The following is a 110,625-nucleotide window of genomic DNA, read 5'->3' on the forward strand; positions in this document are numbered from 1 at the left end:
CCGCGCTGAAGCGCGTTCGGCTGACGCCGTCGAGTCCAGGTCGCGGAGCCAGAATTCAAAGCCCTCGGCACATGCCGGGGGCTTTTTTATTGGGCTGGAGAAATGCAGTCCCATGAAAAAGCCGGTCACTGACCGGCTTCTTCATTTCGACAGGCAAAGACTCAGAGCGAAATCCTGTCCCGGTTCTTGTCCAGGGTACCCTTGCCGATCCCCTTCACTTCCAGCAACTGATCCACCGTCGTGAACGGCCCATTGCTGGTCCGGTAGTCGACAATGGCCTGGGCCTTCACCTTGCCGATGCCCTTCAGGGACTTCTGCAGCTCTTCGGCGGACGCCGTGTTGATATTCACTGCCTCGACCTGGGACACGGGCGCCTTGGCAGCCGGAGCCGGCGCCTCAGCCACCGGCTTGGTGGCAGGCTGGGCACTGGTTGCTGCCTGGGCGGCACTACCGAAAGAGAGGCTGGCGAACAGGATCATGCTGGCGACGGAAAGCAGCTTCTTATTCATGGATCATATCCTTGCATGAATGACTTTTAGGCAGGCGCGGACGCGCTGCCTGAAAGAACATATCGCCAGGAATACCCATGAGAACGTCGGTTTAGAGAGTCAGCGGCAGTTTCCGGCGTCGCCGACAGAGTGCGGAGAAAGGGCTGACAAAGCTCGCAGACACGGTATTCACCGCGCCTGCTAGAAGCCCTGGATCAGGGCTCCATCCGTCGCTGCTGATGGATCAGGTCGACGATCTCGCCCTCGGGGCAATAACCGCTGACGGTTTCCCGCAACAGTTGCCGCACCCGCGCGTAGTTGCCCTGATCCACGGCCTTGAGCAGATCCGCCAGGACGAGCTTGAAGCTCTCCCAATGCATCAGCTCCTCGTTGGCCTTCATGATCATCGGATGCTCGGTGGCGCTGACGTTGTCGCCGATCAGCAGCTCCTCGTAGAGCTTCTCGCCGGGACGCAGGCCGCTGAACTCGATGGAGATATCACCGTGGGGCGTCCGCTCGGAGCGCACGCTAAGGCCGGACAGGTGGATCATTCGTTCGGCCAGTTCGAGGATTTTCACCGGCTGCCCCATGTCGAGCACGAAGACGTCGCCGCCGCGCCCCATGGAGCCGGCCTGGATCACCAACTGAGCCGCCTCGGGAATGGTCATGAAGTACCGGGTGATGCCCGGATGGGTCACGGTGACTGGCCCGCCACGCTTGATCTGCTCGCGGAACAGCGGGATGACCGAGCCGGACGAGCCCAGCACATTGCCGAAGCGGACCATGGTGAATCGGGTCTTGTTGACCTGGTGCACGCCGGACTTATCGCCGAACAGCACCGGCGCGGACTCCTGGCTCAGGGCCTGCAGGATCATCTCCGCCAGACGCTTGGTACTGCCCATGACATTGGTCGGGCGCACCGCCTTGTCGGTGGAGATCAGCACAAAGTGCTCGACACCGGCCTGCACCGCCACCTGAGCGGTATGCAGCGTCCCCATCACGTTGTTCAGCACCCCCTCGGAGATGTTGTGCTCGACGATGGGCACGTGCTTGTAGGCCGCGGCGTGATAGACCGTGGCGACCTTCCAGGTGCGCATCACGTCCAGCAGTCGCTCGGCACTGCGCACGGAGCCAAGGATCGGCACCAGCTGCACCGCGAGGGACTCGCGCTTGATGCGGTTTTCCAGCTCCTGGTGCACACGGTAGAGGTTGTATTCGCTGTGCTCGAACAGCACCAGCACGGTGGGCGAAGAACCGAGGATCTGGCGGCAGAGCTCCGAACCGATGGAACCACCGGCACCAGTGACCATCACGACTTCGCCACGAATGCAGTGCTCGAACAGTTCCTTGCGCGGCTCGACCGCGTCACGCCCGAGCAAGTCCGCAATATCCACTTCCTGGATGTCATCGACTCGCACACGGCCGTTCGCCAATTCGATGAACCCCGGCACGCTTCGCACGTGAACCGGGTAGGGCTCGAGCAGACCGAGGATTTCTCGACGCCGGGCACGGGTTGCAGACGGGATCGCCAGCAGCACTTCCTGCACGCCGGTCTCGTCGATCATCTGCTGGATATGCTTGGGCTTGTAGACACGCAGGCCGGCGATGATGCGGTTGGCAATCTCGTCATCATCATCGATGAAGGCCACTGGGCGCATCGCGCGCCCCAGGCGCAACGCCGCGACCAGCTGGTTGCCCGCCGAGCCCGCACCATAGACGGCGACCTTGGGCAGCCCATCCTGCTGCTTGAGGAATGGCACAGCCTGCACCGCGCTGTACCAGTCACCCATGAAATATTGGCGCATGGCCAGGCGCAGGCCGCCGATCATCAGCAGGCTCAACCACCAGTAGTTCAGCACCAGCGAGCGCGGAACCGCTTCGGTCACCGAGCGGTTCCAGTAGACCACCAGCGACAGCAGCAACGCAGAGATCGTTACCGCCTTCCAGATGGCGATCAGCGCGTCATTGCCCAGGTAACGCATTACCGCCCGGTACATACCGAAGCGGATGAACAGCGGAATAGCCACCGCTGGCGCCGCCGCGAACAGCCAGCCATGCACCCGGAACGGGTATTCCAGATCGTCCGTACCCAGCCGCACGATGAACGCCAGCCAAAGCGCGAACCACACCAGGAAAACATCGGTGGTGACCTGCAGTAACCGTTTGTTTCGTCTCGGAAGCCTCAGCAGGCGTTCTCGGAGCATCAGCGCTTGTCCTTAAATCCCGAGCAGACGAAATCATCCACCCGTTACATTGACCACCAATTCCGGCGGAGTTCAGCTCACATCCTGTTCATCCGGACGACCTGCGCCCAGATGAGCTACGACAAGCACCAAGGGAGCATAGGCCACAATCAGCCCCAGCAAACCCGAAACATGTCCCAGTGCGACCAGCAACGCCAGCGGCATGAGCCACAGCACGTTGATCGCGGTGACCACCAGCGACACCCGCAAGTGGCTGCCGTAACGGCGCGATGCACGCTGGTAGGCATGACTGCGATGCGCCTCGTGGACGCGCTCGCCACGAATCAGGCGGTGGATCAGGGTAAAGGTGGCGTCCACCACAAACACCCCGAGCAGGATCAGCCAACTCCAGATCAGCGGTGCGGACACCGTCCCCGCCTGCAGCACAACTCCCCCGAGAATCAAGCCGAGGAAACCACTGCCGGCATCCCCCATGAAGATCCGCGCCGGCGGGAAGTTCCAGACCAGGAACCCTGCGGTCGCCATGCCCAGGATCAACGGCAACCAAACCAGCTGCGACCCTCCGAGGAACCATCCGCAAAGAGCCCCGCCCAGGCAGACACTGATGGCTTCCAGGCCGGCAATCCCGTCGATGCCGTCCATGAAGTTGTACAGGTTGAGCAGCCAGACCAGGAACACCACGCCCAGCAGGTCGCCGGCCAACCCCAGATCCAGAGTGCCCCACGGCATAGCCAGCGCAGGCAGCCCGCCCAGCCAGCCAAGCAGCCAGAACGCCGCGACAAAATGCCCCAGTAGCCGCCAGCGCGCAGGAATATGTCGGTGATCGTCGAGGAAACCAATGACCGCCACCAGGGCCCCGGCAGGCAGCAGGGCCAACAGGCTGCGCCCGTCCACAGCACCGAGAACACCAGCCAGCGGCAGGCAGCCCAGGAAACCCAGCACGATGGCAACGCCACCACCACGCGGCGTGGGAATCTGGTGTGAACTGCGGGCATTGGGAATGTCCATGATGCTGCGCGCCAGTGCATAACGACGCACGCCAGCAGTCATCGCCCAGGATGCGACGAACACGGACGCCAGCAGAATACCCATGCTCATCGCCCCAACTCCTGAGCACATCCCTGCACAGTTGCTCGCAGGGCCTGCTCGACGCTGACCGGCGGAGTCCAGCCCAGTCGACTGCGCGTCGTGGAAATATCCACCTGCAGCGATCCCAGCAAGCGCTGGACCTGCTGGCTCCGCCCGGTCAGCAGACCCAGCAGGCGCAGCAACGCGGAGGGAACCGGCAGCAGCCACGGGCGAACCCCCAGAGCCTTGCTCAGACTACGGCACAGCTGTGCCGTCGACAAATCTTCACCGTCGCTCACCAGGAACACCTGCCCGGCGGCTGCCGGATGGCGTGCGCAAAGCAGCAGCAGATCGACCAGATTGTCCCGCGCGACCAGACTGCGGCGATTGTCGATGGAGCCGAAGGGCAGCGGCAGGCGACGCTGCAAGGCGCGCATCAGGCTGGCGAAGTTGGCTTTCACGCCCGGGCCATAGACCAGCGGCGGGCGCACCACGACGACCTCGAACCCGGTCTGCCGGGCAACATCGAACAGGGCCTGCTCGGCTTCGAGCTTGGACTGACCGTAAGGGTCCTGCGGTTTCGGCTCGGCGTCGGCAGTAAAGGGATGACCCGGAACAGTCTCCTCACCATTGACCTTGATCGAGCTGACAAAGACGAAGCGCTTCACACCGGCTGCCGCGGCCTGCTGCGCCAGATGCCGGGTCGCTTCGACGTTCACCGCGCGAAACTCGGCAAGCGGGTCCGCAGCCCGCTCATCCATGACATGAACGCGGGCAGCGCAGTGGATCACCACGTCGATCCCTTGCAGCGCCTGTGTCCAGGATTGAGCCACGCTCAACCCGTCGATGAGCGCCACTTCGACGCTTTCGGGGTATGGCGCGATGGCGCCACGCTGGGCGACGCGAACCTGCACATGATCTTCCCGGCACAAGCGCGCCAGTACGCCGCGGCCGACAAAACCGCTCGCGCCCGTGAGTAGAACCTTCAATCCGGTACCTGCAGAACCTGACGCCCGCGGCGTCTTCCATGTTTGAGCGAACGCGTCAGAGCGGCGTAATGACCGGCCGCAGCGCATTCCAGGCGTGGCAACTGGGACATTGCCAGTGCAGTTCGCGACCGGCAAAACCACACTTGCCGCATCGATAACGCGGCATTGTCTTATACAACCCGATGATTATTGGAGCGATTTTTCCCGTCGCAGAATCTTTTTCAGTGTCGCTCCCCACCACTTCCAGGTATTCGCCCACGCCTTGCCAGGAAGGATGGCGCTCCACCCGCTCCAACAGGCTTTCACGCCAACTGGAAGCACGTCCCGGCTGCTCGTTTTCGGCCAACAGTGCGAGGATCGCCGGAGGTACTTCCTCAACCTCCGCCAGCTCCCGCAAACAAGCCAGCACCTCGGGCCGGGCCAGGCCGTCGTGGCGACGCAGCAGCGGAACACACTCGCCGAGGAAGGCCTTGGCATCGCTCGCCAGCTCGCCGATGGTAGCGACGGCAGCAGCCGGATCCTTGCGCCACAACTCGCAGTCCAACCGCATCAGCAAAGCGCGGACACAGCGCCTGTCGACGCGACGAGCCTCGCGCAGCAGTTCCTGCATGGCGCTGCGATCCCCGGTCTTGGCTTTCTCCTGAGCGAGCTCGCAGTAATAGTTGGCCAGCGCGGCGCTCAGCTCGGGCCGACTGGGCACCAGCCGGGCAGCCAGCTCGATGGCGCGCGACCAGTTTTTCTCGCGCTCGCAGATCAGCCGCTGCTCATCGAGTGCCTCGAGGGAGATGGGCTCATCACGCTGCCGGGTCAGCTCGTCGAGCAACTCTTCGGCGCTGCCGAGCAAGCCGCCAGCAATGTAGTCGCGGGCCAGTTCCAGACGCACCTGCGCCACCAACGAGCCATCCTCGCCGGCGCGGCCCAGAAGATCCTGGTGAATGTGGATGGCTTTTTCGATATCGCCGCGGCGGCGGAACAGATTGCCAACGTGCAGGTGGCTTTCAAGCGTTTCCGGGCTGACGACCAGGCCCTGGGAAAGGCTTTCCAGGGCATCGTCGGAATGTCGCTCCAGCACCAGCAGGTTGTGCATGCTGTGGACGCGCGCCTGGAGGTTTGAGTCGGGCGCTGGCCGGGTTCGGGAAAGAGAGCGACGCCCCATCCACCAGCCGATGGCCAGGGCACAGAAGAAGAACAGCGTGGCGATGACGCTAGGCATGGTCCGTCAGCGACTTTTCACGCAACGCGTCATTCTCCTTGCGGAAACGGCTGACTTCGGAGCGCAGCCCGGTCATACGGACGTGCGTCCTGGCGCGGAAGGGAATGCTCAGCAACAGGCCGATCACGCCGCCGACAATGAAGGCAAGAGAGATGAAGACCACCAGCGGCCACTGCGGCGACTGCCAGCCGAGGAAGGTCAGCTGCGCGGGCTGCAGGTTTTCCAGGACGAAAACCACGACGACGGCGGCCAGGACCAGCAGCGCCAGAATCAGCAGGAAACGTTTTGCCCGAAGCATGGACACTCCTTCTTGAAGACGGATACCCCGGGGTCACTCGGGTTCGTTGACGCGGTCGCGCAGCTCCTTGCCGGGCTTGAAGTGCGGGACGAACTTGCCGTCCAGACGCACGGACTCGCCGGTCTTCGGATTGCGGCCAGTGCGCGGCGCACGGTAATGCAGCGAGAAGCTACCGAAACCCCGGATTTCGATGCGATCCCCAGTCGCCAGAGCCTGGGACATTTGCTCAAGCATGGTCTTGATCGCCAGCTCCACATCCTTTGCGGAAAGCTGCCCCTGATGGGTGACGATTCTCTCGATCAACTCCGACTTGGTCATGGTTTTCCCTTCTTTTTCAAGCGGCTAGATCAGCTCTAGGTTCTTTTAGCATGCTGGTCATGCTTTGAACAGCCCGAACGGGAAGGATGTGTTTTCATCCGGTCAAGTAGCTCGCCAATAAAAAATGGCCGCCCCCGGGGAGGAGATCGGCCACGGTCGCGCCCAGGAGCGGGAGGACGCGCAAGCAGGAAACAGGATCAGGCGATGGCGGCGAGCTGTGCCTTGGCCTTGGCCAGGCCCTTCTCGGCAAATTCTCCGCCCATGTTCAGGCCTTCGGCATGGATGAAGGTCACGTCGTGGATGCCGACAAAGCCCAGCGCCTGGCGCAGGTAGGGTTCCTGGTGATCCAGCGCGCCGCCGGCATAGACGCCACCGCGACTGGTCAGGACGAAGGCGCGCTTGCCCGTGAGCAGGCCCTGCGGGCCGGTCTCGGTGTACTTGAAGGTGACGCCGGCGCGCAGCACGTGGTCGAGCCAGGATTTCAGAGTGCTGGGGATGGCGAAGTTGTACATCGGCGCAGCCAGGACCAGCACATCGGCCGCCTGCAGTTCGGCGGTCAACTGGTTGGAACGTTCCAGCGCGGCGCGTTCGATCTCGCTGTGCTCCTGCGCCGGCTTCATCCAGCCGCCCAGCAGGTTGGCGTCCAGGTGCGGCACCTGCTCGATGGCCAGGTCGCGGACCTGGATGTCGTCGGCCGGGTGAGCGGCCTGCCACTGGGCGATGAAATCGCGGGTCAGCTGGCGGGAAACGGAACCTTCCTGACGGGCACTGCTTTCGATAACCAGAACGCGGGACATGGACTGGACCTCCATCGGTCGTTGAATGTGTCGATGGAGGCCATCCTAAAGATGAACAAATCGATAAAAAAGCGTAAATACTCGCTTCAAATTATCGAATAAATTGATTTCTTTCCTGACTGCTTCTAGTCTTGTCGGGGAATCAGGAAGGATTGCAGGTCAGCTTGATACGCAGCTTGATCACTGCGCGGCTGAAGCTGGAAGTCAGGTTGGCCTCCTTGCCGGGTGCAATGGTGGCCTTGCGCACATGGGGCGTCTCTGGACCGTTGACGAAGACCGCGGTACAGGTCACCGGTTGCTGGCCGCCGTTGCGCAGGAGGATTGCTCCCATCTGGTCGCCGATATCCTGCGTCTCGATATCCATCTCGGTGCCGTTGAGGCTCTTCTGCACTTCGATGGGATAGGCCAGGGCGGTCAGCGGCAACATGGCCAGAACGGCACAACAGAATTTTTTCATGGCGGTCTCTTGTTGGTCTTCTGCGGACCGCCAGAGTAGACAAGAGGAAGCGAGGATGAAAGCGCCCCGCGTTACCCTGGATCAGTGGAGAACCCTGCAGGCCGTGGTCGACCACGGCGGCTTCGCCCAGGCGGCTGAAGCCCTGCACCGTTCGCAGTCGTCGATCAGCTACACCGTGGCGCGCATGCAGGAGCAGCTCGGTGTGCCGCTGCTGCGCATCGACGGACGCAAGGCCGTGCTCACCGAAGCCGGCGAAGTTCTGCTGCGCCGCTCGCGGCAACTGGTGAAGTCCGCCGGCCAGCTGGAAGAGCTGGCCCACCATATGGAACAAGGTTGGGAACCGGAAGTGCGGCTGGTCGTCGACGCCGCCTACCCCACCGTGCGCCTGGTGCGCTCGCTGTCGGCCTTCATGCCGCAGAGCCGCGGCTGCCGCGTGCTGCTGCGCGAAGAAGTGCTGTCGGGCGTGGAGGAGGCGCTGGTACAGGGTCATGCGGACCTCGCCATCAGCGGCCTGAACATTCCCGGCCACCTGGGCGCCGACCTGTCCATCGTCGACTTCGTCGCCGTCGCCCACCCCGATCATCCGCTGCATCGCCTGCAACGCGAGGTCACCCACCAGGACCTGGAAACCCAGATGCAGGTGGTGATCCGTGACTCCGGCCGCCTGCAGCCACGCGACGTCGGCTGGCTCGGCGCCGAGCAGCGCTGGACCGTCGGCAGCCTCGCCACCGCCGCCACCTTCGTCAGCAACGGCCTGGGCTTCGCCTGGCTGCCGCGGCACATGATCGAGCGCGAACTACGCGACGGCCAGCTCAAGCCGCTGTCGATGAAACAGGGCGGCGTGCGCGAGAGCCGCTTCTATCTTTACCCGAACAAGGAAAAGCCCCTGGGCCCGGCCACGCAGATCCTCGTGGAGCTGCTGACCACCTTCGCCAACGTGCCCCTCGACGCCCATTTCGCCGCCCCGGAAAGCCCGGCCTGAAGCCACAGGCCGCACGAACAAGGAGCCCGCCATGCCGTTCTTCGACCACTCGGGTCACCGCCTGCACTACGAGGAAAGCGGATTCGGCACGCCGGTGCTGCTGGTGCACGGGCTCGGCTCCAGCACCCGCGACTGGGAATACCAGGTGCCGGAGCTGGAGAAACATCATCGGGTGATCACCCTCGACGTGCGTGGCCACGGCCAGTCGGACAAACCGCGCCAGCGCTACAGCATCGCCACCTTCGCCGAGGACGTGATCGCCCTGCTCGACCACCTGAGCCTGGGCCGCGTGCACCTGGTGGGCATCAGCATGGGCGGCATGATCGGCTTCGAGCTGGCCACCCGTTGGCCGGAGCGGCTGAACAGCCTGACCATCGTCAACAGCGCGCCGGAAGTGAAACCGCGCAGCCTGCGCGAATACCTGGAAGTGGCGCGCCGACTGTTCCTCGCCCACGTATTGGGCCTGGACACCGTGGGCAAGGCACTGGGCAGGATGCTGTTCCCCAAGCCCGAACAGAGCGACCTGCGCCACAAGATCCAGCAACGCTGGCCGCAGAACGACAAGCGCGCCTACCTCTCCAGCCTGCACGCCATCATCGGCTGGGGTGTGCAGGAACGCCTGGCGCGCATAACCTGTCCAACCCTGGTGATCAGCGCCGACCGCGACTACACCCCGGTCTCGCTCAAGCAGGCCTACGTCGGGCGCATGCCCAACGCGCGCCTGGTGGTGATCGAGGACTCGCGCCACGCGACGCCGCTGGACCAGCCGGAAAGATTCAATTCCACCCTGATCGATTTCCTCGATCAGGTCGACCATCCCTAGAACCTCAGGAAACATCCGCCAAATGACCCTGTTCAAACGCTTCCTGCTCGCTGCCTGCTCCCTGGTCCTGGCCGGCTCGGCATTCGCCGCCGACGCCAACAAGCCGCACGTCCTGCTGTCCACCACCTCGGGCGAAATCGAAATCGAGCTGTACGCCGACAAGGCACCGATTTCCGTGAAGAACTACCTGTCCTACGTCGACAGTGGCTTCTACAACGGAACCATCTTCCACCGCGTCATCCCCAACTTCATGATCCAGGGCGGCGGCTTCACCGAAGCCATGAAGGAGAAGGACACCCAGGCGCCGATCAAGAACGAGGCCGACAACGGCCTGCTCAACGAGCGCGGCACCCTGGCCATGGCGCGCACCAGCGACGTCAACTCCGCCACCAGCCAGTTCTTCATCAACCTGACCGGCAACGACTTCCTCAACCACGGCTCCCGCGACTTCGGCTACGCCGTGTTCGGCAAGGTCGTGCGCGGCATGGGCGTGGTCGACCAGATCGCCGGCGTGAAGACCGGCAACAAGGGCATGTTCCAGGACGTACCGACCACCCCGGTGGTCATCCTCTCCGCCAAGCGTCTGTGATTCTGCGCAGACACGGCTGACGGAGGCCATTCAAGGCGAGCCCGGGACGGGCTCGCCGACACAACCCGAGAGCCATCATGCTTTACCGTCGTTTCGAGCGTCTGATCGATCCCTTCCGCGACGTCCCCGAGCGCATGCCGCCTTCCGACGTCGTCCGCTTCTACGTCTACTACCTGCGTCAGGTCTGGCCGGTCTTCCTCGCCCTGCTCTTCGTCGGGCTGATCGTTGCACTGATCGAAGTTGCGTTGTTCAGCTACCTGGGGCGCATCGTCGACCTCGCCCAGGGCACAGCCCCCGCCGACTTCTTCACCCTGCACGGCCGCGAGCTGATCTGGATGGCCGTGGTCGCGCTGGTCCTGCGCCCGGTGTTCAACGGCCTGCACGATATGCTGGTGCACCAGAGCATCAACCCCAGCATGACCAACCTGATCCGCTGGCAGAACCACCGCTACGTGCTCAAGCAGAGCCTGGGCTTCTTCCAGAACGACTTCGCCGGGCGCATCGCCCAGCGCATCATGCAGACCGGCAACTCCCTGCGCGACTCCGCGGTGCAGGTGGTCGACGCCATCTGGCACGTGCTCATCTACACCGTCAGTGCCCTGGTGCTGTTCGCCGAGGCCGACTGGCGCCTGATGATCCCGCTGGTGCTGTGGGTCATCGGTTACGTCGGCGCGCTGGGCTACTTCATCCCGCAGGTGAAGCAGCGCTCGGTGATCGCCTCGGATTCGCGCTCGAAACTCATGGGCCGGATCGTCGACGGCTACACCAACATCACCACCCTCAAGCTGTTCGCCCACACGCGCCAGGAAGAGGACTACGCCCGCGAAGCCATCGACGACCAGACCCGCAAGGCCCAGCGCGCCGGGCGCGTGGTCACCTCGATGGACGTCACCATCACCATCTTCAACGGTCTGCTGATCGCCGGCACCACGGGCCTCGCCCTGTGGCTGTGGACCCAGTCGCTGATCTCGGTGGGGGCCATCGCCCTGGCTACCGGCCTGGTCATCCGCATCAACAACATGTCGGGCTGGATCATGTGGGTGGTCGGCGGCATCTTCGAGAACGTCGGCCAGGTGCAGGACGGCATGCAGACCATCGCCCTGCCCCGCCAGGTGATCGACGCCCCCGACGCCAGGCCGCTGCTGGTGAAGCACGGCGAAGTACGCTTCGACCAGGTGAACTTCAGCTACGGCAAGGGCGGCGGCCTGATCAGCGGCCTCGACCTGACCGTGCGCCCCGGCGAGAAGATCGGCCTGGTCGGGCCGTCCGGCGCCGGCAAGTCGACCCTGGTGAACCTGCTGCTGCGCCTCTACGACCTGGAAGGCGGGCGCATCCTGATCGACGGTCAGGACATTGCCCACGTGACCCAGGAAAGCCTGCGCGCGCAGATCGGCATGGTCACCCAGGACACCTCGCTGCTGCACCGCTCGATCCGCGACAACCTGCTCTACGGCCGTCCGGACGCCGGCGAGGCGGAGCTGCAGGATGCAATACAGAAGGCCCGCGCCTCGGAGTTCATCCCGCAACTGAGCGATGCCGAGGGGCGCTTCGGCCTCGACGCCCACGTCGGCGAACGCGGCGTGAAGCTCTCCGGCGGCCAGCGCCAGCGCATCGCGATCACCCGCGTGCTGCTCAAGGATGCGCCGATACTGATCCTCGACGAAGCCACCTCGGCGCTGGACTCGGAAGTCGAAGCGGCGATCCAGGAAAGCCTGGAGACCCTGATGCAAGGCAAGACGGTGATCGCCATCGCCCACCGCCTCTCGACCATCGCGCGCATGGACCGCCTGGTGGTGCTGGAACACGGTCGCGTGGTCGAGAGCGGCAGCCATGCCGAACTGCTCGCCCATGGCGGGCTGTATGCGCGACTGTGGCGGCACCAGACCGGCGGGTTCGTCGGGGTGGATTGAGCGCGTCCGCTGCACAACCATTCGCGGTTGTGCAGCGGAGCCACCCTGCAGGAGCGGGCCATGCCCGCGATCGCGCCCATATGGCGCTACTACAGCGTGCGCAACGGCATCCCTTACCTGTAGGAGCGAGCTTGCTCGCGAACAACCCGAGCATCAGCGCCGCCGGGAGGTCCATTCGCGAGCAGGCTCGCTCCTACGAAGAGCAGACCGACCAATCCACCGCCCATAAAAAAGCCCGGCATAAAGCCGGGCATGTCCAGATCAGGACAGCTCAGTGTGTATCCAGTAGCGCCAGCGCCTCGCGGCTCAGGCGCTCGACCGTGGCCCAGTCGCCGCTGTCGATGGCGGCCTTGGGCAGCATCCAGCTGCCGCCCACGCACATCACGTTGGCCAGCCGGTAATAGTCATTGAGGTTGTCCGGACCGACGCCGCCGGTGGGGCAGAAACGCACCTCCGGGAACGGCCCGCCGAATGCCTTGAGCGCCTCCACGCCACCACAGACCTTCGCCGGGAACAGCTTGAAGCGGCGCAGGCCATAGCGGTACGCCGTCATGATTTCCGAAGCGGTGGCTACGCCGGGCAACAGCGGTATCGGCCGTGTCACCGCGTACTGCAGCAGCTCGTCGGTGCAGCCGGGGGTGACGATGAACTTCGCCCCCGCCTCTTCCGCCTGGGCGAAGGTCTCCGGATCGAGCACGGTGCCGGCGCCGACGATCAGCTCCGGGCGCTGCTCGCTCAGTTGGCGAATCGCAGTGAGGCCCAGCGACGTCCGCAAGGTCACTTCCAGAACGGTGATGCCGCCGGCTGCCAGAGCATCCGCCATGGGCAGGATGTCCGCCTCGCGGTCGATGGTGATCACCGGCAGGATGCGTGCACGCTGCGCGAGGGCATCGATCTGCTGGATGTGTTGTTCAGACATTGCGGTAACTCCGTGCCTCAGGGGCACCAGTGGATCGAAAGAGGCGAACGCAGGAACGCATTGATCGGCATGCGCTGGTCGTCGTTGTCGCTGAGTGCCTGGCTCAGGGTGGCGAGCTTGGACTCGCCCTGGATGGCCAGGATCTGCACCCGCGCCCCCTGCAGCAAGGCGCGGGTCAGGGTCAGGCGCTGGTGCGGCACGGTCGGTGCCCACATCGGCAGGCAACGGCGCGTGCCAGCCGGGTCGAGCGCCTCGACCAGGTTCGCGCTGCCGGGGAACAACGAAGCCGTGTGGCCGTCGTCGCCCATGCCCAGCACCAGCACATCGATGGGCAGTATCAGCTCATGCAGGTAACGGTCAGCCTTGTCGGCCGCCTCTTCCAGGCTGGTCGCCTGCTGGTAGAGGCCGATGAACTGCGCCTTGGCCGCCGCGCCCTTGAGCAGGTGGCGACGCAGCAGGCCGGCATTGCTGTCGGGGTGCGACTCGGGCACCCAGCGTTCGTCGGCCAGGCTGACGGCCACTTTCGACCAGTCCAGCACCGCGCCACTCAGGGCTTCGAGGAAAGCCACCGGGCTGCGCCCGCCGGAGACCACCAGCAGCGCGCGGCCGCGTTCGATCAAGGCCTCGCGTAGCACGTCGGCCACCGCTTCGGCGAGGCCGCGAGCCTGCTCGGCGGCGTTGTTCCAGGTCTTCCAGGCCATGCCTTCAGCCAGTTGGGGTTCAAAGATCGCCATACCAGTCCCTCCCGTCGCGTGCGATCAGGGCAACCGAGGCCTGCGGCCCCCAGCTTCCGGCCGGATAGGGCTTGGGCTCCTCGCCCAGGCGCCCCCAACCGTCGATCAGGCCGTCGCACCATGTCCAGGCGGCCTCGATCTCATCCTTGCGGACGAACAGGTTCTGGTTGCCTTGCGTGACTTCCAGCAACAGTCGCTCGTAGGCATCCGGCGTGCGGGCGGTCTGGAAGGTTTCGGAGAAATTCAGTTGCAGCGGGCCGGTGCGCAGTTGCATGCCCTTGCCCAGGCCCTGGTCCTTGGTCATCACCTGCAGGGAAATGCCCTCGTCCGGCTGCAGGCGGATGATCAGCCGGTTGCTGATCAGCGAACGCTGCTCCGGGGCGAAGATGTAGTGCGGCGGTTCCTTGAAGTGGATGACGATCTGGGAATGCTTCTGCGGCATGCGCTTGCCGGTACGCAGGTAGAACGGCACGCCGGACCAGCGCCAGTTGCGGATATCCACGCGCAGGGCGACGAAGGTCTCGGCATCGCTGTTGGGGTTGGCGTTTTCCTCAGCGAGGTAGCCGGGCACCGCCTTGCCATCTATGTAGCCGGCGGTGTACTGGCCACGCACCACGCGGGTTGCCAGCTGTTCCGGGGCAATGGGCTCCAGCGCGCGCAGCACCTTCACCTTCTCATCGCGGATGCTGTCGGCGGTGAGGTCGGCCGGCGGATCCATGGCGATCAGGCAGAGCAGTTGCAGCAGGTGGTTCTGCACCATGTCACGCAACTGGCCGGCCTTGTCGAAGTAGCCCCAGCGGCCTTCGATGCCGACCTTCTCGGCCACGGTGATCTCCACGTGGGAGATGTGGTTCTGGTTCCACTGGGTCTCGAACAGGCTGTTGGCGAAGCGCAGCGCGATGAGGTTCTGCACCGTCTCCTTGCCCAGGTAGTGGTCGATCCGGTAGATGCGGTTTTCCGGGAAGAAGCGCGCCACCGCGTCGTTTACCGCGCGGGACGATTCCAGGTCGTGGCCGATGGGCTTTTCCAGGACGACCCGGGTGCGCTCCGCGAGGCCGACTGCGGCGAGGTTCTCGCAGATGCCGCCGAACACTGAGGCGGCAGTGGCGAAATAGGCGACCAGGGTCTTCTCCTCACCCACCAGTTCGGCCAGCGCCTGATAGGAACCGGCGTCGAGGAAATCCATGCTCAGGTGATGCAGCCGCGCCTGGAAGCGGGTCCAGACGGTTTCGTCCCACTCCTTTGCCGGCACGGCCTGGCGCAGGCGAGCCTCGATGGTCGCCAGCGGGGCCTCGCTGGCGCCGTCATCGCGGGCCAGGGCAAGAATGCGGGTATCGCGGTGCAGCAGGTCTTCGCGGTCGAGCTGGTAGAGCGCCGGCAGCAGCTTGCGCAGGGCGAGATCACCCAGGGCGCCGAACAGCGCAAGGGTGCAAGGTAGAACACGGACTTCAGGCATTTGTTGTTACCAACCAAATTTTGGACGATAGTTAGCCTTCTACGCCGGCATTAAGACAAATATGTAGTAATTAAACAACATATTTTTGCCGCTTCGCGCCACAGTTGGTCGACTGCCGGCCTGACGTTAGGATAGCGCCGCTGACCGTAGCCAACCGGTCAACCGTCGATTGCCAAGGAGCACGGATGAAAAACCTGCTGGAGCAGATCCAGAGCCGTCTGGAAGAGCTGAACAAGGCCGAGCGCAAGGTCGCCGAGGTGATCCTGCGCGACCCGCAGCAGGCCACGCGTTTCAGCATCGCCGCGCTGGCCCAGGCGTCCAGCGTCAGCGAGCCGACGGTGAACCGCTTCTGCCGCTCCTTCGGCATGAGCGGCTACCCGGAGCTGAAGATCCAGCTGGCCCAGAGCCTGGCCAGCGGCGCGGCCTTCGTGACCCAGGCGGTAGCCGCCGACGACGGCCCCGAGGCCTACACGCGGAAGATCTTCAGCAGCACCATCGCCTCGCTGGACAGCGCCCACAAGGTGCTCGACCCGAAACTGATCGACCGCGCCGTGGACCTGCTGATCCAGGCCCGGCAGATCCACTTCTTCGGCCTCGGCGCATCCAGTTCGGTGGCGCTGGACGCGCAGCACAAGTTCTTCCGCTTCAACCTGGCGGTATCGGCGCAGAGCGATGTGCTGATGCAGCGGATGCTCGCTTCGGTGGCGCACACCGGCGACCTGTTCGTGGTGATCTCCTACACCGGGCGCACCCGCGAGCTGGTGGACGTGGCGCACCTGGCGCGGCAGAACGGCGCCTCGGTGCTCGGCCTCACCGCCGCCGACTCGCCGCTGGCCCGCGCCAGCACCTTGAGCCTGGACATCCCGCTGCCCGAGGACACCGACATCTATATGCCGATGACTTCGCGGATCATCCAGCTCACCGTGCTCGACGTGCTCGCCACTGGCGTGACCCTGCGCCGCGGCGTGGACTTCCAGCCGCATCTGCGCAAGATCAAGGAGAGCCTGGTGCCGACACGCTACCAGCTCGACGAGGAAGGCTGAGGGAAATACAGCTTTCGCAGGAGCGCCCCTGGCGCCAGAGCAAGCCTGCAGGCGCGCGCCCACAGGCTTCTCTGAAAGGCGGCGCGCTCTGCAGGAAAGACTCCACGCCGTCAGTCATCCGCGCCCGGATCGAGCCCCGGGAACAGCACCTCGGTAAAACCGAACTTACTGAAATCAGTGATTCGCGACGGGTACAGACGGCCGATCAGGTGGTCGCACTCGTGCTGCACCACGCGGGCGTGGAAGCCCTCCACCGTACGGTCGATGGGCTGCCCCTGCGGGTCGAGCCCCTGGTAGCGAATGCTCCGGTAGCGGTTCACCACACCCCGCAGCCCCGGCACCGACAGGCAGCCTTCCCAGCCCTCCTCCAGCTCGTCACCGATGGGTGTGATCAGCGGGTTGAGCAGGATGGTCGGCGGCACCGCTGGCGCATCCGGATAGCGCTCGCTGCGCTCGAACCCGAAAATCACCAACTGCAGGTCGACGCCTATTTGCGGCGCAGCCAGGCCGACGCCGCCGACGTGGTGCATGGTCTCGAACATGTCATCGATCAGTTGCTGCAGCTCGGCGCTGCCGATCATCGACTCGGGCACCGGTGGGGCGATGCGCAGCAGGCGCTCGTCGCCCATCTTGAGAATCTCGCGGATCATCTCGGCCTCGCTCGCCGTTGCGTGAAAGCGGCATGCTTCCAATGAGAGCTGCATCCTCGGCCCCTGCAACCGGTCTGGCAAGCCCGCGACCGCCGGGCAGCACCCCGGAGCCGGCAGCGCCGCGGTGGTAGACTGATCTGCGACGACAACCATCGAACGACGGATATTTGCCGAATTTCACGGCAGATGGCGGTCGAACCCTGGGGGGAACTTTCATTCCGAGGGGCATGAGGTTCGTCATGAACAGGCATTACTACATCAGCGACAACCTGGACGATCTGGAGCAGGTCGAGCAGGAACTCAGCGAAAGCGGCATCGGCATCGAACAGATGCATGTGCTCAGCGACAGCGACGCGGAACTGCAGGAGCACCGCCTCCACGAAGTGCCCTCGATGATGAAGAAGGACGTGGTGCACTGGGGCAAGATCGGCCTGATGATCGGTGCCGCGCTGGCCGTGCTGGTACTGGTGGTCGGCTACCTGAGCGGCTGGACGCAGACGGCGGCCGGCTGGATTCCGGTGGTCTTCCTCGCCGCGGTGCTGCTGGGCTTCAGCCTGTGGGAAAGCAGCTTCTTCGGCCTGCAGCGTCCCAGCGGCGAGGTGCGCCGCTTCCAGGACAACCTGCAGGAAGGCCGCCACGTGTTCTTCGTCGATGTGAAACCCGACCAGGAGCCGGTGCTGGACATGGTGGTGCGCCATCATCCGCGCCTGGAGATCGCCGGCTTCGGCAGCGCCATGCCGGCCTGGTGGCTTTCCATGGAGCAGGCCTGGAACCGCTTCCGCCACATGATGTGATGAGCCCCAGCCGCGCGCCGGCGGCTGCACGCTCCTTCTCCGCGCCCTTGCGGCTTGCGGCTTGCCAGCCGCGGGCCGCGTAAAGCCTCTTGGCATAACGAGAACGGCTTCCGTTCAGGAATCATTCAGAAACCGTTAGCCTGCTATTGATTCATGTCAGCCGAGTGCCTCCGGTCGAACTCGAAACTATTCGAGTTCCCCATTACTCAGGAGGCTGGGACATGTCTTCATCGCCCAACCAGAAACTCGGCCTGGCCGCACTCACCGCACTGGTGGTCGGCTCCATGATCGGCGGCGGTATCTTCTCACTGCCGCAGACCGTCGCAAAAAGCGCCAGCCCCGGCGCCGTGCTGATCGGCTGGGCCATCAGCGGCATCGGCATGCTGATGCTCGCCTTCGTCTTCCAGAGCCTGTCCAACCGCAAGCCGGAACTGGACGCGGGCGTCTACGCCTACGCCAAGGCCGGCTTCGGCGACTACATCGGCTTCAACTCGGCCTGGGGCTACTGGATCAGTTCCATGCTCGGCAACGTCAGCTACTTCGTGCTGATCTTCAGCGCGCTGGGCTACTTCTTCCCGGTATTCGGCGAGGGCAACACGCTCATCGCCTTCGCCTGCTCGTCCCTGCTGCTGTGGGGCCTGCACTTCCTGATCCTGCGCGGGATCAAGCAGGCGGCCTTCATCAACCAGGTCACCACGGTCGCCAAGGTGGTGCCCATCGTGCTGTTCATCCTGATCGGCCTGGTGGCGTTCGACATGGACCTGTTCACCGCCGACTTCTGGGGCCACGGCCACATCGATTTCGACAGCGTGATGAGCCAGGTGCGCAACATGATGCTGATCACCGTCTGGGTGTTCATCGGCATCGAGGGTGCCAACCTGTATTCGGGTCATGCGAAGAAGCGCTCGGACGTCGGCACCGCCACGGTGATCGGCTTCGTCTCGGTGATGGCGCTGCTGGTGCTGGTGAACGTGCTGTCCATGGGCATGATGAACCAGGCGCAACTGGCCGGCCTGCCCAACCCGTCGATGGCCTACGTGCTGGAACACGTGGTGGGCCACTGGGGCGCGGTGCTGATCATCGCCGGCATGGTGGTCTCGCTGTTCGGCGCGCTGCTGGCGTGGATCCTGTTGAGCGCGGAGATCATGTTCGCCGCCGCGCAGGACCACACCCTGCCGAAGTTCCTCGCCCGCGAGAGCGACAAGGATGTGCCGGTGAACGCGCTGTGGATGAGCAACATCACGGTGCAGGTGTTCCTGGTGGTGACCCTGTTCGCCGCCAGCACCTACACCAGCCTGGTGTACCTGGCTGCCTCCATGGCGCTGCTGCCCTACCTGTTCTCCGCCGGCTACGCCGTGCTGCTGAGCCTGCGTGGCGAAGGCTATGACGGCTTGCTGCGCGAGCGCCGCAAGGACCTGGTAATCGGCGCCATCGCCCTCATCTACAGCCTGTGGCTGGTGTACGCCGGCGGCATGGACCACCTGCTGCTCTCGGCGTTGCTCTACACCCCGGGCGTGGTGCTGTTCATCATGGCCAAGCGCGAGCGGGGCGAGCGCGTGTTCAGCAAGGCGGAATGGCTGATCTTCGCCATCCTGCTGGCCGCGACCCTGGCCGCCGGCTACGGTCTGTATGCGGGTCAGCTGAGCCTCTGAGGCTGACTCCCGACGCCCGCGGTTCCAGCCGCGGGCTTTGGCTTTTCAAGGAGAAAAGAATGACCACGCCCACCGAGGTCACCGTCCACTCCAGCGCGGGAATCGATCAACAGCAATACCGCATCCGCCTGAGCTACAGCGTGGAGAACGCCGCCAGCCGCGATGCCCTGGTGAAGTTCGAACTGGACGGCGAGATCGACGGCCAGCCGTTCAAGGACGGCTTCGACCTGCCCGGCGACCTCGCCTTCAATTTTGCCGGCAGCGCCACGCGCATCCTCCGCCGCCACGGCCTGCGGGTCTGCCGCGGGCCGGTGCTGCGCTTTCGCAGGGAACATGACCGGGTGTTCGACGACCTGCGTCGTCAGCTGAAAGCCGAACCGGGCACGCCGGTCGACCTGCAGCGCATGGGCTCGCTGGCCCCGGCCGAACCGCGTTGCGCGGTGGCCGAATCCATCGTCCGCGGGCGCGGCTGAACCGGTCAGACCAGTTCGATACCGTCGTCGTGGATGACGATCAGGCCCTGCTTGAACAGGCCGCCGATGGCCTTCTTGAAGTTGCCCTTGCTGACGCCGAACTGCTGCGCGATGAGTTCCGGCGGGCTCTTGTCGCTGAGCGCCAGCTGGCCGCCAGCCTCGCGCAGGGCCTTGAGGATCTGCTCGCTCAGCGCATCGGACAGGCCGGCGCCCGCCGGTTGCAGGCTCAGGCTGATCTTGCCGTCGGCGCGCATTTCCTTGATGTAGCCGGTCTCGCGCAGACCGTTGCGCATGAACTTGAAGACTTCGTTCTTGTGGATCAGGCCCCAGTGCTTGCCGTCGATGATGGCCTTGTAGCCCAGGTCCGTGCGCTCGACGACGAGCAGGTCCACCTGCTGGCCAGCCTTGTAGTTGGCCGGGACGTTGTCCAGGTAGCGGTCCAGACGCGCGGTGGCGGTGATGCGACGGCTGCGCTCGTCGAGGTAGACGTAGACGACGCAGTAATCGCCGACCTGCAGCGGGCGCTTCTCTTCCGAGTGCGGCAGGAGCAGGTCCTTGGGCAGGCCCCAGTCGAGGAACAGGCCGACGCGGTTGACCTCCACCACCTTCAGACTGGCAAAGCCGCCGACCTGCACCTTGGGCTTCTGGGTGGTGGCGATCAGGCGGTCTTCGCTGTCCAGGTAGATGAACACATTGAGCCAGTCGCCCACTTCGGTGGGTTCGTTCTTCGGCACGTAGCGCTTGGGCAGCAGGATTTCGCCGTGGCTCTCGCCATCCAGGTAGAGACCGAAATCGGTGTGCTTGGCCACCTGCAACGAATTGAACCGACCTATGACTGCCATGACGCTTACCTCGTGAACGGGGCGGGCATTCTACGCGCATTGGCGCGTTCTGGCTGCCGCCGGTTGCCGGATCGGGTGCGCGTCGACGACGCGCAGCGCGGGCATGGCCCGCTCCTACAGCGGTTCTGCCTGGCCGAACTGTAGCTCGGCCAGGCGCGCATAGAGCGGGCTGCTGACCACCAGTTCGGCATGACGGCCCAGTGCGACAAGCCGGCCCTGCTCGATCACCGCGATGCGGTCGGCATTGAGCACCGTGGCCAGGCGGTGGGCGATCACCAGGGTGGTGCGGTCGCGCATCAGCCCCGGCAACGCCTGCTGGATCAGGTGTTCGCTCTCGGCGTCCAGCGCGCTGGTGGCTTCGTCGAGCAACAGGACAGGCGCATCCACCAGCAGCGCGCGGGCAATCGCCAGACGCTGGCGCTGGCCACCGGACAATCCCAGGCCGCTCTCGCCCAGGTGCGTCCGGTAGCCCTGCGGCAGGCGCAGGATGAACTCGTGGGCGTGGGCGGCGCGGGCGGCGGCCTCGACTTCCGCATCGCTGGCGCCGGGGCGGCCGTAGCGGATGTTTTCTTCCACCGTGCCGAAGAACAACGCGGGGTTCTGCGACACCAGCGCGAAGCTGCGACGCAGGTCCGTCGGGTCGAGCTGGGCGATGGGCTGGCCGTCGATCAGGATGCGCCCCTGCTGTGGGTCGTAGAAGCGCAGCAACAGGTCGAACAGCGTGGACTTGCCGGCGCCCGACGGGCCGACCAGCGCCAGGGTCTCGCCGGGTTCCACGCGCAGGTCGATGCCGTCGATGGCCCACTGCTCGGGGCGCGACGGATAGGCGAAACGCACGCCCTGCATCTCGATGCTGCCGACGATACGCTCCGGCAGCTGCAACAGGTCATTGGCCGGCGCATGGATTTCGCTGCGCGCACGCAGCAGCTCGGCAATGCGCTCGGCGGCACCGGCCGCGCGCTGCAATTCCCCGATCACTTCGCTCAGGGTGCCGAAGGCCATGCCGACTATCAGGCTGTAGAACACGAAGGCCGCCAGGTCGCCGGGGCTGATGCGCCCGGCGATCACGTCCATGCCGCCGACCCAGAGCATCACGCCGACCGCACCGAGCACCAGCAGGATCACCACGCTGACCAGCCAGGAGCGCTGCATGATGCGCTTGCGCGCGGTGTCGAAGGCGTCCTCCACGGTTCGGCCGAAGCGCGCACGGTCCTGCGCCTGGTGGTTGTAGGCCTGCACCGTCTTGATCTGGCCAAGGGATTCGCCGACATAGCTGCCCACGTCCGCCACGCGGTCCTGGCTGAGCCGCGACAGGCTGCGCACGCGGCGGCCGAACAGCAGGATCGGCGCGATCACCAATGGCAGCGAGGCGACCACGATGCTGGTCAGCTTGGCGTTGGTGAAGAACATCAGGATGATCCCGCCCAGCAGCATCAGCACATTGCGCAGCGCCATGGACAGCGAGGAGCCGATCACCGACTGCAGCAGCGTGGTGTCGGCGGTCAGCCGCGACTGGATCTCCGAGGAACGGTTGTTCTCGTAGAAACCGGGATGCAGCTCGATCAGGTGATCGAACACGCGCTGGCGGATGTCGGCGACGAAGCGCTCGCCGATCCACGACACCAGGTAGAAGCGCACGAAGGTGCCCACCGCCAGGCACAGCACCAGCAGGAAAAAGATGCCGATGGCGCGGGTGAGCAGTTGCTCGGACTGGGTGATGAAGCCCTGATCCACCAGCAGGCGGATGCCCTGCCCCAGGGACAGGGTGATGGCGGCAGTGAACAGCAGCGCCAGCAGAGCACCGAGGGCGCGCCAGCGATAGGGTGCGAGGAATGAACGGGCCAGGCGCAGGGCATTGCGCTGGCGGGACGACAACAGGGACATGGCGGGCTCGGGACGGCCGGAATGGGCAGAGGGTAGCACCGCGACAGCGCACCGCGCGAAGGACGATTCAGGCAGGCTAATGGGACCGTTCGTTCCATAACCGCCCCGAAAGCTGCTCGTTTGATGTACAATGGGCGGCCAATTTGCGCAGACAGGTATGGCAGATATGACTACCAAGCCCTCCACCCGCCAGAAAGCCGCCCCCAAGGCTCCCGCCGCTACCGCCACCAGCGAAGCCCTGGAAGCCCAGATCGCCGCCTTCCTGAACTCCGGCGGTGAGATCCAGCAGATCGCCAAGGGCGTGACCGGTCAGAACTACGGCGCACCGAGCCGCCACATCAGCCTCGGCAAGAAGTAATACTCGCAGGCAAGCCTGCCGGCTCCCGGCAGGCTGCCCGCCTCCTCCGCAGCACCCGCCCCGCGTTACCCTTTCTGGCTTCCCTCCCTCGTTACACCAAGGCTTTCGCAATTCCCGACGCCTCATATTGCCTCCGCGCCTTGCACTCGGGCAGAGTCCGCCCATAGTCAGGACTGGGCCGACACGCGGCCCCATTGCAAGGAGCTCCCCATGCTGCCCTCTCCGGAAAAGCTGCTGTCGCGCAACCTGCTCGATGTGCTGATCCGCGCCGGCCTGATCCTGCTGCTGGCCGTGTTCTGCTTCCAGATCTTCCATCCCTTCCTCGACCTGATGCTCTGGTCGGTGATCCTCGCCATCACCCTCTACCCGCTGCACCAGCTGCTCAGCGGCTGGCTGGGTGAGCGCCCGAACAGCGCAGCCAGCCTGATCGTGCTGTTGGGCCTGGTGATCCTGCTGGTGCCGGTGGTGGTGATCGGGCTGTCCATGGCCGATTCGGTGCGCGACCTGGTCCACGCGATCCAGAACCGCACCCTGCAGATCCCACTGCCGCCGGAGTCGGTGCAGAACTGGCCGGTGATCGGGCAGTACGTCTATCCCTTCTGGAACCGCGTAGCCACCGACTTCATGGGCGTCGCGCACCAGCTGGCACCGCACCTGCAGGGCGTGGCGAAGAAGGTTGCCGGGCAAGCAGCGGGCGTCGGCATGGGCTTGATGCAGTTCCTTGCCGCCTTCGTCATCGCCGGGGTGATCATGGCCTACGGCAAGCTGGGCAGTCAGACCTCCTGCGACATCGCCGTGCGCATCTCCGGCCCCGACCGTGGGCCCGGCCTGGCCGCACTGTGCACGGCGACCATCCGCGCGGTGGCCCAGGGCGTGGTGGGTGTGGCCTTCATCCAGACGCTGATCCTCGGCCTGGGCTTCATCGTCATGGGTATCCCCGGCGCCGGCCTGCTGGCCCTGGGCGTTTTGCTGCTGGGGATCACCCAGCTGCCAGTGGTGCTGGTTACCCTGCCGGCGGTGGCCTACGTGTTCATGACCAACGATTCGCTGCTGGTGTCCATCCTGTTCACCATCTGGACCGTCGCCGGCGGCCTCTCCGACAACGTGCTCAAGCCGCTGATGTTCGGCCGCGGCAGCAAGGTGCCGATGGCAGTGATCCTGATCGGCGCCCTGGGTGGCATGCTCAGCAATGGCATCATCGGCCTGTTCGTCGGCCCGGTGGTACTGGCCCTGGGTTACGAGCTGTTCATGTCCTGGGTCCGCGAGCGCGAGGCGCCCGTGGCGCTACCGATCGAGACGCAGGGCGAGACGCCGCCCGCCCCCTGATCTCCCTGCCCGCGGCGCAAGCTGCGGGCCCCACCCTGCAATGGAATGCACAAGATGTCCCGACGCTGTTCCCTCACCGCTGCCCTGCTCGCCGCCGGGCTGCTGCTCTCCCCGCTGGCCTTCGCCGAAGAAGCCGCCATCGTCTGGCCGGCGGCGGTCAACGCCGCCGACCAGCAGCGCCTGACCACCCTCGACGCCCAGGTCAAGCAACTGCTCGACCAGCTCCAGCAGAGCGACGACGAAACCACCCGCAACGAAGCGCTGAACCTCTACCGCATCGTGCTGGAAGACCCGGAACCGCTGACCGACGCCGCCCTGACCGGCAACTGGAAGTGCCGCTCGGTCCAGCTCGAAGCACAGGCACTGTATGGCTATCCGAACTTCAAGTGCTCGGTGCGGCAGACGCCCAAAGGCCTGTTCCTGGAGAAGACCAGCGGCTCGCAGCGAATCAGCGGCTACCTGCAACGCCTGGACGACAAGCAACTGGTGTTCGTCGGTGGCGCTTCGGTGAACGAAGACCCACAGGTCGGCTACAGCGGCCTGGAACAGGCCGCGGCGCGCGAGAGCGACGTGGTCGGCGTAGTGCGCAACTCCCATGACGGCTTCGTGCTGCTGGTGCCCGAACAGCTCGGCGGCTACAACCTGTTCCGCTTCACCCGCTGAGGCCTTCCTCGCCAGCAAAGGCTCAGAGCAGCGCCACCATCTCCTTGAGTGTCACCGCCCAGGTGCCCTTGGTATTGAGGTAGCGATAACCGAAGCGCGAACCGTTGGCCTGGGTGGTGAGCACTGCATTCCAGGCCAGCCCGCGCTGCAGGTCGTGGGCCGGGTCGAGGAGGAAGAAGGCGTCGTCGCTCATCCCCACCGCCAGACACCAGTGGCGGATATCGCTGTCCTTGCGACCGTGAAAGCCCAGCACCACCGGGATGTTCTCCTCCAGGTGCCGGCGGGTCAGTTCGATCATCCGCGTGCCGTTGTCGCGCTCGACGCGGTACTCCTTGTCGCTGATGACCTTGAGCAGCTCCAACAGGTCCGCGCCGGTGGTGCCGACGCGCACCAGCGTCTCGTGCTCATTCAGCGCCTCCATCAGCCGCCCGTAGCGGGTCCGCGAATCCACCGGCGCCAGCCCCTTGGCCTGGCGCCGTGCCAGCTGGTTGCGGGCGAGCATCGCCATCACCAGGCAGTAGGGCCCGCAGGCGCCGTCCATGTCGCCCTGGCGCAGGTGTACCTTCTCGCCGCGCCGGTTGATCAGGCCGCCAGTGCCGTGCTCGTCCAGGTCCCAGCCCAGGCCGTCGATCAGGGTGATCCGCATCGCGCTTCCTCGTTGCTTGCTCTGAGCTTGTGACCGGACGCCGCGCGGATCATTCCACCGGCTTGCGGTTACAATGGACGTTTTCCCCTGCCTGGTTGCCCGAAATGTCCGAAGCCATCCGCCTGTCCAAGCGTCTCGCCGAGCTGCTGCCCTGTTCGCGCCGCGACGCCGAGCTGTACATCGAGGGTGGCTGGGTCACGGTGGATGGCCAGCGCGTGGAGGAACCGCAGTTCAAGGTCGACACCCAGCGCATCGAGCTGCTGCCGGGCGCCTCGCCCGACCCGATTCCGCCGGTGACCATCCTCGTGCACAAACCGGTCGGCCTGGGCAGCGGCAACGGCGCCAACTCCGCCCAGCAACTGCTGACGCCGGACAAGCGCTGGAGCGAGGACAACCTGCAGCAGCGCCTGCTGCGCAAGCACTTCGGCCACCAGTTCAACACCACCGTGCTGGAAACCGACGCCAGTGGCCTGCTGGTCTACACCCAGAGCCGCGGCGTGCAGCGCCGGCTGGTGGACGAGGCGGACAACATCGAGCACGAGTACGTGGTCGAGGTCAGCGGGCAGATCGCCGACAACGGCCTGAAGCGCCTCTGCCGTGGGATGGTGATCGACGGCCGCGAGCTGCCGCCGCTGAAGGTCAGCTGGCAGAGCGAGACCCGCCTGCGCTTCGCCGGCAAGCAGTTCCGCCCCGGCCAGATCGCCGCCATGTGCCGTGCGGTCGGCCTGCACGCCCTGTCGATCCGCCGCCTGCGCCTGGGCGGCGTGGCCATGGGCAAGCTGCCCGTCGGCCAGTGGCGCTTCCTGCAGCCGGGCGAGAAGTTCTGAGCGTCTACCCGACCAAGGTCGCAGGCGCCCGTGAATAGCCAGGGCGCCTCTCTAAGTCGAGGCTTCCAGCCGCTATCGATAACATCGATAGTCACCAGTCGACGCATTCAGTTCTCTTGATTCTCCGCGCACGGCATCTTGGCCCCATCAACTCGCTGGCAGGAGATTCGCCGGTCCCGCAATTGGGCCGCAGGGGCGAAGGAGCTACCCGCGACAGTCGCCCCAACGGATCGTCAAGAGGACACCACCATGCAAGTCATTCTCGATTTCCTGCTGCTCGTTGGCTCCCTGGTAGAGCTGCTGCTGTACGTCGCCCTGGCCAGCGTCGTGCTCGCCACCACGCTGCTCGCCGGTGGCATCGCCGTGCTGACCCTGCGCTCGCCGGGCTCCGCCGTGGTGATTCCCGACCGTCGCCCCTCGGTCAGCCGCCAGCCGCGCCCGGCGGTGAAACACCAACTGGCCCGGCCGGTACTGGTCGCCGTAGCGAACGAACCGATCCTGGCGAAAACCGCCTGAATCAGTCCTCGATCCGCTTGGGATAGCCCCCGAGCGCGGCCCCCAGGTCGCGCTCCAGTTCCCCGTCCTGCTGGCCGCCGTTGTCCATCATCCAGCGCACCCGCTCCAGCGTTTCCGGCGCCGACATATCACCGACGAAGCGCTGCGACTCCTCCACCAGTGCCGCCTGATCCGCCGCCGTCACCTGCTCCAGCAGCGCCTTCACATGGGCGATGCCCGCTGCCGGGAAGCCCGCAATGCGTCGCGCCAGCGCCTCGCAGAACCCTTCCAGCTCCGCGTCCGCCAGCGCGCGGTTGATCCAGCCATAACGTTCTGCGGTGTCCGCATCGAAATCCGCGCCGCCCAGACAGACCTCCAACGCCCTGCCCCGCCCCAGCATTTGAGCCAGGCGCACCGTGCCGCCCGCACCGGGCAACAGGCCGACTGCCACTTCCGGTTGGCCGAGCAGTGCGCGCTCGCGGGAGGCGAAGCGCATGTCCAGCGCCAGCAGGAATTCACTGCCAGCCCCGCGCGCGCGGCCACGCAGCTCACCGATGGTCACCTGCGGTAGCCGGCTGAAGCGGCTGAACAGCGCGCTGAGCGGGCTGGCCATGCCGGCGGGCAGCTTCATCGGCGGTGCGTCCAGCTGGCTGCCGAGGTCATAGTGGGCCAGAAAGAAGTCCGGGTTGGCGCTGCGGAATATCACCACGCGGGTATCGCTGTCGCGCTCCAGTTCATCGGCCAAGTGTAGCAGGTCGATGACCATGGCGCGGTCGACCAGGTTGATCGGCGGGTGACGGAAGCTCACCACGGCAACGCCGTCGCGGTCTTCGCGGGTGAAAGTGCGGTAGTCGCTCATCGATGGGGCCTCCCTTGCGAAGGCCCGAGGATGCGCCGGGGCGCGCGTGGCACCCCAGCAATATCGATGCGCGGAATGGCCGGTCAGTGGTGACCTATGCCCTGGTCTTCCAGGTGATCCGCCTCGAACAGCGTCTCCAGTTCCTTGCGCGCCTCGCGGGCGGTCTGGATCACCGCGGTGTCGTCGTCGTAGACGCGGTACTGGGCCATCAGCACCGCCTCGTCGTGGCGCTTGAAGCGGCGGATGCGCGCGGCGACCTGTTCCTCGGTCAGGCCCAGGCCGGTGAGCAGCAGGCGGCTCATCTCCAGGCTCGAGTGGAAGGTCTCGCGCACCGGCGTCGCGTCGGCATCCAGCAGGTGGTAGACGTGCTGGCGGTTGCGGGCCCGGCCGATGACCTTCAGGTGCGGGTAGAGCTTGCGCACCAGCCGCGCGGTCTCGATGTTGGTCTGCGGATCGTCCGTGGCGACGACGAAGAACTCGGCCTTCTCCACCTGCGCGGCGCGGAGGATTTCCGGGCGCAGCGGGTCGCCGTAGAAGATCGGGATGTTGCCGTAGCTGCGGGTCAGCTCGATGGTGTCCACCGAGGTGTCCAGCGCGACGAAGGGCACGCCCTGGGCGCGCATGATACGCGCGACCACCTGGCCCATCCGGCCCATGCCGGCGATCACCACGCGCGGTGCGTCATCCGGCAACTGGCGGTATTCGGGCGGCGGCTCGCGCAGCACAGCGGGCTTGGGCTTGATGCTGCGCGCCAGGGCCAGCACCAGCAGCGGGGTCATCGCCATCGACAGGGTGATGCACAGCACCAGCAGCGAGTGCAGCTTGCCGTCCATCAGCCCCTGGGCCAGGGCCAGCTTGAACACCACGAAGGCGAACTCGCCGCCGGCGCCCAGCAGCACGCCCAGGCGGATCGCCGAGACCTTGTCCAGGCCACCGGCCAGCCGGCCAATCAGGAACAGCAGCGGCAGCTTGATGCCCACCAGCAACAGGGTCAGGCCGAGCACCACGAAGGGCTCGCTCCGGAGCAGGCCGAGGTCGGCGCTCATGCCCACGCTGATGAAGAACAGGCCGAGCAGCAGGCCCTTGAAGGGTTCGATCTGCGCTTCCAGTTCGTGGCGGTACTCCGAGTCCGCCAGCAGCAGGCCGGCAAGGAAGGCACCCAGGCCCATGGAAACGCCGGCCCACTCCATCAGCCAGGCAGTGCCGACCACCACCAGCAGCGCAGTGGCGGTGGACAGGTCGGCCTGGCCGGTGCGAGCCACCGAGCGGAACACCGGGCGCAGCAGGAAGCGGCCGCCGATCACCACCACGGCGATGCTGCCGACCACTTCCAGCACGTGGCCCAGGTCACCGCCCGGTGCCGCCGAATCGGCGCGCGCGCCCAGCAGGGGGATCATGGCGATCAGCGGGATGGCGGCGATGTCCTGGAACAGCAGGATGGCGAAACCGAGGCGGCCGTACGGGCTGTTCAGCTCCTTGCGCTCGGCGAGGATCTGCAGGCCGAAGGCAGTGGACGACAGCGCCAGGCCACCGCCCAGCACCACGGAGGTATTCACCGGCAGGTCGAAGGCCAGTACCGCGACGCTACCAATAGCCAGCGCGGTGAGCAGCACCTGTGCCAGACCGACGCCGAACACCTGCTTGCGCATCACCCACAGGCGCTTGGGCGAAAGCTCCAGGCCGATGATGAAGAGCAGCAGCACCACGCCCAACTCGGACAGGCTGGCGACGCTTTCGGGGTTGTCGATCAGCCCCAGCAGCGACGGGCCGATGAATACCCCGGCGAGCAGGTAGCCGAGCACGGCGCCCAATTGCAGGCGCTTGGCCAGCGGCACCATGAACACCGCCGCGAGCAGGAAGACCACTGCCGACTGCAGGTAATTCGTCCCATGTTCCATCGATCAAGACTCCTTGGAAGGGTTGGGGCGAAGCGAAGATCCACCCACGTCGTTCATTTCACACATCCAGCGCCACGCCCTCGGCCAGCAGGTGCCGCTGGAACTGCCCGGCCAGGGCATCCACCTGCTTCCACGGCTGCTCGTAGCGCTCATCCAGCGCCACATGGCTGCTGGCGCGCACACGGGCTTCGAGCCCGCAGTGCTCGTAGAAGGCGTTCACCGCGGCCACCATCGGCTCGCGTTGGTTTTCCATCAGGATGGCGCCGTGGGCCAGCACCACATAACGCCCGTCGCTGGGCCGGCGGCGCCAGCGCTGGGCGGTGCCCACCAGCTTGCGACCCCCGAGGTTGACGTTGTAGCGACCATCGCAGAACGCGCCGTCCACTTCCCCCAGTCCCGGATCGAGGCCCAGGGCCGCCAGCCAGTCGCACAGTGGCTGGCACAGGCGCAGGTACGCGGTCTCGATGCGCGTCTGCTCGTTGTCGCCCGGCGGGATCGCGTAGACCAGCGCGACATTGAGCACTGCGGCGGACTGCGGTACCGGCTCGCCACCGGTGTCACGCAGGGCAATCGGCCAGCCGAGGCCGGCGCAGGCGGCCTCGGCGGCGGCAAAGCCCTCCAGGCGACTCAGCCGGCGCGGCATCACCAGGGACTGTTCCAGCGGGCTCCAGAACAGCAGGCCGCTGTCGCGCTCACCGGCGAAGGTGGCATCGAGCAGCGCGCGCTCGGCGTCCAGGCCCTGTTGCGCCGACAGTCGTTGCACTCTATTCATGACAGCGTCCTGGGGATTCATGACAGCGTCCTTGGATAAACCGGGTTGCGGACTATGCCCGCCGAGGGCCTATCCGACAATGTTCCGGGCCAATTTGTTGCCGCGCTTGGAAATTTCAGCGTAGCGGGCTGTGACTGTCGCGGTGTCGCGCCAAGTCACGCCGATTTCAATCCACGCCGCAGCGAGGCGGCGCTGCGTCTATCCTGCTAGGGCCGGCACTTGCGCAGGAGGCCAGAGCCCGTGTCCAGGACGTTGCTGCAGCGTCTGCACCACGCCATTGCCGTCAACGACGCGCTGGCGCTGCCGATCGCCCGGGAAAACCTGCGGCGTCTGTACGTCTCCGCCCTGCTGGCGGTGCCCTTCGACCTGGTCCACATCCTGGTTTTCCGCCTCAACCTGCAGGGTTCCAGCCCCGAATACGACGGCTGGCGGCTGGACATCATCCGCGTTCACGCCACGGTCGCCGTGTTCTTCAGCCTGCTCGGCCTCCTCGCCTGGCTGGCCTCCCCGCCCCGACGCCACGCGCCGCTGTGGTACATGCAGACCTTGACGATACTGGGCAGCATCCTGCTGCTGGGATTCGGCATCGCCATCACCGGCGCCGACCAGCAGGTCACCAGCAGCATTACCCCCTTCCTGATGGCCTCAGTGGCCACCTCGCTGATCATCCTGTTGCGCCCGAGCCTGGCCGTCACGCTCTATATCCTCGCGCTGGCCGTCTTCGAGCTGACCATGACGCTGACCCAGGCCAGCCCGCAGCTGCGCCTGTCGAACCAGATGGGCGGGCTGACCATCTGCGGAATCGGCCTGGTGCTGTCGTTCATCCTCTGGCACGGCCATGTGCGCAACCTGCGCCAGCGCGAGTTCCTCCGCCAGCAACGGCTGGAGCTGGAGGAAAAGAACCGCCAGCTGGAATACCTTGCCGGCCACGATCCCCTGACCGGGCTGTTCAACCGCCGCCAGTTCGACCAGCTGGTAGGCATGGAACTGTCGCGCGCCGCCCGCCAACCGGCGCCGATCAGCCTGCTCATGGTGGACCTGGATCATTTCAAGTTCATCAACGACCGCTACGGCCACCCGCTGGGCGACGAGGTCATTCGCCACACCGCCAGCCTGCTGAGGAACTACACCCGAACCGGCGACAGCGTGGCGCGCCTGGGCGGCGAGGAATTCCTGCTGCTGTTGCCCGACACCTCACAGCCCCAGGCACGGGTCATCGCCGAGAAGGTTCGCCGGCTGCTGGAGGAAACCCCGCTGCCGATGAAGGACGGCCTGCTCTACCTCACCGCGAGCTTCGGCATCGCCTGCCTGGAGGCCGGCATACCGGGCACTTATGAGGGGCTCTACGCGGCGGCGGACAAGGCGCTGTACAAGGCCAAGGCGAGCGGACGCAACCGGGTGGAGGTGATAGAGCTGGGGACGGAGATGGGGACGTTTGATTGAGAGCCCGAACCTGCGGCAATCCGCTCCTACGCCAATGAACGCGACGGAGCCGAACTGTAGGAGCGCGCCATGCGCGCGATCGTGGGCATGGCCCGTTCCTACAGGGAGGTATTTGCTCGGATCAGTCCTTGCGCTACTGCGCGTACTTGCGCGTCAGCCCCGGCGGTACGCCGCTGCTGTCGGTCTCGGTCCAGGGACCTTGCGGGCCGACGCCCCAGTACCAGCCATTGTCCCAGTGGTAGTAGGTGCGCTGGCGATAGTAGAGGTCCTTCTGGCCCTGGATCACGTAGACGCCGAGGCTGGCGTCCCAGCGGCCCTTGCCGCCGGGCGGCGGGGCGAACTGGGTCGGGCGCTTGGCGGCAGGCGCTGCGCTGGGCTGCGGGGTAATCGGCGAGCTGGAGGTCTTGGCCGGCGGGATCGGCTTGCTCGGCTGCGAGGGCGGCGGCATCTGCGAAGGCGGCTGCTCCGGCTGCTGCGGCTGCACCACGCAACCACCCAGTACCAGCATGGCGCCCAGCGCCAGCAATCTGCCCTTCATCGCTCAACCCTCTCTTGTCGTGATTACTTCTGATCCGGGCTGTCGATTGTCACGCTCTGCTCGCCCGCCTGAGAAGTAGACAACGAAGCACTTCGTCCGATCCATTCCCCGGCAGTGGCGTTGCCCGCGCGGGAGATGCGCGCGACCAGCTGCACCTGCGGATGCTGGGAGAGCTTGAGCTGCGGCATCATCGCGTCGGCATCGCTGAGCGACACCTCGCTGGGCAGGTCGGCGACCTTCAGGCGTTTCACCGCCAGCGGCATCGGCGGACCACTCACCGCGCGGGCAAAGACGAATACGCTGTCGTCCGGCTTGACCTGGCCCTTCACGGCGTCGGTCAGGTCGACCTTCACCTTCAGGGTCACGCCAGCGGTGGCGGCAGCAACCGGGGCTTCGGGCGGAGTCTGGCCCTTCTCGACCATGCGCTGGCGAGCGCGCTCTATGCCACCGGCGATGGCGTCGCGGGACGGGTCGTCCTGCGGCAGCACGGTGACCAGGCGGCCCCAGTAGTCGATGGCGTCGGCATACTTCTCGTCTTCGAACGCGGCGATGCCGAGCAGGCCGAGGGTGGTGACTTCCTGCGGGTCCTTCTTCAACGCTTCGTCGGCGAGGTCGCGGACCTGCTGGCTGAGCGCTTTGTCACCGGCGAAGTACAGCGCCTGGGCCCACTGGCCGAGCACTTCCGGCTGGCGGCCGGAGAGGCGCGCGGCCTGTTCGAAGGCCTTGGCAGCATCGGCGGCGCGGTTCTGGGTCATGTAGGCACGACCAAGGAAGTACCAGCCTTCGGCGGAGTCCGGCTGGGCCTTCAGCGAACGCTCCAGGCGCGAGGTCATCTCTTCCATGGACTTGGGCGCGGTGGCGAACTCGCGGGCCAGTTCGACCTTGTCGCTGGCGCCCCAGTGCAGGTAGAGCCCCAGGGCGAGGAACGGCAGAACCACCGCGACCACCAGCGGCGCAGCACGGCCCAGGCGGGAACGGCGGTCGTCGCTGGCGCCTTCGGTGTCGGAGAGCAACTCGCGGGCCGCTTCGGCGCGGCCGGCCTCGAACTGCGCCTCGTCCAGGGTGCCGGCGTCACGCTGACTGGCCAGCTCGGCCAGGCGTTCCTGGTACAGGGCGACGTTGAGGGCGGTGCGGTCTTCCTCGGCCTGGGCCTTGCGGCCACGCAGCAGAGGGACGAGGAGAAATGCCAGGGCCACCAGCAACAGGAGGCCGGCGGCGAGCCAGAAATCGATCATTTGTCTTGGTTATCCAGCAATTGGTCGAGACGCGCCTGCTCCTCGGCGGACAGCGTGGTGGAAGTGGCAGCAGCCGGGCGACGGCGGCGGGCGACGATGGCGCCGATGACGATCACACCCAGGCCCAGCAGTGCGGCAGGACCGAACCAGAGCAGCCAGGTGCGCTCGCTGACTTCGGGCTTGTAGCGCACGAACTCGCCGTAGCGGTCGACCATGTAGTCGATGATCTGCTGGTTGCTCTTGCCGGCCTCCATCTGGGTGTAGATCTGCTTGCGCAGGTCAGCGGCGATCGGCGCGTTGGAGTCGGCGATGTCCTGGTTCTGGCACTTGGGGCAGCGCAGCTCGGTGGTCAGGTCGCGGAAGCGCGCGCGCTCGGCGTCATTGGCGAACTCGTAGGTGTCGATGGCGGCGTGGGCGATGCCGGTGAGGCACAGCCCCAGCGCTGCAGCAGCGAGCAGACGCTTCATTTGCCCTCCGCTTCGTCGACCAAGCCCTGGTAGATCGGCGCCAGCTGTTCACGCCAGACCTTCTCGTCGACGGCGCCGACCAGCTTGTGGCGGATGATGCCGTCCTTGTCGATGATGTAGGTCTCCGGCGCGCCGTAGACGCCCAGGTCGAGGCCCAGGGTGCCCTGCGCATCGGCGATGTTCATCAGGTAGGGATTGTGCAGCTCCTTGAGCCACTTCTGCGCGGCGGCGCCGTCGTCCTTGTAGTTGATGCCGTAGATCACCACGCCCTTGGCGGCGAGATCGGTGAGCACCGGGTGCTCGAAGCGGCAGGTCGGGCACCAGGTGCCCCAGACGTTGACCAGTGCCGGCTTGCCCTTGAGGTCGGCCTCGGTGTAGGTCTTGCCCGGCTCGGTGACGCTGGGCAAGGAGAATGCCGGGAACGGCTTGCCGATCAGCGCCGAGGGCAACTCGCTGGGGTCCAGCCACAGGCCGCGGAAGAGGAATACCGCGACGACCAGGAAGATCGCCAGGGGCAACAGCAGGATCGCACGCTTCACACTCAGGCTCCCTGTCCGGCGAGGCCCAGGGCCTCGCGTACACGCGTTTTCACTTTCAACCGGTAGCGACGGTCCAGCGCCGCCAGCACGCCGCCCAGGGCCATCAGCAGGCCGCCGAGCCAGATGAAGCGCACGAAGGGCTTGATGTGCACGCGCACCGCCCAGGCACCGTTGTCCAGCGGCTCACCCAGGGCGACGTAGAGGTCGCGGGTGAGGCTGCCGTGGATGCCGGCCTCGGTCATCATCGAGTTCTGCACGCTGTAAAGGCGCTTCTCCGGGTGCAGCACCGCCACTTCCGAGCCCTTGCGGGTCACGCGGATGGTGCCCTTGTCCGAGGTGAAGTTCGGCCCCTCGAAGTGATGGGTGCCCTCGAAGCGGAACTGGTAACCGGCCAGCTCCACCGACTCGCCCGGCGCCATGCGCAGATCGCGCTGGGCGCTGAACTGGCTGGTGAGCACCACGCCAATGGCGCAGATGGCGATACCGAAGTGCGCCAGCTGCATGCCCCAGTAACTGCGGTTGAGGCCTGCAGCGCCGGCGATCACACCCTTGTGGCGGACCTTGTCGAAGAAGTCGCGCAGACCGGCTAGCACCACCCACGCGGCGAGCATGAAGACGGCCAGAACTTCCCAGTGCAGCTCGCCATACAGGAAGCTGCCGAGGCCGCCCAGCACCACGGTGCCGATCAGCACCGGGGTGAGCATGTTGCGCAGCCAGCGGGTCGGGGTGTCCTTCCAGCGCACCAGCACGCCGACCGCCAGGGCCAGCATGAGAATGGCGATCAGCGGCACGAACAGCGCGTTGAAGTACGGCGGGCCGACCGACAGCTTGGCGCCGCTGATGGCGTCGAGCACCAGCGGATAGAGGGTGCCCAGCAGGATCATCGAGGCGGTGACCACCAGGATCAGGTTGTTCAGCAGCAGCAGGGTCTCACGGGACCACAGGGCGAAGCCGACCTGGCTCTTGACCACCGGCGCGCGCAGGGCGAACAGGGTCAGCGAACCACCGACCACCACCAGCAGGAAGGCGAGGATGAACACGCCGCGCTCGGGGTCCGAGGCGAAGGCGTGCACCGAGGTCAGTACGCCGGAGCGGACCAGGAAGGTGCCCAGCAGGCTCAGGGAGAAGGCCGCGATGGCCAGCAGCACGGTCCAGCTCTTGAACACGCCGCGCTTCTCGGTCACCGCCAGCGAATGGATCAGCGCGGTGCCCACCAGCCAGGGCATGAAGGAGGCGTTTTCCACCGGGTCCCAGAACCACCAGCCGCCCCAACCCAGTTCGTAGTAGGCCCACCAGGAGCCGAGCACGATGCCGACGCCGAGGAAGGTCCAGGCCACCAGGGTCCAGGGACGCGACCAGCGTGCCCAGGCAGCGTCGAGGCGGCCGCCGAGCAGTGCGGCGATGGCGAAGGCGAAGGCCACCGAGAAGCCCACGTAGCCCATGTAGAGCATCGGCGGGTGGATGATCAGCCCTGGGTCCTGCAGCAGCGGGTTGAGGTCGTTGCCGTCCGCCGGCACCTGCGGCAGCAGGCGGCTGAAGGGATTGGAGGTGATGATCAGGAACAGCAGGAAGCCGGTGCTGATCATGCCCATCACGGCGAGCACGCGGGCCAGCATCACTTCCGGCAGCTGGCGGGAGAACACCGACACGGCGAAGGTCCAGCCGCCGAGGATCAGCGCCCAGAGCAGCAGCGAACCTTCGTGGGCGCCCCATACGGCACTGAACTTGTAGTACCAGGGCAGCGCGCTGTTGGAGTTGCTGGCGACGTAGGCCACCGAGAAATCATCGTGGAGGAAGGCCCAGGTCAGGCAGCCGAAGGAGAACAGCAGGAAGGCGAACTGCCCCCAGGCTGCCGGGCGCGCCAGGCTCATCCACTGCCGATCGCCGCGCCAGGCGCCGACCAGCGGGAAGAACGACATCACCAGTGCCATGCACAGCGCGAGGATCAGCGAGAGGTGGCCGAGTTCAGGAATCATCGTCAGTTGCTCCCCTGCTGCGGCGCGGCGTTACCCGTCTGGCTGGCTTCGTAGTGCTCCAGCTTGCCGCTGTCCTTGAGCGCCTTGGTGACTTCCGGCGGCATGTATTTCTCGTCGTGCTTGGCCAGCACTTCATCGGCGGTCAGCACGCCGGCTTCGTTGATCTTGCCCAGGGCGACGATGCCCTGCCCTTCGCGGAACAGGTCGGGGAGGATGCCGCGGTATTTCACCGTCACTTCCTTGGCGAAGTCGGTGACCACGAATTCCACGTCCAGCGAATCCGCCGAACGCTTGAGCGAGCCCTTCTCCACCATGCCGCCGGCGCGGATGCGCGTGTCGTGCGGAGCCTCGCCGTTGGCGATCTGGGTCGGGGTGTAGAACAGGTTGATGTTTTCCTGCAGGGCCGACAGCGCCAGGCTGACGGCGACGCCAACGCCGGCGACGATGGCGAGGACGATGTACAGACGCTTCTTGCGGACCGGATTCACTTGCTGGCCTCCCGGCGCAGACGACGCGCCTCTTCTTGCAGGTAACGCCGGCGCGCCACGATCGGCGAGACGACGTTGATCGCCAGGACCACCAGGCAGATGGCGTAGGCGGACCACACGTAAGGGCCATGGTGTCCCATGGCGAGGAAATCGGAGAAGGACTCGAAACTACTCATTGCGCGCGCTCCACCACGGCCTTGACCCAGCTCGCGCGGGCTTCGCGCTTGAGCACTTCCAGGCGCATGCGCATCATCAGCACCACGGCGAAGAAGCAGTAGAAACCGGCGACCATCATCAGCAGCGGAATCCACATCTCCGGCGGCATCGGCGGCTTCTCGGTGAGGGTGAAGGTGGCCGGCTGGTGCAGGGTGTTCCACCAGTCCACCGAGTACTTGATGATCGGGATGTTCACCACGCCGACGATGGCCAGCACCGCGCAGGCCTTGGCCGCGCTGTCGCGGTTGGTGATGGCCTGGCCCAGGGCAATGATGCCGAAATAGAGGAACAGCAGGATCAGCATCGAGGTCAGGCGCGCGTCCCAGACCCACCAGGCGCCCCAGGTCGGCTTGCCCCAGATGGCACCGGTGACCAGCGCGACGAAGGTCATCCAGGCGCCGATGGGCGCGGCGCACTGCACGGCGACGTCGGCGATCTTCATCTTCCAGATCAGCCCGACCGCGCCGGCCACGGCCAGCATCACGTAGCAGGACTGGGCGAGGAACGCCGCCGGCACGTGGATATAGATGATCCGGAAGCTGTTGCCCTGCTGGTAGTCCGGCGGCGCGAAGGCCAGGCCCCAGACGGTGCCGGCAACCATCAGCAGGATCGCGGCGACCGCGAACCAGGGCATCCAGCGTCCGCTGATCTCGTAGAACCACTTGGGCGAGCCAAGCTTGTGAAACCAAGTCCAGTTCATCATCAGGCTCTGTAATTCAAAGCTCTAGTCTGCCGCCGGTGCCGCTTCCCAGCCCGGCGATCGTTCGTTCACTCGCCGACGCTGATCTTCAGCCCGGCGGCGATGGCAAAGGGCGTCAGCGTCAATGCTAACGCCGTCAGGCTGGCCAGCCACAGCAGGTGCCCGGCGGTGGGCAGCCCCTGCAGCGAAGCCTGCAGCGCTCCGCTGCCCAGGATCAGCACCGGAATGTAGAGCGGCAGAATCAGCAGGGCCAGCAGCAGGCCGCCGCGCTTGAGGCCAACGGTGAGTGCGGCGCCCACGGCGCCCAGCAGGCTCAGGATCGGCGTCCCCAGCAGCAGCGACAGCAGCAGGTCCGGCAGGCAGCGCGCCGGCAAGCCCAGCATCAGGGCGAACAGCGGCGACAGCAGCACCAGGGCCAGCCCTGAAACCAGCCAGTGTGCCAGCACTTTGGCCAGGACCAGTAGTGGCAGGGGGTGCGGCGAAAGGACCCACTGTTCCAAGGAACCATCCTCGAAATCGCTGCGGAACAGACCGTCCAGCGACAGCAGCACCGCCAGCAGGGCTGCGACCCAGACCAGGCCCGGCGAGAGGTTCTTGAGCATTTCCGATTCGGGACCGACCGCCAGCGGGAACAGCGCGATGACGATGGCGAAGAACACCAAAGGATTAGCCAGCTCCGCCGGACGACGGAACAGCAGGCGCGCTTCGCGGGCGAGCAGCAGGGTGAAGACGTTGCTCATCGCTCCGCCACCTCCCGTGCGTGCTGGCCCAGATCGAGGGCGCGGTAGCCTTGCGGCATGCGCTCCAGGGTGTGGTGGGTGGTCAGCACGACCAGACCACCGCGTTCGCAATGGCCGGCCAGGTGTTCTTCCAGCTGCGCCACGCCCTGCTTGTCCAGGGCGGTGAAGGGTTCGTCGAGGATCCACAGCGGCGGCGCGTCGAGGTACAGGCGAGCCAGGGCCACGCGGCGCTGCTGGCCGGCGGACAGGGTATGGCAGGGAACGTCCTCGAAGCCGCGCAGGCCGACCGCTTCCAGTGCTTGCCAGATGGCGTCGCGGTTGGCCGGCTGGTGCAGGGCGCAGAGCCAGGCGAGGTTCTCTTCGGCGGTCAACAGGCCCTTGATGCCGGCCGCGTGGCCGATCCACAGCAGCAGGCGGGCCAGTTCGTGGCGCTGCTCGGTGAGCGGCCTGCCGTTGAGCAGCACCTCGCCGGCGGTAGGCTGCATCAGCCCGCTGAGCAGACGCAGCAGGCTGGTCTTGCCGCTGCCGTTGGGGCCGACGATCTGTAGCATTTCGCCCGCGCCCAGTCGCAGATCGAGACGCTCGAACAGCATGCGCCAGTCCCGCTCGCAGGCGAGCGCCACGGTTTCGAGGAGGGGATGGGTCAAGGGCATCGGCAACCGTCGGGCAGAAAACAGTCAGTGGTGCAAAAACGCGGCCATACCGCGCGGGCCGCCAAGCACGGCCTCGGGCGGCGCATTATACACAGCCGTTCCTACGCCCGACGTCAGGTTTTTCGACAGGGTGTAACGCGCCTCAGGCGCTGCGCTGAGCGCCCGCGCCGTCGTGATCGAACAGATGCGCCTCTTCGTCGCGGGCAAGGCGGGAATGCATGGTGCTGATCGGCGAGCGCTCCTTCTGCTCGATCAGACTGTGGGTATGTCGCGAGATATAGGAGTGGTTCGCTGGAATATCGCGATTGACGAAGGCCGACGCCCCCACCGAAACGTTGTCACCGATGCGCAGGCCGTCGCCGATGATGCAGACATTGGCACCGAGGCTGACATTGTCACCGATGATGATCGGAGCACTGTCGTCATGTTTCTGGCCGATGGTGGTGTTCTGGAAGATGCTGAAGTTCCTGCCGATCACCGCCTTGCGGGTGATCACGATGCCCACCAGGTGGGGAATGTAGAGCCCTTCGCCGACAGGAATGGTGACCGGAATTTCGATACCGAAGCGTTCGACCAGGCGATCGCCCATGCGCAGGGCGCGCTTCTGCCAGAACTCGCCGGGGCTGGAGTGCAGGTACTGGGCGACACGGAACCAGAACATGTAACGATAGCGGGCGCGCTGTCGGCAGCGACGATGCAGTCGAGTCCAGCTGAAGCGGCTCTGCTCGCCACCCAGGATCTCGATTCGCCACAGTCGTTTCAGTTCCGCAAAGGTCATTGCTGCATTCCACCTGAATCAGCCAGCGATCCATGCGGCAATCAAAACGCAATAGTACTCTGATACCGCCCATCGGCACAAAACAACGCTGCGTCCGCCAGCAGGCAACAATCGCGGCAGTCCTTTCCATACGGGGGATTCGGCACCCCGCGGGCTACCACTGCTGTCATTGTGCCGCTCGATCCTTAACCCTCTCTTAAAGATCCGGACAACTACGGCAAATTGCTGCGAGCGGCCGCCGTCGGCTGAACGGTCTAAAGTGCCCGCAGGCACCGCCGATACACTGGGCGTAATCCCGTCACTCCGCCTACAGGTCCCCGATGCCGAGCGAAATTGGCGCTTCCCGCCCGCTACCGCCCACGCCGCCGCTGCGCAGCACGCAGAGCGCCGCCGAGCTGACGCTCAAGCTCGCGCAGAGCCTGGGCGACCTGCTGCCGCCGGGGGACAAGGCCCATGCCGAAGTACTGGCAGTGCGCGACGGGCAGGTGAATTTCCAGCTGTTGCTGCGGCTGACCATGGCCAGCGGCCAGCAGGCCCTGGTGGTGGCGGAAAGCCCACAGGCCCTGCCCAAGGGCAGCACCCTGCAGCTTTCGACGCTGAACCCGACCAGCCTCGCTGCCACCCTGTTGACCCAGCCCAGCCTCGGTTCGTCAGGCCTGGGTGGCGCCAGCCAGGTGCCACTGGGCAGTCTCGACCTCGACGTCCTGCCGGTGGGCACCCTGATCCAGGGCAAAGTGGATGCCAGCCAACCGCTCGCCTTCGGCAAGGCCGAGCAGGTGGTCTACAAGGTCCTGGTGACACTGCTCAACACGCCGCTGGCCGGGCGCCAGCTGAGCATCGAGTCGCCCAACCCGCTGCCGCTCAACAGCCTCCTCAGCGCCCGCGTGCAGGACCAGCAGGCCCTGCAGTTCCTGCCGATGAACGCGCGCCTGGACCAGCTCGACCTGAGCCTGCAACTCGGCGCCCAGCAAAGCCGCCAGGGCCCGCTGGACGGTCTGTTCAAGGCGCTGCAAGGTGCCGGCAGCAACCCGGACATCAGCCCGGAGCTGCGCCAGTCGGTGGACAAGCTGCTCGGTACGCTGCCGGACATCCGCCAGCTCAGTGATGCCAAGGGCGTCGCCCAGGCCTTCCAGCAAAGCGGTGCGTTCCTGGAAGGGCAGCTGTTGCGCGGCGCAGAGGGTTTTCCCCAGGACCTCAAGGCCAACCTGCTGCGGCTGATTGCGCAGATTCTGCCAACCGTCCAGGGTGGTACGGCGGCCGCGGTACTGGGCAACCTGCCGGGCACCGCCCTTGCCGGTGCCAACAATCTGGCGCAGGCCATGCCGGCATTCGTCCGCAACGCGCTGGGCGTCATCGGCCAGGCCAGTGGGCGCACACCGCCACCGGTCAGCTTTCCGCTGCCCAGCCGGCTGGCCAATGAGCTGGAAGAAGAAGGCGACCTGGAGTCGCTGCTCAAGCTGGCCGCCGCTGCAGTCTCCCGCCTGCAGACCCACCAGTTGGGCAGCCTGGCGCAGAGCGACGTGCTGCCCGACGGCACCGTATTGAATACCTGGCAGCTGGAGATTCCCCTGCGCCATCAACAGCAGATGGTGCCGATCCAGGTGCGTATCCAGCAGGAAGAAAAGGACAGCCCGGCGAGCGAGCGCGAGCAGCAGCCGCGCGAAATGCTCTGGCGAGTCGATCTGGCCTTCGACCTGGACAGCCTTGGCCCGCTGCAGGTCCAGGCCACGCTGGCCCACGGCAGCATCGGCACTCAGCTGTGGGCCGAACGCGCCGCCACCGCCAGCCTGATCGACGGCGAACTGGGCACCCTGCGCCAGCGCCTGAACGACGCAGGCCTCAGCGTGGGCGAGCTGAGCTGCCGCCAGGGCAAGCCGCCCCAGGGCACGCGCACGGCGGTGGAACAACGCTGGGTGGACGAGACCGCATGAAGAAGTCCGCAAAAGCACCGCGCCAGGCGATCGCGCTCAACTATGACGGGCAGAGTGCGCCGACGCTGACCGCCAAGGGCGACGATGAACTGGCGGAAACCATCCTCGCCATCGCTCGCCATCACGAGGTGCCGATCTACGAGAACGGCGAACTGGTGCGCCTGCTGGCGCGCCTGGAGCTGGGCGATGCGATTCCCGAGGCGCTCTACCGCACCATCGCCGAGATAATCGCCTTTGCCTGGTACCTCAAGGGCAAGAGCCCACTGAACGGCCGGCAGGAGACGCCGCCGGACGCGATGCCGCTGTTGCTGGAAGGGCCTGATTCCCGACGCCGGTGAACCACCTCAGCCGCGGCACTCACAGCCGCGGCGAGCAGGAGGCAGGTCGCCGGCCGGGGCGAAGTCGCTGAACTCGCGCACCGACTTGCGGATCGGCTGCTCGTCTTCGCTGTGGTAGAGCACCATGCTGCCGGTCACCTCGCGCAACTGCGCCAGCGAGATCGGCTTGTCCAGCACATCCAGCACCGGCACGCGGTTGGCCCAGGCCCACTGCATCAGGCCGCGCCGCTCCTCCGCGCTGTAGTTACCCACCAGCAGGAACTGGCGGAAGGTGTTGCTCTGGCTCAGCGCCTTCAAGCTCATCAGCTCGTTGGGGCCGGGTCGGAAGTCGTCATGGATGAACAGGCTGTAACGCTGCCGGGTACCAAGTGCCTTGCGCACTTCGTCCAGGTTCAGGCACAGACTCAGGTGGTAGAACTCCAGGCGATTGAGCAGCACGCTGTAGTTCAGCAGCCGGCCGGGGTGCGAGCACAGCACCATGGCCCGACGGGAAATGGTCGCCATATCGGTGGCCTCGAAAAAATTTTGACGAGGCCAATTTAGCGACGAATTGCCGCGATTCTTATCAGACGAGTCCTAATTAGCCGTAGTGAAACTCCTACAACTCAGGAATCCCGATAGACGGTTCCAAACGCGACGGCAGGATCGGATGCAGAACAGGCGCGGCCTTCAGTCCCGCGCCTTGCCCTGATGCAGGCGGGCGACCAGTTCGGCTTCGGCCTGGGACAGGCCGCAGCTCTGGGTCAGGTCTTCGGGGCTGGCGCCCATGCCGACCAGGCGTGCCGCCTGGCTGAAGGACAGGCTGGTCGGGTCACGCTGCTCGATGCGCACCAGGCGCTCGGGCAGCGGCGCGACCTGCTTGTTCAGCTCGCGCAGTTCCTCGCCCATGCGGATGTTGATCTGCTGGTACGACTCGATGCGCTTGCCCTGCTCTTTCAGGCGCTGCTCGAACACCGCCAGCTGCTTGGCCAGCTGCACCGCCTGGGCTTCCTGGGCGCGCTGCCGGCCGGACAGCCAGACGCAGGCCATCGCCAGGCCCACGCAGGCGATACCGAGCACCACCAGAGCGATCAGCACCTCAGATGCTCTCCAGCTCCGACCACTCTTCCTCGGTCATCATCTTGTCCAGCTCGACCAGGATCAGCAGCTCGCCGTTCTTGTTGCAGACGCCCTGGATGAACTTGGCCGATTCCTCGTTACCGACGTTCGGCGCGGTCTCGATCTCGGACTGGCGCAGGTAGACGACCTCGGCGACGCTGTCGACCAGGATGCCGACGACCTGCTTGTCGGCTTCGATGATGACGATGCGGGTGTTGTCCGAGACCGGCGCCGGGTCCAGGCCGAAGCGCTGGCGGGTGTCGATCACGGTGACCACGTTGCCACGCAGGTTGATGATGCCCAGCACGTAGCTCGGGGCACCCGGGACCGGCGCGATCTCGGTGTAGCGCAGCACTTCCTGGACCTGCATCACATTGATGCCGTAGGTCTCGTTGTCCAGGCGGAAGGTGACCCACTGCAGAATCGGATCTTCGGCACCTTGCGCTGACGTTTTCTTCATATCCCCTCGCCTCTTCTGGTTCCGCGCCGCCTGCGGCGCGGAGGTTGTCTGTCGTATTCGGTTAGTGCTGCAGGCGCTTGGCCGCGCCGCTGGCGATCAGTTCGGCAAGTGCCGAGACGTCGAGCAGTGCGCACATCTGGTCGATCACCGTGCCGGCCAGCCACGGGCGTTGCTGGCGCTGGCTGCGCCACTTCACCTCGGACGGGTCCAGGCGCACCGAGCGGCTGACCTGATGCACGGCCAGCCCCCACTCGTAGCCCTGCACGGAAATCACGTACTGCAGCCCATCGCGGTAGTCGTCGCGGTAGCGCTCGGGCATGACCCAGCGCGCGGTGTCGAGCACCTTCAGGTTGCCGTTCTGGCCCGGCAGGATGCCGAGGAACCAGTCGGGCTGGCCGAACAGCGGGGTCAGGTCGTGCCCCGCCAGCGGGTAAATGGAGCCCAGGCAAACCAGCGGCACGGCCAGGGTCAGCCCGGCGACGTCGAACAGCAGGCACTCGAAGGGCTCGGCGGCCCACACCGGGCGACCGTCGTCGAGCAGCTTGAGTGGCGCGGCGGGCATCTCGGCGCTGCCGGGCTGGTGCAGGTCGATGACCTGGGCCAGTTGCGCCGGCGGCTCATCGGCCACCGGCGCTTCGCTGAGCGGAGCCTCCGGCTCGGGCAGGCGCAGCTCGGCCACCGGAACGCGGGCCACCGGTTCACGGGCGGCCACGTTCAGGCGCGCATCGCGGACCTGCTCTTCGAGCACGGCCGCTTCGAATTCATCCAGGCTGACGCTGGTTTCCGGCGCCTGCGCGACCGCCGCCTGGGGCTCGGCAGTGAGCGGAACGACGGGTTCGCTGACCACCAGCGCCACCGGGGCGACCGGAGTCGGGACAACGGGTGCAACGACAGGCTGCGCCACCGGTTCCGGGGCGAAGTCTTCGAAAGTGGCCTCCTGCAGCAGCGCGTCCAGGTAGGACTGCAGCGCGAGCTGGGGGCGCGTGGCGGTAGCGGAACGACTCATGATGGATAACCGCGCAAGGTGACTGTCCAGCCTATCGGCAGCGGGCGCGCCGCTCTTGAGCGCATCCGTCGGATTCTTTCGTTCTGGCGCGCCATGCTCACGCTACCTGACTCGCCGGCACATGGGCCAGCAGATGCTTGAGCAGCGCGCGGTAGGCGATTACCCCACGGCTGTTGCCGTCGTTGCGCGAGGGCACGGTGCCCAGGCGGCTGGCGTCACGCAGCTTGGTATCCACCGGGATGAACGCCTGCCAGAGGGTGTCGGGGTAGGTATCGCGCAGCACCCGCAGGGTGCCCAGCGAGGCCTGGGTACGGCGGTCGAACAGGGTCGGCACGATGGTGAACGGCAGCGCCTGCTTGCGCGAGCGGTTGACCATCTTCAGCGTGTTGACCATGCGCTCCAGCCCCTTGAGGGCTAGGAACTCGGTCTGCACCGGGATCACCAGGTGCTGGCTGGCCGCCATGGCGTTGACCATCAGCACGCCCAGCAGCGGCGGGCTGTCGATGATCGCGTAGTCGAATTCGTTCCACAGCTGCGCCAGGCTCTTGGCGATCACCAGGCCCAGGCCGTTCTGCCCGGGCGACTGGCGCTCCAGGGTGGCCAGCGCGGTGCTCGACGGCAGCAGGCGGATGTTCTCGTGGCTGGTGGGCAGCAGCAGCGACTCGGGCAGTCCCTCGGGCACGTTGCCCTGGTGCAGGAACAGATCGAACACGCTGTGCTCCAGGGTGTCCGGATCATGGCCGAAGTAGCTGGTCATCGAGCCATGGGGGTCCAGGTCGACGATCAGCACGCGCTTGCCGGCATCTGCCAGCAGGCCCGCCAAGGCGATGGAGGATGTGGTCTTGCCGACGCCACCTTTCTGGTTGGCTACCGCCCAGACTTTCATAGTGCTGGCTCCCCGCAGGCCGTGGTTCGGATCAGGGTTTTCATATCGTTCAGTCCCCTGCCGATGACGAAGAATTGACGGCGCCACTGCCGGGCGCCTCGCTGGCAATCACTGGTGCAGATTGCGTGCCAGCATGCCGCAACGCAGGGTCCGGCTGTGCCTTGCCACTGCCCACCCCGCTGATGCTGCGGCGCACCTCCAGGTTGCGGGAGATCACCAGCACCACCCGGCGGTTGCGTGCGCGGCCATCCGCCGTGGCATTGTCCGCCACTGGCTGGAATTCGCCATAGCCCACCGCCGCCAGCCGACCGGCGTCGAGGCCATCCTGGGCGAGCATGCGGACGATGCTGGCGGCGCGCGCCGCGGACAGCTCCCAGTTGGTCGGGTACTGCGAATTATGGATCGGCACGTTGTCGGTGAAGCCTTCGACGTGCACCGGGTTGCGGTAAGGCGCCAGAATCCTGGCGACCTTCTCGATGATCTCGAAGGCAGCGTCATTGGGAATCGCATCGCCGCTGGGGAACAGCAGGCTGGAATTGAGGGTGATCTCGATCCAGAACTCGTTGCCGCGTACCGACAGCTGGTCGGTGGAAATCAGGTCGCCGAAGGCCTGGCGCACGCTGTCGCTGATCTGCTGCAGGGTGTCGGGATTGCTCTGGGCCTGGCCGTCGTCCTGCGGCTCGTTGAGCGACTGGTCCGGCTGCTGGGTGCGCGGGCGCTCCTCGCCAACCGGAATCGGGCGGATCGAGCGGTCCGGCTGGTTGAACACCCCGGTCAGGGTTTCCGAGAGGATCTTGTACTTGCCCTCGTTGATCGAGGAGATCGAGTACATCACCACGAAGAAGGCAAACAGCAGGGTGATGAAGTCCGCGTAGGACACCAGCCAGCGTTCGTGATTCTCGTGCTCCTCATGGCGTCTGCGGCGAGGCATGCGCATCCCCTCCTCCTCAGCCGACGAAGCCTTGCAGCTTCAGCTCGATGGAGCGCGGGTTCTCACCCTCGGCGATGGACAGCAGGCCCTCCATGAGCATCTCGCGGTAGCACGACTGGCGCAGCACGATGCTTTTCAGCTTGTTGCCGATGGGCAACAGCAGCAGGTTGGCCAGGCCCACGCCGTAGATGGTGGCGACGAAGGCCACGGCGATACCGTTCCCCAGCTGACTGGGGTCGGCGAGGTTGCCCATCACGTGGATCAGGCCCATCACCGCGCCGATGATGCCGATGGTTGGCGAGTAGCCGCCCATGGCCTCGAACACCTTGGCGGCAGCCAGGTCGCGGCTTTCCTGGTTGAACAGATCGACTTCGAGGATGCTGCGGATGGCCTCGGGCTCGGTACCGTCCACCAGCAGTTGCAGACCCTTGCGCGCATAGGGGTCGCGCTCGGCGTCGGCGACGGTCTCCAGGCCCAGCAGGCCTTCCTTGCGCGCCGTCATGCTCCAGCCGACCACATGGTTGATGCCGCCGACCAGGTCCACCCTGGGCGGCAGGACCATCCAGCGCAGCATGGTCACGGCGCGCTTGAGCACCGCAACCGGGGTCTGCAGCAGTGCGGCGGCCAGGGTGCCCCCCACCACGATCAGTGCCGCCGGGCCGTTGGCCAGGGCACCGACGTGCCCGCCCTCGAGGAAGTTGCCACCGATGATGGCAACCAGCGCGAGGATCAGGCCGACCAGGCTGAGGACATCCATCAGCCGCAGGCCTCGGTCAGGTGGCGGCCGATGTCGTCCAGGCTGTACACCGCGTCGGCCAGGCCGGCCTTGGCGATGGCCATGGGCATGCCGTAGATCACGCAGCTGGCTTCATCCTGCGCCCACACCTGGGCGCCGCCCTGCTTGAGCATGCGCGCGCCTTCGCGGCCGTCGGCGCCCATGCCGGTGAGCACCACCGCGAGGACCTTGTCGCCATAGGCCTTGGACGCGGAACCGAAGGTCACGTCGACACAGGGTTTGTAGTTCAGGCGCTCGTCACCGGGCAGGATGCGGATCGCACCGCGGGCGTCGACCATCATCTGCTTGCCGCCGGGGGCCAGCAGGGCCACGCCGGGACGCAGGATGTCGCCATCCTCGGCTTCCTTGACGGTGATCCTGCACAGCTTGTCCAGGCGCTCGGCAAAAGCCTTGGTGAAGGCCGCCGGCATGTGCTGGATCAGCACCAGCGGTGCGGGGAAGTTGGCAGGCAGCTGGGTCAGGACCCGCTGCAGCGCCACCGGCCCACCGGTCGAAGTGCCGATGGCTACCAGCCGGTAGGGCTTACGCTTTGGGGCGGCGGAAGTCGCCGGGGCCGGCGCGTGACTGGCGCCCGACGAAGCGGGAGCGGCCGGGCGCGCACTGCTGGCGGCGGGAGTCGAGGCGGGAGCGGCCGGGCTCGACGAGTACGAAGAGTACGCGGCGAAGCGGCGGTTGCTCTTGGCGATGGTGTGGACCTTCTCGCACAGCAGCTGGCGGACCTTGTCCGGGTTGCGCGAGATGTCCTCGAAATTCTTCGGCAGGTAGTCGACGGCGCCGGCGTCCAGCGCGTCCAGGGTCACCCGCGCGCCCTCGTGGGTCAGCGAGGAGAACATCAGGACCGGCGTCGGGCAGCGCTGCATGATGGTCCGCACGGCGGTAATGCCGTCCATCAGCGGCATCTCGTAGTCCATGGTGATCACGTCGGGCTTGAGCGCCAGCGCCTGATCGATCGCCTCGCGGCCATTGGTTGCCGTGCCGACCACCTGGATCTGCGGGTCAGCCGAAAGAATCTCCGAGACGCGGCGGCGGAAGAACCCCGAATCGTCCACCACCAGGACTTTGACAGCCATAGACACTCCTGAAAAAAACTTCTTCCATCACACGGGCGGGCCCTGCGGCCCGCCCATGGCGGTCAGATACGACGGGCGTAGCGCTTGAGCATGCTCGGCACGTCGAGGATCAGCGCAATGCGCCCGTCCCCGGTAATGGTCGCCCCCGCCATGCCCGGCGTGCCCTGCAGCATCTTGCCCAGCGGCTTGATCACCACCTCTTCCTGGCCCACCAGCTGGTCGACCACGAAGCCGATGCGCTGGGTGCCCACGGAGAGGATCACCACGTGGCCCTCACCCGGCTCGTCATACTGCGCGCCCGGCACCAGCCAGCGCTTGAGGTAGAACAGCGGCAGGGCCTTGTCGCGGACGATCACCACTTCCTGGCCGTCGACCACGTTGGTATTCGACAGGTCGAGGTGGAAGATCTCGTTGACGTTGACCAGCGGGAAGGCGAAGGCCTGGTTGCCCAGCATCACCATCAGGGTCGGCATGATCGCCAGGGTCAGCGGGACCTTGATGACGATCTTCGAGCCCTGGCCCTTGGTCGAGTAGATGTTGATGATGCCGTTGAGCTGGGAAATCTTGGTCTTCACCACGTCCATGCCGACACCACGGCCGGAGACGTCGGAAATCTCGGTCTTGGTCGAGAAGCCCGGGGCGAAGATCAGGTTGTAGCAGTCGGACTCGGACAGGCGATCGGCCGCGTCCTTGTCCAGCAGGCCCTTCTCCACGGCCTTGGCGCGCAGGATGTCCGGGTCCATGCCTTTGCCGTCGTCGGAGATCGACAGCAGGATGTGGTCGCCTTCCTGCTCGGCGGACAGCACCACTTTGCCCGAACGCGATTTGCCGGCGGCCTCGCGCTCGTCGGGGCCTTCGATGCCATGGTCAACCGCGTTGCGCACCAGGTGCACCAGCGGGTCGGCCAGGGCTTCGACCAGGTTCTTGTCCAGGTCGGTCTCTTCGCCGATCAGCTCGAGGTTGATCTCTTTCTTCAGATTGCGCGCCAGGTCGCGGACCTGCCGCGGGAAGCGGCCGAAGACCTTCTTGATCGGCTGCATGCGGGTCTTCATGACCGACGACTGCAGGTCGGCGGTGACCACGTCGAGGTTGGAGACGGCCTTGGCCATCGCCTCGTCGCCGCTGTTCAGGCCCAGGCGCACCAGACGGTTACGCACCAGCACCAGTTCGCCGACCATGTTCATGATCTCGTCCAGGCGGGCGGTGTCCACGCGCACGGTGGTTTCCGCTTCGTTGGCCGGTTTCTCCGCAGCGGCAGCGGCGGGCTTGGCAGCAGCGGCAGGCTTGGCAGCTGCCGGCGCCGGAGCAGCGGCGGGCTTGGGCGCAGGCGCAGCAGCCGCCTTGGGCTGGGCGGCCACCACCGGCTCTTCCTTCGCGCCGGTGAACTGGCCCTTGCCGTGCAGCTCGTCGAGCAGCTTCTCGAATTCGTCGTCGGTGATGTTGTCGTCGCCGCCGGCAGCCGGAGCTTCCTCGGGCTTGACCTCGGCAGCAGCAGCCTCGACGGGAGCGGCGGCTTCTTCCTTCGCACCGGTGAACTGGCCCTTGCCGTGCAGCTGGTCGAGCAGCGCTTCGAACTCGTCGTCGCTGATCTCGTCGCCAGCGCCCGCGGCGGGCGCTTCGGCAACGGGTGCCGGAGCCGCGCTGACGGGCTCCTTGGCAGCAGCGCTGAACTGGCCCTTGCCGTGCAGCTGGTCGAGCAGCGCTTCGAATTCGTCGTCGGTGATGTCGTCGCCACCACTGCCAACCGGCGCGACAGGCGCCTCGGCGGTGGGTTCAAGGGCATCCATCAGCTTCTCGAACTCGGCATCGGTGATGTCGCCATAGGCGGCCGCAGCGACCGGAGCCTCTTCCACGACCGGCTCGACTGCAGCCGGAGCGGGGGCTTCGGCAGGAGCGGCGTTCGGGTCGGCCAGACGCGACAGCGCCGCCAGCAGCTCGGGAGTGGCCGGCGTCGGTTCCTCGGCGTCACGCACCTGCTGGAACATGACGTTGACGGTATCCAGCGCCTGCAGCATCACGTCCATCAGCTCGGCATCCACGCGGCGTTCGCCCTTGCGCAGCATGTCGAAGACGTTTTCGGCGATGTGGCAGCACTCCACCAGCGCATTCAGCTGGAGGAAGCCGGCACCACCTTTGACGGTATGGAACCCACGGAAGATTGCATTGAGCAGGTCCATGTCATCCGGGCGGCTTTCCAGCTCGACCAGTTGTTCGGACAGTAGCTCGAGAATCTCGCCGGCCTCCACCAGGAAGTCCTGGAGGATTTCGTCATCGGCGTCGAAGCTCATTCGGTGCTCCCTCTACAGCGTCAGCGGACGCTTAAAAACCAAGGCTGGACAACAGGTCATCGACATCGTCCTGACCGGATACGACGTCCTTTCTTGTATCGGCAGCAATCTGCGGACCTTCACCCTTGGACGATCTTTCTTTTTCCACCGCGTCGCGCATGCTCTCGTGGTCATGCTCGATGCCGGCGTAGCGATCGACCTGCCCCGCCATCCAGACCAGCTTCACCAGGTTCGACTCGACCTCGGTCACCAGCTTGGTGACGCGCTTGATCACTTGCCCGGTAAGGTCCTGGAAGTCCTGCGCGAGCAGGATGTCGTTCAGGTGCGCGGAAAGTTTGCGGCTGTCCTGGGCACTGATGTAGAGGAACTGCTCGACACGCTTGGCCAGGTCACGGAAGGCCTCGGGGCCCAGCTCGCGACGCATGAAACGCGACCAGTCTTCCTGCAGCTCCTTGGCCTGGGTCTCGATGTGCATGACCACCGGGGTGCACTCTTCCACCAGGTCCATGGTGCGATTGGCCGCTTTCTCGGTCATCGTCACCACATAGGACAGGCGGTCGGTCGCGTCGGCAATCTGCGAGACTTCCTGGGCGCGCGGCGAGCTGGGGTCGATCTGGAAGTTGACGATGGCGTTGTGCAGCTCACGGGTGAGTTTCCCCACCTCCTGGTAGAGCCCGCGATCGCGCGCCTGGTTGAGCTCGGAGATCAGCTGCACGGCGGTCTGTACGTCGCCCTGCTCGAGGCAGTCGACCAATTCGCGCGCGTGTTTTTTCAGGGTCGACTCGAAGTCACCCGCGGATTCGTTGAAATCCATGACGCCCTCTTGGTCAGCCTCAGCTGCCGACCCGCTCGAAAATCTTCTCGATCTTTTCTTTCAGCACCTGAGCGGTGAAAGGCTTGACCACATAGCCGTTGACCCCGGCCTGGGCCGCTTCGATGATCTGGTCGCGCTTGGCTTCGGCGGTGACCATCAATACCGGCAGGTGCTTCAGACGCTCGTCGGCGCGGACCGCACGCAGCAGGTCGATGCCGGTCATGCCGGGCATGTTCCAGTCGGTAACGAGGAAGTCGAAGTTGCCACTGTGCAGCATCGGCAGCGCAGTGGTGCCGTCGTCGGCTTCTGCGGTGTTGGTGAACCCCAGGTCCCGCAGGAGGTTCTTGATGATGCGCCTCATCGTGGAAAAGTCGTCCACGATGAGAATTTTCATGTTCTTGTCCAAACCTGCCTCCATCGATACCAAACGCGCCCTGGCGGGCGTGCCGTCAATTCATCGAGCGTCGTGCGCTCTTCGCTGTGGGCGCGTCAAAGGAACGTCACCCAAGAATTCGTAAGCCTATAACTTGCCTAAGGAAAATCCCTTCAGCACTGCCTCTCAGGAGCAGCCGACGCGAAACTACCCGATGCTCAGCGAGCGCGCCACTCCGCCAAGCGCGAACGCAGGCGCGCGGCGCACTGGCTGTGCAGCTGGCTGACGCGGGATTCGCTGACGCCCAGCACTTCGCCGATCTCCTTGAGGTTGAGTTCCTCGTCGTAGTACAGCGCCAGCACCAGTCGCTCACGCTCGGGCAACTTGGTGATGGCGTCGGCCAGGGCCGCCTGGAAGCGCTCGTCTTCCAGGCCGTGGGATGGCTCGTTGTCGTGGTGCGAAGCGTCTTCGGCGAAGCCGCCGCCCTGGTCGCCGTCCTGCAACATGTCATCGAAGCTGTACAGTCGGCTGCCCTGGGTGTCGCTGAGGATGCCGTAATAATCTTCGAGGCTCATATTGAGTTCGGCAGCAACCTCCTGATCTTTAGCGTCGCGTCCGGTGCGCGCTTCGACGGCACGGATGGCGTCGCTGACCATGCGGGTGTTGCGGTGGACCGAACGCGGGGCCCAGTCGCCCTTGCGCACCTCGTCGAGCATGGCGCCGCGGATGCGGATGCCGGCGTAGGTTTCGAAGCTCGCGCCCTTGCCCTGGTCGTATTTCTTCGCAGCCTCCAGCAGGCCGATCATGCCGGCCTGCATCAGGTCCTCCACCTGCACGCTGGCCGGCAGACGGCCGAGCAGGTGGTAGGCGATGCGCTTCACCAGCGGGGCGTGTTTCTGGATCAGCAGTTCCTGGGAGTTGTGCGCCTGTGCCTTGCTGTACATACGCGCTCCGGAGGCCGCGGTCATACGGCCGAACCCGTGGGATGTTGCACCAGGCGCTCGACGAAGAACTCCAGGTGCCCTCGTGGGTTGGCCGGCAGCGGCCAGCTGTCGACCTTCTGCGCCACCGCACGGAAGGCCAGGGAAGCCTTGCTGCGCGGGAACGCCTCATACACCGAACGCTGCTTCTGCACGGCCTTGCGCACCGACTCGTCGTAGGGAATGGCGCCGACGTACTGCAGCGCCACGTCCAGGAAACGGTCGGTGACCTTGGTCAGCTTGGCGAACAGGTTGCGGCCCTCCTGGGGGCTGTGGGCCATGTTCGCCAGCACGCGGAAACGCGTCATGCCGTAATCGCGGTTGAGCAGCTTGATCAAAGCATAGGCATCGGTGATGGACGTGGGTTCATCGCAGACGACCAGCAGCACTTCCTGGGCGGCACGCACGAAGCTCACCACCGAGTCGCCGATGCCGGCGGCGGTGTCCACCACCAGCACGTCGATGTTGTCGCTGATGTCGCTGAAGGCCTGGATCAGGCCGGCGTGCTGCATCGGCGTGAGGTGCACCATGCTCTGGGTGCCCGAGGCCGCCGGGACGATGCGAATGCCGCCGGGGCCCTGGAGGATCACGTCACGCAGGTCGCATTCGCCTTCGATGACGTCGGCCAGCGTGCGCTTGGGCGACAGTCCCAGCAGCACGTCGACGTTGGCCAGGCCCAGGTCGGCATCCAGCAGCATGACGCGGCGGCCGAGATCGGCCAGCGCCAGCGACAGATTCACCGACACGTTGGTCTTGCCCACGCCACCCTTGCCACCGGTGACTGCGATTACCTGAACGGGATGCATACCCATATCAATACCTTGTCTCGTCGTTCGACCGTCACGCATCGGCGTTTCGGCTAATCCGGCTGCAGTGCTCCACCGCCTCCGGCGCTCGCGGATCTGCTAACAGAGCATCCGCATCGCTTGGGCAGCCCAACCGGCCGCCCCACGCCCCACCCGGGGCTCACAATCTTCAGCTGGCGCGACGCACCGGCTGCTGGTAAAGGCCGGCGAACATGTCCGCCATGGCATCCTCGCAGGGCTCTTCGGGCGACTGCAGGCTCACCGCACGGCTGACCAGTTGGTGCGCGCGTGCCACATGCAGGTCATCCGGGATCTTCGGCCCGTCAGCCAGATAGGCTACCGGTAGATGCTGGCTGATAGCCAGAGCCAGAGCTTCGCCGAGGCTTCCCGCTTCGTCCAGCTTGGTCAGGATGCACCCGGCCAGCCCACAGGAACGATAGTTCTGCCAGGCGGACTTGAGCACCTGGCTCTGGCTGGTCGCGGCCAGCACGAGGTAATTCTTCACGTTCAGGCTCAGCGACGACAGCGCTTCGAGCTGCATGCGCAGTGCCGGATCGTTGGCGGGCAGGCCGGCGGTATCGATCAGCACCAGGCGCTTGCGTGCCAGCGGGGCCATGGCCTGGATCAGCGACTGGCCCGGATCGACCAGGGTCACCGGCACGTTGAGAATGCGGCCCAGGGTCTTGATCTGCTCCTGGGCACCGATACGGAAGCTGTCCATGGACACCAGGGCGATGCTCTGCGCGCCGTATTTCAGCACGTAGCGCGCCGCCAGCTTGGCCAGGGTGGTGGTCTTGCCCATGCCGGCCGGGCCGACCAGGGCAACCACGCCGCCCTGCTCCAGCAGGTCGATTTCCGGGGTGTTGATCGAGCGCGCCAGGTGCGCCAGCAGCATGCGCCAGGCCTGCTTCGGATCGGCGATGGAAGCCACGCGCTCCAGCAGGTTGCGCGACAGGTCGGCCGGCAGCCCCATGCGCTGCAGGCGACGCCACAGGCCGGCCTGTTTCGGACGCTGGTTCTGCAGCTGGTTCCAGGCGATGGAGCCCAGCTGCACTTCGATCAGTTCGCGCAGGCCGTTGAGTTCGAAGCGCATGGCTTCCAGCGCCTGCTGGCCGGCAGCGGCCGGCGCCGGGGCAACCGGTGCGTCCATGGCGGCGGCCAGGGTCTCGGCGGCGCTGCGACGCGGTTTCTCGGTGCCGTACATTTGACGGTCGCCGCGCACGCCATCGCTGGCACGGCTGGGAGCCGACAGATCGGCCCTGGCCTGGGCAATCTTCGCCTGGGTCTTGCGCAGCTCGGCTTCCAGTGCCGGGTTCGGCTTGCTGGCCGCTACCGGGGCCTGGTAATCCAGCGCCGCGGTCAGCTCAACGCCGCCAGCGACACGGCGATTGCCAATGATCGAAGCGTCCGGGCCCAGCTCGTCACGGACCAGTTTCATGGCCTGACGCATATCAGCGGCGAAGAAGCGTTTTACCTGCATGGCCTCGGACCTCAATCAGTTCTGCCCAACGGTGGCAACGATCGTGACTTGTTTGTTGTCGGGGATTTCCTGGTAAGCCAGCACGTTCATGGTGGGAACCGCCATCCGGGCGAATCGCGACATCATCGCGCGGATGGGACCTGCCACCAGCAGAATCGCCGGCTTGCCGAGCATCTCCTGACGCTGCGCCGCTTCAACCATCGAGCGTTGCAGCTTTTCGGCCATTCCGGGTTCCAGCAACATGCCTTCTTCGGAGCCCTGTCCGGCCTTCTGAAGACTATTGAGCAATATCTGTTCCAACCTGGGTTCCAGAGTGATCACAGGCAGCTCCGGCTCTAGTCCCACAATGGTTTGCACGATTGCGCGGGACAGCGCGACGCGAACTGCCGCCACCATCGCGGCGGGATCTTGACTCTTCACCGCCACGTTGGCGATGGCTTCCGCGATGGTACGGATGTCACGTACCGGCACCTGTTCCTGCAGCAGCGCCTGAAGGACCTTGAGCAGCGTCGACAGGGAAATCATCCCTGGCACCAGCTCTTCGGCGAGCTTGGGCGACGTCTTGGCCAGCAGCTGCATCAATTGCTGGACTTCCTCATGGCCGAGCAGCTCATGGGCGTGCTTGTGCAGCACCTGGTTCAGGTGGGTGGCGACCACGGTGCTGGCATCCACCACGGTGTAGCCCAGGGACTGCGCCTGGTCGCGCTGCGAGGCCTCGATCCAGACGGCCTCCAGGCCGAAGGCCGGGTCCTTGCCGGCGATGCCGTTGAGGGTGCCGAACACCTGGCCGGGGTTGATCGCCAGGTCGCGGTCCGGATAGATCTCGGCTTCCGCCACGCTGACGCCCATGAGCGTCAGACGATAGGCGTTGGGCAGCAAATCGAGGTTGTCGCGGATGTGTACCGACGGCATCAGGAAGCCCAGGTCCTGGGACAGCTTCTTGCGCACCCCCTTGATCCGCGCCAGCAGCTGGCCGCCCTGGTTGCGGTCCACCAGCGGAATCAGTCGGTAGCCTACTTCCAGGCCGACCATATCCACCGGGGTCACGTCGTCCCAACCCAGCTCCTTGGTCTGCTCGGCGCGCTGGGCGGGCAGCAGTTCCTGCTGGGTCTGGGCTTCCTGTTCGGCCTTCTGGGTGGCCTTGCGCTGGCGCTGCCAGATCATCCAGGCGCCGCCGGCAGCCAGGCCGCCGAGGCCGACGAAGGACACGTGCGGCATGCCCGGGACCAGGCCCATGGCGATCAGGATGATGGCGGAGATGGCCAGCGCCTTGGGCGAGGCGAACATCTGCCGGTTGACCTGCTGGCCCATGTCCTCGGAGCTGGAGACACGGGTCACCATGATGGCGGCGGCGGTCGACAGCAGCAGCGAGGGCAGCTGCGCCACCAGACCGTCACCGATGGTCAGCAGGGCATAGACCTTGCCGGCGTCGCCGAAGCTCATCGCGTGCTGGATCATGCCGATGGCCACGCCACCGATGAGGTTGATGAAGAGGATCAGCAGGCCGGCGACGGCGTCACCGCGGACGAATTTGCTGGCACCGTCCATGGAACCGTAGAAGTCGGCCTCCTGGGCCACTTCAGCGCGGCGCTTCTTGGCCTCCGCCTGCTCGATCAGGCCGGCGTTGAGGTCGGCGTCGATGGCCATCTGCTTGCCGGGCATGGCGTCGAGGGTGAAACGCGCGCTCACCTCGGAGATGCGGCCGGCACCCTTGGTGACCACCACGAAGTTGATGATCATGAGGATCGCGAAGACCACGATACCGACGACGTAGTTGCCGCCGATCACCACTTCGCCGAACGCCTGGATCACCTTGCCCGCGGCCGCGTGGCCGTCGTGGCCGTGGAGCAGCACGACGCGGGTGGACGCGACGTTCAGCGCCAGGCGCAGCAGGGTGGCGACCAGCAGGATGGTCGGGAACACGGCGAAGTCCAGCGGGCGCAGGGCGTACACGCTGACCAGCAGGACGACGATGGACAGGGCGATGTTGAAGGTGAACAGCACATCCAGCAGGAACGGCGGGATGGGCAGGGTCATCATCGCCAGCATGGCGAGCAACAGCAGCGGCACACCGAGGTTGCCCCGGCTTAGCCCTACCAGATTGCTGCGAACAGTGCCGATCAGTTGCGTACGATCCACCCGAATTTCCCCTGCGCGTTGGTGACCGAGGCGGCCACCGGATCAAACTTTTGACGCCCAACCGGGCATCCGCACAGGGTTTTGCAGGAAGCGTTCCAACTTCTTCGAAACGGTTTCAGGAACTGTCTCTCACCAGTTTGAAGGTGCCGTCCTTGAAGCTGCCCGCCACCGCGCAGGTGGATTGGTTTGCGTCGCTTCGCGCCTCGAAACGGTAGTGGCCGGACATCACGCCGTACTCGGTGTCGTCCTCGCTGCGAACGATCTCCACGCGGTCGATCACCAGCTCGCCATGACTGGCCCGCAGGGCGTCTTCGGGCATCTCCTGGAAGAGTACCGCCGCGCCCTCCCTCAGCCTCGCCCGGCCCTCACGCTGCGGAGCGATGGCGTAGCGCCCGGAAAGCTTCGACGGGTCACGGCGCAACTGGTCCTGTGCGGTGGTCAGGTGGAATTGCGCAGTGAGCGTCGCCGGGTGACCGCCCTGCCCCTGCACCGCCAGCGGCACGCCGACCACCAGCTGGTTGTCGCCGCTGAGCTGGGCGACGTAGAGCGAGCCCCACCAGCGATCCGTCACCTGGGCCTCATGCTGTGTGCCGCAGACCTGCAGGCGGTACTGCGTCGTCGGCGTGTCGGGCGCGCAAGCGCCGCACAGGCCAATCCCCACGGCCATCGCCAGAACCCTGAAACAGCCCCTTTCGCTCATCGTCCTTCTCCGTGCAGCGTCCCGGCGCGCGAGGGCTGGCGCCCTCGCCTCGAAGGTTCGACCGGTGCTTCCCGGCGAAAGGTTCCCCTGTCTTAAGGCCGGTCACCAGCTCCCGGACGCACCGCCCCCGCCACTGGAACCACCGCCGCCGGAGAACCCGCCGCCCGAACTGCCACCGGACGATCCGCTCGAAGAACTGCCGCCCGAGCTCGAACTGCTGCCCGCGCCGCCCTGCCCCGCGGCGAACACCACCAGCCCCGGCAGGCACATGAAGGGCAGCACCAGCAGCCAGTTCAGCGGGGCCGCCAGCGCACCGGCGAAGCAGCCGATCAGCAGGTACAGGCCGATGAATACCCCCAGGCGCCAGTAGAAAGCCTTATGCCCGACTGCCGCCTGGCTGGCCTTGCGGCCTTTGCGCCGCTTGCGCGGCCCGCGCCAGACCTCGCGCATCATCGAGACCAGCAGCCACCAGAGGCCGATGACCATCGCCACACCCAGCGGAGCCGCCAGCGCATAGACCCACAGCAGGCCGCCGAAGCGCGGCGTCAGGAAGCCGAGCAGGATGCAGTAGGCGATCAGCCCCAGCACGCTGTAGAACACCACCCGCGCCGTCCACAACGCGCCGAAGGTAGCGCCGCCGACCAGCAAGCAGATCGGCGTGACGGCAACCACTCCCAGCGCATCCTGACCGCCCGCCAGCAGTGCCACCAGCACGACCACCACCGCGCAGAACGCCAGAGCGCCGCGCCAGCCCATCCGCCGTGCGACGAGCAGCACGCCACCCACCCCACCGGCCACGAAGGACGCCAGCAGCAGCCAGGCCTCCAGCGGGAAGCTCAAGGGTTCCGGCGTCGGCTCCGACAGCGCCTCGCCATCGACCAGCAGGATCAGCGCATCCACCGCCGACTCGATGCCGCCGGCATAGTCGTCCTGACGGAAGGCCGGCGCCATGCGCTCGCGGATGATGCGCCCGGCCAGCACATCGGGAATCGCGCCCTCCAGGCCATAGCCGACCTCGATGCGCATCAGGTGGTCGTCCTTCGCCACCACCAGCAGCACGCCGTCGTCGACGCCCTTGCGGCCGAGCTTCCAGAGGTTGAAGAGTTTGTGGGAGAAGGCCTCGATGCCCATCGTGCCGACGGTTGGAAGCATGACCACGGCGATCTGCGCACCGCGGCGATCTTCCAGGGCCTTGAGCTTGTCGATCAGATGGGACTTGGCGGCGGGATCGAGGGTGCCGGTGACGTCCACCACGCGCTCGTTCAGCGGCAGCAGTACACCGCCGTCGGCTGGCGAGTCTGCCCAGACGGGCTGGAAGCAGGTGAAGAGACAGAGCAACAGCCAGAACGCGAAGCGCAGGCCGGCGAAGGAGTCCCGAAGCATGAAACGTTTCCTCGGCTGAACAGGCCGCCCGGAGCCTTCGACGCCGGGCACGAGCCGACCATCCTACTGCACGCCTGGCGCCTGCGGGTCACTCATCGCGGCGCAGGTCCGGCGGGATCGGCAGGTTCGGCATCGGTCCCGGGCGCTTGCCTTTGCCGGCGCGGTACTGCTTGAGCTGGTAGACGTAGGCCAGCACCTGGGCCACGGCGAGGTAGAGCCCAGCAGGAATCTCGTGGTCGAGCTCGGTGGAGTAGTAGACCGCCCGCGCCAGCGCCGGCGATTCGAGCACCGTGACCTTGTGCTCCTGGGCGATCTCGCGAATCTTCAGCGCCATGAAGTCGTTGCCCTTGGCCAGCAGGCGCGGCGCGCCGCCCTTCTCGGCGTCGTACTGCAGGGCTACGGCGAAGTGGGTCGGGTTGGTGATGACCACGTCGGCCTGCGGCACCGCCTGCATCATCCGCCGGTTGGCCATCTCGCGCTGCATCTGGCGGACCTTGGCCTTGACCTCCGGCTTGCCCTCGGAGTCCTTGTACTCGTCCTTGACCTCCTGCTTGGTCATCATCAGCTTCTTGCGGTTGTCCCAGAGCTGGAAGGGAACGTCCGCGGCGGCGATGAAGATGATGCTGCAGGCCAGCCAGAAGGCGCTCCAGCCGACGATCCGGGCGCTGTGCACCATGGCCTGCTCCAGCGGCTCATGGGAGATCGCCAGGAGGTCGTCCTGATCGGACTTGAGCACCAGGATCGCCACGATCAGCACCAGCACGAACTTGGCCAGTGCCTTGAGCAGCTCGGTGAGCGAGCGCAACGAGAACATGCGCTTGAGCCCGGCCAGCGGGTTCATCCGGCTGAACTTGGGCGCCAGCGCCTCGGCGGAGAACAGCCAGCCGCCCAGCGCGACCGGGCCGACCAGCGCCGCGAGCAGCAGCACGGCAAGGATCGGCCAGACCGCATCGGCGCCGATCTTGCCGCCGGCGATCAACAGGTTGAGCATGCTCTCGCTGTTCATCACCGTGGCGCGGTCCAGTTCGAAACTGCCGCGCATCAGGCGCATCAGCGCATCGGCCAGGCTGGCGCCGAACATCAGCAGCGCTCCGGCGCCGGCCAGGAGCACGGCCAGGGTGTTCAGCTCCTTGGACCGGGGGAGCTGGCCCTTCTCGCGCGCCTCCCGGCGCCGTTTCTCTGTGGGTTCCTCTGTCTTGTCTTCGCTACTGTCGTTCTCGGCCATCAGCGGGCCCCCACGAGTTCGCGAAGCAGGCGCAGGCCTTCACTGGCCAGCGCCTGGTACTGGGTGAGTATCTCGGCACTGCCAATCCAGACAATGACGAAACCCATGATCAGGGTGAGCGGGAAACCGATCGAGAAGATGTTCAGCTGTGGCGCCGCGCGGGTCATCGCGCCGAACGCCAGGTTGATGACCAGCAGCGCGGTGATCGCCGGCAAGGCGATCATCAGGCCGGCGCCCAGCACCCAGCCGAGCTTGCCGGCCACGCTGATGAAGTGGTTGCTCGACAGCCCTTCGCCCACCGGTAGCGTGGTGAAGCTTTCCGCCAGCACCTCGAACACCACCAGGTGGCCGTTCATCGAGAGGAACAGCAGGGTCACCAGCATGGTGAAGAACTGTCCCAGCACCGGCACCGAGATGCCGTTGGTGGGGTCGACCATGGACGCGAAGCCCAGGCCCATCTGCATGGAGATGATCTGCCCGGAAATGACGAAGGCATGGAACATGAGCTGCAGGACGAAGCCGAGCATGGCGCCGACGAGGATTTCCTGGGCGATGTAGACCATCGCCTTGAGGCTCAAGGCATCCACCTGCGGCATCGGCGGCAGGTTGGGCGTCAGCGCCACGGCAATGGCCACGGCCAGGTACAGACGCACGCGGGTCGGGACCAGCTGGGTACCGATGATCGGCATCACCATCAGCATGGCGGCGATACGGAACAGCGGGAATAGGAAGGCCCCGATCCAGCCGCCGATCTGCGCGTTGCTGAGCTCGAGCATCAGCCGATCAGCGTCGGGATGCTGGCGATCAGCGACTGGGTGTATTCCATCAGCTGCCGCAGCAGCCAGGGGCCCAGCACGATGAGGGTGAGCAGCACCACCAGCAGGCGTGGCAGGAAGCTCAGGGTCTGCTCGTTGATCTGCGTGGCGGCCTGGAACATCGCCACGATCAGGCCCACCAGCAGGCTGGGCAGCACCAGGATGCCGACCATCACGGCAGTCAGCCAGAGCGCTTCACGGAACAGGTCGACGGCGACTTCGGGGGTCATGGCTGCTCCTGTCGTTCAGCAAAGGGGTTCATCGCTAGACCGTCCCGAAACTGCCGGCGAGCGTGCCGATGATCAACGCCCAGCCGTCCACCAGGACGAACAGCATGATCTTGAACGGCAACGAGATGATCAGCGGCGAGAGCATCATCATGCCCATCGCCATCAGCACGCTGGACACCACCAGGTCGATGATCAGGAACGGAATGAAGATCATGAAACCGATCTGGAAGGCAGTCTTCAACTCCGAAGTGACGAACGCCGGCACCAGGATGGTCAGGGGCGTGGCGTCGGCGCTGGCGATGTCGGTGCGCTTGGACAGCCGGACGAACAGCTCCAGGTCCGACTGCCGGGTCTGCGCCAGCATGAAGGCCTTGAGCGGGACCTCGGCGCGGGTGATCGCTTCCTGCGCGGGGATCTGCTCGCTCAGGTAAGGCTGCAGCGCGGTCGTGTTGATCTTGTCGAACACCGGTGCCATGACGAACAGGGTGAGGAACATCGCCAGGCCGATCAGCACCTGGTTCGACGGCGTGCTCTGCAGGCCCAGCGCCTGGCGCAGGATGGAGAAGACGATGATGATCCGGGTGAAGCTGGTCATCAGCATGACGAACGCCGGGATGAAACTCAGCGCGGTCATGATCAGCAGGATCTGCAGGCTGACCGAGTACTCCTGCTGCCCCTGCGGGTTGGTGGTCACGGTGATCGCCGTCAGCTGCGTCGGATCGGCGGCGAAGGCCGGCGGCGCCATCAGCGCCAGCAGGCCCAGGAGCAGCGGCGCGACTGCCTTGAGCGCACCGATCAGAGCGGAGAGAGTAGGCGAACGGGTCACTGCGGGCGGCCCTTGTCCTTGTTCAGCAATTCCAGCAGACGCTGGGCGAATTCCGGCTGCGCCGGTTCCGATTCGGCGGCATGCACCGGCTGGCGCATGACGTGCAGCGGGGTGATGCGACCGGGCGTCAGGCCCAGCAGCACCTGTTCCTCGCCGACCTGCACCAGCACCAGGCGATCCCGCGGACCGAGGGACTGGCTGGAAATCAGGCGGATCGCCTGGTTGCCGCGCGGCACCACCTGTTGCACCCGGCGCACCAGCCAGGCCAGCAGGAAGATCAGCCCGACCACCAGCACCAGGCCCAGCAGCAACTGCATCAGTTGCGCGCCGGCACTGCCGGTGATGATGCTCGGCGTGGAACTGGCGTGGACGATGGCCGGATTGGATGCCGGCGCCTTGGCCTCTTCGCCCAGGGCGAAGAAGGACAGCCCGGCCAGCGGCAGGACGGCGAGATTCGCGAGCAGGCGGCCCATGTCAGCGCAGCTTCTTGATGCGTTCGCTGGGGCTGATCACGTCGGTGAGGCGGATGCCGAACTTCTCGTTCACCACCACCACCTCGCCGTGGGCGATCAGGGTGCCGTTGACCAGCACGTCCAGCGGCTCGCCAGCCAGGCGATCGAGTTCGATCACCGAGCCCTGGTTGAGTTGCAGCAGGTTGCGGATGTTGATGTCGGTATGCCCGACCTCCATGGAAATGGTCACCGGAATATCCAGGATCACGTCCAGGTTGGGGCCTTCCAGCCCGGCGATCATCGGCGTCTTGGGCGCCATGCCGAACTCTTCCATCGGTGCGCGTGGTGCGGCAGGCACGGCCGGAGCCGCAGCGCCGGCCATCATCGCGTCGATGTCGTCCTGGTTGGCGTCACCGGATTCGGAGAGGGCCGCAGCCCACTCATCGGCCAGCGCCTGTTCTTCGGGGGTCACGTTTTCTTCATCAGACATGGTGGGTCCTCGTGGGATCCGCTCAGCGCAAGCGCTCGAGAGGATCGAGAATCTGCAAGGCCAGGTTGCCCTTGTGCGAACCCAGCTTGACCTTGAAGGAAGGCACGCCGTTGGCGCGCATGATCATGTATTCGGGCAGCTCCACCGGGATCACGTCGCCCGGCTGCATGTGCAGGATGTCGCGCAGCTTGAGCTGGCGGCGCACGACGGTGGCACCCACCGGCACGCTGACGTCGAGGATGTCTTCGCGCAGGGCATTGATCCAGCGCTCGTCCTGGTCGTCGACATCGGACTGGAAGCCGGCGTCGAGCATCTCGCGGATCGGCTCGATCATCGCGTAAGGCAGGGTGATGTGCAGGTCGCCGCCGCCACCGTCCAGCTCGATGTGGAAGGTGGAGACCACCACCACTTCGCTGGGGCTGACGATGTTGGCCATTGCCGGGTTCACCTCGGAGTTCACGTACTCGAAGTTGATCGGCATCACCGCATGCCAGGCCTCGGCGAGGTCGACGAAGGCCTGCTCGATGACCATGCGCACCACCCGCAGCTCGGTGGGGGTGAACTCGCGGCCCTCGATCTTGGCGTGACGACCGTCACCGCCGAAGAAGTTGTCCACCAGCTTGAACACCAGCTTGGCGTCGAGGATGAACAGCGCGGTGCCGCGCAGCGGCTTCATCTTCACCAGGTTGAGGCTGGTGGGTACGTACAGCGAGTGCACGTACTCGCCGAACTTCATCACCTGCACGCCGCCCACGGCGACATCCGCCGAGCGGCGCAGCAGGTTGAACATGCTGATGCGGGTGTAACGGGCGAATCGCTCGTTGATCATCTCCAGGGTCGGCATGCGGCCCCGGACGATGCGGTCCTGACTGGTCAGGTCGTAGGACTTGATCGCCCCCGGCTCGACGTCGGACTCGGTTTCCACCAGGCCGTCGTCGACGCCGTGCAGCAGCGCGTCGATCTCGTCCTGGGAAAGTAGATCCTGCATGGCCATGGCGGGTACCTACTGCAATACGAAATTGGTGAAAAGCACTTGCTCCACGGTCAACTGACCGGTCGCCTTCTTCGCCAGTTCCTGAAGACTGGACGTGGCCTGCTGGCGGAGCATTTCCTTGCCGACCGGAGTCACCAGATTGTCGAAATTCTGGCTGGAGAACAGCATCACCAGCTGGTTGCGTACCAGTGGCATCTGCTCGCGCAGGGCATCCATCTGCGCCTGGTCGCGGCCCATCAGGGCAACGGCCACCTGAAGATAGCGCTGGCGGCCGTTCTGGTTGAAGTTGACCACGAAGGACGGCGCGAGGATCTCGTAGACCGCCTGCTTCTTCGTCGGCTCGGCGTGTTCCGCGGCCTTGGCTTCGGCTTCGTCGGGCTTGGCGCTCTTGTGCAGGAAGAACCAGGTACCGCCCACCGACGCCCCCACCGCCAGCAGGAAGGCCAGCACGATGATGATGATGAGCTTCAGCTTGCCCTTGCCGGGCGCCTGGCCATCGGGGAGAGAAGGCGTCTGTTCTTTCTTGGCCATGCCAATAATCCGTCACTTTTGCGGCGCGATGCGCTGATACCGGGGTAGCAGCAAGGGCTGTGCCAGTTTGCAAGAGTCCTACTGGCGACGCCGCGGATATTACAGGCTAGACGGAGGATGTCACGGGGAGGAGTAAGAATTTTCCTCCGAGCCGGACAGGTCGGGTATTGAGGCGGTTCGCGAGCAAGGGAAAACCTGGCGTTCGGGCTTATACCCTCTTCCTAACCCCCTCCCTGAAGGGAGAGGGGACTGAACGGCATCAAGCGAAGCGCTGAGCTACCCAACGACTCCGGGCTGCTCCCTCTCCCTTCGGAGCGGGGCGCGCAGCCAGGGCTGGGGAGAGGGTTCTTTCAAGCCCCCCCCAACGCCCGGTCATGCGTAGTAATCCACCAATCCCCTGCCCTGCGCCGTCGTCTGCGGGCGGATCTCGGACACGCCACTGATCATCGGCTCGTCGTCACCGCTGCCGTTACCCGCCACGCCCCGCGAGCTGCCACGACCGTCGCCCTGCTGCTGTTGCTGCCAGCCACGGGCGGACTGGTCGGAAACGTTCACGTCCAGCTGCATGCCCTGCTGGTTGAACATCTCGCGCAGGCGGTGCTGCTGGCTGTCCAGCGCTTCGCGGACGTTGGCGTTGGCGCTGACGAAGTTGACCTGCGTCTGGTCGCCGGTCATGTGGATGCGCACTTCCAGGCGACCGAGGTTGGCCGGGTCCATCTGGATCTCGGCGGACTTGAGGTTCTGCGAGGACATCCACATCACCCGGTCCACCACCTGATCGGTCCAGCCGTTCTGCTGCACGGACACCGCCTGCCCCGGCACCAGCGGGTTCACCGGGCGACTGGTCATGGCCTGCGGCGTGTTCAGCGCCTGGGTCAGGGATTCCAGGCGTGCGGCGAAGGCTTCGTTGCGCGGCATCTCCGGCTTGGCGTCGGTCTGCACGTCCGCCAGTTGCTGGGTGAGGTCGGCGCCATCCTTCAGCGCGCCTTCGGCGAGCTGGGTTTCAGAGCCCTTGGCGGCCGAGTCCGAGGTCAACGCCGCGAGGGCGGCAGACAGGTCATTCCTGCCACTGGCATCCAGCGACTTGTCCCCCGCCCTGGCGGCGAGGTGGCCGGTGAGCTGGGTCTGTTGCGCCTGCTGCGCCTGGTCGTCGGCGCCCACGGCGAGGGTCAGGTTCACCCCCGGAATCTCGTTGAGCTTCTGCAGGTCGCCGTCGCTGCTGGCATCGGTCAGTTGGCTGGTGCCGGTGCTGACCACCAGCGGCGGCGCCTCGGGCTCCGGCAGCTGGCCGGTCATGCCGAGCATCAGCAGCGGGTCGAGGGTCGCGTCGGACTTGGTGTCGCTGTCCGCCACCTTATCGTCCGCCTTGTTCGCGCCATCGGCCGGCAAGGCCTTGCCGTCCTCGGCAACCTTTGGCTGGTCGGCGGCAGCCGGCGCGCTGGAGTCCTTGCTCGCGGTGTCCTTGTCGGCACTGTCCCGCGGCTTGTCGGTCTTCGCCTTCACCGGCTTGTCGGCCCGCTCACTGGCGGCTGGCCGCTGCTCCTTGGCGTAGACGTCAGCGAAGCTGGAACCCTTGTCGCTGCTGGTGCCGGACGAATTCTGCGCAGACCTGGAGAGCGCCGCCTTGGGCCGGGTGTCAGGCGTCGACGTCAATAAAATATCCGGGGCGACAGCCATCGGAGTTCTCCGTTGATGTGATTATCCAACACGGAGATAGCAAGGTGCGGGCCAACTCGGAAAAGGTCAGGGGTGACCGGGCAACAGCAGGGTGCGGACGATGGAGAATTCGTGCTCGACCTTGCCGATCAGGCCTTGCGCGCCAGTCAGGTCGTTCTGCCGTGCGGCCTCTTCCAGGCGCTTGCACAGACTGCTCAGCACCGAGGCGCCCATGTTGCCGCAACTGCCCTTGAAACTGTGCGCGGCGTGGCGCAGCGCCGGCGCATCGCTGGCAGCGAAGGCCCCGCGGATGCTGCGCAGGCGCTCCTCGGAGTCGCTGAGGAAGGTTTCCACCAGGAGCGGGTACTCGTCTTCCATGATCGACAGCAAATTGCTCAGCACGGCGCCATCGAGATGCGGCTCGGACATTGGGCACTCCCTGAAGGGTGGCTCGCCACCCTGCGGGGGGGACAAGTAGGTTCCGATTATGCCTGAGCCGACCAGAAGAACTCCACGGAGACCGTCTTCCCATCGCCGGACCACTGGCAGCGGTCAGACAGCTGCCGCACCAGCGTCAGCCCGCGCCCGCAGAGGCTGCCGGCGGCCTTCTGCGAAGCCAGTACCGCCCCCACGTCAAACCCGTCGCCGCTGTCCTCCACGCGCACCAGCAGGCGCCCGCCATCGCCGTGGGGTGCGAGGTCGAGATGGAAGCGCACGAAGCCGTCACGCAGGGCGACCAGGCGCTTGCTGCGTTCCTGGTAATAGCGGGCGAAGCCGGCGGCGTCGCACTTGAGCGAGGAGTCCAGACCCATCACACCGTGCTCCAGGGCGTTGGAGTAAAGCTCGGCGAGCACGGTGTACAGCGCACCACCGCGCGGGCGCAGGTCCTGCACTTCCATCAGCAGTTGCAGCAGGAAGGGCAGCGGATTGAAGTTGCGCAGGGTCGGCGCGCGGAATTCGAAGCTGGCGGACCAGTCCAGCGGGCTGCTCAGGCCATTGTCGGAGAACGCCAGCGGCGGGCGCTGCAGCGAGCCCTCGGGGACCAGCGCGATCTCCAGCATGCTGACGTCATCCTGGGCCTCACCGCGAAAACGCGCCACCGCGGCCTGGATGCCGTCGAACAGGCGCGTTGACGCGAGACCCTCGCTGAACACCTGGAGCAGGCGCTCCTCGCCGAACGCCTCGCCAGCGGCATTGCGCGCCTCCAGCACGCCATCGGAGAAGAGGAACACACGGTCGCCCTCCTCCATCGCGTAGACCTCGAAATGGTCGCTGAAGGCCGACGCATCGAGAATCCCCAGCGGCAGGTGGCGCGACACCAGTGGCTGCAGTTCGCCGCTGGCGTGGCGGTGCAGGTAGCCATTGGGCAGGCCGCCGTTCCACACCTCCACCAGGCCGCGCTGGAAGCTCAGGTTGAGCACCGCGGCGCAACAGAACACGCCCACTGGAAGGATGCGCTTGAGCTTGGCATTCATCTCGCGAAGGATGTCCGCCATCGGATAGCCCTTGGCGGTCATGCCGTAGAACACTTCGGCCAGCGGCATGGCACCGATGGCCGCCGGCAAGCCGTGGCCGGTGAAGTCGCCGAGCAGCACGTGCATGCCGCCGGAGGGCTTGAACGCCGCCAGCAGCAGGTCACCGTTGAACAGCGCGAAGGGCGATTGCAGGTAACGGATGTTCGCCGCGTTCAGGCAGCCCGAGTGCGCCACCTTGTCGAACACCGCCTTGGCCACCCGCTGTTCATTGAGCAGGTGTTCGTTGTGCCGGGCGATCAGGTCGCGCTGCTCCAGCACCATCCGCTGCAGGTGATGCAGGCGCCCCATGGCGCGGATCTTGGCTTCGAGGATGACGCGGTTGTAGGGCTTGGAAAGGAAATCGTCGCCGCCCGCCTCCAGGCTCTGCACCAGCGCCTCGGGCTCGCTCAGCGAGGTGAGGAAGATGATCGGCACCAGCTCCTCGCCCGCCTGCCGGCGAATCCGCCGCGCCGCCTCGAAGCCGTCCATCACCGGCATCAGCGCATCCATCAGCACCAGCTGCGGGCGTTCCTGGGCGAACAGCGCCAGCGCTTCCAGGCCGTTGGCGGCGGTGAGCACGCGATGCCCCTGGCGGCTGACGATGGTCGACAGCAGCAGGCGATCGGCCGCGTTGTCGTCGGCAATCAGGACGGTGAGGAGCTCGGACATGGCCGTTGCCACCGCAGGGCGAGCCGGGTCAGCTGATCCTGAACAGCTGCTCGAAGTTGGAGATGGCCAGCACCTTGCGCACGTCCGGATTGCAGTGCGCCAGGCTGATCTGCGCGCTCTCGCCGCCGGCGTGGTCGCGCAGCAGCAGAAGCATGCCCAGCGCCGAGCTGTCGAGGTAGGTGGCACCCTTCAGGTCCACCACATAGCGTTTGGGGGTGGTTTCGACGCGTTCGTAGGCGTTGCGGAATTCCTGGTGTGCGCCGAAATCGAAACGCCCCTGGACCACGATGGTGAGCTCCTGCCCGTCAGCGGAGGGAACGGATGTGATGGCCATGGGATTCTCCTTATCGATCGATGGTCGCGCACGAGCTTGAAGATGTAGCAGCTAGCGATGACAGCGGCAACCTCGGCGAGCGATGGGAAACCGCCTCGCCAGACCGGTCGAACGATCGCCATACAGGTCGATTAATGGACCACCGGTCGTCACAGGCACGGCGAATGCCTTTACCCTTTCACCCGTGCGACACAGAACGAAGGCTCGCAAGAAGCCTTGGAAGGGTCGCACCCGGCAAGAAGGGGGGAGCATGTACAAGTCCATTCTCATCGCAGCCTGCGTGTTGTGCGCGGTGCCGTACGCAGGTGCCCAGGTGATGCAGCGCGAGCTGGGCGACTTCGAACTCAAGTTCGCCAACTCACCGACCCGCAGCATGGCCCAGGGCCTGGTCCAGCCGGGCCAGGCCAACAGCACCCAGGGCGGCCTCGACATCACCCACGACAGTGGCTGGTACGTGGGCAGCTGGACCTCGAACATCGAGCAGGAAAAGCCGCTGGAGATCGACAGCTACGCCGGCTTCAAGCACCCGCTGGGCGACGGCAAGCTGGGCTACGAAGTGGGCACCCTGCGCTACACCCGGCCGGAACAACCCGACTACGACAGCCAGGCCCTGTACGGTGGCCTGTCGGTATTCGGCAGCCGTCTCGGCGCGGCCTACAGCGCCCAGGCCGGGCGCAGCACAACCACCCTGTTCACCGACCTGGGCGTGCAGCCTGACCTGGGCTTCGACGTGACCTTCAAGTACTCCGCCTACAACCTCGCCTCCCCCGTGAGCCTGGACAGCGGGGGCAGCGTCAGCGAATTCGGTGACTGGTCGGTGAACTTCAGCCGCCCGTGGAACGGCATCGACCTGAACTTCTCCTACAGCGGCAGCAGCCTGACCGGCGGCGACTGCAGCGCCTACTCCGGACACAACGCCTATTGCGACTCGGCGTTCATGTTCAAGGCTTCGCGGCCGTTCTTCTGAGGCACCTGCACCCAAGCCCCTGACCCTCTCCCGGCCGGAGAGGGGGATCGCGCGCCGACAGCTCCCGGCACCGAGAAAGTCAATTTCATTCAAGATCGGCGCTGCGCCAGAGGCTACTCTGCCTGTCACCTCTCCGCACTCGCAGGCCTGACCCGATGCTGCACCGAGTGAACTGCACCACCGCCGCCCTGCCCGGCCTGCGCGCCGTCGAGATCCTCACGCAGCGCAGCTTCCCGCGCCACGCCCACGACGAGTACGGCATCGGCGTGATGCTCGAAGGCGGGCACCGCTCATGGAGTGGCCGGGGCCAGGTCGAGGCGCAACCTTGCGACATCATCACTGTCAGCCCCAACGAGCTGCATGACGGCATCCCCCTGCGTGGCGAGCCGCGTCGCTGGTGGATGCTGTACGTCGAGCCGACGCTGATTGCACAGTTGGCCGGCGCTGAACTCGCAAGCCGGGAGTTCGCCCTGCCGGCCCTCGCCGACCCGCAGCTCGCCCGGCGCATTGCCGGCCTGTTGCAGCGCCTGCCGAGGGCTTGCGCAGATGAAGCCAGCGAAGGCGTGCTCGACCTGTTCGGTGAACTGCTCGATCAGCCCGTTGACACCAGGACGACCGCCCTGCACTCGCGCAGCGTGGCGCGCATGCTCGAACGAATCCACGACGACCCGCGCAACGCCCCCGCGCTGGCGGAACTGGCCGGCATCGCCGGGCTGACGCCCTATGCCGCGCTGCGCCGCTTCCGCCGCGAGCTGGGCACGACGCCCCATGCCTACCTCCTGCAGTACCGCGTGCGCCAGGCCCACAAGGCCATCGGCGAGGGCCGCACGCTGGCCGACGCCGCCCAGCTCGCCGGCTTCGCCGACCAGCCCCACATGACCCGCGCCTTCGCCCGCCAGCTCGGGCTGACGCCGGGGCAGTGGCGCTCATCGCTCAGGCTGCAACCCACGCCCTGATTGCACCGGCCCCACGGCCGCCCCTCTGTCACACAGGAAACCCACGGGAATGAACGCAGAATTCCTGCTGACGGCGTTCGTCGTCGTTTTGCTGCCCGGCACGGGCGTGCTTTACACCCTGGCCGTCGGCCTCGGGCTCGGCGCCCGCGCAGCCGGCATTGCAGCCTTGGGCTGCACGCTGGGGATGATCCCGCAACTGCTGCTCGCCACCTTCGGCCTGTCGGTGATCCTCCAGGCCAGCGCGGCCAGCTTCCAGAGCGTCAGGCTGCTGGGCACGGCCTACCTGCTGTTCATCGCCTGGCAGGTGTTTCGCGGCAGCGGCGCGCTGGCCCTGGACTCCGCCGGCAGCCCGCGCAGCGCGGCGCAACTGGTCGGCACCGGGCTCTGGCTGAACCTGCTCAACCCCAAGCTCGGGCTGTTCTTCCTGGCCTTCCTGCCGCAATTCGTGCCGGCCGGCAGCGAGGACGCGCGGGCGCTGTTCCTGCTCCTCGGCCTGGTGTTCGCGCTGATGACCTTCGTCGTGTTCGTCGGCTACGGATTGCTGGCGGCCTGGGTGCGCGACCAGGTGATCGGTCGGCCCGCGGTGATGCAGGGCATCCGCTGGAGCTTCACCCTCGCCTTCGTCGTGCTGGCCGTGCGCCTGGCCTTCGAGACCCTGCACGCCTGATCGCGACAGCTAGCCGACCAGTCCGGCGCCCATGTTGATCGCCAGCCCCAGGACCGCGGTGTTGAACAGGAAGCCGATCACCGAGTGCGCCAGCACCACCTTGCGCATCGCCCGCGAGGCGACTTCCACGTCGGAGGTCTGCACCGCCACGCTGAGGGTGAAGGAGAAGTAGAGGAAGTCCCAGTAATCCGGGTTCTTCTCGCCCTCGGGGAAGCGCAGCATCGGTTCGCTGGCATTGGCCGAGTAGAACTGGCGAGCGTAGTGCATGGTGAAGATGGTGCCGATGAGGAACCAGGAACCGAGCACGGTACTGGCGGTGAAGGCGTAGCGGAGGATCTTCTCGCTGCCGCTGGCGTGCCCGGCGGTGGCCAGTTCGACGATGATGGCGCCCAGGCTGGCCACCGCGGCGACCGTGACCAGCACCAGTACCGCTTCGGCGTTCTCGTCCTCGATCTCGGCCAGCCGGCGCACCTCCGCCGGCGCCGCGCGCAGAGCCAGCCAGCCGATCAGCAGCACGTAGAGCCAGGCCATGCAGTTCCAGCCCAGCAGCACACGGGTCATGGGCGTTAACGGATAGCACGCGGTCGCCACCAGCACTCCGACGACGACCGAGCCGATCAGCCGTGGATGCGCCTGCAACAGTGCTCGGTTCAGGCGCAGCATGCCATGCGGTCCAGTTCGGCAGCGGCCAGCTGTGCCACGGCCAGGTCACTGTCGGCGGCCATGCCGTCGTCGAGGAACCAGGCGGCGGACAGTCCGGCGAAAGCCAGCACCCACTCCAGCAGGCGACGGCGATCGACACGGGCGCACTCGACGATCACGTCCAGCTGACGCAGGAAGCGCACGCGCTCGCGGGCGGTCGGCAGGTCCGGATTGCACAGCAGGTTGGCGTAGTCGAACAGCCGCTCACCGTAAAGCCGCTTGGGGTCGATGGCGCGCCAGCCACGCTCGCCGAAGTCGAGAATGTTGTCATGGTGGATGTCGCCGTGCAGCACGCGCAGGTCATGCTCGCTGGCCAGCAGGGCCTCGGCGGTTTCCAGACAGCGCGGGAACAGGCCGCCGTAACGCGCAGCAGCCGGCGTCAGGTCGCGGAACCACTCACGCAGGCCGATCACTTCCGGCAAGGGTTTTTCCCGTGGCTGGTGCAGTTTGCGCACGACGCCGCAGATGATCCGGCTGGCCTGGTCGTCCTCGCCGTTCAGCGCCATCTGCATCAACGACTGCGAACCCTCGGCGCGCTCCATGAGGACGGTATCGCCGTCGTAGGCATAGACCAGCGCGGCACCGTCGCCATCCCACCAGTCGAGCACCTTCGAGCCCAGGCGCTCATCGACGTCCAGTGCGCGCTTGAGCATCGCGGCGCGGCCCTGCCAGCGAACCGGCAGCAGATGGCTGCTGGGGGTGATGATCGGCTCCCCTTCGGAGACCAGGCGCCACAGGCGCAGGACACGTTCGAAATCCACAGGCACAGGCGCAGGCAACGGCATGGAGTGGTCCCACTGGAGGAGGCTGCCTGGAGCCTAGCACGGCGATCGATGCGGCCGCTGGCCAGTCAATCGGGGGAAGGTTTCAGGCGCTGGGCGAATTCGTCGAGCTGCTTCTGCTCGTACTTGTCGGCGGCCAGTCGCGCTTCCTCGCGGTAGCGCTCGACCAGCTTGCGCAGGCCTTCGAGGCGGGCGTATTTCTCCTGCCAGATGACCCGGGCCTTGCCCACATTGGTCTCATGGAAGGCCACCGAGCGATTCTGCTGTTCGACGGCGCCTTCGAGCTGCGCCAGGAAGCGCTGGTAGTTGATCAGCCACTGACCGCTGACACCCTGCTGGCCGTTGCTGATCCATTGCTGCTGGTAGTCGTAGCGGTAGCGTTCCAGCTCGGCGAGCTTGCGCTGCGCCTGCTGCAACTGGCCCTGCAGCTGGCCGAGCTGGCGCGCGGCCTCGCGCTCGGCCTTGAGCGCCATGTCCACCACCGGGGCGAGGCGTTCGGCGCGGCGGTTCATGGGTAAGCCCTCTGCCGTGCGGCCCTCTCCCCAACCCTGGCTGCGCGCCCCGCTCCAAAGGGAGAGGGAGCGAAAAGCTCGGCGCGGAAAATCATGCTCATCAGCCGGCCTTGCCACTGACCACGGCGTCCAGCAGCAGGCGGCTGTCGTCGAGGTTCTGGCTCTCGTCCAGGGCCTGGCGGAGGAACTGGCGCATGATCGGGAAGCGCTGGATGGCCAGGTCGGTTTCCGGATCGCCGCCGGCCACGTAGGCGCCGACACTGATCAGGTCGCGGCTCTGCTGGTAGCGCGACCAGAGTTGCTTGAAGCGCTGGGCATCACGCATGTGCTCGGGGGTGGTGACCTGGGGCATTACCCGGCTGATCGAGGCTTCGATGTCGATGGCCGGGTAATGGCCTTCCTCGGCCAGCCGCCGCGACAGCACGAAGTGGCCGTCGAGTACGCCCCGCGCAGCGTCGGCGATCGGATCCTGCTGGTCGTCGCCTTCGCTGAGCACGGTGTAGAAAGCGGTGATCGAGCCGCCGCCCTTCTCGCCGTTGCCGGCCCGCTCGACCAGACGCGGCAGCTTGGCGAACACCGACGGCGGATAGCCCTTGGTCGCCGGCGGCTCGCCGATGGCCAGGGCGATCTCGCGCTGGGCCTGGGCATAACGGGTCAGGGAATCCATCAGCAGCAGGACGTTCTTGCCCTTGTCGCGGAAGTACTCGGCGATACGGGTGCAGTACTGCGCGGCGCGCAGGCGCATCAGCGGCGCATCGTCCGCCGGTGAGGCAACGACCACGGAGCGCTTGAGGCCTTCCTCGCCGAGGATGTGCTCGATGAATTCCTTCACCTCGCGGCCCCGTTCGCCGATCAGCCCGACCACGATGATGTCGGCCTTGGTGAAGCGGGTCATCATGCCCAGCAGCACGGATTTACCGACGCCGGTACCGGCGAACAGGCCCAGGCGCTGGCCTCGGCCGACGGTGAGCAGGGAATTGATCGAGCGGATGCCGACGTCCATCGGCTCATGGATCGGATCGCGCGCCAGCGGGTTGATGATCGGGCCGTCCATCGGCACCCAGTCCTCGGCGCGCATGCCGCCCTTGCCGTCCAGCGCGCGACCGACACCGTCGAGCACCCGGCCGAGCATGGACATGCCCATGGGCAGGCGGCCGGAATCCGGCAGCGGCACCACGCGGGCGCCAGGGGCGATGCCGACGAGGCTGCCCACCGGCATCAGGTAGATCTTGCTGCCGGCGAAGCCCATGACCTCGGCTTCCACCTGCACCGGGTGATAGCCGCCGTCGTTGATCACCTGGCAGCGGCTGCCGACGGCGGCCTGCAGGCCCTCGGCCTCCAGGGTCAGGCCGACCATGCGCAGCAGGCGACCTTCCACCACCGGCTGGCTGGGCAGGCTCACGGCCTCGCTGTAGCCCTGCAGACGGCGGGCGAAACTGACGCGATCAAGGCGCATCGGTGCCGTCCTGGCCGGCGTCGAGGTTCACCTGCAGGTCAGGCTCCAGGGCGTGGGTCGCCTGGTCGCGCTGCTGCTCGAAGAGCTGCTTCACGGCCTGGGCCAGGCGCGTCTCGACGCTGGCGTCGATGCGCGAATGTTCGGTCTCGATGCGGCAGCCGCCGGGCAGCAGGCCGTCGTCCTCGATGATCTTCCAGCTTTCCTCGTGGCGATCACGCAGGGCCTTCACCAGCTCGAAGTCCTGCGGGTTGACCTGGATGCGGATGTTGCTGGCCCCCATGGGCAGCAGCTTGAGCGCCTCGCGCAGCACCAGACGGATCTGGCTGGAATCGGTGGCCAGCTCGCGCTGGACCACCTGGCGCACCACGTGGGTCACCAGGTTGAGCATGCCCTGCTCGAGCATCTGGTCCTGTTCGGCGATGGGGTCGAGCAGGTGCGACATCAGGGTTTCGAGATTCTGCAGGCGCGGTTGCAGCGCCGCGTCGGCTTCCTGGCGCGCCTTGAGCTGGCCGGCGTGGAAGCCGTCCTTCTCGCCGGTGGAGAAGCCCTCGTTGTAGGCCTCCTGGCGAATCGCCTCGAGTTCGTCGAGCGTCAGCGGCTTGACCTCTTCCTCCGGCACCTCCTCGATCTGCGGCTGTTCCTCGATCTCCGGCTCGGGTTCCGGCTCGGGTTCGGGGGCCGGCCGCGCCGGGTCGAAGCTGGGCATCGACCAGCGGTCGAAGCTCGCCACGTCGCGTGCGCGGATCAGTTCGCTGAGTTTGTCTTCATCCTTCGCCGGCGGTACCACGTCAGATCATCTCCTCGCCGCCCTTGCCACCCAGCACGATTTCGCCGGACTCGGCCATGCGCCGGGCGATGGTGAGGATTTCCTTCTGCGCACCTTCCACTTCGCTGACGCGCACCGGGCCCTTGGCCTCCAGGTCGTCGCGCAGCAGCTCGGCGGCCCGCTTGGACATGTTGCGGAAGATCTTCTCGCGGATCGCTTCGTCCGAGCCCTTGAGGGCCAGCACCAGCACGTCCGAGGACACCTCGCGCAGCAGCGCCTGGATGCCACGATCGTCGACGTCGGCGAGGTTGTCGAAGACGAACATCAGGTCTTCGATCTGGCCGGACAGGTCTTCGTCGACTTCGCGGATGGCGTCCATCAGCGCGCCTTCGACCGAGCTGTCGAGGTAGTTCATGATGTCTGCCGCGCGCTTCACGCCGCCCATGGTGGTGCGGGTGGAGTTGGCGTTGCCGGCGAACTGCTTCTCCAGGATCAGGTTCAGTTCCTTGAGCGCGGACGGCTGCACGGTGTTGAGCGAGGACACACGCAGGATGATGTCCAGGCGCACCTTGTGGTCGAAGTGGCTGAGCACTTCGCCGGCCTGGTCCGGGTCGAGGTAGGCGACCACGATGGCCTGGATCTGCGGGTGCTCGTAGCGAATCACGTCGGCCACGGCGCGCGGCTCCATCCACTTCAGGCTGTCCAGGCCGCTGGTGTTGCCGCCCAGCAGGATGCGGTCGATGAGGTTGTTCGCCTTGTCCTCGCCCAGGGCCTGGGTGAGCATCTTGCGGATGTAGCTGTCGGCGCCGACGCCCAGGCTGGTCTGGTCGCCGACGATCTCGACGAACTCGCCCATCACCTGCTCGACCTGCTCGCGGTGCACATTGCGCATCTGCGCCATGGCCACGCCGACCTTCTGCACTTCCTTCGGGCCCATGTGGCGCAGCACCTGCGCGGCATCGGTCTCACCCAGGGAGAGCAGGAGGATGGCAGCCTTGTCGACCTTGTTCAGTTTGGCGTTCATGCGCGCTTCACTCATCGGAATTGATCCAGTCCTTCACTACCTGGGCAACGCGCCCCGGGTCCTGGGCGACCAGACTCTTGATCGCATTCAATTGTGCATCGTACCCCTCGGACGGGCTGGGCAGCAGGATGCTGGCCGGGCCACCGAGGCTCACGCGGTCTTCGGACAGCTCGCCCTCCAGACCGCCCAACTCGCCCAGGCCACCTTCGCCTGCTGCGCCACCGGCCACCAGGGCCTTGCTCTTGTTGCCCGACAGGTTGTTCAGCACCGGGCGCAGCACGCCCAGCACCAGCACCAGGATGAAGACGATGCCCAGCACCTGCTTGACCACGTCCCAGAACCAGGGCTGCGAGTAGAACGGCGGCGACGCGATTTCATCACCCAGTTCCGGGGCGAACGGCGCGTTGATCACGCTGACGCTGTCGCCACGGCTGGCGTCATAGCCTACCGCGTCCTGCACCAGGCGGGTGAAGCGCGCCAGCTCGTCGGCGGTCCAGGGCTGGTGGCTGACTTCGCCGGTCTTCGGATCGGCGATCATGCGGTCATCCAGCACCACCGCGACGGAAAGCCGACGCAGGCGACCCTGCTGCTGCTTGGTGTAGCTCACCGAGCGATCCAGCTCGTAGTTGCGGGTGTTCTGCTGGCGCTTGTCGGTCGGGTACGGCGCCAGTTCCGGCTTGCCGGTCTTCGGATCGATGATCGGCTGGCCGTTGGCGTCCTTCAGCGGCTGGCCCGGTGCGACGAAGTCCGCCGGTTTGTTCTGCGCCGTGGTCTGCGGCGCACTGGCCGGGCCCGGCGGCTGGTTCGACAGCGCACCCGGCACGCCCTGCGGGCCGTTGCTGTTCTGCCGTTCCTCGTTGTTGCTCTGCTCGCTGCGCAGGGCCGGCTGGTCGGGGTTGAACGACTCCGAGGTGGACTCCACCGCGCTGAAGTCGACGTCGGCGGAGACCTCGGCCTTGTAGCGGCCGCTACCCAGCACCGGGGCGAGGATGCTGTGCACGCGCTGGGTGAAGTTGGTTTCCATGCGCCGGGTGAAGTCGAACTGCTTGCCGGCCATGGTCAGCTCGGAAAGCTCCTGCTGGTCGGAGAGCAGGTTGCCTTTCTGGTCGACCACGGTGACCTGGGATTTATCCAGTTCCGGCACGCTGGTGGCGACCAGGTTGACGATGGCCAGCACCTGGCTCGGCTCCAGGCTACGGCCCGGATACAGCTCGACCAGCACCGAGGCGCTGGGCTTGCGGTCGTCACGGACGAACACCGAGCTCTTCGGGATCGCCAGGTGCACGCGGGCGCCCTTGACGTTGTTCAGACTGGAGACGGTGCGCGCCAGCTCGCCTTCCAGGCCGCGACGGTAATTGGTCGCTTCCATGAACTGGCTGGTGCCCAGTGCCTGCTCCTTGTCGAGAATCTCGAAGCCGACGTTGTTGTCGGTCGGCGCCAGGCCAGCGCCGGCGACTTTCATGCGCGCACGGCCCAGGTCATCGGCCTTCACCAGCAGCGCGCCGGAGTTGGGCTCGATCTTGTAGCCGATGTCGGCGGCGGACAGCGCCTCGACCACCTTGTTGGCGTCGACGCCGTTGAGGCTGCCGTACAGCGGCTTGTAGTCCGGCTGCTGCGACCACAGGACCATGCCGAAGCCGATGGCGATGCTCGCGGCGAGACCGACCAGCAGGCCGACCTGGCGCAGCACCGGCATGTCCGCGAGGTTCTCGAGGAAAGTCAGGCCGAGCAGCGGCTTCTTCGGCGCGTCGGCGCCGACCTTGGCCGGAACCTGACTGTCAACAACGGAGGCTTGGGACATTACCTACGATCCTCGCCGCTCAAACCGGCATCTGCATGATGTCCTGGTACGCCTGGACGAGCTTGTTGCGTACCTGGGTCATCGCCTGGAAAGAAACACTGGCCTTCTGCGAAGCGATCATCACGTCGGTGAGATCGACACCGCTCTGCCCCATCTCGAAAGCGGTCGACAGGTCGGAGGCGGCCTGCTGGGTACCGTTCACCTTGTCCACGGCCTGTCCGAGCATCTGCGAGAAGCTCGGCGCCCCCGGCTCGGCCGGTGCGGCCTGCGTCTTCGCCTTGGCCATGGCCTCCATTTGCATGGAGCGCATTTCCAGCAGCAGACGATTGAACTCGATACCCTGACTCATCACTTACCCCTCCGACTGGCCGCGGTTTTTTGACACTGCGCGGCGCTTTGCAGAGGTGATTGCAACTTGGGTGCCAGTTTTTCGGGGCGTAGGAAAAATGCGGAGGCTAGCTCTGGAATGGGGATTCCAGGCCAGTTTGGCAACTGACTAGCCGGGGGCTTTCGGTGCGAGAGGCAGAGCCCCTCACCCCAGCCCTCTCCCAGAGGGAGAGGGGGCAGATTAGCGCGAGTGGTAATAGCGGTATTCAGCCGGACGCCTCGCAGCATCAGGAAGAGTGCCAGGTATCCAATTGGCAGAGGACAGCCCCCTCTCCCTCCGGGAGAGGGTTGGGGTGAGGGCAATCAGCCCGCGCCGGACTCAACCGCCAATCGAAGTCCCTCCATCACAACATCAACTCTCAAGAGAACATCATGATTCCAGAAGCGAATTACCCGAATCCCCTGTTCCACTAGCCAGGCATCCCGTTCAACGTCATGGGCGGAGTCCAGATGCTGCCCACCATCGAGCTCCACGGCCAACCGCAGCTCATGGCAGTAGAAGTCCAGCACATACCGACCAGAGGGCACCTGTCGCCTGAATTTCAGCCCGAGGAATCTGCGATCCCGCAGACATCCCCACATTCTGGACTCAGCGTCGGTTTGCCGGCGCCGCAACTGACGCGCGAACTCCACCTCATCCACCGCTCACTCCTCCTGTCGATCGACCAGGAAGAAAGCTCGGCGATTCTCTTGCGGAGCACAGTCAGGCCGCGGCTTAAACATGCCAGCGAAAACACCGGGGCCGACCAAGAAAAGGCCCGCACGAATGCGGGCCAAGAGGGGTTGTCTGTCAGTGGCTCAACTGGCGTAGAGGTAAGCCTCCACGTCCATGCCGGCGTCGCGCATCTGCGCGAGCTTGTAGCGCAGGGTACGCGGGCTGATGCCCAGTCGTTCGGCGGCTTCCTTGCGGCGGCCGCGTTCGCTGCGCAGGGTGTCGATGATCATCTGGAACTCTCGGCGCTTGAGGTCTTCACCCAGTTGCCCGGCCTCGGTGGAGGTCGGCGACGGAATTTCGACACTGGCCGGAACCGCCGGCGCAACAGGAGCCGGAACGGCCGCCAGCAGCGGACGCGGGGCAAGACCGATGGGCGCGGTCAGGCACAGGTCGGCGGCCTGCACCTGGCCGCCCTGCTGCAGGATCAGCGAACGCTGGATGGCGTTGTCCAGCTCACGCACGTTGCCCGGCCAGGGATGCGCCAGCAAAGCGGCGCGGGCGTCGTCGGCCAGGGTCACCGGCGCATGGTTCATCTTGCGGGCGTACTTGGCCAGCAGGCGCTCGGCCAGCGGCAGGATGTCGGCGGGACGTTCGCGCAGCGGGCGCCAGGCCAGCGGGAACACCGACAGGCGATAGTAGAGGTCCTCGCGGAAGCGTCCGGCGGCGACCTCCGCCAGCAGGTCACGGTTGGTGGTGGCGAGCACGCGGATGTCGAGGCTGACCGGCTTGCGCGCGCCGACGCGCTCCACTTCCCGCTCCTGCAGCACGCGCAGCAGCTTGGCCTGCAGACCCAGCGGCATTTCGGAGATTTCGTCGAGCAGGATGGTGCCGCCATCGGCCAGCTCGAACTTGCCCGGCTGGGCAGAGATGGCGCCGGTGAAGGCGCCCTTCTCGTGGCCGAACAGGGTGGCCTCGAGCATGTTGTCCGGGATCGCCGCGCAGTTGATCGCGACGAAGGGCTTGCCAACCCGCGGCGACTGCTGGTGGATGTACTGCGCCAGGACTTCCTTGCCGGTACCGGACTCGCCGGAAATCAGCACGGTGGAATCGCTGCGCGCAACACGGGCGGCCAGTTCCAGCAATTGCTGGCTGGCCGGTTCCAGGGCCACCGGACCTTCGCCGACGCTGGAGGGAACGGCACCCAGCGCATGGCGCGCCACCAGCTCCAGCAGCGCACGCGGCTCGAACGGTTTGACCAGGTAATCGGCAGCCCCCTGGCGCATGGCGTCCACGGCGCGATCGACGGCGCCGTAGGCGGTCATCAGCAGCACCGGCAATGGCGGGTAGCGTTTGCGGATCAGGCCGAGCAGCTGGTGCCCGTCCATACCCGGCATGTTCACGTCGCTGATCACCAGGCTGAAGCTGTCCTTCTCCAGTGCCGGCAGCGCGGCCTCGGCACAATCGACGGCGACGAAGTCATGCCCGCCGAGCGACAGGGTGTCGGAGAGGGCTTCACGAAGGGCGCGGTCGTCTTCGACCAGCAGGACTTTGGCGGCCATGGAAATCACTCCTCGTGGACGACGGGTTGAGTCAGGATCAGCGGCAGGATCAGGGTGGCGCAGGTGCCGACGCCGGGGCGCGAGCGCAGGCGCAGCTCGCCCTGGTGGGCCTTGGCGACGGCTTTCACCACGGCGAGGCCGAGGCCCGTGCCGGTGGTCTTGGTGGTGAAGAACGGCTCGCCCAGGCGCGCCAGGGTTTCCGCGCTCATGCCCGGGCCGTTGTCGCTGATGGACAGGCGCAGGCTGTTGTCACGCTGGTATAGGTGCACCTTCAGGCGCACCTCGCGGCCGGCGGCCTGGATGGCGTTTTCCACCAGGTTGAGTACGGTGCCGACCAGGGTGTCGCGGTTGCACAGCAGCTCGCCGACGCGGGCGTCGCACTGCCAGCGCAGGTTCAGGCCGGTCACGTGGGATTCGGCAGCAGCACGCAGGCTGCTGAACAGTTGACCGGGGGCGATGCGGTCCGGCAGCGGCAGCTCGCCGCGGGCGAACACCAGCATGTCGCGCACCTGGCTTTCCAGCTCGTGCAGGCGTTCCTTGATACGCCCGGCGAAACGCTGCTGCTGCTCGACCGGCAGCTCGCCTTCGCTCAGGTGGCCGGCATAGAGCATGGCGGCGGACAGCGGAGTGCGAATCTGATGAGCCAGGGAAGCGACCATGCGGCCCAGGGCGGACAGCCGCTCATGGCGGGCGAGCTGGTCCTGCAGGCGACGGGTTTCCGTCAGGTCATTGAGCAGGATCAGTTGGCCGGGTTCGCCGTTCAGCGGGCGGATGGCGATGGACACGCGGCGCCCATCGCGCAGGGAAACTTCGTGGCCATCGTCGGCACGCGGGGCGAAGCTGCGGGCGATGACTTCACGCCAGAGCATGCCCACCAGCGGTTTGCCCAGCAGCGCGACTGCCACCGGATTGGCGTCGCGCACCACGCCCTGACCGTCGATCATGATGACCCCGCCAGGCAGCACGTCGAGCAGGCTCTGCAGGCGGTTGGCCTGACGCTCCTTCTCCGCCAGCTCCTGCATGCGCTGCGCACTGACCAGGGCCAGCTCGCCCTTGAGCTCGGTGACGCGGGCTTCCAGCAGGCTGTAGGACTGGTTGAGCTGGCTGGACATCTGGCTGAACAGCTCGAAAGTCTGTTCCAGATGGGCGCGGCTCTGCTGCTCCACCGGCACCTGCAGCGATTCTGCGGGCAGCTGGGAAGCGAGTTCAGTCTGGCGGTTGGTGGCGGGCATCATGCGGGTTTTCCTCATCCGTCCGACGGCGTGAATCTGTCGGTCGGATGAGTCTTAGCAAACCCCGTGCCTAAAATTTACTCGTTATATTTCAATGACTTGAAAAAACGAGCACAGCGGAGGCGTCAATCCTCCGCCATTTCCTCTTCGCGGCGGCTCATGCCGTACTTGCGCATTTTCTCCACCAGGGTGGTGCGGCGGATGCGCAGGCGTTCGGCAGCGCGGGCGACCACGCCACTGGCGTCGTCCAGCGCCTGCTGGATGAGCCCCTGCTCGAGGTTGGCGAGGTAGTCCTTCAGGTCGATGCCCTCGGCCGGCAGCATGGCCGGCGAGTCGAGGCCCGGCAGCCCGGCGGTGATCGCCGCGCGTTCTTCCAGCTCCTCGCGCAGGCTGGTCGCCAGCTGCTCGTCCTCGTCGTCGACGTGACGGAATTTCTTCGGCAGTTCGCCCACGCCAATCACGCCATACGGGTGCATGATCGCCAGGCGCTCGACCAGGTTCGCCAGCTCGCGCACGTTGCCCGGCCAGTCGTGGCGGCAGAGCGACATGATGGCGGCGGAGTTGAAGCGGATCGAGCCGCGCTTCTCGTGCTCCATGCGCGAGATCAGCTCGTTCATCAGCAGCGGGATGTCCTCGACGCGCTCGCGCAGCGGGGCCATCTCGATGGGGAAGACGTTGAGGCGGTAGTACAGATCCTCGCGGAAGCTGCCGTCCTCGATCATCTTCTCGAGGTTCTTGTGGGTCGCGGCGATGATGCGCACGTCGACGTTCTGTGTCTTGTTGCTGCCCACGCGCTCGAAGGTGCGCTCCTGCAGCACGCGCAGCAGCTTGACCTGCATCGGCAGCGGCATGTCACCGATCTCGTCGAGGAACAGGGTGCCGCCGTTGGCCAGTTCGAAGCGCCCTGCCCGGCTGGTGATGGCGCCGGTGAAGGCCCCCTTCTCGTGGCCGAACAGTTCGCTCTCCAGCAGCTCCGCCGGGATCGCGCCGCAGTTGACCGGCACGAAGGGCGCATCGCGGCGCTTGGAGTGGTAGTGCAGGTTGCGTGCGACCACTTCCTTGCCGGTGCCGGATTCGCCGAGGATCAGCACGCTGGCATCGGTGTCGGCGACCTGCTGCATCATCTGCCGCACCTGCTGGATGGCGCGGCTGGTGCCGACCAGGCTGCGGAACAGGTTGGGCTCGCGCTGGCGGCCGCGCTCGCGGGCCTGGTCGTACATCTCGCGGTAGACCTGGGCACGGTGCAGGGAGTCGAGCAGCTTGTTGTAGCTGGGCGGCATCTCGAGGCTGGCCAGCACGCGGCGGCGCAGCTCCTCGGGCCATTCGTTGGGTACCGGCTCGCCCATCAGCAGCACCGGCAGGTACTCATCCCAGGCCGCGAGCTGCTTGAGCAGCTCCAGCGCGCCGCCCTTGCTCTCCACGGCGCCGACCAGCACGCAGAGCACGTCGCGGCTGCCGTTGGGCAGCGGGTCGACGGTCTGTCGCCAGTCACGGCTGCTGCAGGACAGTTGGTCTTCACCCAGGAAGCTGATGATCACCGAGAGGTCCCGGCAACGGTCCTGGTTGTCATCGATCACGAGGATTTTCGTTTCGCGCCACATCTTAGCTTGTCATCCCGGGCTTGAAGGCCGTACTACGGCGGCTGACACGATCTGGCCACAGCACAAATTCCTCATGCTAGCCAGCATTTGGCCACTAGTTAAGTCAAAATTGTGGCTAGAGTCAAATTTATGGCGTGTTTTTTTTGGTGCGGCCCGACGAAGGGTGTTGATCCCTGTCATGGCAATTGAAATGGAGCGTAGTTCGAAGCGGAGGCGGCGGCCACCGGCACCAGGCCGATCACCGCCGAAAGAGAGCCGATCCGGATGGATCAGCCGAACATCTGGTAAACCTTGGCGCCCTGGTGAGAACGGTTGACGCGGACGATCTCGGTAGCCACTTCTTCACGCTGCCGGGTGACCGCCTGGACCAGTTCGCGGTAGAGCGCCAGCAAGCCTTCGAGGCTGCGCTTGAGATCGCTGTCATCGTCCATCGGCTCGACCATGGCGGCGTCGACATGCTCACGACACTGGAGGTCGAGTTGGGCGACGGCTTCCCAGTCTTCCTGGGCCAGCGCCGCGCCAAGAGCAAGGCGGGTCTGTTCGATCTGCTGGACGGCGAGGGTCATGTTCGGTATCTCCTGGCGAGCTGCGATCACTGCGGAATCGCGTCCCAGCCTTCCTTGATGGTGCGCAGCAGACCCGACACCTCGTCGAGGACTTCCAGTTCATTGCTGCGGTTGGCGTCGCCCAGGCGACGGCTCATGTAGTCGTACAGGTTGGCATAGTTTTCCGCCAACTCACCACCCGCCTCGAAGTTCAGGGCTTCGCGCAGGCCGCCGATGATGGCGGTGGCCTTGCCGATCAGCATGCCCTTCTGGGCGAACTGCTCGCGCTCCATCGAACCGCGGGCCTGGGCGATGCGGCTCAGACCACCTTCCATCAGCATCTGGATCAGGCGATGGGGAGAGGCGTCGTGCACCTGCGACTGGTTGTTCACGTTCTGGTACTGACGCAGTGCGGCCGAAGCGTTCATCTGATTTCCCCTTGATTCGCTGAACGATCAAATCGTCGATATTCAAAGTATCGGCGCGGGCGGGAAAAGCTTTAGACAAAAATCTGCACTGGCGTACTGCCGCACAAGCGCACCGCAGAGCGGCGCCGCCCGGGATCAGCTGTCGGAGCTGCTGGTCTTGTTCAGCGCGTTGAGGGTGGTCAGCACGCTGGACTTGGTGGCGTTGAGCTGGGCCACCAGGGTGTCCATGGCGGTGTACTTGGCCATGAGCGTCTCGGTCAGCTTGGTCATGCGGGTATCGAGCTTGGTCGACTGGTCGGCCAGGTCGCTCAGGGTCGCGTTCAGTGCGGAGGTGCGCTGGTCGAGCAGGCCGTTGGTCTTGGTGTAGAGGTCCATGCTGCTGCTCATGCGATTGAGCAGGCCGCCGTCGCCGGTGAAGAAGCCCTGCACCGAGGCGAAGTTCTTTTCCAGGGCGGCGTCGAGCTTGGTGTCGTCGACGTCCAGGGTGCCATCAGTCTTGGTGGAAATCCCCAGCTGCGACAACAGCTTGATGCTGCCACCGTCGGTGGAGGAGCCGACCAGCTGGGTCCGCAGCGTGTTGAGCAGGTTGCGGGTCATCGAGTCACTGGCCAGCGAGGCGGCCGAGGTGGTCGGGTTGCCGTCGGCGTCGGTGGTGTTGGTGACCTTGGTCAGCGAATTGATGCTGGTGATCAGGGCGTTGTACGCCGAGACGAAGGACTGGACGGAGGTTTTCAGGCCATCGGTGTTGGTGTCCACGGTGACCGTCGACTTGCCGGCAGCCACCAGGTTGAGCTCCACGCCGCTGATGGCGCTGGAGATCTTGTTCACCGAACTGCTCATTTCCAGGCCATCGATGGTGTACTTGGCGTTCGCCGCGGGCGCACTGACGTAGCCGCCGGCGGTGGCCGAGGCCTTGGTGCCAGCGCCGTCGATCTTGAGCACATCGAGGCTCGAGTCGCCGCTGGTGGATACGCTGATATCGCTGCCTGAGCCGGTGACACTGGAACCCAGAACCAGACGCGGGCCATTGGCATCGGTGATGATGTTGGCTGTGAGGCCCTGATCCTTGAGTTGCGTGTTGATGCTGTCGCGGATGTCGCTGAGGGAAGCGCCGGCCTTGACGTTGACGTTGTAGGTGCTGCTGCCCTGGGTGATCGTCAGCTTGCCGGCGCCGAAGCTGGCCGACTTGTCGATGTACTGGGTAGCGACCTTGGAGCTGGTGGCCAGACTTTCCACTTCGATGGCATAGGTGCCGGCGGCGGCATTGGTGCCCAGGGTGGCGGTCAGCGCATCGGTGTTCGACGACTTCACGGCCAGACCGGCGAAGGAACTGGCGTCGTTGAGCTTGCCCATGGCGGTCTGGAAGGTATCCAGGGCACTCTGCAGCGAGCCGATACCGGACAGCGTGGTATTGGTCGCGGTCTTCTGCGTGGCGATCTGGTTCGATTTCGGCGCCTTCTGCGCATTCACCAAAGCCGTCACGATGGAGTCGATGTCGTATCCCGACCCTACGCCATTGATCGAAGTCCCGGCCATTTGCCTACCCTCCTGTCCAAATTTCTGGCGGTTTTCTGATTGCCGCCTGCGTCTTGTGACGCTTCATTCAAGAATCGCGCCAGAGCCCTGCAGAGCACTCAGGCGCGTTCACTGAACAGCAGATTACCCGCTTCCTTCAGGCTTTCTGCCAACTTGAGCGCAACTTCCGAAGGAATCTGCCGGATCACTTCACCGGTGTCGGAGGCCACGACTTTCACGACGGTTTCGCCGCTGGCGTCGTCCACCGAGAACTCCAGGTTGCGCTGCACCGACTGGGCCTGCTCACGCAGACGGCTGACGGCTTCATTCAGGCTGCGGCGGTTGTTGGCTGCCGGCGATTCCTTGGCGCTCTGCGGCAAGCTGTTGCCGCTGGCCGGCTTGCTGCCCGCGGCGGCGTTGTCGGCCGGGCGCAGGGTGTTGATTCCGAGGCTGGTATCCATCAGGTATTACCCTCCGAATGCAAAGCAAGGAAGGGCGCCGGGCGCCCTTCCTTTCCATTTTTCGCCTTTCGGCTACCCCTTACTGGAGCAGCTTCAGGACAGCGGAAGGCAGCTGGTTGGCCTGGGCCAGTACCGCGGTGGCGGCCTGTTGCAGGGTCTGCTGCTTGGTCATCTCCGCGGTTTCTGCGGCGAAGTCCACGTCCTGGATGGTGCTGCGTGCAGCGGTGGCGTTCTCGGACACGTTCTGCAGGTTCGAGATGGTGCTGTCCAGACGGTTCTGGATGGCACCCAGCGAGGAACGCTGGCTGTCGATCTGCTTCAGGGCGGCGTCGATCACCTGGGTAGCCGATTGGGCACCTTTGGCGGTCGCGATGTCCAGCGCCTGGATGGTGGAGTTCGAGGTGACCACAGCGTGCGCGCTGCCGGCGCCGGTGCCCACACCTGCGGTGAAGTCCTTGCCGGAAGTCAGCGAGATGGTGGTGGTGGTGCCGCCGCTGCCAGCTGCGCCGGCTACTGCCGCTACGCCGCTGATGTTGGTGTTGATCGCCGAGACGATGTCGTTGGCGCTGGCGCCCTTGGCGTAGCTGACCTGGGTACCGTTGACGGTGACCGAACCGGCGGTGGCTGCAACGCCGCCCGAGCCGCTGAGCACGGTGGACAGGTCCAGGGTGCCGGAAGCCAGTTGCGAGGAACCTTTCAGCGCGGTGGCGCTCATGTCGCTGAGGGTGAAGCTGACGGTTTCGTTGGCGTTGGCGCCGACCTGGAAGGTCAGGGTGCCGTTGGTGCCGGCGGTGCCGTCGAGCAGCTTGATACCGGAGGTGCCGCCACCGAAGGTGGTGGTCTTGGAGATACGGGTCAGTTCAGCGGTCAGCGACTTGAACTCCTGGTTCAGCGAGGTCTGGTCTTCGCTGCTGTTGGAGCCGTTGGCGGACTGCAGGGACAGTTCACGCATACGCTGCAGGATGTTGGTGGACTCTTGCAGAGCACCTTCGGCGGCCTGGGCGATGGAGTTGGCGTCCTGGGCGTTCTTCACGGCTACGTTCAGGCCGTTGACCTGGCTGGTCAGACGGTTGGAGATCTGCGAGCCGGCGGCGTCGTCCTTGGCGCTGTTGATACGCAGGCCGGTGGACAGACGGGTCATCGAAGTGTTCAGGTTGTTGGCGGCCTTGGTCAGGTTCTTTTGAACCGACAGCGAGGCGATGTTGGTGTTGACGGTAAGAGCCATGACGAATTCCTCGTGTTAGGGCTAAGTGGCCTCCCTGCCCGTTTGATTCGAAATGGCGTGGAGAACCTTCGTTAGGGTTATCGTCCCAAGTCGGATGGGCTTTAACTTTTTTTTCGAATTTTCTTCAGGCCGCTCTGTAGGCCGCGGCTGGCCTCGTTCTTGCAAAGCCCACCCGCACGCGCCAAAGCTCCGTCACACGCAGGCCTTACATGTCCAACCACAAGCTTCAATCCGAGATCCAGCGCCTCAGCCAGGCGTTGCAGATTGCCGAAGACCGCGAAGATCGCGCCGAGCAGATCCGCCTGTATGAAGCGCTGGCGAAGCTGGTGCCGAACACCGCCATGGTCCACGCCAAGATCGCCCGCCTGCACCTGGAGCTGCAGGACCCGCAATCGGCGGAGCCGTGGGCCGAGCGCGCGCTGGACATGACCACCGACCCCAAGGTCGATGAAGAACTGCTCGACACGATGCGTACTCATCGGCTGTTCATAAAGAACCTTGAACGTGCCGAGCGCTGGTACCAGGCCTCGCCGAGCCTGCCGCGCATGGCCCTGTACTGCGCCGCGCTGAGCCTGCGCAAGCGCTTCGACGAAGCCGAGGCGCTCTATACCCAGGCGCTGGAAAAGCCGCTGGAGACCTGGCAGCAGAGCATCCTGCTCGGCCTGCTGGGCACCCTGTACTTCGAGTGCGGGCGCTTCCATGACAGCGTCGCCTGCCATCAGCTCACGCTGGAACTGGCCCCCAACTACCTGTTCGGCCCCTTCAACCTGGCACTGTCGCTGGAGCAGGTGGCGCGCTACCAGGACGCCTACCGTCTCTATATGCAGACGCTGGAGAAGATGCCGGAACATTCGGGTACGCATAACAACCTGTCGCTGCTGCAGTTGCGCCTCAAACAGTTCGATGTCGCCTGGCCTCACTACGAGGCACGCTGGAAGACCTCGCTGAAGGAGCACTACCAGGAGTTCAACACCCCGCGCTGGCGCGGCGAGCCGCTGGAAGGCAAGACTCTGCTGGTCTGGGCCGAACAAGGCATCGGCGACCACGTCATGTTCGTCAGCATGCTGCCGGACCTGCTCAAGCTGGGCGGCCAGGTGCATGTCGAGACCTACGACCGTCTCTGCCCACTGCTGCAGCGCAGCATGCCGGGCCTGTCGATCATCCAGCGCGAAAGCACCGGCCAGGTCCACAACGGCCAGCGCATGATGCACCGGCAGACCTGGCCACGCAGTGACTACCAGATTCCCATGGGCAGCCTGGGCGAGTTCCTGCGCCCTACCCTCGCCTCCTTCGCCGGTACCCGCGCCTTCCTCAAGGCCGACGAGCAGCGGACCCAGGCCAAACGAGCCGAGTACCAGCGTCTGTTCCCCGGTAAACGCCTGGTGGGCATTTCCTGGCGTGGCGGCACCGATACTGCCAACGACATGCAGAGCCGCCGCATCGAGATGCAGGAACTGGCGCAACTGGCAAAGCTGGACAACGTACAGCTGATCAACCTGCAGTACGGCAATACCGAGCCGGAGCGCGCCGAAGCCGAGAGCCTCGGGCTGCATATCCACCATGACGCCGCGGTCAATCCGCTCAAGGACATGGATGCCCAGGCCAGCCAACTGGCCGCGCTGGACGCCGTGCTGAGCATCGACAACACCACCGTCCACCTCGCCGGGGCGCTGGGCGTGCCGACCTTCGTGCTGCTCCAGCTCAATCCGAACTGGCGCTGGGCCGTCGACGATGCGACCAGCTACTGGTACCCATCCGTACAACTGATCCGCAACCGCGAGCTGGGCCGCTGGGGCGAAGCCCTGGACCAGGCCGTGCAGCGCATGCGCGGGAGTGGCGTGCTATGAACGCCCTCCGCGCCAACACCTTTCAACCGGCCCGCCCGTGCGGCGCCTGCCAACCCTGATCGCCAGCGACTCCGCTTGGAGGAGAACCCCAGTGTCCCAACCTTTTGAAGCCCGCATTGCCCAGGCTCAGCAACTGCAACAAAGCGGTCAGCGTGAAGCGGCCGTCGCCGCCTTCCGCGAGTTGCACGGCGAACGTCCTGATGACCTGCCGGTGCGCCTGAGCCTGGCCATCGCCCTGGGCGAGCTCGGCCAGAACAACGACGAAGCCCTCGACCACCTGCTGCATATCCAGCAGGCGGTGCCTGACAACGCCGCGGTGAACAGCCTGCTCGGCCGCCTGCTGGTGCGCCTGCGTCGCTACGACGAGGCCCACCCCTACCTGCACCTGGCGGTGCAACTGGATGCGGAAGACTTCGAGGTACGCAACACCCTGGCGACCCTGGCGCTGTTCCAGGGTCACCTGGAGGAGGCCTACCACTGGCTGGCCAGCCTCTCCACCTACGAGAAGCGCGCCGACACCGCGGACCTGCTGGCCCAGCTGGAAATGCTCCAGGGCATGCGTCAGGCCGAGGCCAGCAGCTTCTTCGGCAAGGCCCGGGTATTCGCCCGCTCCAGCCACGCGGCCACTGTCGGCGGCCCGCCGGGCGCCAAGGCGATCATGGAGAACAACCCGAGCCAGCGCGACGATCTGCTGGCGGTCACTGGCTGGCAGCGTATCGAGGCCGGCACCCTGAACCTGCAGGCACTGTTCGACCCGAAGGACCTGGTGCAGAAGATCGCCCCGCTGTTCTTCGAATCCGGCAGCGGCATCATCTACGCCGCGCCCTATGAACACGTGCCCTACATCCGCATGGGCTACTTCTACTACCAGGGCTTCCTGCAGTACGAAGGCCGCCACGCGCCGGTGCTAATCCGCCGCGCCGCCGTGCCGACCTCGCCGGACGTGCTGGAAGTCTGGGCCGAGCACAACCTGCGCGAGCAGCTCAACCTGGTCGACGGCAACGACGTGCTCTGCTACCTGCGCAGCCCCGATGCCGCACCGGAAGACAGCCAGTGGCGCGACTGCAAGCTGGACGTGCACGAGAACTTCTTCTCGCAATCCCAGGTCTTCGGCGCCAACAAGGAGCTGTACCAGGGCCATGAAGGCTGGGACCTGCCGGGCGCCCGCCCGACCCTGTTCCGGATGAACCGCTACGCGCTGGAAAAATGGCTCACCCCCACCGACCGCGTGCTGGACATCGGCTGCAACATCGGCTGCTTCGGCATCGAGGTGGCGCAGCAGGTCGGCAGCTACCTGGGCTTCGACAACAACGACTCGCTGATCCGCATCGCCGACCGCCTGGCGCAGCATCACAAGGTGGAGAACTGCGAGTTCCGCACCTGCACCTATGAAGACCTGCGCGCCAGCAATCCGGAGCTGTTCGACGTGATCTTCTCCTTCGCCGTGCACGTATGGATCGGCAAGCCGATGCCCGACTACGTCGCCGACCTCAAGAGCCTGCTCAAGCCAGGCGGCATCGTGGTGATCGAGAGCAACGACCTGCGGATGAACGACACCAAGTTCTTCGCCAACATGCGCCACTTCTACGAGCAGGGCTTCTTCCTGCTGTACCAGGGCCAGTTGGTCGACGACAAGGTCCACCATCGCGGTTTCTGCGTGTTCAAGCGCCTGGACTGACAGATCGCGACCACGAAAAAAGCCCGGCGATTGCCGGGCTTTTTTATGGGCTTTTCGTAGGAGCGAGCTTGCTCGCGAACTGGGTTTCGCAGTGAGGGTGGTTCGCGAGCAAGGGCTAGGCGCCCCCCTCGGTCCTACAGGTGGCATCGACCTGCGTCGAACTCCTTTGGCCAAGGAGTACGCCGCGAGGGATTTCGCGGACAAGGTCAGCTCCTACGGGAGCAGCGCCGCGCCAGCGGCTCGGCTTTGGCTTTGGCTTCGGCTTCGGCTTTGGCTTTGAAGACTTCCAGAGAAACGTCCGCGCACTCCGGACGGCCCCTTTCAGGAGGCCTCGTTGAATTGGAGTTTCAGGGGTTGAGCGACATGGATGTCGCGAGAGCGGCGATGGGCCAGGGATGGCCCTTCGACGCGTGCCCCTGAAACTTCGATTCAACGAGGGAATTTTTCGCCTAAGCGAAAAACCGGATGGAGGGGCAAGCCTTCTTGGTTACTTCTTCGGCGTTTGGAAGAAGTGACTCGCCGAGGGGCGAAACACGAAGTCCGCGCGCGCACAGAAGCGGCGCAGAAGTACCCAAGGCCAAGCACCTCAGGCGTTTCCCCCATAACAGGACGGGGCAGAGCAGCACTACCCACGCTGCCACCCACGCACCAGCATCGATGGGTATCGCTACGCTCCACGCCATCCTACTTGGCGAATTCCTGAACCCGCACCAGGCGCCCTTTCGCGAGCAAGCTCGCTCCTACGAAGAACCAGGCGCTGCGCCATCAGTTGGCGATGACAAACGTCTCGCTGGCCTGCCACATGTCACCGCTCCACTGCGGGAAGCCGGTGGCCTGGCGCCAGGCGGTGGAGCAGATCAGGCAGGTGGTGATGCCCGGGAATTCAGGCGTGATGCAATCCAGCATGCCCTTCCACCAGAGCGGCTGGCGGACGGTGATGTGCGCGTTCTCGCCATTGGGCAGCAGCGCCTGGGCCGGATAGCAGGCGACGTTGAGAATCACCAGGCGGTCGGCGCAGGAGTAGATGTCACGCAGGACCTTCGGCACGTCGGCGACGAAGACGTGTTCGAGCACGTCGAAGGACACCACGCAGTCGACTTTCCGTCGCTCGTCGATGCCACGCGCCGGCTCGTAGCGGTAGGCCGCCTCGAGGTTGAAGTACTGCATCGCGGACTGGCCGTTGTCGTCGAAGCCGGGCTGGGTCCAGTCGGAACCGCCGCAGCCATAGTCCAGCACGTTGCGAATGGCATGGTTCTGCAGGATCTCGCGGATCTGCGGGCGGAACGGGCGCAGCTCGAAATCGCTGAAGGCAACGTCGACGTGCTGCTCATCGTTGCGATCGTAGCCTTCGCGCGCCATCTGCCCGTACATCTCGATCAGTTGGCGGCCCTTGGCGCTGAAGTTGATATCACCCATGTGTGGTTCTTCCCGAGTGGGGCCCGCCGCTGTCGGGCGGGCCGGAATGATCAGAGTTTGTTGAACAGGCTGAGCTGGCTGATCCGCGCGAAGGCCGCCTGGGCGGCTTCGAGCATGGTCTGCTGCAGCACCAGCTGCGAGGTCGCCGCGGCCATGTCGGTGTCGCGGATCGACGACTGCGTGGTGGTGTTGGTCAGCGCCAGGCTCTGGTTTTCCTGGTTCAGCACATCGATGGTGTTGAGCCGCGCGCCAATCGACGACTGGGTCGCCAACACCTGGTCGCTGGCCTTGTCGAGATTGGTCAGCGCAGTGGCCACCATGTTGCGGATGTTCAGCTGCGCCTGCGGGTCGCCGCTGGTGGAGGTATCCAGCGCGGTGCGCAGGTTGCCGATGGTGTTGAGGATGTTCTGCCGCTCGGGCGAGCTGGCGGTGACGCCGAACTGGTCGCCTGCCGCCGGCGCCGCGCTGATGGTCATGTCCACGCCGGCCACGATGACGGTCTGCGGGAAGGTCGCGCCCAGCGTACCGGTGGACAGCGGTGTGGCCCCCTGGCTGGTGGGCAGTGCGTAGACCTCGAAGTCGGTGGCGCTGGTGAACTTGAGTTGCACGCCGCTGCTGGGGAACTGCGTGGTGTACGCGGTGTTGTTGCTCACCGAGGTGGAGGTGATCTGCGCCGTGGAGGTGTTGGTGGCGCTGCGCTTGACCGACAGGGTGTCGGGCGCGGTGCCGAAGCTGAAGCTATAGCCGTTGACCAGGCTGTCCACCGTGCTGGCGTCGTCGCTGGAAGGCAGCGATACGTCGAGCTGGAACTGCGCACCCCGGAAGTTGATGGCGTTGCTGTCGGTGGAGGTGGAGTCGTAGGTACCGTTGGTGGTGGCGTCGCTGGTGACGTCGTTGCCGTCCTTGTCGAGGATCTGGTACTGCGTACCGCTGAGCACGTTCAGCGTGTAGGGCGCGCCGTCACGGAAACTGGCGTTGTAGCTGCTGTCGCTGGTCACGTTGCCCTGGGACAGGAAGGCACGTTGCACGCCATCGGCGTTGGGGTTGCTGGTCAGCGCACTGGTGGTTCGGCTGGCGTTGGCCGCCATCTCGAAGATGCTCCAGCCGTTGTCGTTGGTCGACATCGTCAGGTTGTCGGAGATCTGCAGCTTGAGCGAGCTCTGGTCGCCCTGGTAGCTGAAACTGCCGTCGGCGTTCTGCACGAAGGGCTGCACGGTGCTCTTGCTGCCGGAGAACAGGTAGTTGCCGCTGGCGTCCTTGCTGTTCATCAGGGTCAGCAGCTGGTTCTGGATCTCGCCCAGTTCATCGCTGATGGCGCCGCGGTCCTCGTCGGTCATCGAGCCGTCGCCGGCGCGCAGCGTCAGTTCGCGGGCGCGCTGCAGGGCGGTGGTGATGGAGTCGAGGACGCTCTGCTCCTGGTTCAGGCTGTTGGTCGCGGAGGTCATGTTGCCGCTGTACTGGGTCAGCAGCGCCTGCTGCTGTTCCAGCTGCAACAGGCGCGCGGCGCCGACGGGGTCGTCCGCCGGGGTCTGGATGCGCGTGCCGCTGGAGATCTGTTCCTGCAGCTTGGAGAGGCTGGCGTAGCCGCGGTTGTAGTTGTCGATGTTGGAATTGAAGATCTGCGGGGTGGAAATTCGCACTACCATCTCAGCCTCCTCAGATGTTGTTGATCAGGGTGTCGAAGAGCGTCTGCGCGGTCTTGATGATCTGCGCGGAGGCCGTGTAGTACTGCTGGAACTTCACCAGGTTGGCCGCCTCTTCGTCGAGGTTCACCGCCGACAGCGAGTCGCGGCTGCCTTGCGCCTGGGTCAGCACCGCCTCGGTGGCGGTGGCGTCGAGCTTGGCCTGGTTGGCCGTGGCGCCGACGGTCTCGGTCAGGCTGCTGTAGGCACCGGTCAGGCTCATGCCACTGCCGCTGCCCGTGCCGCTGCCGACAGTCTTGGTGGTCTGCAGGTCGATGAGCTTCTGCGCGTTGGTGTTGTCGGCATCGCCGTTGCTGTTGAAGGCCACGCCGAAGCTGTCGCCCTCCCCCGGATAGCCGGCGATGGTGGCCTGGAAGCTGAACGACGGCGTGCCCGGCACGGTGATGCTGATGTCGTTGCTCTGGCCCGGCACGATGTTGCCGGTACCCAGCGAATTGCCCGCCGAATCGTAGATGGTGTAGCCCTGGGTGCCGCCGCTGGCGGCGTCGAACACCAGCTTCACCGGCAGGCCGGCCTTGATCGCGGCGGCCATGGCGGTGCCATTGCTGGCATCCAGTTCGCTGGTCAGGGTGGTGCCGCTGATGGTGCCGCTGCCGGTGTTGCCGGTGGTGGTGCTGGCGACTACCGGCGAGGCGAAGGCCAGGCGGTTGGAATCGGTCATGGTGACCGAGATATCCGAGGCCGCGGTGCGGGTCGGGATCACCGTGAAGCGATCGCCTGCCTGCACCGTGCCGACGCTCTGCTGGCTGATGCTGAAGCCGTCGAATTCCTTGGGTGGATTGTCGGTCAGGTCGCCGCTGCCCAGTACCGTGCCATCGGAAGAGCGCTTGATGGTGTAGCCGGTGGCAGAGGTGAAAGTCACCTCGTAGTCACTGGTGGTCAGCGCGCTGCTGTCGGTGATGTTGACGTTGAGGTTGCCGGTGCCGGTGTTGTGGGTGTTGGCCAGGCTGCGGTTGCCGATGACGCTGGCGTCGTTGATGTCCTTGAACAGTTCCGCGCCGAAGTTGCCGTTCAGGTCCAGGCCCTGGGCGAGCTGGCTGTTGAAGGTATCGGCAAGGACGATGGCCATGCGCCCCAGTTCGTTCTGGGTGGTATTCAGCACATCGCTGCGATAGCGCAGCAGGCCGCCCATCTGGCCGCCGGTGACCACCGAGGTGACATCCATGGTCGAGCTGCCGGAGCTCAGGCTGAGGCTGAACTGCGACGGGTTGTTGGCGCTCGGGCCGGCGGTCAGGGTGGAGGCATTGGCGCCCACCACCAGCGGCTGGCCGGAGCCCAGGTAGAGGTTGAGGCTGCTGCCCTGCTTGACCACGCTCACGCCGATCATGTCGGAAAGCTGCAGCACCGCCTGGTCGCGCTTGTCCTGCAGGTCGTTGGCGCTGGCGCCGCCGGCCTCGGCCGCGATGATCGCCTGGTTGTACTGGGCGATGGTCTTGGCCAGGTCGGTGACCTGCCCGGCCAGGCTGTCCATCTGGGTGTTGACGTAGCTGTTCTGGGTGCCCAGCTGGGTGGAAATCGAATTGAAGCGCTGCGCCAGGTTCGCGGCCTGGGTCAGCACCAGCTGACGCGAGGCCGCATCGGTCGGCGTCGCCGCGGCAGTCTGCAGCGAGGCGAAGAAGTTCTGCATGACCTTGGACAGACCGGTGGTGCTGTCGGACAGCAGCGAATCGATCTGGTTGACCTGGGACAGGTAGGTCTGCGCATCACTGTCCACCGAGGTGGCGCCGCGCAACTGGTTGGCCAGGAACTCGCTGTACATCCGGCGGACGTCCTGCACCGTGGTGCCGGTGCCGACGTAGTACTGCCCCGCGAACTGCTCGGCGGAGGTCACCTGCGACGTCGACTGACGGGTGTAGCCCGCCGTGTTGACGTTGGTGATGTTGTTGCCGGTGGTGCTCAGCGCCGCTTGCGAGGCGTTGAGGCCGGACAGTCCGATGGATAAGAGGCTCATGGTCTTTCCTTAGCGCAGTCCTTTGTACAGGGCTTCACAGTGTGCGAGTCGGGGCGTCGGCCATCGCGACGGTCTGGTAGACCTGCATCTGCTTGGCGATCTGGTTCACCTTGCGCGCGTACTGCGGGTCGGTGGCGTAGCCGGCGCGCTGCAGTTCCTTCATGAACTGATCCGGGCGCGCGGCGGAATCCAGCGCGCCCTGGTAGCGGTCGTTGTTCTGCAGGAAGCTGACGTAGTCCTGGAAGCTCTGCTCGAAGGAGTTGTAGGCACGGAACGAAGCCACTTCCTTCACTTGCTTGCCTTGCTCGAATTCGGTGGTGGTGGCGCGGGCGGAGTCGCCCTTCCAGCTCGAACCAGTCTTGATGCCGAACAGGTTGTGGCTGCTGCTGCCGTCGCGCTGGGCGATCATTTTCTTGCCCCAGCCGGTTTCCAGCGCGGCCTGGGCCACCAGGTAGCGCGGGTCGACGCCGATGCGCTTGGCGGCGCGCTCGGCCATCGGCAGCATGGTGCTGACGAAGTCGTCGGCCGAGGCGAACATCGACTTGCCCGGCTTGGTGGAGATCGCCGAGGTATCGATATCGGCCACCGGCACAGTGGTGTCGATCTGCTTCGTATAAGCCTGGCTGCCGCGCCAGTCGTTGCTGGCCAGCTGTGCCGGCTGGTTGGCGCTGGAGGCCACGGAGCTGTCGGCGCCCGGTACCAGGCCTGCAGCGATTCGCTGGGCGAGCTTGCCCGGCAGCGCAAGGCGGCGGGCATTCAGCGCCTGGCGATCGTCGCGGCCGGCTTCGGGTTGCGGCAAGGCCTTGCCGTTGGCGGCAAACACGCTCGGGGTCTTCTGCCGGTCGGACGCCGCGGCCGTGGCCGCCGCGGTCTGGGTGGCGTCGGTAGTGGTCTGCGCGCCGGCCTGGGCAAAGGGATTGTTGCCGGTGTGGCGCACGCCCTGCATCTTTTCCATCTGCTTGACCAGCACGTCGGCCAGGCCGATGCCGTGCCCCTGGGTGGCCAGGGACACGGACAGCTGGTGGTCGTACATGTCCTGGTACTGCTTGGCCGCCTCGCTGTTCATCGGGTTGTCCTTGGCGAACACCTCGTTGGCCGAGCGCATGGATTTCAGCATCTCGTTCATGAACAGCGATTCGAACTCCTGGGCGACCTTGCGGATGTTGCCCGCGCTGTCGCGGTTCGCGCCGGTCTTCAGCGCCGACAGGCGATTGAGGTCGGAATAGGAACCGGAGTCGGTGTTGGAGGTACCAGCAGAAAGCAGTCGGGCATCCACGGCGGCGTCCTCAGATCACGATCAGGTCGGCTTGCAGCGCGCCGGCCTGTTTCAGGGCTTCGAGGATCGCCATCAGGTCGCTGGGCGCGGCGCCCACCTGGTTAACGGCGCGTACGATTTCATCCAGCGTGGTGCCCGGGCCGAACTTGAACATCGGCTTGGCTTCCTGGTTGGCGCTCACGTTGGAGCGCGGCACCACGGCGGTCTGGCCGTTGGAGAACGGGCCCGGCTGGCTGACGATGGGGTCTTCGGTGATGGTCACGGTCAGGCTGCCGTGGGTCACGGCGGCCGGCGACACGCGCACGTTCTGGCCGATCACGATGGTGCCGGTGCGCGAGTTGATGATGACCTTGGCCACGGCTTCGCCGGCCTGCACGTCGAGGTTTTCCAGCACGGACATGTAGTCCACGCGCTGGTTCGGGTCCAGCGGCGCGCTGACGCGCACCGAGCCGCCGTCCACGGCCTGGGCGACGCCCGGGCCGAGCAGTTCGTTGATGCGGTCGACGATGTGCTTGGCGGTGGTGAAGTCCGGACGGTTGAGGTTCAGGGTCAGGGTGTTGCCCTGGTCGAAGCCGCTCGGCACCGCGCGCTCGACGGTGGCGCCAGCGGGAATGCGGCCGGCCGACGGCACGTTGACGGTGATCTTGGAGCCGTCGCGGCCTTCGGCGTCGAAGCCGCCGACGACGAGGTTGCCCTGGGCGATGGCGTAGGTCTGGCCGTCGATGCCCTTGAGCTGGGTCATCAGCAGGCTGCCGCCGCGCAGGCTCTTGGCGTTGCCGATAGAGGACACGGTGATGTCGATGGCCTGGCCCGGCTTGGCGAACGGCGGCAGGTCGGCGTGAATGGATACCGCCGCGACGTTCTTCAGCTGTACGTTGCCCGAACCCGCCGGCACCTTGATGCCGAACTGCGCCAGCATGTTGTTGAAGGTCTGCAGGGTGAACGGCGTCTGGGTGGTCTGGTCGCCTGTGCCATTGAGGCCGACGACCAGGCCGTAGCCGATCAGCTGGTTGTTGCGCACACCCTGGATGGTGGCGATGTCCTTGAGCCGTTCGGCATGGGCGGCCGGCACGGCGAACAGCGCGCAGGCCAGCAGCGCGCCGCCGAGGCAGAGCGCGCGGGTCAGGCCGAGGGATACCTTGCGAACGACAGTCATCGTCATCACCCTCAGAACGGGAACAGCGGGCTGAGGAAGAAGCGGTCGAACCAGCCCGGCTGGCTCGCGTCGGCGAACGAACCGGTGCCCGAGTAGGTAATGCGCGCATCGGCCACACGGGTGGAGGCAACGGTGTTGTCAGTGGCGATGTCGTCGGCGCGGATCAGGCCGGCGATGCGCACCAGCTCGTTGCCGGTGTTCAGGGTCATCCACTTCTCGCCACGCACGGCAAGGATGCCGTTGGGCATGACGTCGGCCACGGTGACGGTGATCGAGCCGGTCAGGCTGTTGCTCTGTCCGGCCTGGCTGTCGCCCTTGCTTTCACGGTCGCCGGCGTACTCGGCGGAGAGGCTCAGGTCGCCGCTGCCCACCGGGTTGTTGGTGGTCAGGCTGCTGCCGAACATCGAGGTCAGGCCGAGCTTGTTCTTGCTGTTCTTGGAAATGTCCGAGCTGGCCTTCTTGCTGGCCTGGGTCTTCTCGTTGAGGGTGATGGTGATGATGTCACCCACGCGGAAGGCCTTGCGGTCGCCGTAGAGGTTGTTCTCGAACCCTGCCTGGTAGATCGATCCATTGTTCTGGGCGGCCGGCGCAGGCGTGCGCGGCAGCACCGGAGCGTAATAGGGATCGTCCGGCTTGGGCGGAGGGCTCACGCACCCTGCCAACGCGGCGATGGCCAGCAGCGGAAGGAGGTGGGAACGGTTCATCTACAGCTACCTCTCGGGGAGAGCGACTACGGGATCAGGGCTTACAGGTTCTGCGTAACGAAGGAGAGCATCTGGTCCGCGGTGGAGATCACCTTGGAGTTCATCTCGTAGGCGCGCTGGGTGGTGATCATGTTCACCATCTCTTCCACCACGCTGACGTTGGAGTTCTCCAGGGTGTTCTGCAGCACGGTGCCCAGGCCGTTCAGGCCAGGGGTGCCGACCTGGGGCGCGCCGCTGGCGGCGGTCTCCAGGAACAGGTTGTTGCCGGTGGCCTGCAGGCCGGCCGGGTTGATGAAGTCGGCGGTCTGGATATTGCCGATGATCTGCGGCGTGGCATTGCCGGCAACGGTGACCGAGACGGTGCCGTCGTTGCCGACGGTGAAGGTCTGGGTTTCCGCCGGGACGACGATGGCCGGCTCCAGAGCGTTGCCGTTGGAGGTGACGATCTGGCCGTCGGAGTTCAGGTGGAAGCTGCCGTCGCGGGTGTAGGCGACGGTGCCGTCCGGAGTCAGCACCTGGAAGAAGCCGCGACCGTTGACCGCCATGTCCAGCGGGTTGTCGGTGGTCTGCAGGCTGCCGGCGGTGAAGTTCTTCTGGGTGCCGACGATGCGTACACCGGTACCCAATTGCAGGCCCGAAGGCAGCTGGGTGTCCTGGGTCGAATTGGCGCCGGGCTGACGCTTGATCTGGTAGAGCAGGTCCTGGAACTCCGCGCGGTCGCGCTTGAAGCCCGTGGTGGACACGTTCGCCAGGTTGTTCGAGATGGTGGTCAGGTTCATGTCCTGGGCGGACAGACCGGTCTTGCTGACCCAAAGTGCCGGAAGCATGTCGTTCTCCTCGGGCGCCGGATTCGTGGCGCTGCGGACGGTTAATCAGGTTCTTATCAGCTGAACTGCAAAACACGCGCCATGGACTGGGAGTCTTCCTCGGCGGTCTTCATCATCTTCACGTGCAACTCGAACTGGCGAGACAGCGCCAGGATCGAGGTCATCTCGTCGACAGCATTGACGTTGCTGGCTTCCAGCACGCCGGACTGCACGCTGGCATTGGCATCGACCTGGGGAGCGGGCTGGCCCGACTTCATGCGGATCAGGCCGTCGCTGCCCTTCTCCAGTTGCTTGGCATCGGGGGTCACGAGCTTGATGCGGTCGACGGTAGCCAGCGCGTTGGGGTTGTTGCCCTGGCCGCGGATGGTGATGGTGCCGTCCTCGCCGATGTCGATCTTTTCTTCCGGCGGAATCGCGATCGGCCCGCCGTTGCCCATCACCGGCATGCCGTCGCTGGTGCGCAGCTGGCCGAGGGCGTCGATTTCCAGGCTGCCGGTGCGCACGTAGGCTTCGCCGCCGTCCGGCGCCTGCACGGCGATCCAGGCATCGCCCTTGGCGGCCACGTCGAGGTCACGCCCGGTTTCCTGCAGGGAGCCGGTGGTGAAGTCGGTCGCCGGGCGCTCGCTCATGGCGAAGACGCGCGCCGGAAAGCTGTCGCCGAACACGGGCATGGCGCGAGCTTGCTCGAAGTCGCGGCGGAAGCCGGTCGTGGAGATGTTCGCCAGGTTGTTGGCGTGAGCCTGCATGGCTTTGGTGTTCTGGCTCGCGCCGCTCATGGCGACATACAGCATTCTGTCCAAGGCATTCCTCCAGTGCCGAGTCGGATTCCCGGCGGTGTTGGAGTGACTTCAGCAAGGGCTGTGCCAGAACTGCAAAATCAAGCTCAAGACATTGATATTCCTGGGAATATCAAAAAGAAAAGGCTCCCGAAGGAGCCTCGATGGCCGTCAGGCGGCGACTAACTGCCGCCTGCGGCAAAGGGACGTTGCCGGTGGAAATTGCCGGCAGAACATCATCATCAGCGCAGGTTGATGATGGTGTCGGAGATGGTGCTTTCGGTCTGCACGGTCTTGGCGTTCGCCTGGTAGTTGCGCTGCGCCACGATCAGGTTCACCAGCTGCGCGGTGAGGTCGACGTTGGAGTCTTCCAGGGTGCCCGAGCCGACCGAACCGAGGGTACCGGAAGTCGGGGTGCCGATCACCGCCTCGCCCGAGGCCAGCGACTGCTTCCAGCCGGTGTTGCCCACCGGAGTCAGGCCCTGGGTGTTGGCGAAGTTGGCCAGGATCACCTGGCCGATCACCTTGGACTGGCCGTTGGTGTAGGTGGCGTACATCTGGCCGTCTTCGGCGAACGACAGGCCGGACATCTGGCCGGTGGCGTAGCCGTCCTGGGTCACCGCGGTGACGGCAAAGGAGCCGTTGGTCTGGGTGGTCTTGGTCAGGTCGATGCTGATACCGCCCGTGGTACCCGCCGCGCCGTTGGCACCCCAGGTCACCGGGTTGGTGGTGGAGTCGGTCACGGCCGCCGGCGTCCAGCCCGTCAGGGTCATGGTGTTGTCGGCATTGACGGTCATGCCGGTGGAAGTGATGCCCGTCAGCTGGCCGGCACTGTTGAAGGTGATGTCGCTGCTCAGCGGCGTGGTGCTGGTCGGGGTCTGCGGGTTACGCCCGTCCACCAGGGTGTACATGCTCCAGTTGTTGGCGCTGTCCTTGACGAAGTAGTTCGTCATGGTGTGCGAGTTGCCCTGGGAGTCGTAGATGTCCACGGAGGTCGACCAGTTGTAGCTGTCCGAATCGGACGCATCGAACGGCGTGGTGGTCGGCGTGGTGGCGTTGGAGTTCAGGCTCAGGGTCGAGGTGATCTTCGAAGTCGGGCTCGGCGGCTGGTTGGCGGTGTCGACCTTCAGGTCGGTGATCACACCGTTGACGATGTTGCCGTTGCCGTTGACGCCATAGCCCTGCAGGCGATTGCCCGAGCCATCGACGATGTAGCCGCTGGCATCGGTGTTGAAGGTGCCGTTGCGGGTGTAGACGCGGCTGCCGTTGTCGCTGGTCATGAAGAAGCCGTTGCCGCTCACCGCCAGGTCCAGGCTGCGACCGGTGGTGCTCAGGTTGCCCTGGGTGAACTGCTGCGAGACGGCCTGGGTGACCACGCCGTTACCCACGGCGATGCGGCCGGTGCCGAGCATCGAGGAGGCGTAGAGGTCGGCGAACTCGGTCCGCGAGGATTTGAAGCCGGTGGTGCCGACGTTGGCAATGTTGTTGCCGGTGACGTTCAGGTCCATCGACGCGGCGTTGAGTCCACTCAGGGCGGTATTGAAAGACATGTGTTGCTCCTGTGCCGAAACGCGGCGTTATTTTCCGATGGTCTGAATGCTGGAGGCGGAAACCGCGCCGATGCCAGCCAGGTTCAGGGACATTTCCCCGCCGTTCTGGCCCAGCGTGACGCTGTTGACCGTGGCCGGCAGGTAGGTGGTCAGGGCGGTACTGGTACCGTCCAGGCTGGCAGTGGCCTTGACGGTGTAGGTACCGGCACCCACCAGCTCGCCGCTGTCGTCCTTGCCGTCCCACTTGAAGTCGATGTTGCCGGCCTTCTGGGTGCCCATGTCGACGGTGCGCACCAGGTCGCCCGAGTCGTCGTAGATCTTCAGGGTCACGCCATCGCCGCCGGACGGCATCACCAGGGTGCCGTTGACGCCGGCGCTAGGATCGTCGACCTGCACCTTGCTGGAGTTGACGATCACCGAGCGACCGACCAGCGAAGAAGCCTGCAGGGCCTGCGAGGACTGGAACGACGAATAGAAGGTGCCCAGGGTGGTATCCAGGTTCTGCATGCTCTCCAGGCTGCTGAACTGCGCCAGCTGGGAGACGAACTCGGTGTTGTCCTGCGGGTCCAGCGGGTTCTGGTTGTTCAGCTGGGTGACCAGCAGTTGCAGGAAGGAGTCCTTGCCCAGCGCGCTGGTCCCGGTCTCGCTGGTGGTCGACGAACTCGAAGACCCGGAGTTGAGCGAGGACAGGATCGAACTCGTGGTGCTGTTATCGGTATTGATGCTCATGGGGCGTCCTCTGCGCTTACTGACCCAGGGTCAGGACCTTCTGCATCATCTGCTTGGCGGTGTTCATCATTTCCGCGTTGCTCTGGAAGGAACGGCTGGCGGAGATCATGTCGGCCATCTCTTCCACCACGTTGACGTTGGGGTAGTAGACGTAGCCGTCCTTGTCGGCGGCCGGGTGGTTCGGTTCGTAGCGCGGCACCAGCGGGCTCTGGTCCTCGACCACGCCCAGCACCTGCACGCCGGAACCGGCCTGGTCGGTTTCGCCGAACAGCGAACCCTGGTCGCCGCCCTGGGCGTTCTGCAGCATGGTGGAGAACACCGGGTGACGGGCGCGGTAGGTCTGGTCGATGCTCGAGGAGACGCTCTCGGCGTTGGCGATGTTCGAGGCGGTGGTGTTCAGACGGGTGGTCTGGGCACTCATGCCGGTACCGGCGATGTTGAAGACACTGGCGAGCGACATGGCGATTACTCCCCGCGCAGGGCGTTCATCAGCCCTTTGAACTTGCTGTTGAGGAAGGTGAACGAGGCCTGGAACTGCACGGAGTTCTCTGCGTAGTTGGCCTGTTCCATCTGCTCATCGACGGTGTTCTGGTCGACCGAGGGCTGGTTCGGGATGCGGTACTTCAGCGACTCGTCACCGATGCCGAAACCATCGGCGGCAATGTGATGCGCGTTGGTCAGGGTCGCGCTGAAGGTGCCGTTCTTCATCTTGTCCGACTGGGCCGCCAGCACCGAGGCGAAATCCAGGTCGCGCGCCTTGTAGTTGGGCGTGTCGGCGTTGGCCAGGTTATTGGCCAGTACTTCAGCGCGCTGGGAGCGGAAGCTCAGTGCTTGCTGGTGGATGCCGAGGGCTTTGTCGAAGCTGATGCTCATGGTCACGAACCTGTTTGCCGGTGTGGGCTTGCCAACACTTCAGCAAGGTGCGTGCCACATTCTCATTCCCTTGATAATCAAGAGCTTGGTGGCATCCAGAGAGCGGCAAGGAGCGGCAAACAGCGGCAAAGCGGCAATCGGTTTCCTTGCCGCCGGGGGCAAGGCGGCAAGCTTGCCGCTGCGCTTTGCCGCCCTCTTGCACGGTTGCCATTGCCGTTTACGTTGCCGCGCTCAGCCTGCTCGCGAACGGACTGGCAACGTCGGCCCTGCCGACAGATCGCGGGCATGGCCCGCTCCTGCAGGGAGTCGACTTCTAGGATTGCGCGAGTGCCAGGAACGCGCTCGGCAGGCGCGCCTGGCGCCGATCCTTCAGGCAATACAGGTACTCGTCGATCAGGCTCGCGCCCTTTATCTCCAGCACGCATAGCTGCGGGTTATCCGGCACTTCCTGGCGGGCGATGATGCTCACCCCCAGGTTGCGGATCACCGCCTCGCGGATCGATTCGCGGCTGCCGATCTCCAGCATCGAAGCCGGCGTCACCCCCGCCTGCTGCAACATCGCCTCGGTCAGCTGGCGGGTGGTGGAACCCGCCTCGCGCATCAGCAGGCAATGGCTGCGCAAGTCGCCCAGGCTCACCGACTGCAGCGCCGCCAGCGGGTGGCTGCGATGCACCGCCAGCACCAGCGGGTCGCTGCCCAGCACCACGCGGGTCAGGCGCGCGTCGTCGACCTGCTGCGAGGAAGCCGCCAGGTCCACCCGGCATTCGATCAGCGATTCGAGCACCTGCTGGGAGTTGCCGATCTCCACCGACACCTCGATCTGCGGGAAGCGCTCGCGAAAATTCTTGATCAGTCCGAGCACGTAATAAGGAGAGGTGGCACCGATGCGCAGCGCGCCCTGCATCTGCCCGCAGTTGCGCAGGTAGAACTCGATGTCGGCTTCCTGCTGCAGCAGCGCCTCGACCATCGGCAGCAGGCGCGCCCCCTCGTCGCTCAGGGTCAGGCGACGGCCACCGCGATAGAACAACTCCACCGCATACTGGCTTTCCAGGTTGCGGATCTGCGTGGTCACGGTCGGCTGGCTGAGGCCGAGTTTCTTCGCCGCCTGGGTGATGCTGCCCAGCTTCGCCACCCGGTAGAACGCCTTCAATTCCGCGCTCAACATCGACCGTTCCGCCTTTTCGAAAAATTCATCAACATTTTTTCTCGGCGCTGCCGGCAAACCGGCGCCAGCCCACTGACAACGCGGCCTGCAGCCAGGCGACAAAACATCCAAAAAGGTCAATGTACCTGACCTGTATCACTGGCAACACCAGTTGCTGCTGGACAGCCCGGAGTTGAGCGACTTTCATTGCCCTTGGAAAAAATCCCACATGGAAAACCGAAGGCGGCCTCACAAGGGTGCGCCCAAGGAGCAATTGATGAAGTACAAAGTCACCATGGTTTTCGGAACCCGTCCGGAAGCCATCAAGATGGCCCCCCTCGCCCGCGTCCTCCGCCGCACCCCGGAAATCGAGCTGCGCATCTGCTCCACCGGCCAGCATCGCGAGATGCTACAGCAAGTGCTGGACTCCTTCGAACTCGAGGTGGACGAAGACCTCGACGTCATGACCCAGGGCCAGACGCTGAACAGCCTGTCGCTGCAGATGATGGGCAAGCTGGACGACAGCTACGACCGCCATCGCCCGGACATCGTGCTGGTCCATGGGGATACCACGACCAGTTTCATCGCCGCCCTCACTGCCTTCCACCGACAGATTCCGGTGGGCCACGTCGAGGCCGGCCTGCGCACCGGCAACATCCACCAGCCCTGGCCGGAAGAAGCCAACCGCCGCCTCACCGCGGTGATCGCCGACCTGCACTTCCCGCCGACCAAGGCCTCGCGGGACAACCTGCTGCGCGAAGGGGTGAACATCGACCAGATCGAAGTCACCGGCAACACGGTGATCGATGCCCTGCTGTGGATGCGCGAGCACCTGCACGAAACCCACTGGAAACCCGCCATCGATTCGCCCCTGGCCAAATTCACCGGCGACCGCCGCGTAGTGCTGATCACCGGCCACCGCCGGGAGAACTTCGGCAAGGGCTTCGAGCGCATCTGCCAGGCCCTGGCGGAGCTGGCCCAGCGCTTCCCCGACGTCGACTTCGTCTACCCGGTGCACCTCAACCCGCAGGTGCAGAAAGCCGTCTACGGCCTGCTCTCGGACAAGCCCAACATCCACCTGATCGCTCCGCAGGACTACCAGCACTTCGTCTGGCTGATGGACCGCGCGTACATCATCCTCACCGACTCGGGCGGCATCCAGGAGGAAGCCCCGGCGCTGGGCAAACCGCTGCTGGTGTTGCGCCGTGTCACCGAGCGCCCGGCCGTGCTGGAAGGCGGCACCGTGGTACTGGTGGGTACCAACACCGGGCGCATCGTCAGCGAAGCCAGCCATCTGCTGCGCGACGAGGAAGTCTACGAGCAGATGAGCCGGGTATTCAGTCCCTACGGCGACGGCCATGCCAGCGAGAAGATCGTCGCCCGGCTGCTGTCCTGGTTCGGTGAATCACGCACGCCAAGCGAGTTCGAATGAGCCTCGAACTGGTCGATGTCCTTACCTACGTTCTCTATGCCCTGAAGTACCTGGCAATCATCCTCGCCGCGCTGATGTTCCTGCTCGGCCTGGATGACCTGTTCATCGACCTGGTGTACTGGGGCCGGGTGCTGGTGCGCCGCTTCCGTATCTACAACCGCTTCGACCGGGCCGACGAGGAGCGCCTCTTCGCCGCCCCGGAGAAGCCGCTGGCGATCATGGTGCCGGCCTGGAACGAGGTCGGCGTGGTGGGCGAGATGGCGCGCCTGGCGGCCTCCACCCTGGACTACGAGAACTACCAGATCTTCGTCGGCACCTACCCGAACGATCCGCAGACCCAGGCGGACGTGGACGCGGTGTGCCTGCACTACCCCAACGTGCACAAGGTGGTCTGCGCGCGCCCCGGCCCCACCAGCAAGGCCGACTGTCTGAACAACATCATCGACGCCATCCTGCGCTTCGAGGCCGACGCCCGCATCGAATTCTCCGGCTTCATCCTGCATGACGCCGAAGACGTCATCTCGCCGCTGGAACTGCGCCTGTTCAACTACCTGCTGCCGGCCAAGGACCTGATCCAGATCCCGGTCTACCCCTACGCCCCGGAATGGACCGGCTTCACCGCCGGCCACTACGTCGACGAGTTCGCCGAGAACCACGGCAAGGACGTGCCGGTGCGCGAGGCGCTGACCGGCCAGGTGCCCAGCGCCGGCGTCGGCACCTGCTTCAGCCGTCGCGCCATCGCCGCGCTGCTGGAAGACGGCGACGGCATCGCCTTCGATGTGCAGAGTCTCACCGAGGACTACGACATCGGCTTCCGCCTCAAGCAGAAGGGCATGAAGTGCATCTTCGCCCGCTACTCCATCACCGACCCGCAGCTGGCGCTGAAGAGCGACTGGGTACCGGGCATGGACCGGCGCTTCTCCCAGGTCATCTGCGTGCGCGAACACTTTCCGCGCACCTGGCAGCACGCCATCCGGCAGAAGTCCCGATGGATCACCGGGATCGTTTTCCAGGGCACGCGCAACCTGGGCTGGAGCAGCAAGGGCATGCTCAATTACTTCCTCTGGCGCGACCGCCGCGGGCTGATCGCCTACCTGCTGAGCTTCCTGGTCAACCTGCTGTTCCTGGTGCTGATCACCATGTGGCTGATCACCAGCCTGTCACCCAACGCCTGGCGCTTTCCGTCGATCCTCGAGGGCAGCCAGTTGCTGGTGGTCCTGCTGTTCCTCAACGGTCTGATGCTGCTCAACCGGCTGTTCCAGCGCTTCTGGTTCGTCACCCGTTTCTACGGCATCTTCGAGGGGCTGCTGTCGGCGCCGCGGATGATGTGGAGCAACTTCGTCAACTTCTTCGCCAACCTGCGCGCGCTCAAACAGGTGATGGAGATGGGCGATTCGCGCCGGGTCGCCTGGGACAAGACCACCCACGAATTCCCCGCCCTCGCCGGCCCACAGCGCACGCCGCTGGGCCAGCGCCTGATCGAGCAGGGACTGATCACCGAAGCACAGCTGCAATCGGCGCTGACCAGCCCGATCCGCCGCCGCCTGGGCCGCGAGCTGCTGCTGCGCGAGCTGATCACCAGCACCCAGCTGGTGGCCACCCTCGCCGAAGAACTGGGCGAGGAATGGGCGCCGCTCAACCCCTTCACCCTCGATGAGAAACTGATCGCAGCACTGCCGCGCAAGCTGGCGCTGCGCTATGCGGTTCTGCCGGTGGCCATCGAGGGCAACACCCTGGTTCTGGCCAGCGAGCAGCAGATCAGCCAGGTTTCCCTCGGCGCCATCAGCCGCCATCTGAAACGCCCCGTGCGTGGCGTCCTGGCGCCCCAGGGTCGGGTGACCCTCGGCCTGCGCTCCTGGTATGGCGGGCGTAATCAGAGCGAGGAAACCCGCACCATCCTCGAGGTACTGAAACAGCACCAGGGCGACGAAACCCTGATGGAGCGCATCTGCGGCCACCTGGTGATGTTCGGCACCCTGCTGCAGGTACGCGGCATGGTCCCGCCAAGTCTGTTCAACCAGGCCCTGATCGACTTCGATCCCGAACAGGACTCCCTCGGCGAACACCTGATCAAGCGCGGCATGATCACCCAGCAGGTGCTCGAGGAAGCGCTCAAGGAACAGGCCAGCGAACAGCACGAGGCCTATCGCATTGCCCGGGAGGCCGTGTGAAACCGCAACAACCCCTGCTTTACGGCCTGATCCTGGCGAGCATCGCCGCCCCGCTGGCGCAGGCCGCCGATGACCAGCTCACGGAGTTCCAGCGCTTCCGCAGCTTCCCCTACCTCGACAAGGGCTACAAGGAAGCGAAGAAGAGCAACTGGGCGGAAGTCGAACGCCTGATGCGCCACCTGCTCGACCGCGTCCCGAACAACACAGAGGCACGCTCACTGCTGATCCAGTCCCTGGCCAAGCAGCAGCGTTTCGACGATGCCGAGAAGGAAGCCCAGGCACTGGCCGGCACCGATGCCGGCGCACAGGCCCTGACCGAACTGCGCCTGGACCTGATCGAGAACGGCCCGCCCCCCGAAGCCCAGGTCAACCAGTGGCTGGCCCATGCCGACGCCAACGCGCGCGTGCGCCTGTGGCAGGCCTACAGCCTCAAGCTTGGCCAGACCCAGGGCGCCGCCAGGGCGCTGGAATGGCTCGGCACCGTGCCGCCGGGCAGCGATGGCCGCGTCCTGCGCGAGGCCCGCGCCAACTGGGCTGAGCAACTGCGCGACTGGGACACCACCATCGCCCAGCTGGCACCGCTGGCCGCCACCCATCAGCTCTCCGCGGACGACTGGCGCCGCCTGGCCAATGCGTACGCCCAGCGCCTGGAGGAAAAGCCGCTGGAGCAGTTGATCCAGCAGGCGCCCGACGCCAACGCCGCGCGCCAGGCAAGGCTGGCGATCATCGACCGCGC

The 110,625-nt window shown here is 65.6% G+C and carries 113 protein-coding genes (1 of these 113 only partly in view); 24 read left to right on the forward strand and 89 right to left on the reverse strand.

The window, feature by feature from the left end; all coding sequences use genetic code 11:
- Nucleotides 1-161: 161 nt before the first annotated feature.
- From J2T47_RS26120 to J2T47_RS26160, 9 genes are all read right to left on the reverse strand, one after another.
- Nucleotides 162-509 carry a ComEA family DNA-binding protein gene (locus tag J2T47_RS26120; RefSeq protein WP_253453244.1) on the reverse strand — a complete coding sequence of 116 codons (348 nt, stop codon included), beginning with the start codon at nt 507-509 and terminating at the stop codon, nt 162-164.
- Between the two features lie 194 nt (nt 510-703).
- Nucleotides 704-2,692, reverse strand: coding sequence for a polysaccharide biosynthesis protein (locus tag J2T47_RS26125; RefSeq protein WP_253453246.1), 1,989 nt, complete (start codon nt 2,690-2,692; stop codon nt 704-706).
- Between the two features lie 72 nt (nt 2,693-2,764).
- Nucleotides 2,765-3,790, reverse strand: coding sequence for an MraY family glycosyltransferase (locus J2T47_RS26130; protein ID WP_253453248.1), 1,026 nt, complete (start codon nt 3,788-3,790; stop codon nt 2,765-2,767).
- Nucleotides 3,787-4,749 (reverse strand): UDP-glucose 4-epimerase family protein, encoded by a 963-nt coding sequence (locus tag J2T47_RS26135; RefSeq protein WP_253453250.1) that lies wholly within the window; start codon nt 4,747-4,749, stop codon nt 3,787-3,789. Before J2T47_RS26135 ends, J2T47_RS26130 begins: the two co-directional genes overlap by 4 nt.
- A gap of 55 nt (nt 4,750-4,804) precedes the next feature.
- A complete protein-coding gene (locus tag J2T47_RS26140) occupies nt 4,805-5,962 on the reverse strand; it encodes a tetratricopeptide repeat protein (protein ID WP_253453252.1) in 1,158 nt (385 codons plus the stop codon).
- Nucleotides 5,955-6,260 (reverse strand): LapA family protein, encoded by a 306-nt coding sequence (locus J2T47_RS26145; RefSeq protein WP_253453254.1) that lies wholly within the window; start codon nt 6,258-6,260, stop codon nt 5,955-5,957. Before J2T47_RS26145 ends, J2T47_RS26140 begins: the two co-directional genes overlap by 8 nt.
- Before the next feature lie 33 nt (nt 6,261-6,293).
- Nucleotides 6,294-6,578, reverse strand: a complete 285-nt coding sequence (gene ihfB, locus J2T47_RS26150; RefSeq protein WP_015478091.1) for an integration host factor subunit beta — start codon at nt 6,576-6,578, stop codon at nt 6,294-6,296.
- 197 nt (nt 6,579-6,775) lie between these two features.
- Nucleotides 6,776-7,375, reverse strand: coding sequence for an FMN-dependent NADH-azoreductase (locus tag J2T47_RS26155; protein WP_253453256.1), 600 nt, complete (start codon nt 7,373-7,375; stop codon nt 6,776-6,778).
- A gap of 142 nt (nt 7,376-7,517) precedes the next feature.
- A complete protein-coding gene (locus tag J2T47_RS26160) occupies nt 7,518-7,832 on the reverse strand; it encodes a 3-phosphoglycerate kinase (protein WP_081519336.1) in 315 nt (104 codons plus the stop codon).
- Between the two features lie 55 nt (nt 7,833-7,887).
- Between J2T47_RS26160 and J2T47_RS26165 the strand changes: the two genes are divergently transcribed.
- The 4 genes from J2T47_RS26165 (at nt 7,888) to J2T47_RS26180 (ending at nt 12,136) form a co-directional block, all read left to right on the forward strand.
- Entirely contained in the window at nt 7,888-8,814 is a 927-nt protein-coding gene (locus J2T47_RS26165; protein ID WP_253453258.1) for a LysR family transcriptional regulator, read from the forward strand.
- Between the two features lie 31 nt (nt 8,815-8,845).
- Nucleotides 8,846-9,637 (forward strand): alpha/beta fold hydrolase, encoded by a 792-nt coding sequence (locus J2T47_RS26170; protein ID WP_253453260.1) that lies wholly within the window; start codon nt 8,846-8,848, stop codon nt 9,635-9,637.
- Nucleotides 9,638-9,665: 28 nt separating this feature from the next.
- Entirely contained in the window at nt 9,666-10,226 is a 561-nt protein-coding gene (locus J2T47_RS26175) for a peptidylprolyl isomerase (RefSeq protein WP_253453464.1), read from the forward strand.
- A gap of 77 nt (nt 10,227-10,303) precedes the next feature.
- The gene (locus tag J2T47_RS26180; RefSeq protein WP_253453262.1) at nt 10,304-12,136 is read left to right on the forward strand and encodes an ABC transporter ATP-binding protein; all 1,833 of its coding nucleotides are present in this window, start codon (nt 10,304-10,306) and stop codon (nt 12,134-12,136) included.
- 271 nt (nt 12,137-12,407) lie between these two features.
- Here the strand turns inward: J2T47_RS26180 and J2T47_RS26185 are convergent, their stop codons facing one another.
- Genes J2T47_RS26185 through zwf form a run of 3 tightly spaced genes read right to left on the reverse strand, consistent with a single transcriptional unit; the run spans nt 12,408 to nt 15,245 of the window.
- The gene (locus J2T47_RS26185) at nt 12,408-13,055 is read right to left on the reverse strand and encodes a bifunctional 4-hydroxy-2-oxoglutarate aldolase/2-dehydro-3-deoxy-phosphogluconate aldolase (protein ID WP_253453264.1); all 648 of its coding nucleotides are present in this window, start codon (nt 13,053-13,055) and stop codon (nt 12,408-12,410) included.
- A gap of 17 nt (nt 13,056-13,072) precedes the next feature.
- Nucleotides 13,073-13,789, reverse strand: coding sequence for a 6-phosphogluconolactonase (pgl, locus tag J2T47_RS26190; RefSeq protein WP_253453266.1), 717 nt, complete (start codon nt 13,787-13,789; stop codon nt 13,073-13,075).
- Complete coding sequence (gene zwf, locus J2T47_RS26195; protein ID WP_253453268.1) at nt 13,776-15,245, reverse strand: glucose-6-phosphate dehydrogenase; 1,470 nt, start codon at nt 15,243-15,245, stop codon at nt 13,776-13,778. Before zwf ends, pgl begins: the two co-directional genes overlap by 14 nt.
- 185 nt (nt 15,246-15,430) lie before the next feature.
- Between zwf and J2T47_RS26200 the strand changes: the two genes are divergently transcribed.
- Nucleotides 15,431-16,288 (forward strand): MurR/RpiR family transcriptional regulator, encoded by an 858-nt coding sequence (locus tag J2T47_RS26200; protein WP_253453270.1) that lies wholly within the window; start codon nt 15,431-15,433, stop codon nt 16,286-16,288.
- Nucleotides 16,289-16,398: 110 nt separating this feature from the next.
- Here the strand turns inward: J2T47_RS26200 and def are convergent, their stop codons facing one another.
- Nucleotides 16,399-16,938, reverse strand: a complete 540-nt coding sequence (gene def, locus J2T47_RS26205) for a peptide deformylase (RefSeq protein ID WP_253453272.1) — start codon at nt 16,936-16,938, stop codon at nt 16,399-16,401.
- Between the two features lie 239 nt (nt 16,939-17,177).
- Between def and J2T47_RS26210 the strand changes: the two genes are divergently transcribed.
- The 3 genes from J2T47_RS26210 (at nt 17,178) to J2T47_RS26220 (ending at nt 19,857) form a co-directional block, all read left to right on the forward strand.
- Nucleotides 17,178-17,732, forward strand: coding sequence for a magnesium transporter (locus J2T47_RS26210; protein WP_253453275.1), 555 nt, complete (start codon nt 17,178-17,180; stop codon nt 17,730-17,732).
- A gap of 221 nt (nt 17,733-17,953) precedes the next feature.
- A complete protein-coding gene (arcD, locus tag J2T47_RS26215; protein WP_253453276.1) occupies nt 17,954-19,384 on the forward strand; it encodes an arginine-ornithine antiporter in 1,431 nt (476 codons plus the stop codon).
- 59 nt (nt 19,385-19,443) lie between these two features.
- A complete protein-coding gene (locus tag J2T47_RS26220) occupies nt 19,444-19,857 on the forward strand; it encodes a DUF5064 family protein (RefSeq protein ID WP_253453277.1) in 414 nt (137 codons plus the stop codon).
- Between the two features lie 5 nt (nt 19,858-19,862).
- Here J2T47_RS26220 and J2T47_RS26225 read toward each other — a convergent pair whose 3' ends face one another.
- Nucleotides 19,863-20,699, reverse strand: coding sequence for a CvfB family protein (locus J2T47_RS26225; RefSeq protein ID WP_253453278.1), 837 nt, complete (start codon nt 20,697-20,699; stop codon nt 19,863-19,865).
- A 114-nt stretch (nt 20,700-20,813) separates the two neighbouring features.
- Nucleotides 20,814-22,583 (reverse strand): ABC transporter transmembrane domain-containing protein, encoded by a 1,770-nt coding sequence (locus J2T47_RS26230; protein ID WP_253453279.1) that lies wholly within the window; start codon nt 22,581-22,583, stop codon nt 20,814-20,816.
- A 157-nt stretch (nt 22,584-22,740) separates the two neighbouring features.
- On the opposite strand from J2T47_RS26230, the gene J2T47_RS26235 reads away from it, so the two are divergent.
- The 3 genes from J2T47_RS26235 to J2T47_RS26245 all read left to right on the forward strand — a co-directional run bounded on the left by J2T47_RS26235 (nt 22,741) and on the right by J2T47_RS26245 (nt 24,930).
- Nucleotides 22,741-22,941: a hypothetical protein gene (locus J2T47_RS26235; RefSeq protein WP_024765957.1), complete on the forward strand. Its 201-nt coding sequence runs from the start codon at nt 22,741-22,743 to the stop codon at nt 22,939-22,941.
- A gap of 210 nt (nt 22,942-23,151) precedes the next feature.
- Complete coding sequence (locus J2T47_RS26240) at nt 23,152-24,267, forward strand: AI-2E family transporter (protein ID WP_253453280.1); 1,116 nt, start codon at nt 23,152-23,154, stop codon at nt 24,265-24,267.
- Nucleotides 24,268-24,321: 54 nt separating this feature from the next.
- Nucleotides 24,322-24,930, forward strand: a complete 609-nt coding sequence (locus tag J2T47_RS26245; protein ID WP_253453281.1) for a DUF4893 domain-containing protein — start codon at nt 24,322-24,324, stop codon at nt 24,928-24,930.
- A 22-nt stretch (nt 24,931-24,952) separates the two neighbouring features.
- Here J2T47_RS26245 and J2T47_RS26250 read toward each other — a convergent pair whose 3' ends face one another.
- Complete coding sequence (locus J2T47_RS26250) at nt 24,953-25,576, reverse strand: hypothetical protein (RefSeq protein ID WP_253453283.1); 624 nt, start codon at nt 25,574-25,576, stop codon at nt 24,953-24,955.
- Nucleotides 25,577-25,680: 104 nt separating this feature from the next.
- Here J2T47_RS26250 and J2T47_RS26255 point away from each other — a divergent pair, with 104 nt between their 5' ends.
- Together J2T47_RS26255 and J2T47_RS26260 are read left to right on the forward strand one after the other, a co-directional pair.
- On the forward strand, nt 25,681-26,403 hold the full coding sequence (locus tag J2T47_RS26255) for an RNA pseudouridine synthase (RefSeq protein WP_253453285.1): 723 nt from the start codon (nt 25,681-25,683) through the stop codon (nt 26,401-26,403).
- Nucleotides 26,404-26,652: 249 nt separating this feature from the next.
- Nucleotides 26,653-26,919 (forward strand): hypothetical protein, encoded by a 267-nt coding sequence (locus J2T47_RS26260; RefSeq protein ID WP_138215053.1) that lies wholly within the window; start codon nt 26,653-26,655, stop codon nt 26,917-26,919.
- A 1-nt stretch (nt 26,920) separates the two neighbouring features.
- Here J2T47_RS26260 and J2T47_RS26265 read toward each other — a convergent pair whose 3' ends face one another.
- The 3 genes from J2T47_RS26265 to J2T47_RS26275 all read right to left on the reverse strand — a co-directional run bounded on the left by J2T47_RS26265 (nt 26,921) and on the right by J2T47_RS26275 (nt 30,427).
- On the reverse strand, nt 26,921-27,757 hold the full coding sequence (locus tag J2T47_RS26265) for an enoyl-CoA hydratase/isomerase family protein (protein ID WP_253453288.1): 837 nt from the start codon (nt 27,755-27,757) through the stop codon (nt 26,921-26,923).
- Between the two features lie 83 nt (nt 27,758-27,840).
- The gene (locus J2T47_RS26270) at nt 27,841-29,655 is read right to left on the reverse strand and encodes a monovalent cation:proton antiporter-2 (CPA2) family protein (RefSeq protein WP_253453290.1); all 1,815 of its coding nucleotides are present in this window, start codon (nt 29,653-29,655) and stop codon (nt 27,841-27,843) included.
- Nucleotides 29,656-29,713: 58 nt separating this feature from the next.
- A complete protein-coding gene (locus tag J2T47_RS26275; RefSeq protein ID WP_253453299.1) occupies nt 29,714-30,427 on the reverse strand; it encodes a lipoate--protein ligase family protein in 714 nt (237 codons plus the stop codon).
- A 240-nt stretch (nt 30,428-30,667) separates the two neighbouring features.
- Here J2T47_RS26275 and J2T47_RS26280 point away from each other — a divergent pair, with 240 nt between their 5' ends.
- Entirely contained in the window at nt 30,668-31,870 is a 1,203-nt protein-coding gene (locus tag J2T47_RS26280) for a GGDEF domain-containing protein (protein ID WP_253453301.1), read from the forward strand.
- 133 nt (nt 31,871-32,003) lie between these two features.
- On the opposite strand, the gene J2T47_RS26285 is transcribed toward J2T47_RS26280, so the two are convergent.
- The 11 genes from J2T47_RS26285 to J2T47_RS26335 form a co-directional block, all read right to left on the reverse strand.
- Nucleotides 32,004-32,408 carry a hypothetical protein gene (locus tag J2T47_RS26285; protein WP_253453303.1) on the reverse strand — a complete coding sequence of 135 codons (405 nt, stop codon included), beginning with the start codon at nt 32,406-32,408 and terminating at the stop codon, nt 32,004-32,006.
- A 23-nt stretch (nt 32,409-32,431) separates the two neighbouring features.
- Nucleotides 32,432-33,643: a c-type cytochrome biogenesis protein CcmI gene (ccmI, locus tag J2T47_RS26290; protein WP_253453305.1), complete on the reverse strand. Its 1,212-nt coding sequence runs from the start codon at nt 33,641-33,643 to the stop codon at nt 32,432-32,434.
- Nucleotides 33,640-34,110 (reverse strand): cytochrome c-type biogenesis protein, encoded by a 471-nt coding sequence (locus J2T47_RS26295; RefSeq protein WP_253453307.1) that lies wholly within the window; start codon nt 34,108-34,110, stop codon nt 33,640-33,642. Before J2T47_RS26295 ends, ccmI begins: the two co-directional genes overlap by 4 nt.
- On the reverse strand, nt 34,107-34,649 hold the full coding sequence (gene dsbE, locus J2T47_RS26300; protein WP_015476576.1) for a thiol:disulfide interchange protein DsbE: 543 nt from the start codon (nt 34,647-34,649) through the stop codon (nt 34,107-34,109). Before dsbE ends, J2T47_RS26295 begins: the two co-directional genes overlap by 4 nt.
- A gap of 2 nt (nt 34,650-34,651) precedes the next feature.
- On the reverse strand, nt 34,652-36,625 hold the full coding sequence (locus J2T47_RS26305) for a heme lyase CcmF/NrfE family subunit (protein WP_253453309.1): 1,974 nt from the start codon (nt 36,623-36,625) through the stop codon (nt 34,652-34,654).
- Nucleotides 36,626-36,627: 2 nt separating this feature from the next.
- Nucleotides 36,628-37,113, reverse strand: coding sequence for a cytochrome c maturation protein CcmE (gene ccmE, locus J2T47_RS26310; protein ID WP_253453311.1), 486 nt, complete (start codon nt 37,111-37,113; stop codon nt 36,628-36,630).
- A complete protein-coding gene (ccmD, locus tag J2T47_RS26315; protein WP_253453313.1) occupies nt 37,110-37,289 on the reverse strand; it encodes a heme exporter protein CcmD in 180 nt (59 codons plus the stop codon). Before ccmD ends, ccmE begins: the two co-directional genes overlap by 4 nt.
- Entirely contained in the window at nt 37,286-38,032 is a 747-nt protein-coding gene (locus tag J2T47_RS26320) for a heme ABC transporter permease (protein WP_253453314.1), read from the reverse strand. The genes ccmD and J2T47_RS26320 overlap by 4 nt, the downstream gene beginning before the upstream one ends.
- A 65-nt stretch (nt 38,033-38,097) precedes the next feature.
- Nucleotides 38,098-38,769: a heme exporter protein CcmB gene (gene ccmB, locus J2T47_RS26325; RefSeq protein ID WP_017520311.1), complete on the reverse strand. Its 672-nt coding sequence runs from the start codon at nt 38,767-38,769 to the stop codon at nt 38,098-38,100.
- Entirely contained in the window at nt 38,766-39,422 is a 657-nt protein-coding gene (gene ccmA / locus J2T47_RS26330; RefSeq protein ID WP_253453317.1) for a cytochrome c biogenesis heme-transporting ATPase CcmA, read from the reverse strand. Before ccmA ends, ccmB begins: the two co-directional genes overlap by 4 nt.
- Nucleotides 39,423-39,564: 142 nt before the next feature.
- Entirely contained in the window at nt 39,565-40,200 is a 636-nt protein-coding gene (locus J2T47_RS26335) for a serine acetyltransferase (RefSeq protein ID WP_253453319.1), read from the reverse strand.
- Nucleotides 40,201-40,520: 320 nt separating this feature from the next.
- Here J2T47_RS26335 and J2T47_RS26340 point away from each other — a divergent pair, with 320 nt between their 5' ends.
- Both J2T47_RS26340 and J2T47_RS26345 read left to right on the forward strand, forming a co-directional pair.
- The gene (locus J2T47_RS26340; protein ID WP_253453321.1) at nt 40,521-42,131 is read left to right on the forward strand and encodes a flagellar hook-length control protein FliK; all 1,611 of its coding nucleotides are present in this window, start codon (nt 40,521-40,523) and stop codon (nt 42,129-42,131) included.
- A complete protein-coding gene (locus J2T47_RS26345; RefSeq protein ID WP_253453323.1) occupies nt 42,128-42,469 on the forward strand; it encodes an EscU/YscU/HrcU family type III secretion system export apparatus switch protein in 342 nt (113 codons plus the stop codon). Before J2T47_RS26340 ends, J2T47_RS26345 begins: the two co-directional genes overlap by 4 nt.
- A gap of 6 nt (nt 42,470-42,475) precedes the next feature.
- Here the strand turns inward: J2T47_RS26345 and J2T47_RS26350 are convergent, their stop codons facing one another.
- The 29 genes from J2T47_RS26350 to J2T47_RS26490 all read right to left on the reverse strand — a co-directional run bounded on the left by J2T47_RS26350 (nt 42,476) and on the right by J2T47_RS26490 (nt 69,415).
- Nucleotides 42,476-42,973, reverse strand: a complete 498-nt coding sequence (locus tag J2T47_RS26350) for a hypothetical protein (RefSeq protein WP_253453325.1) — start codon at nt 42,971-42,973, stop codon at nt 42,476-42,478.
- A 165-nt stretch (nt 42,974-43,138) separates the two neighbouring features.
- Nucleotides 43,139-43,498, reverse strand: coding sequence for a DUF2802 domain-containing protein (locus tag J2T47_RS26355; protein WP_167523289.1), 360 nt, complete (start codon nt 43,496-43,498; stop codon nt 43,139-43,141).
- A gap of 49 nt (nt 43,499-43,547) precedes the next feature.
- Complete coding sequence (locus J2T47_RS26360; RefSeq protein WP_015476565.1) at nt 43,548-44,027, reverse strand: chemotaxis protein CheW; 480 nt, start codon at nt 44,025-44,027, stop codon at nt 43,548-43,550.
- A 61-nt stretch (nt 44,028-44,088) separates the two neighbouring features.
- On the reverse strand, nt 44,089-45,033 hold the full coding sequence (locus J2T47_RS26365; protein ID WP_253453326.1) for a CheW domain-containing protein: 945 nt from the start codon (nt 45,031-45,033) through the stop codon (nt 44,089-44,091).
- Nucleotides 45,034-45,130: 97 nt separating this feature from the next.
- Nucleotides 45,131-45,919, reverse strand: coding sequence for a ParA family protein (locus J2T47_RS26370; protein WP_151187830.1), 789 nt, complete (start codon nt 45,917-45,919; stop codon nt 45,131-45,133).
- A gap of 49 nt (nt 45,920-45,968) precedes the next feature.
- Nucleotides 45,969-46,850 (reverse strand): flagellar motor protein MotD, encoded by an 882-nt coding sequence (gene motD, locus J2T47_RS26375; RefSeq protein ID WP_192290976.1) that lies wholly within the window; start codon nt 46,848-46,850, stop codon nt 45,969-45,971.
- Between the two features lie 16 nt (nt 46,851-46,866).
- Complete coding sequence (locus J2T47_RS26380; protein WP_253453327.1) at nt 46,867-47,607, reverse strand: flagellar motor protein; 741 nt, start codon at nt 47,605-47,607, stop codon at nt 46,867-46,869.
- Nucleotides 47,607-48,716 (reverse strand): protein-glutamate methylesterase/protein-glutamine glutaminase, encoded by a 1,110-nt coding sequence (locus J2T47_RS26385; protein ID WP_253453328.1) that lies wholly within the window; start codon nt 48,714-48,716, stop codon nt 47,607-47,609. Before J2T47_RS26385 ends, J2T47_RS26380 begins: the two co-directional genes overlap by 1 nt.
- A gap of 62 nt (nt 48,717-48,778) precedes the next feature.
- Nucleotides 48,779-51,004, reverse strand: coding sequence for a chemotaxis protein CheA (locus J2T47_RS26390; RefSeq protein ID WP_253453329.1), 2,226 nt, complete (start codon nt 51,002-51,004; stop codon nt 48,779-48,781).
- A 31-nt stretch (nt 51,005-51,035) separates the two neighbouring features.
- Nucleotides 51,036-51,818, reverse strand: a complete 783-nt coding sequence (locus J2T47_RS26395) for a protein phosphatase CheZ (RefSeq protein ID WP_045212054.1) — start codon at nt 51,816-51,818, stop codon at nt 51,036-51,038.
- A gap of 19 nt (nt 51,819-51,837) precedes the next feature.
- Complete coding sequence (locus tag J2T47_RS26400) at nt 51,838-52,212, reverse strand: chemotaxis response regulator CheY (protein ID WP_085988857.1); 375 nt, start codon at nt 52,210-52,212, stop codon at nt 51,838-51,840.
- 197 nt (nt 52,213-52,409) lie between these two features.
- Nucleotides 52,410-53,159, reverse strand: coding sequence for an RNA polymerase sigma factor FliA (gene fliA, locus J2T47_RS26405; RefSeq protein ID WP_045212057.1), 750 nt, complete (start codon nt 53,157-53,159; stop codon nt 52,410-52,412).
- Nucleotides 53,156-53,983: a flagellar synthesis regulator FleN gene (fleN, locus tag J2T47_RS26410; RefSeq protein WP_017520297.1), complete on the reverse strand. Its 828-nt coding sequence runs from the start codon at nt 53,981-53,983 to the stop codon at nt 53,156-53,158. Before fleN ends, fliA begins: the two co-directional genes overlap by 4 nt.
- A gap of 163 nt (nt 53,984-54,146) precedes the next feature.
- Nucleotides 54,147-55,457 carry a flagellar biosynthesis protein FlhF gene (gene flhF / locus J2T47_RS26415; protein WP_253453330.1) on the reverse strand — a complete coding sequence of 437 codons (1,311 nt, stop codon included), beginning with the start codon at nt 55,455-55,457 and terminating at the stop codon, nt 54,147-54,149.
- A gap of 15 nt (nt 55,458-55,472) precedes the next feature.
- On the reverse strand, nt 55,473-57,596 hold the full coding sequence (gene flhA / locus J2T47_RS26420) for a flagellar biosynthesis protein FlhA (RefSeq protein ID WP_253453332.1): 2,124 nt from the start codon (nt 57,594-57,596) through the stop codon (nt 55,473-55,475).
- Nucleotides 57,597-57,711: 115 nt separating this feature from the next.
- Nucleotides 57,712-58,263, reverse strand: coding sequence for a hypothetical protein (locus tag J2T47_RS26425; protein ID WP_253453334.1), 552 nt, complete (start codon nt 58,261-58,263; stop codon nt 57,712-57,714).
- A 135-nt stretch (nt 58,264-58,398) separates the two neighbouring features.
- The gene (locus J2T47_RS26430) at nt 58,399-59,679 is read right to left on the reverse strand and encodes a TPM domain-containing protein (RefSeq protein WP_253453336.1); all 1,281 of its coding nucleotides are present in this window, start codon (nt 59,677-59,679) and stop codon (nt 58,399-58,401) included.
- Between the two features lie 88 nt (nt 59,680-59,767).
- Entirely contained in the window at nt 59,768-60,904 is a 1,137-nt protein-coding gene (flhB, locus tag J2T47_RS26435) for a flagellar biosynthesis protein FlhB (RefSeq protein WP_253453338.1), read from the reverse strand.
- Complete coding sequence (gene fliR / locus J2T47_RS26440) at nt 60,904-61,680, reverse strand: flagellar biosynthetic protein FliR (RefSeq protein ID WP_253453340.1); 777 nt, start codon at nt 61,678-61,680, stop codon at nt 60,904-60,906. Before fliR ends, flhB begins: the two co-directional genes overlap by 1 nt.
- Complete coding sequence (gene fliQ / locus J2T47_RS26445) at nt 61,680-61,949, reverse strand: flagellar biosynthesis protein FliQ (protein WP_253453342.1); 270 nt, start codon at nt 61,947-61,949, stop codon at nt 61,680-61,682. Before fliQ ends, fliR begins: the two co-directional genes overlap by 1 nt.
- A gap of 34 nt (nt 61,950-61,983) precedes the next feature.
- The gene (gene fliP, locus J2T47_RS26450) at nt 61,984-62,694 is read right to left on the reverse strand and encodes a flagellar type III secretion system pore protein FliP (protein ID WP_253453466.1); all 711 of its coding nucleotides are present in this window, start codon (nt 62,692-62,694) and stop codon (nt 61,984-61,986) included.
- Nucleotides 62,695-62,771: 77 nt separating this feature from the next.
- Nucleotides 62,772-63,248: a flagellar biosynthetic protein FliO gene (gene fliO, locus J2T47_RS26455; RefSeq protein ID WP_253453343.1), complete on the reverse strand. Its 477-nt coding sequence runs from the start codon at nt 63,246-63,248 to the stop codon at nt 62,772-62,774.
- Nucleotide 63,249: 1 nt separating this feature from the next.
- Entirely contained in the window at nt 63,250-63,717 is a 468-nt protein-coding gene (fliN, locus tag J2T47_RS26460; protein WP_138215080.1) for a flagellar motor switch protein FliN, read from the reverse strand.
- Between the two features lie 22 nt (nt 63,718-63,739).
- Nucleotides 63,740-64,711, reverse strand: a complete 972-nt coding sequence (gene fliM, locus J2T47_RS26465) for a flagellar motor switch protein FliM (RefSeq protein WP_045212074.1) — start codon at nt 64,709-64,711, stop codon at nt 63,740-63,742.
- Nucleotides 64,712-64,720: 9 nt separating this feature from the next.
- The gene (gene fliL, locus J2T47_RS26470; protein WP_081519288.1) at nt 64,721-65,242 is read right to left on the reverse strand and encodes a flagellar basal body-associated protein FliL; all 522 of its coding nucleotides are present in this window, start codon (nt 65,240-65,242) and stop codon (nt 64,721-64,723) included.
- A gap of 372 nt (nt 65,243-65,614) precedes the next feature.
- Nucleotides 65,615-66,919, reverse strand: coding sequence for a flagellar hook-length control protein FliK (locus J2T47_RS26475; protein ID WP_253453345.1), 1,305 nt, complete (start codon nt 66,917-66,919; stop codon nt 65,615-65,617).
- 66 nt (nt 66,920-66,985) lie between these two features.
- Nucleotides 66,986-67,327, reverse strand: a complete 342-nt coding sequence (locus J2T47_RS26480) for an Hpt domain-containing protein (protein ID WP_253453347.1) — start codon at nt 67,325-67,327, stop codon at nt 66,986-66,988.
- Between the two features lie 56 nt (nt 67,328-67,383).
- Complete coding sequence (locus J2T47_RS26485) at nt 67,384-69,081, reverse strand: ATP-binding SpoIIE family protein phosphatase (protein WP_253453349.1); 1,698 nt, start codon at nt 69,079-69,081, stop codon at nt 67,384-67,386.
- 28 nt (nt 69,082-69,109) lie between these two features.
- Nucleotides 69,110-69,415: an STAS domain-containing protein gene (locus tag J2T47_RS26490; RefSeq protein WP_253453352.1), complete on the reverse strand. Its 306-nt coding sequence runs from the start codon at nt 69,413-69,415 to the stop codon at nt 69,110-69,112.
- Between the two features lie 250 nt (nt 69,416-69,665).
- On the opposite strand from J2T47_RS26490, the gene J2T47_RS26495 reads away from it, so the two are divergent.
- The 3 genes from J2T47_RS26495 to J2T47_RS26505 all read left to right on the forward strand — a co-directional run bounded on the left by J2T47_RS26495 (nt 69,666) and on the right by J2T47_RS26505 (nt 72,005).
- Entirely contained in the window at nt 69,666-70,382 is a 717-nt protein-coding gene (locus J2T47_RS26495; RefSeq protein ID WP_253453354.1) for a TorF family putative porin, read from the forward strand.
- Nucleotides 70,383-70,537: 155 nt separating this feature from the next.
- A complete protein-coding gene (locus tag J2T47_RS26500) occupies nt 70,538-71,338 on the forward strand; it encodes an AraC family transcriptional regulator (RefSeq protein WP_253453356.1) in 801 nt (266 codons plus the stop codon).
- Between the two features lie 49 nt (nt 71,339-71,387).
- A complete protein-coding gene (locus J2T47_RS26505; protein ID WP_253453358.1) occupies nt 71,388-72,005 on the forward strand; it encodes a LysE family translocator in 618 nt (205 codons plus the stop codon).
- A 9-nt stretch (nt 72,006-72,014) separates the two neighbouring features.
- Here J2T47_RS26505 and J2T47_RS26510 read toward each other — a convergent pair whose 3' ends face one another.
- The 17 genes from J2T47_RS26510 to J2T47_RS26590 form a co-directional block, all read right to left on the reverse strand.
- Nucleotides 72,015-72,668 (reverse strand): DUF1345 domain-containing protein, encoded by a 654-nt coding sequence (locus J2T47_RS26510; protein ID WP_253453360.1) that lies wholly within the window; start codon nt 72,666-72,668, stop codon nt 72,015-72,017.
- Nucleotides 72,656-73,492, reverse strand: coding sequence for an aminoglycoside phosphotransferase family protein (locus J2T47_RS26515; protein ID WP_437181018.1), 837 nt, complete (start codon nt 73,490-73,492; stop codon nt 72,656-72,658). The genes J2T47_RS26510 and J2T47_RS26515 overlap by 13 nt, the downstream gene beginning before the upstream one ends.
- 65 nt (nt 73,493-73,557) lie before the next feature.
- On the reverse strand, nt 73,558-74,001 hold the full coding sequence (gene fliJ, locus J2T47_RS26520; protein ID WP_253453364.1) for a flagellar export protein FliJ: 444 nt from the start codon (nt 73,999-74,001) through the stop codon (nt 73,558-73,560).
- Between the two features lie 100 nt (nt 74,002-74,101).
- Complete coding sequence (gene fliI / locus J2T47_RS26525) at nt 74,102-75,457, reverse strand: flagellar protein export ATPase FliI (protein WP_253453366.1); 1,356 nt, start codon at nt 75,455-75,457, stop codon at nt 74,102-74,104.
- Complete coding sequence (fliH, locus tag J2T47_RS26530) at nt 75,447-76,244, reverse strand: flagellar assembly protein FliH (RefSeq protein ID WP_253453368.1); 798 nt, start codon at nt 76,242-76,244, stop codon at nt 75,447-75,449. The genes fliI and fliH overlap by 11 nt, the downstream gene beginning before the upstream one ends.
- 1 nt (nt 76,245) lies before the next feature.
- A complete protein-coding gene (gene fliG, locus J2T47_RS26535; RefSeq protein WP_045212107.1) occupies nt 76,246-77,262 on the reverse strand; it encodes a flagellar motor switch protein FliG in 1,017 nt (338 codons plus the stop codon).
- A complete protein-coding gene (gene fliF / locus J2T47_RS26540; protein WP_253453370.1) occupies nt 77,255-79,048 on the reverse strand; it encodes a flagellar basal-body MS-ring/collar protein FliF in 1,794 nt (597 codons plus the stop codon). The genes fliG and fliF overlap by 8 nt, the downstream gene beginning before the upstream one ends.
- Before the next feature lie 19 nt (nt 79,049-79,067).
- Complete coding sequence (gene fliE, locus J2T47_RS26545; RefSeq protein ID WP_253453372.1) at nt 79,068-79,397, reverse strand: flagellar hook-basal body complex protein FliE; 330 nt, start codon at nt 79,395-79,397, stop codon at nt 79,068-79,070.
- Nucleotides 79,398-79,738: 341 nt separating this feature from the next.
- On the reverse strand, nt 79,739-80,077 hold the full coding sequence (locus tag J2T47_RS26550) for an endonuclease domain-containing protein (protein ID WP_253453373.1): 339 nt from the start codon (nt 80,075-80,077) through the stop codon (nt 79,739-79,741).
- A gap of 156 nt (nt 80,078-80,233) precedes the next feature.
- Nucleotides 80,234-81,649, reverse strand: a complete 1,416-nt coding sequence (gene fleR / locus J2T47_RS26555; RefSeq protein ID WP_253453375.1) for a sigma-54-dependent response regulator transcription factor FleR — start codon at nt 81,647-81,649, stop codon at nt 80,234-80,236.
- Between the two features lie 5 nt (nt 81,650-81,654).
- The gene (locus tag J2T47_RS26560; protein WP_253453378.1) at nt 81,655-82,884 is read right to left on the reverse strand and encodes a sensor histidine kinase; all 1,230 of its coding nucleotides are present in this window, start codon (nt 82,882-82,884) and stop codon (nt 81,655-81,657) included.
- 122 nt (nt 82,885-83,006) lie between these two features.
- Complete coding sequence (locus J2T47_RS26565; protein ID WP_253453379.1) at nt 83,007-84,482, reverse strand: sigma-54 dependent transcriptional regulator; 1,476 nt, start codon at nt 84,480-84,482, stop codon at nt 83,007-83,009.
- 269 nt (nt 84,483-84,751) lie between these two features.
- Nucleotides 84,752-85,048, reverse strand: a complete 297-nt coding sequence (gene fliT, locus J2T47_RS26570) for a flagellar protein FliT (RefSeq protein WP_045212118.1) — start codon at nt 85,046-85,048, stop codon at nt 84,752-84,754.
- 26 nt (nt 85,049-85,074) lie between these two features.
- A complete protein-coding gene (fliS, locus tag J2T47_RS26575; protein WP_253453382.1) occupies nt 85,075-85,455 on the reverse strand; it encodes a flagellar export chaperone FliS in 381 nt (126 codons plus the stop codon).
- 135 nt (nt 85,456-85,590) lie between these two features.
- The gene (gene fliD, locus J2T47_RS26580; RefSeq protein WP_253453383.1) at nt 85,591-86,991 is read right to left on the reverse strand and encodes a flagellar filament capping protein FliD; all 1,401 of its coding nucleotides are present in this window, start codon (nt 86,989-86,991) and stop codon (nt 85,591-85,593) included.
- 98 nt (nt 86,992-87,089) lie between these two features.
- The gene (locus J2T47_RS26585; RefSeq protein ID WP_253453385.1) at nt 87,090-87,431 is read right to left on the reverse strand and encodes a flagellar protein FlaG; all 342 of its coding nucleotides are present in this window, start codon (nt 87,429-87,431) and stop codon (nt 87,090-87,092) included.
- A gap of 79 nt (nt 87,432-87,510) precedes the next feature.
- The gene (locus tag J2T47_RS26590) at nt 87,511-88,656 is read right to left on the reverse strand and encodes a flagellin (RefSeq protein WP_253453387.1); all 1,146 of its coding nucleotides are present in this window, start codon (nt 88,654-88,656) and stop codon (nt 87,511-87,513) included.
- Nucleotides 88,657-88,865: 209 nt separating this feature from the next.
- Between J2T47_RS26590 and J2T47_RS26595 the strand changes: the two genes are divergently transcribed.
- Nucleotides 88,866-90,503: a hypothetical protein gene (locus tag J2T47_RS26595; RefSeq protein WP_253453389.1), complete on the forward strand. Its 1,638-nt coding sequence runs from the start codon at nt 88,866-88,868 to the stop codon at nt 90,501-90,503.
- A 91-nt stretch (nt 90,504-90,594) separates the two neighbouring features.
- Entirely contained in the window at nt 90,595-92,181 is a 1,587-nt protein-coding gene (locus J2T47_RS26600) for a methyltransferase domain-containing protein (protein ID WP_253453391.1), read from the forward strand.
- A gap of 765 nt (nt 92,182-92,946) precedes the next feature.
- Here J2T47_RS26600 and J2T47_RS26605 read toward each other — a convergent pair.
- From J2T47_RS26605 to J2T47_RS26665, 13 genes are all read right to left on the reverse strand, one after another.
- Complete coding sequence (locus J2T47_RS26605; protein WP_253453393.1) at nt 92,947-93,597, reverse strand: class I SAM-dependent methyltransferase; 651 nt, start codon at nt 93,595-93,597, stop codon at nt 92,947-92,949.
- Between the two features lie 50 nt (nt 93,598-93,647).
- Nucleotides 93,648-95,243 (reverse strand): flagellar hook-associated protein 3, encoded by a 1,596-nt coding sequence (locus J2T47_RS26610; RefSeq protein WP_253453395.1) that lies wholly within the window; start codon nt 95,241-95,243, stop codon nt 93,648-93,650.
- Nucleotides 95,244-95,253: 10 nt separating this feature from the next.
- On the reverse strand, nt 95,254-97,251 hold the full coding sequence (flgK, locus tag J2T47_RS26615; protein WP_253453397.1) for a flagellar hook-associated protein FlgK: 1,998 nt from the start codon (nt 97,249-97,251) through the stop codon (nt 95,254-95,256).
- Nucleotides 97,252-97,285: 34 nt separating this feature from the next.
- Nucleotides 97,286-98,527: a flagellar assembly peptidoglycan hydrolase FlgJ gene (gene flgJ, locus J2T47_RS26620; RefSeq protein WP_253453399.1), complete on the reverse strand. Its 1,242-nt coding sequence runs from the start codon at nt 98,525-98,527 to the stop codon at nt 97,286-97,288.
- 10 nt (nt 98,528-98,537) lie between these two features.
- Entirely contained in the window at nt 98,538-99,683 is a 1,146-nt protein-coding gene (locus J2T47_RS26625) for a flagellar basal body P-ring protein FlgI (protein WP_253453401.1), read from the reverse strand.
- An 11-nt stretch (nt 99,684-99,694) separates the two neighbouring features.
- A complete protein-coding gene (flgH, locus tag J2T47_RS26630; protein ID WP_253453403.1) occupies nt 99,695-100,387 on the reverse strand; it encodes a flagellar basal body L-ring protein FlgH in 693 nt (230 codons plus the stop codon).
- 41 nt (nt 100,388-100,428) lie between these two features.
- Nucleotides 100,429-101,214: a flagellar basal-body rod protein FlgG gene (gene flgG, locus J2T47_RS26635; protein ID WP_081519258.1), complete on the reverse strand. Its 786-nt coding sequence runs from the start codon at nt 101,212-101,214 to the stop codon at nt 100,429-100,431.
- A gap of 56 nt (nt 101,215-101,270) precedes the next feature.
- Complete coding sequence (gene flgF / locus J2T47_RS26640) at nt 101,271-102,014, reverse strand: flagellar basal-body rod protein FlgF (protein ID WP_045212145.1); 744 nt, start codon at nt 102,012-102,014, stop codon at nt 101,271-101,273.
- Between the two features lie 218 nt (nt 102,015-102,232).
- Nucleotides 102,233-103,540, reverse strand: a complete 1,308-nt coding sequence (gene flgE, locus J2T47_RS26645) for a flagellar hook protein FlgE (protein ID WP_253453405.1) — start codon at nt 103,538-103,540, stop codon at nt 102,233-102,235.
- Nucleotides 103,541-103,567: 27 nt separating this feature from the next.
- Entirely contained in the window at nt 103,568-104,263 is a 696-nt protein-coding gene (gene flgD, locus J2T47_RS26650) for a flagellar hook assembly protein FlgD (RefSeq protein ID WP_437181019.1), read from the reverse strand.
- Nucleotides 104,264-104,285: 22 nt separating this feature from the next.
- Nucleotides 104,286-104,729 (reverse strand): flagellar basal body rod protein FlgC, encoded by a 444-nt coding sequence (gene flgC / locus J2T47_RS26655; protein WP_045212156.1) that lies wholly within the window; start codon nt 104,727-104,729, stop codon nt 104,286-104,288.
- Between the two features lie 5 nt (nt 104,730-104,734).
- Nucleotides 104,735-105,142, reverse strand: coding sequence for a flagellar basal body rod protein FlgB (flgB, locus tag J2T47_RS26660; RefSeq protein WP_253453409.1), 408 nt, complete (start codon nt 105,140-105,142; stop codon nt 104,735-104,737).
- Between the two features lie 313 nt (nt 105,143-105,455).
- Entirely contained in the window at nt 105,456-106,307 is an 852-nt protein-coding gene (locus tag J2T47_RS26665) for a LysR family transcriptional regulator (protein WP_253453411.1), read from the reverse strand.
- A 256-nt stretch (nt 106,308-106,563) separates the two neighbouring features.
- Here J2T47_RS26665 and wecB point away from each other — a divergent pair, with 256 nt between their 5' ends.
- The 3 genes in view from wecB to J2T47_RS26680 are tightly spaced (each overlapping or abutting the next) and all read left to right on the forward strand, a layout consistent with a single transcriptional unit that may run on beyond the window.
- Complete coding sequence (gene wecB / locus J2T47_RS26670) at nt 106,564-107,718, forward strand: non-hydrolyzing UDP-N-acetylglucosamine 2-epimerase (RefSeq protein WP_253453413.1); 1,155 nt, start codon at nt 106,564-106,566, stop codon at nt 107,716-107,718.
- Nucleotides 107,715-109,889, forward strand: a complete 2,175-nt coding sequence (gene nfrB, locus J2T47_RS26675) for a cyclic di-3',5'-guanylate-activated glycosyltransferase NfrB (RefSeq protein WP_253453415.1) — start codon at nt 107,715-107,717, stop codon at nt 109,887-109,889. Before wecB ends, nfrB begins: the two co-directional genes overlap by 4 nt.
- Nucleotides 109,886-110,625: the 5' end (the start) of an NfrA family protein gene (locus J2T47_RS26680; protein ID WP_253453417.1), read on the forward strand. It continues 2,443 nt past the right edge of the window; the window shows 740 of its 3,183 coding nt (coding positions 1-740); the start codon lies at nt 109,886-109,888; its stop codon lies off the right edge, out of view. The genes nfrB and J2T47_RS26680 overlap by 4 nt, the downstream gene beginning before the upstream one ends.

This window comes from Pseudomonas nitroreducens (assembly GCF_024170165.1).
Lineage (GTDB): Bacteria > Pseudomonadota > Gammaproteobacteria > Pseudomonadales > Pseudomonadaceae > Pseudomonas > Pseudomonas nitroreducens_C.

Excerpts from the sequence above, each read along its gene's own strand:
- J2T47_RS26120 (WP_253453244.1), bottom strand. The coding sequence starts at position 509 with ATGAATAAGAAGCTGCTTTCCGTCGCCAGCATGATCCTGTTCGCCAGC.
- J2T47_RS26125 (WP_253453246.1), bottom strand. The coding sequence starts at position 2,692 with ATGCTCCGAGAACGCCTGCTGAGGCTTCCGAGACGAAACAAACGGTTA.
- J2T47_RS26130 (WP_253453248.1), bottom strand. The coding sequence starts at position 3,790 with ATGAGCATGGGTATTCTGCTGGCGTCCGTGTTCGTCGCATCCTGGGCG.
- J2T47_RS26140 (WP_253453252.1), bottom strand. The coding sequence starts at position 5,962 with ATGCCTAGCGTCATCGCCACGCTGTTCTTCTTCTGTGCCCTGGCCATC.
- J2T47_RS26145 (WP_253453254.1), bottom strand. The coding sequence starts at position 6,260 with ATGCTTCGGGCAAAACGTTTCCTGCTGATTCTGGCGCTGCTGGTCCTG.
- ihfB (WP_015478091.1), bottom strand. The coding sequence starts at position 6,578 with ATGACCAAGTCGGAGTTGATCGAGAGAATCGTCACCCATCAGGGGCAG.
- J2T47_RS26155 (WP_253453256.1), bottom strand. The coding sequence starts at position 7,375 with ATGTCCCGCGTTCTGGTTATCGAAAGCAGTGCCCGTCAGGAAGGTTCC.
- J2T47_RS26160 (WP_081519336.1), bottom strand. The coding sequence starts at position 7,832 with ATGAAAAAATTCTGTTGTGCCGTTCTGGCCATGTTGCCGCTGACCGCC.
- J2T47_RS26165 (WP_253453258.1), top strand. The coding sequence starts at position 7,888 with ATGAAAGCGCCCCGCGTTACCCTGGATCAGTGGAGAACCCTGCAGGCC.
- J2T47_RS26170 (WP_253453260.1), top strand. The coding sequence starts at position 8,846 with ATGCCGTTCTTCGACCACTCGGGTCACCGCCTGCACTACGAGGAAAGC.
- J2T47_RS26180 (WP_253453262.1), top strand. The coding sequence starts at position 10,304 with ATGCTTTACCGTCGTTTCGAGCGTCTGATCGATCCCTTCCGCGACGTC.
- J2T47_RS26185 (WP_253453264.1), bottom strand. The coding sequence starts at position 13,055 with ATGTCTGAACAACACATCCAGCAGATCGATGCCCTCGCGCAGCGTGCA.
- pgl (WP_253453266.1), bottom strand. The coding sequence starts at position 13,789 with ATGGCGATCTTTGAACCCCAACTGGCTGAAGGCATGGCCTGGAAGACC.
- zwf (WP_253453268.1), bottom strand. The coding sequence starts at position 15,245 with ATGCCTGAAGTCCGTGTTCTACCTTGCACCCTTGCGCTGTTCGGCGCC.
- J2T47_RS26200 (WP_253453270.1), top strand. The coding sequence starts at position 15,431 with ATGAAAAACCTGCTGGAGCAGATCCAGAGCCGTCTGGAAGAGCTGAAC.
- def (WP_253453272.1), bottom strand. The coding sequence starts at position 16,938 with ATGATCCGCGAGATTCTCAAGATGGGCGACGAGCGCCTGCTGCGCATC.
- J2T47_RS26210 (WP_253453275.1), top strand. The coding sequence starts at position 17,178 with ATGAACAGGCATTACTACATCAGCGACAACCTGGACGATCTGGAGCAG.
- arcD (WP_253453276.1), top strand. The coding sequence starts at position 17,954 with ATGTCTTCATCGCCCAACCAGAAACTCGGCCTGGCCGCACTCACCGCA.
- J2T47_RS26220 (WP_253453277.1), top strand. The coding sequence starts at position 19,444 with ATGACCACGCCCACCGAGGTCACCGTCCACTCCAGCGCGGGAATCGAT.
- J2T47_RS26225 (WP_253453278.1), bottom strand. The coding sequence starts at position 20,699 with ATGGCAGTCATAGGTCGGTTCAATTCGTTGCAGGTGGCCAAGCACACC.
- J2T47_RS26230 (WP_253453279.1), bottom strand. The coding sequence starts at position 22,583 with ATGTCCCTGTTGTCGTCCCGCCAGCGCAATGCCCTGCGCCTGGCCCGT.
- J2T47_RS26235 (WP_024765957.1), top strand. The coding sequence starts at position 22,741 with ATGGCAGATATGACTACCAAGCCCTCCACCCGCCAGAAAGCCGCCCCC.
- J2T47_RS26240 (WP_253453280.1), top strand. The coding sequence starts at position 23,152 with ATGCTGCCCTCTCCGGAAAAGCTGCTGTCGCGCAACCTGCTCGATGTG.
- J2T47_RS26245 (WP_253453281.1), top strand. The coding sequence starts at position 24,322 with ATGTCCCGACGCTGTTCCCTCACCGCTGCCCTGCTCGCCGCCGGGCTG.
- J2T47_RS26250 (WP_253453283.1), bottom strand. The coding sequence starts at position 25,576 with ATGCGGATCACCCTGATCGACGGCCTGGGCTGGGACCTGGACGAGCAC.
- J2T47_RS26255 (WP_253453285.1), top strand. The coding sequence starts at position 25,681 with ATGTCCGAAGCCATCCGCCTGTCCAAGCGTCTCGCCGAGCTGCTGCCC.
- J2T47_RS26260 (WP_138215053.1), top strand. The coding sequence starts at position 26,653 with ATGCAAGTCATTCTCGATTTCCTGCTGCTCGTTGGCTCCCTGGTAGAG.
- J2T47_RS26265 (WP_253453288.1), bottom strand. The coding sequence starts at position 27,757 with ATGAGCGACTACCGCACTTTCACCCGCGAAGACCGCGACGGCGTTGCC.
- J2T47_RS26270 (WP_253453290.1), bottom strand. The coding sequence starts at position 29,655 with ATGGAACATGGGACGAATTACCTGCAGTCGGCAGTGGTCTTCCTGCTC.
- J2T47_RS26275 (WP_253453299.1), bottom strand. The coding sequence starts at position 30,427 with ATGAATAGAGTGCAACGACTGTCGGCGCAACAGGGCCTGGACGCCGAG.
- J2T47_RS26285 (WP_253453303.1), bottom strand. The coding sequence starts at position 32,408 with ATGAAGGGCAGATTGCTGGCGCTGGGCGCCATGCTGGTACTGGGTGGT.
- ccmI (WP_253453305.1), bottom strand. The coding sequence starts at position 33,643 with ATGATCGATTTCTGGCTCGCCGCCGGCCTCCTGTTGCTGGTGGCCCTG.
- J2T47_RS26295 (WP_253453307.1), bottom strand. The coding sequence starts at position 34,110 with ATGAAGCGTCTGCTCGCTGCTGCAGCGCTGGGGCTGTGCCTCACCGGC.
- J2T47_RS26305 (WP_253453309.1), bottom strand. The coding sequence starts at position 36,625 with ATGATTCCTGAACTCGGCCACCTCTCGCTGATCCTCGCGCTGTGCATG.
- ccmD (WP_253453313.1), bottom strand. The coding sequence starts at position 37,289 with ATGAGTAGTTTCGAGTCCTTCTCCGATTTCCTCGCCATGGGACACCAT.
- J2T47_RS26320 (WP_253453314.1), bottom strand. The coding sequence starts at position 38,032 with ATGATGAACTGGACTTGGTTTCACAAGCTTGGCTCGCCCAAGTGGTTC.
- ccmB (WP_017520311.1), bottom strand. The coding sequence starts at position 38,769 with ATGAGCAACGTCTTCACCCTGCTGCTCGCCCGCGAAGCGCGCCTGCTG.
- ccmA (WP_253453317.1), bottom strand. The coding sequence starts at position 39,422 with ATGCCCTTGACCCATCCCCTCCTCGAAACCGTGGCGCTCGCCTGCGAG.
- J2T47_RS26335 (WP_253453319.1), bottom strand. The coding sequence starts at position 40,200 with ATGACCTTTGCGGAACTGAAACGACTGTGGCGAATCGAGATCCTGGGT.
- J2T47_RS26340 (WP_253453321.1), top strand. The coding sequence starts at position 40,521 with ATGCCGAGCGAAATTGGCGCTTCCCGCCCGCTACCGCCCACGCCGCCG.
- J2T47_RS26345 (WP_253453323.1), top strand. The coding sequence starts at position 42,128 with ATGAAGAAGTCCGCAAAAGCACCGCGCCAGGCGATCGCGCTCAACTAT.
- J2T47_RS26350 (WP_253453325.1), bottom strand. The coding sequence starts at position 42,973 with ATGGCGACCATTTCCCGTCGGGCCATGGTGCTGTGCTCGCACCCCGGC.
- J2T47_RS26355 (WP_167523289.1), bottom strand. The coding sequence starts at position 43,498 with ATGGCCTGCGTCTGGCTGTCCGGCCGGCAGCGCGCCCAGGAAGCCCAG.
- J2T47_RS26360 (WP_015476565.1), bottom strand. The coding sequence starts at position 44,027 with ATGAAGAAAACGTCAGCGCAAGGTGCCGAAGATCCGATTCTGCAGTGG.
- J2T47_RS26365 (WP_253453326.1), bottom strand. The coding sequence starts at position 45,033 with ATGAGTCGTTCCGCTACCGCCACGCGCCCCCAGCTCGCGCTGCAGTCC.
- J2T47_RS26370 (WP_151187830.1), bottom strand. The coding sequence starts at position 45,919 with ATGAAAGTCTGGGCGGTAGCCAACCAGAAAGGTGGCGTCGGCAAGACC.
- motD (WP_192290976.1), bottom strand. The coding sequence starts at position 46,850 with ATGCCTCGCCGCAGACGCCATGAGGAGCACGAGAATCACGAACGCTGG.
- J2T47_RS26380 (WP_253453327.1), bottom strand. The coding sequence starts at position 47,607 with ATGGATGTCCTCAGCCTGGTCGGCCTGATCCTCGCGCTGGTTGCCATC.
- J2T47_RS26385 (WP_253453328.1), bottom strand. The coding sequence starts at position 48,716 with ATGGCTGTCAAAGTCCTGGTGGTGGACGATTCGGGGTTCTTCCGCCGC.
- J2T47_RS26390 (WP_253453329.1), bottom strand. The coding sequence starts at position 51,004 with ATGAGCTTCGACGCCGATGACGAAATCCTCCAGGACTTCCTGGTGGAG.
- J2T47_RS26395 (WP_045212054.1), bottom strand. The coding sequence starts at position 51,818 with ATGGATTTCAACGAATCCGCGGGTGACTTCGAGTCGACCCTGAAAAAA.
- J2T47_RS26400 (WP_085988857.1), bottom strand. The coding sequence starts at position 52,212 with ATGAAAATTCTCATCGTGGACGACTTTTCCACGATGAGGCGCATCATC.
- fliA (WP_045212057.1), bottom strand. The coding sequence starts at position 53,159 with ATGACCGCGGCCTCCGGAGCGCGTATGTACAGCAAGGCACAGGCGCAC.
- fleN (WP_017520297.1), bottom strand. The coding sequence starts at position 53,983 with ATGGGTATGCATCCCGTTCAGGTAATCGCAGTCACCGGTGGCAAGGGT.
- flhF (WP_253453330.1), bottom strand. The coding sequence starts at position 55,457 with ATGCAGGTAAAACGCTTCTTCGCCGCTGATATGCGTCAGGCCATGAAA.
- J2T47_RS26425 (WP_253453334.1), bottom strand. The coding sequence starts at position 58,263 with ATGGCCGTGGGGATTGGCCTGTGCGGCGCTTGCGCGCCCGACACGCCG.
- J2T47_RS26430 (WP_253453336.1), bottom strand. The coding sequence starts at position 59,679 with ATGCTTCGGGACTCCTTCGCCGGCCTGCGCTTCGCGTTCTGGCTGTTG.
- flhB (WP_253453338.1), bottom strand. The coding sequence starts at position 60,904 with ATGGCCGAGAACGACAGTAGCGAAGACAAGACAGAGGAACCCACAGAG.
- fliR (WP_253453340.1), bottom strand. The coding sequence starts at position 61,680 with ATGCTCGAGCTCAGCAACGCGCAGATCGGCGGCTGGATCGGGGCCTTC.
- fliQ (WP_253453342.1), bottom strand. The coding sequence starts at position 61,949 with ATGACCCCCGAAGTCGCCGTCGACCTGTTCCGTGAAGCGCTCTGGCTG.
- fliP (WP_253453466.1), bottom strand. The coding sequence starts at position 62,694 with ATGGCGCCGCCGGCCTTCGCCGCCGATCCGACGCAGCTGACGGCGATC.
- fliO (WP_253453343.1), bottom strand. The coding sequence starts at position 63,248 with ATGGGCCGCCTGCTCGCGAATCTCGCCGTCCTGCCGCTGGCCGGGCTG.
- fliN (WP_138215080.1), bottom strand. The coding sequence starts at position 63,717 with ATGTCTGATGAAGAAAACGTGACCCCCGAAGAACAGGCGCTGGCCGAT.
- fliM (WP_045212074.1), bottom strand. The coding sequence starts at position 64,711 with ATGGCCATGCAGGATCTACTTTCCCAGGACGAGATCGACGCGCTGCTG.
- fliL (WP_081519288.1), bottom strand. The coding sequence starts at position 65,242 with ATGGCCAAGAAAGAACAGACGCCTTCTCTCCCCGATGGCCAGGCGCCC.
- J2T47_RS26475 (WP_253453345.1), bottom strand. The coding sequence starts at position 66,919 with ATGGCTGTCGCCCCGGATATTTTATTGACGTCGACGCCTGACACCCGG.
- J2T47_RS26480 (WP_253453347.1), bottom strand. The coding sequence starts at position 67,327 with ATGTCCGAGCCGCATCTCGATGGCGCCGTGCTGAGCAATTTGCTGTCG.
- J2T47_RS26485 (WP_253453349.1), bottom strand. The coding sequence starts at position 69,081 with ATGTCCGAGCTCCTCACCGTCCTGATTGCCGACGACAACGCGGCCGAT.
- J2T47_RS26490 (WP_253453352.1), bottom strand. The coding sequence starts at position 69,415 with ATGGCCATCACATCCGTTCCCTCCGCTGACGGGCAGGAGCTCACCATC.
- J2T47_RS26495 (WP_253453354.1), top strand. The coding sequence starts at position 69,666 with ATGTACAAGTCCATTCTCATCGCAGCCTGCGTGTTGTGCGCGGTGCCG.
- J2T47_RS26500 (WP_253453356.1), top strand. The coding sequence starts at position 70,538 with ATGCTGCACCGAGTGAACTGCACCACCGCCGCCCTGCCCGGCCTGCGC.
- J2T47_RS26505 (WP_253453358.1), top strand. The coding sequence starts at position 71,388 with ATGAACGCAGAATTCCTGCTGACGGCGTTCGTCGTCGTTTTGCTGCCC.
- J2T47_RS26510 (WP_253453360.1), bottom strand. The coding sequence starts at position 72,668 with ATGCTGCGCCTGAACCGAGCACTGTTGCAGGCGCATCCACGGCTGATC.
- J2T47_RS26515 (WP_437181018.1), bottom strand. The coding sequence starts at position 73,492 with ATGCCGTTGCCTGCGCCTGTGCCTGTGGATTTCGAACGTGTCCTGCGC.
- fliJ (WP_253453364.1), bottom strand. The coding sequence starts at position 74,001 with ATGAACCGCCGCGCCGAACGCCTCGCCCCGGTGGTGGACATGGCGCTC.
- fliI (WP_253453366.1), bottom strand. The coding sequence starts at position 75,457 with ATGCGCCTTGATCGCGTCAGTTTCGCCCGCCGTCTGCAGGGCTACAGC.
- fliG (WP_045212107.1), bottom strand. The coding sequence starts at position 77,262 with ATGAGTGAAGCGCGCATGAACGCCAAACTGAACAAGGTCGACAAGGCT.
- fliF (WP_253453370.1), bottom strand. The coding sequence starts at position 79,048 with ATGTCCCAAGCCTCCGTTGTTGACAGTCAGGTTCCGGCCAAGGTCGGC.
- fliE (WP_253453372.1), bottom strand. The coding sequence starts at position 79,397 with ATGAGTCAGGGTATCGAGTTCAATCGTCTGCTGCTGGAAATGCGCTCC.
- fleR (WP_253453375.1), bottom strand. The coding sequence starts at position 81,649 with ATGGCCGCCAAAGTCCTGCTGGTCGAAGACGACCGCGCCCTTCGTGAA.
- J2T47_RS26560 (WP_253453378.1), bottom strand. The coding sequence starts at position 82,884 with ATGATGCCCGCCACCAACCGCCAGACTGAACTCGCTTCCCAGCTGCCC.
- J2T47_RS26565 (WP_253453379.1), bottom strand. The coding sequence starts at position 84,482 with ATGTGGCGCGAAACGAAAATCCTCGTGATCGATGACAACCAGGACCGT.
- fliT (WP_045212118.1), bottom strand. The coding sequence starts at position 85,048 with ATGACCCTCGCCGTCCAGCAGATCGAACAGACCCGCCTTGCTCTTGGC.
- fliS (WP_253453382.1), bottom strand. The coding sequence starts at position 85,455 with ATGAACGCTTCGGCCGCACTGCGTCAGTACCAGAACGTGAACAACCAG.
- fliD (WP_253453383.1), bottom strand. The coding sequence starts at position 86,991 with ATGGCCGGGACTTCGATCAATGGCGTAGGGTCGGGATACGACATCGAC.
- J2T47_RS26585 (WP_253453385.1), bottom strand. The coding sequence starts at position 87,431 with ATGGATACCAGCCTCGGAATCAACACCCTGCGCCCGGCCGACAACGCC.
- J2T47_RS26590 (WP_253453387.1), bottom strand. The coding sequence starts at position 88,656 with ATGGCTCTTACCGTCAACACCAACATCGCCTCGCTGTCGGTTCAAAAG.
- J2T47_RS26595 (WP_253453389.1), top strand. The coding sequence starts at position 88,866 with ATGTCCAACCACAAGCTTCAATCCGAGATCCAGCGCCTCAGCCAGGCG.
- J2T47_RS26605 (WP_253453393.1), bottom strand. The coding sequence starts at position 93,597 with ATGGGTGATATCAACTTCAGCGCCAAGGGCCGCCAACTGATCGAGATG.
- J2T47_RS26610 (WP_253453395.1), bottom strand. The coding sequence starts at position 95,243 with ATGGTAGTGCGAATTTCCACCCCGCAGATCTTCAATTCCAACATCGAC.
- flgK (WP_253453397.1), bottom strand. The coding sequence starts at position 97,251 with ATGAGCCTCTTATCCATCGGACTGTCCGGCCTCAACGCCTCGCAAGCG.
- J2T47_RS26625 (WP_253453401.1), bottom strand. The coding sequence starts at position 99,683 with ATGACTGTCGTTCGCAAGGTATCCCTCGGCCTGACCCGCGCGCTCTGC.
- flgH (WP_253453403.1), bottom strand. The coding sequence starts at position 100,387 with ATGAACCGTTCCCACCTCCTTCCGCTGCTGGCCATCGCCGCGTTGGCA.
- flgG (WP_081519258.1), bottom strand. The coding sequence starts at position 101,214 with ATGCTTCCGGCACTTTGGGTCAGCAAGACCGGTCTGTCCGCCCAGGAC.
- flgE (WP_253453405.1), bottom strand. The coding sequence starts at position 103,540 with ATGTCTTTCAATACCGCCCTGAGTGGACTCAACGCCGCGTCGATGGAC.
- flgC (WP_045212156.1), bottom strand. The coding sequence starts at position 104,729 with ATGTCGCTCGCCAGTGTCTTCAACATCGCCGGTACCGGCATGAGTGCC.
- flgB (WP_253453409.1), bottom strand. The coding sequence starts at position 105,142 with ATGAGCATCAGCTTCGACAAAGCCCTCGGCATCCACCAGCAAGCACTG.
- J2T47_RS26665 (WP_253453411.1), bottom strand. The coding sequence starts at position 106,307 with ATGTTGAGCGCGGAATTGAAGGCGTTCTACCGGGTGGCGAAGCTGGGC.
- wecB (WP_253453413.1), top strand. The coding sequence starts at position 106,564 with ATGAAGTACAAAGTCACCATGGTTTTCGGAACCCGTCCGGAAGCCATC.
- nfrB (WP_253453415.1), top strand. The coding sequence starts at position 107,715 with ATGAGCCTCGAACTGGTCGATGTCCTTACCTACGTTCTCTATGCCCTG.